Origin of the sequence: Pseudomonas sp. MNR3A, from assembly GCF_009650575.1 — a bacterium.
GTDB lineage: Bacteria > Pseudomonadota > Gammaproteobacteria > Pseudomonadales > Pseudomonadaceae > Aquipseudomonas > Aquipseudomonas machongensis.
The window spans coordinates 1-111,001 of the sequence record NZ_VZZS01000003.1; the positions used below are offsets into that span (position 1 = coordinate 1).

The 111,001-nt window shown below is 60.8% G+C and carries 114 protein-coding genes, 4 tRNA genes, 2 pseudogenes and 1 riboswitch (1 of these 121 cut by a window edge); of the genes and pseudogenes, 57 read left to right on the top strand and 63 right to left on the bottom strand.

The features are described from left to right. Positions 1-89: 89 nt before the first annotated feature. From F6X62_RS01760 to hmgA, 4 genes are all read right to left on the bottom strand, one after another. On the bottom strand, positions 90-1,448 hold the full coding sequence (locus F6X62_RS01760; RefSeq protein WP_153772515.1) for an aromatic acid/H+ symport family MFS transporter: 1,359 nt from the start codon (positions 1,446-1,448) through the stop codon (positions 90-92). 91 nt (positions 1,449-1,539) lie between these two features. Beyond that, a complete protein-coding gene (maiA, locus tag F6X62_RS01765) occupies positions 1,540-2,166 on the bottom strand; it encodes a maleylacetoacetate isomerase (protein ID WP_125930704.1) in 627 nt (208 codons plus the stop codon). Between the two features lie 12 nt (positions 2,167-2,178). Next, on the bottom strand, positions 2,179-3,471 hold the full coding sequence (fahA, locus tag F6X62_RS01770) for a fumarylacetoacetase (RefSeq protein ID WP_153772516.1): 1,293 nt from the start codon (positions 3,469-3,471) through the stop codon (positions 2,179-2,181). A 3-nt stretch (positions 3,472-3,474) separates the two neighbouring features. Next, entirely contained in the window at positions 3,475-4,776 is a 1,302-nt protein-coding gene (gene hmgA / locus F6X62_RS01775; RefSeq protein WP_153772517.1) for a homogentisate 1,2-dioxygenase, read from the bottom strand. Positions 4,777-4,975: 199 nt separating this feature from the next. On the opposite strand from hmgA, the gene F6X62_RS01780 reads away from it, so the two are divergent. Then, complete coding sequence (locus tag F6X62_RS01780) at positions 4,976-5,752, top strand: IclR family transcriptional regulator (protein WP_153772518.1); 777 nt, start codon at positions 4,976-4,978, stop codon at positions 5,750-5,752. Between the two features lie 269 nt (positions 5,753-6,021). Here the strand turns inward: F6X62_RS01780 and F6X62_RS01785 are convergent, their stop codons facing one another. From F6X62_RS01785 to F6X62_RS01800, 4 genes are all read right to left on the bottom strand, one after another. Further along, entirely contained in the window at positions 6,022-6,936 is a 915-nt protein-coding gene (locus F6X62_RS01785) for an SDR family oxidoreductase (RefSeq protein ID WP_153772519.1), read from the bottom strand. Positions 6,937-7,054: 118 nt separating this feature from the next. Continuing rightward, positions 7,055-7,960: an alpha/beta fold hydrolase gene (locus tag F6X62_RS01790; RefSeq protein WP_153772520.1), complete on the bottom strand. Its 906-nt coding sequence runs from the start codon at positions 7,958-7,960 to the stop codon at positions 7,055-7,057. A 176-nt stretch (positions 7,961-8,136) separates the two neighbouring features. Further along, the gene (locus F6X62_RS01795; protein WP_054893516.1) at positions 8,137-8,823 is read right to left on the bottom strand and encodes an LrgB family protein; all 687 of its coding nucleotides are present in this window, start codon (positions 8,821-8,823) and stop codon (positions 8,137-8,139) included. Next, on the bottom strand, positions 8,813-9,199 hold the full coding sequence (locus F6X62_RS01800) for a CidA/LrgA family protein (protein WP_153772521.1): 387 nt from the start codon (positions 9,197-9,199) through the stop codon (positions 8,813-8,815). Before F6X62_RS01800 ends, F6X62_RS01795 begins: the two co-directional genes overlap by 11 nt. A 97-nt stretch (positions 9,200-9,296) precedes the next feature. Between F6X62_RS01800 and F6X62_RS01805 the strand changes: the two genes are divergently transcribed. Beyond that, a complete protein-coding gene (locus tag F6X62_RS01805; RefSeq protein WP_063543077.1) occupies positions 9,297-10,181 on the top strand; it encodes a LysR family transcriptional regulator in 885 nt (294 codons plus the stop codon). 69 nt (positions 10,182-10,250) lie between these two features. On the opposite strand, the gene F6X62_RS01810 is transcribed toward F6X62_RS01805, so the two are convergent. Then, on the bottom strand, positions 10,251-10,706 hold the full coding sequence (locus tag F6X62_RS01810) for a flavodoxin (protein ID WP_153772522.1): 456 nt from the start codon (positions 10,704-10,706) through the stop codon (positions 10,251-10,253). 92 nt (positions 10,707-10,798) lie between these two features. On the opposite strand from F6X62_RS01810, the gene F6X62_RS01815 reads away from it, so the two are divergent. Beyond that, a complete protein-coding gene (locus F6X62_RS01815; protein ID WP_153772523.1) occupies positions 10,799-11,230 on the top strand; it encodes a PAS domain S-box protein in 432 nt (143 codons plus the stop codon). Between the two features lie 73 nt (positions 11,231-11,303). Continuing rightward, positions 11,304-11,921, top strand: coding sequence for a PilZ domain-containing protein (locus F6X62_RS01820; RefSeq protein WP_054893521.1), 618 nt, complete (start codon positions 11,304-11,306; stop codon positions 11,919-11,921). On the opposite strand, the gene F6X62_RS01825 is transcribed toward F6X62_RS01820, so the two are convergent. Continuing rightward, positions 11,906-12,847: a MerR family transcriptional regulator gene (locus F6X62_RS01825; RefSeq protein WP_153772524.1), complete on the bottom strand. Its 942-nt coding sequence runs from the start codon at positions 12,845-12,847 to the stop codon at positions 11,906-11,908. The genes F6X62_RS01820 and F6X62_RS01825 overlap by 16 nt on opposite strands. 214 nt (positions 12,848-13,061) lie before the next feature. Between F6X62_RS01825 and F6X62_RS01830 the strand changes: the two genes are divergently transcribed. The 4 genes from F6X62_RS01830 to F6X62_RS01845 all read left to right on the top strand — a co-directional run bounded on the left by F6X62_RS01830 (position 13,062) and on the right by F6X62_RS01845 (position 15,042). Beyond that, positions 13,062-13,634 carry an antibiotic biosynthesis monooxygenase gene (locus tag F6X62_RS01830; RefSeq protein WP_153772525.1) on the top strand — a complete coding sequence of 191 codons (573 nt, stop codon included), beginning with the start codon at positions 13,062-13,064 and terminating at the stop codon, positions 13,632-13,634. 74 nt (positions 13,635-13,708) lie between these two features. Next, a complete protein-coding gene (gene folM / locus F6X62_RS01835; protein ID WP_371926196.1) occupies positions 13,709-14,401 on the top strand; it encodes a dihydromonapterin reductase in 693 nt (230 codons plus the stop codon). Positions 14,402-14,411: 10 nt separating this feature from the next. Beyond that, positions 14,412-14,708 (top strand): DUF1244 domain-containing protein, encoded by a 297-nt coding sequence (locus tag F6X62_RS01840; RefSeq protein WP_063543065.1) that lies wholly within the window; start codon positions 14,412-14,414, stop codon positions 14,706-14,708. Next, a complete protein-coding gene (locus F6X62_RS01845) occupies positions 14,701-15,042 on the top strand; it encodes a HopJ type III effector protein (protein WP_153772527.1) in 342 nt (113 codons plus the stop codon). Before F6X62_RS01840 ends, F6X62_RS01845 begins: the two co-directional genes overlap by 8 nt. A 39-nt stretch (positions 15,043-15,081) precedes the next feature. Here the strand turns inward: F6X62_RS01845 and F6X62_RS01850 are convergent, their stop codons facing one another. The 4 genes from F6X62_RS01850 to F6X62_RS01865 form a co-directional block, all read right to left on the bottom strand. Beyond that, complete coding sequence (locus tag F6X62_RS01850) at positions 15,082-15,990, bottom strand: alpha/beta fold hydrolase (RefSeq protein ID WP_153772528.1); 909 nt, start codon at positions 15,988-15,990, stop codon at positions 15,082-15,084. A gap of 90 nt (positions 15,991-16,080) precedes the next feature. Beyond that, positions 16,081-16,767, bottom strand: coding sequence for an N-acetyltransferase (locus F6X62_RS01855; RefSeq protein WP_153772529.1), 687 nt, complete (start codon positions 16,765-16,767; stop codon positions 16,081-16,083). A gap of 166 nt (positions 16,768-16,933) precedes the next feature. Beyond that, entirely contained in the window at positions 16,934-18,145 is a 1,212-nt protein-coding gene (gene fabV / locus F6X62_RS01860; protein ID WP_063543055.1) for an enoyl-ACP reductase FabV, read from the bottom strand. A 277-nt stretch (positions 18,146-18,422) separates the two neighbouring features. Further along, positions 18,423-19,292: a LysR substrate-binding domain-containing protein gene (locus F6X62_RS01865; RefSeq protein WP_153772530.1), complete on the bottom strand. Its 870-nt coding sequence runs from the start codon at positions 19,290-19,292 to the stop codon at positions 18,423-18,425. A gap of 135 nt (positions 19,293-19,427) precedes the next feature. Here F6X62_RS01865 and F6X62_RS01870 point away from each other — a divergent pair, with 135 nt between their 5' ends. The 5 genes from F6X62_RS01870 to F6X62_RS01890 all read left to right on the top strand — a co-directional run bounded on the left by F6X62_RS01870 (position 19,428) and on the right by F6X62_RS01890 (position 24,990). Next, positions 19,428-20,483, top strand: a complete 1,056-nt coding sequence (locus F6X62_RS01870; RefSeq protein WP_153772531.1) for an agmatine/peptidylarginine deiminase — start codon at positions 19,428-19,430, stop codon at positions 20,481-20,483. Beyond that, positions 20,480-21,376 (top strand): N-carbamoylputrescine amidase, encoded by an 897-nt coding sequence (gene aguB / locus F6X62_RS01875; RefSeq protein ID WP_153772532.1) that lies wholly within the window; start codon positions 20,480-20,482, stop codon positions 21,374-21,376. The genes F6X62_RS01870 and aguB overlap by 4 nt, the downstream gene beginning before the upstream one ends. 3 nt (positions 21,377-21,379) lie before the next feature. Beyond that, on the top strand, positions 21,380-22,474 hold the full coding sequence (locus F6X62_RS01880; RefSeq protein WP_153772533.1) for an extracellular solute-binding protein: 1,095 nt from the start codon (positions 21,380-21,382) through the stop codon (positions 22,472-22,474). A 3-nt stretch (positions 22,475-22,477) separates the two neighbouring features. Beyond that, positions 22,478-23,596 (top strand): agmatine/peptidylarginine deiminase, encoded by a 1,119-nt coding sequence (locus F6X62_RS01885; RefSeq protein ID WP_153772534.1) that lies wholly within the window; start codon positions 22,478-22,480, stop codon positions 23,594-23,596. Between the two features lie 215 nt (positions 23,597-23,811). Beyond that, complete coding sequence (locus F6X62_RS01890) at positions 23,812-24,990, top strand: acetyl-CoA C-acetyltransferase (protein WP_054893536.1); 1,179 nt, start codon at positions 23,812-23,814, stop codon at positions 24,988-24,990. A gap of 51 nt (positions 24,991-25,041) precedes the next feature. Here the strand turns inward: F6X62_RS01890 and F6X62_RS01895 are convergent, their stop codons facing one another. Next, positions 25,042-25,761 (bottom strand): SDR family oxidoreductase, encoded by a 720-nt coding sequence (locus F6X62_RS01895; protein ID WP_153772535.1) that lies wholly within the window; start codon positions 25,759-25,761, stop codon positions 25,042-25,044. A 330-nt stretch (positions 25,762-26,091) separates the two neighbouring features. Here F6X62_RS01895 and F6X62_RS01900 point away from each other — a divergent pair, with 330 nt between their 5' ends. Together F6X62_RS01900 and F6X62_RS01905 are read left to right on the top strand one after the other, a co-directional pair. Then, a complete protein-coding gene (locus F6X62_RS01900; protein WP_153772536.1) occupies positions 26,092-27,585 on the top strand; it encodes a methylenetetrahydrofolate reductase C-terminal domain-containing protein in 1,494 nt (497 codons plus the stop codon). Between the two features lie 87 nt (positions 27,586-27,672). Then, entirely contained in the window at positions 27,673-28,629 is a 957-nt protein-coding gene (locus F6X62_RS01905; RefSeq protein WP_153772537.1) for an arsenic resistance protein, read from the top strand. A gap of 15 nt (positions 28,630-28,644) precedes the next feature. Here F6X62_RS01905 and F6X62_RS01910 read toward each other — a convergent pair whose 3' ends face one another. The 3 genes from F6X62_RS01910 to F6X62_RS01920 all read right to left on the bottom strand — a co-directional run bounded on the left by F6X62_RS01910 (position 28,645) and on the right by F6X62_RS01920 (position 31,564). After that, positions 28,645-29,064, bottom strand: a complete 420-nt coding sequence (locus F6X62_RS01910; RefSeq protein WP_054893555.1) for an organic hydroperoxide resistance protein — start codon at positions 29,062-29,064, stop codon at positions 28,645-28,647. An 82-nt stretch (positions 29,065-29,146) separates the two neighbouring features. Next, entirely contained in the window at positions 29,147-29,710 is a 564-nt protein-coding gene (locus tag F6X62_RS01915; RefSeq protein WP_153772538.1) for a hypothetical protein, read from the bottom strand. Between the two features lie 264 nt (positions 29,711-29,974). Beyond that, positions 29,975-31,564, bottom strand: coding sequence for a hypothetical protein (locus tag F6X62_RS01920; RefSeq protein ID WP_153772539.1), 1,590 nt, complete (start codon positions 31,562-31,564; stop codon positions 29,975-29,977). 353 nt (positions 31,565-31,917) lie between these two features. Here F6X62_RS01920 and F6X62_RS01925 point away from each other — a divergent pair, with 353 nt between their 5' ends. From F6X62_RS01925 to F6X62_RS01935, 3 genes are all read left to right on the top strand, one after another. After that, positions 31,918-32,826, top strand: a complete 909-nt coding sequence (locus F6X62_RS01925) for an NAD synthetase (protein ID WP_153772540.1) — start codon at positions 31,918-31,920, stop codon at positions 32,824-32,826. Next, complete coding sequence (locus F6X62_RS01930; RefSeq protein WP_153772541.1) at positions 32,823-33,272, top strand: hypothetical protein; 450 nt, start codon at positions 32,823-32,825, stop codon at positions 33,270-33,272. The genes F6X62_RS01925 and F6X62_RS01930 overlap by 4 nt, the downstream gene beginning before the upstream one ends. Before the next feature lie 523 nt (positions 33,273-33,795). Continuing rightward, complete coding sequence (locus F6X62_RS01935; RefSeq protein ID WP_125930728.1) at positions 33,796-34,245, top strand: hypothetical protein; 450 nt, start codon at positions 33,796-33,798, stop codon at positions 34,243-34,245. A 90-nt stretch (positions 34,246-34,335) separates the two neighbouring features. On the opposite strand, the gene F6X62_RS01940 is transcribed toward F6X62_RS01935, so the two are convergent. Further along, positions 34,336-34,557, bottom strand: coding sequence for a hypothetical protein (locus F6X62_RS01940; RefSeq protein WP_063543007.1), 222 nt, complete (start codon positions 34,555-34,557; stop codon positions 34,336-34,338). A gap of 574 nt (positions 34,558-35,131) precedes the next feature. On the opposite strand from F6X62_RS01940, the gene F6X62_RS01945 reads away from it, so the two are divergent. Then, entirely contained in the window at positions 35,132-35,389 is a 258-nt protein-coding gene (locus F6X62_RS01945; protein ID WP_153772542.1) for a DUF2790 domain-containing protein, read from the top strand. A 52-nt stretch (positions 35,390-35,441) separates the two neighbouring features. On the opposite strand, the gene F6X62_RS01950 is transcribed toward F6X62_RS01945, so the two are convergent. The 3 genes from F6X62_RS01950 to F6X62_RS01960 form a co-directional block, all read right to left on the bottom strand. Continuing rightward, a complete protein-coding gene (locus F6X62_RS01950; RefSeq protein WP_153772543.1) occupies positions 35,442-36,602 on the bottom strand; it encodes a PAS domain-containing sensor histidine kinase in 1,161 nt (386 codons plus the stop codon). Further along, the gene (locus F6X62_RS01955; protein ID WP_153772544.1) at positions 36,595-37,407 is read right to left on the bottom strand and encodes an alpha/beta fold hydrolase; all 813 of its coding nucleotides are present in this window, start codon (positions 37,405-37,407) and stop codon (positions 36,595-36,597) included. Before F6X62_RS01955 ends, F6X62_RS01950 begins: the two co-directional genes overlap by 8 nt. Before the next feature lie 415 nt (positions 37,408-37,822). Continuing rightward, positions 37,823-38,326, bottom strand: coding sequence for a helix-turn-helix domain-containing protein (locus tag F6X62_RS01960; protein ID WP_153772545.1), 504 nt, complete (start codon positions 38,324-38,326; stop codon positions 37,823-37,825). Positions 38,327-38,422: 96 nt separating this feature from the next. Between F6X62_RS01960 and F6X62_RS01965 the strand changes: the two genes are divergently transcribed. After that, positions 38,423-39,364, top strand: a complete 942-nt coding sequence (locus tag F6X62_RS01965; RefSeq protein ID WP_153772546.1) for an aromatic alcohol reductase — start codon at positions 38,423-38,425, stop codon at positions 39,362-39,364. A gap of 603 nt (positions 39,365-39,967) precedes the next feature. Here F6X62_RS01965 and F6X62_RS01970 read toward each other — a convergent pair. The 4 genes from F6X62_RS01970 to F6X62_RS01985 all read right to left on the bottom strand — a co-directional run bounded on the left by F6X62_RS01970 (position 39,968) and on the right by F6X62_RS01985 (position 43,896). After that, positions 39,968-41,188: an MFS transporter gene (locus tag F6X62_RS01970; protein WP_153772547.1), complete on the bottom strand. Its 1,221-nt coding sequence runs from the start codon at positions 41,186-41,188 to the stop codon at positions 39,968-39,970. A gap of 123 nt (positions 41,189-41,311) precedes the next feature. After that, complete coding sequence (locus F6X62_RS01975) at positions 41,312-42,172, bottom strand: N-acyl homoserine lactonase family protein (RefSeq protein ID WP_063542993.1); 861 nt, start codon at positions 42,170-42,172, stop codon at positions 41,312-41,314. A 164-nt stretch (positions 42,173-42,336) separates the two neighbouring features. After that, a complete protein-coding gene (locus F6X62_RS01980; protein ID WP_153772548.1) occupies positions 42,337-42,885 on the bottom strand; it encodes a TetR/AcrR family transcriptional regulator in 549 nt (182 codons plus the stop codon). A gap of 66 nt (positions 42,886-42,951) precedes the next feature. Further along, on the bottom strand, positions 42,952-43,896 hold the full coding sequence (locus tag F6X62_RS01985; RefSeq protein WP_112897404.1) for a GlxA family transcriptional regulator: 945 nt from the start codon (positions 43,894-43,896) through the stop codon (positions 42,952-42,954). A 105-nt stretch (positions 43,897-44,001) separates the two neighbouring features. Here F6X62_RS01985 and F6X62_RS01990 point away from each other — a divergent pair, with 105 nt between their 5' ends. The 6 genes and pseudogenes from F6X62_RS01990 (at position 44,002) to F6X62_RS02010 (ending at position 48,867) form a co-directional block, all read left to right on the top strand. Beyond that, a complete protein-coding gene (locus F6X62_RS01990; RefSeq protein WP_153772549.1) occupies positions 44,002-44,796 on the top strand; it encodes an SDR family oxidoreductase in 795 nt (264 codons plus the stop codon). 25 nt (positions 44,797-44,821) lie between these two features. Further along, positions 44,822-45,586, top strand: coding sequence for an SDR family oxidoreductase (locus F6X62_RS01995; RefSeq protein WP_153772550.1), 765 nt, complete (start codon positions 44,822-44,824; stop codon positions 45,584-45,586). A gap of 2 nt (positions 45,587-45,588) precedes the next feature. Next, a pseudogene (locus F6X62_RS25320) lies at positions 45,589-45,699 on the top strand (carboxymuconolactone decarboxylase family protein); the annotation flags it as partial. Positions 45,700-45,879: 180 nt separating this feature from the next. Then, entirely contained in the window at positions 45,880-46,887 is a 1,008-nt protein-coding gene (locus F6X62_RS02000; protein ID WP_153772551.1) for a zinc-binding alcohol dehydrogenase family protein, read from the top strand. 81 nt (positions 46,888-46,968) lie between these two features. After that, positions 46,969-48,066, top strand: coding sequence for a major royal jelly family protein (locus F6X62_RS02005; RefSeq protein ID WP_256673863.1), 1,098 nt, complete (start codon positions 46,969-46,971; stop codon positions 48,064-48,066). Between the two features lie 12 nt (positions 48,067-48,078). Continuing rightward, positions 48,079-48,867 (top strand): glycine betaine ABC transporter substrate-binding protein, encoded by a 789-nt coding sequence (locus F6X62_RS02010; protein WP_063542979.1) that lies wholly within the window; start codon positions 48,079-48,081, stop codon positions 48,865-48,867. Between the two features lie 39 nt (positions 48,868-48,906). Here F6X62_RS02010 and F6X62_RS02015 read toward each other — a convergent pair whose 3' ends face one another. Further along, a complete protein-coding gene (locus F6X62_RS02015; RefSeq protein WP_063546637.1) occupies positions 48,907-49,797 on the bottom strand; it encodes a LysR family transcriptional regulator in 891 nt (296 codons plus the stop codon). A gap of 51 nt (positions 49,798-49,848) precedes the next feature. Between F6X62_RS02015 and F6X62_RS02020 the strand changes: the two genes are divergently transcribed. Beyond that, entirely contained in the window at positions 49,849-50,979 is a 1,131-nt protein-coding gene (locus F6X62_RS02020; protein WP_218572543.1) for an L-dopachrome tautomerase-related protein, read from the top strand. An 88-nt stretch (positions 50,980-51,067) separates the two neighbouring features. Here the strand turns inward: F6X62_RS02020 and F6X62_RS02025 are convergent, their stop codons facing one another. Beyond that, the gene (locus tag F6X62_RS02025; RefSeq protein ID WP_153772553.1) at positions 51,068-52,003 is read right to left on the bottom strand and encodes a DMT family transporter; all 936 of its coding nucleotides are present in this window, start codon (positions 52,001-52,003) and stop codon (positions 51,068-51,070) included. Between the two features lie 138 nt (positions 52,004-52,141). Between F6X62_RS02025 and F6X62_RS02030 the strand changes: the two genes are divergently transcribed. Beyond that, positions 52,142-52,645: an Lrp/AsnC family transcriptional regulator gene (locus F6X62_RS02030; protein ID WP_063542975.1), complete on the top strand. Its 504-nt coding sequence runs from the start codon at positions 52,142-52,144 to the stop codon at positions 52,643-52,645. 8 nt (positions 52,646-52,653) lie between these two features. Here F6X62_RS02030 and F6X62_RS25540 read toward each other — a convergent pair whose 3' ends face one another. Further along, the gene (locus tag F6X62_RS25540; protein ID WP_112897392.1) at positions 52,654-52,788 is read right to left on the bottom strand and encodes a LysR family transcriptional regulator; all 135 of its coding nucleotides are present in this window, start codon (positions 52,786-52,788) and stop codon (positions 52,654-52,656) included. An 88-nt stretch (positions 52,789-52,876) separates the two neighbouring features. Beyond that, positions 52,877-53,227 (bottom strand): putative quinol monooxygenase, encoded by a 351-nt coding sequence (locus tag F6X62_RS02040; protein ID WP_153772554.1) that lies wholly within the window; start codon positions 53,225-53,227, stop codon positions 52,877-52,879. A gap of 396 nt (positions 53,228-53,623) precedes the next feature. On the opposite strand from F6X62_RS02040, the gene F6X62_RS25545 reads away from it, so the two are divergent. Continuing rightward, positions 53,624-53,854 carry a DUF2790 domain-containing protein gene (locus F6X62_RS25545; protein ID WP_153772555.1) on the top strand — a complete coding sequence of 77 codons (231 nt, stop codon included), beginning with the start codon at positions 53,624-53,626 and terminating at the stop codon, positions 53,852-53,854. A gap of 72 nt (positions 53,855-53,926) precedes the next feature. Here F6X62_RS25545 and F6X62_RS02050 read toward each other — a convergent pair whose 3' ends face one another. Continuing rightward, entirely contained in the window at positions 53,927-54,853 is a 927-nt protein-coding gene (locus tag F6X62_RS02050; RefSeq protein ID WP_151925803.1) for an AraC family transcriptional regulator, read from the bottom strand. A gap of 172 nt (positions 54,854-55,025) precedes the next feature. Here F6X62_RS02050 and rclC point away from each other — a divergent pair, with 172 nt between their 5' ends. The 4 genes from rclC to F6X62_RS02070 all read left to right on the top strand — a co-directional run bounded on the left by rclC (position 55,026) and on the right by F6X62_RS02070 (position 59,617). After that, the gene (gene rclC / locus F6X62_RS02055; RefSeq protein ID WP_112897383.1) at positions 55,026-55,625 is read left to right on the top strand and encodes a reactive chlorine resistance membrane protein RclC; all 600 of its coding nucleotides are present in this window, start codon (positions 55,026-55,028) and stop codon (positions 55,623-55,625) included. Positions 55,626-56,786: 1,161 nt separating this feature from the next. Next, on the top strand, positions 56,787-57,374 hold the full coding sequence (gene kwaA, locus F6X62_RS02060) for an anti-phage protein KwaA (protein WP_153772556.1): 588 nt from the start codon (positions 56,787-56,789) through the stop codon (positions 57,372-57,374). Beyond that, positions 57,371-58,354 carry an anti-phage protein KwaB gene (gene kwaB, locus F6X62_RS02065; RefSeq protein WP_153772557.1) on the top strand — a complete coding sequence of 328 codons (984 nt, stop codon included), beginning with the start codon at positions 57,371-57,373 and terminating at the stop codon, positions 58,352-58,354. Before kwaA ends, kwaB begins: the two co-directional genes overlap by 4 nt. A gap of 336 nt (positions 58,355-58,690) precedes the next feature. After that, a complete protein-coding gene (locus tag F6X62_RS02070; protein ID WP_153772558.1) occupies positions 58,691-59,617 on the top strand; it encodes a restriction endonuclease in 927 nt (308 codons plus the stop codon). Positions 59,618-59,693: 76 nt separating this feature from the next. Here the strand turns inward: F6X62_RS02070 and F6X62_RS02075 are convergent, their stop codons facing one another. The 5 genes from F6X62_RS02075 to F6X62_RS02095 all read right to left on the bottom strand — a co-directional run bounded on the left by F6X62_RS02075 (position 59,694) and on the right by F6X62_RS02095 (position 64,732). Beyond that, a complete protein-coding gene (locus F6X62_RS02075; RefSeq protein ID WP_153772559.1) occupies positions 59,694-60,467 on the bottom strand; it encodes a bifunctional 2-polyprenyl-6-hydroxyphenol methylase/3-demethylubiquinol 3-O-methyltransferase UbiG in 774 nt (257 codons plus the stop codon). Positions 60,468-60,469: 2 nt separating this feature from the next. Then, positions 60,470-61,213, bottom strand: coding sequence for a hypothetical protein (locus F6X62_RS02080; protein ID WP_153772560.1), 744 nt, complete (start codon positions 61,211-61,213; stop codon positions 60,470-60,472). Between the two features lie 1,457 nt (positions 61,214-62,670). Beyond that, positions 62,671-63,999, bottom strand: coding sequence for an integrase arm-type DNA-binding domain-containing protein (locus F6X62_RS02085; protein ID WP_153772561.1), 1,329 nt, complete (start codon positions 63,997-63,999; stop codon positions 62,671-62,673). Positions 64,000-64,163: 164 nt separating this feature from the next. Beyond that, positions 64,164-64,239 (bottom strand) — tRNA-Thr (locus F6X62_RS02090). 52 nt (positions 64,240-64,291) lie between these two features. After that, on the bottom strand, positions 64,292-64,732 hold the full coding sequence (locus F6X62_RS02095; protein WP_153772562.1) for a pilin: 441 nt from the start codon (positions 64,730-64,732) through the stop codon (positions 64,292-64,294). 213 nt (positions 64,733-64,945) lie between these two features. Here F6X62_RS02095 and F6X62_RS02100 point away from each other — a divergent pair, with 213 nt between their 5' ends. Genes F6X62_RS02100 through yacG form a run of 4 tightly spaced genes read left to right on the top strand, consistent with a single transcriptional unit; the run spans position 64,946 to position 67,842 of the window. Next, positions 64,946-66,154 carry a type II secretion system F family protein gene (locus F6X62_RS02100; protein WP_153772563.1) on the top strand — a complete coding sequence of 403 codons (1,209 nt, stop codon included), beginning with the start codon at positions 64,946-64,948 and terminating at the stop codon, positions 66,152-66,154. 1 nt (position 66,155) lies between these two features. Then, positions 66,156-67,022 (top strand): A24 family peptidase, encoded by an 867-nt coding sequence (locus F6X62_RS02105; RefSeq protein WP_153772564.1) that lies wholly within the window; start codon positions 66,156-66,158, stop codon positions 67,020-67,022. Beyond that, complete coding sequence (gene coaE / locus F6X62_RS02110) at positions 67,022-67,645, top strand: dephospho-CoA kinase (protein WP_054895241.1); 624 nt, start codon at positions 67,022-67,024, stop codon at positions 67,643-67,645. Before F6X62_RS02105 ends, coaE begins: the two co-directional genes overlap by 1 nt. Further along, entirely contained in the window at positions 67,642-67,842 is a 201-nt protein-coding gene (yacG, locus tag F6X62_RS02115) for a DNA gyrase inhibitor YacG (protein WP_054895240.1), read from the top strand. Before coaE ends, yacG begins: the two co-directional genes overlap by 4 nt. Before the next feature lie 82 nt (positions 67,843-67,924). Here the strand turns inward: yacG and F6X62_RS02120 are convergent, their stop codons facing one another. Further along, a complete protein-coding gene (locus F6X62_RS02120; RefSeq protein ID WP_153772565.1) occupies positions 67,925-68,620 on the bottom strand; it encodes an energy-coupling factor ABC transporter permease in 696 nt (231 codons plus the stop codon). Positions 68,621-68,732: 112 nt separating this feature from the next. Between F6X62_RS02120 and F6X62_RS02125 the strand changes: the two genes are divergently transcribed. The 3 genes from F6X62_RS02125 to F6X62_RS02135 all read left to right on the top strand — a co-directional run bounded on the left by F6X62_RS02125 (position 68,733) and on the right by F6X62_RS02135 (position 71,059). Beyond that, positions 68,733-69,362, top strand: coding sequence for a DUF1780 domain-containing protein (locus tag F6X62_RS02125; RefSeq protein WP_054895238.1), 630 nt, complete (start codon positions 68,733-68,735; stop codon positions 69,360-69,362). 143 nt (positions 69,363-69,505) lie between these two features. Further along, the gene (locus F6X62_RS02130; RefSeq protein ID WP_054895237.1) at positions 69,506-69,679 is read left to right on the top strand and encodes a DUF3094 family protein; all 174 of its coding nucleotides are present in this window, start codon (positions 69,506-69,508) and stop codon (positions 69,677-69,679) included. An 84-nt stretch (positions 69,680-69,763) separates the two neighbouring features. Next, positions 69,764-71,059 carry an NAD(P)/FAD-dependent oxidoreductase gene (locus tag F6X62_RS02135; RefSeq protein WP_054895236.1) on the top strand — a complete coding sequence of 432 codons (1,296 nt, stop codon included), beginning with the start codon at positions 69,764-69,766 and terminating at the stop codon, positions 71,057-71,059. Between the two features lie 105 nt (positions 71,060-71,164). Here F6X62_RS02135 and phnN read toward each other — a convergent pair whose 3' ends face one another. The 8 genes from phnN to F6X62_RS02175 all read right to left on the bottom strand — a co-directional run bounded on the left by phnN (position 71,165) and on the right by F6X62_RS02175 (position 80,700). Continuing rightward, positions 71,165-71,725, bottom strand: a complete 561-nt coding sequence (gene phnN / locus F6X62_RS02140; protein ID WP_153772566.1) for a phosphonate metabolism protein/1,5-bisphosphokinase (PRPP-forming) PhnN — start codon at positions 71,723-71,725, stop codon at positions 71,165-71,167. A gap of 345 nt (positions 71,726-72,070) precedes the next feature. After that, positions 72,071-72,146: transfer RNA gene (locus F6X62_RS02145), tRNA-Lys, on the bottom strand. A gap of 6 nt (positions 72,147-72,152) precedes the next feature. After that, a tRNA-Pro gene (locus F6X62_RS02150) sits at positions 72,153-72,229 on the bottom strand. Between the two features lie 4 nt (positions 72,230-72,233). Then, a tRNA-Asn gene (locus tag F6X62_RS02155) sits at positions 72,234-72,309 on the bottom strand. 335 nt (positions 72,310-72,644) lie between these two features. Then, entirely contained in the window at positions 72,645-75,209 is a 2,565-nt protein-coding gene (gene clpB / locus F6X62_RS02160; protein ID WP_054895234.1) for an ATP-dependent chaperone ClpB, read from the bottom strand. A gap of 208 nt (positions 75,210-75,417) precedes the next feature. Further along, on the bottom strand, positions 75,418-76,782 hold the full coding sequence (locus tag F6X62_RS02165) for a DUF1329 domain-containing protein (protein WP_063542951.1): 1,365 nt from the start codon (positions 76,780-76,782) through the stop codon (positions 75,418-75,420). A gap of 24 nt (positions 76,783-76,806) precedes the next feature. Beyond that, a complete protein-coding gene (locus tag F6X62_RS02170; RefSeq protein ID WP_153772567.1) occupies positions 76,807-78,693 on the bottom strand; it encodes a DUF1302 domain-containing protein in 1,887 nt (628 codons plus the stop codon). Between the two features lie 324 nt (positions 78,694-79,017). Continuing rightward, positions 79,018-80,700, bottom strand: a complete 1,683-nt coding sequence (locus F6X62_RS02175; protein ID WP_151925818.1) for a fatty acid--CoA ligase — start codon at positions 80,698-80,700, stop codon at positions 79,018-79,020. Positions 80,701-80,895: 195 nt separating this feature from the next. Between F6X62_RS02175 and F6X62_RS02180 the strand changes: the two genes are divergently transcribed. From F6X62_RS02180 to F6X62_RS02190, 3 genes are all read left to right on the top strand, one after another. Continuing rightward, the gene (locus F6X62_RS02180) at positions 80,896-81,855 is read left to right on the top strand and encodes a 2-hydroxyacid dehydrogenase (protein WP_153772568.1); all 960 of its coding nucleotides are present in this window, start codon (positions 80,896-80,898) and stop codon (positions 81,853-81,855) included. A gap of 374 nt (positions 81,856-82,229) precedes the next feature. Further along, positions 82,230-83,228 carry a class I SAM-dependent methyltransferase gene (locus tag F6X62_RS02185; RefSeq protein ID WP_153772569.1) on the top strand — a complete coding sequence of 333 codons (999 nt, stop codon included), beginning with the start codon at positions 82,230-82,232 and terminating at the stop codon, positions 83,226-83,228. A gap of 41 nt (positions 83,229-83,269) precedes the next feature. Continuing rightward, a riboswitch (yybP-ykoY riboswitch) is annotated at positions 83,270-83,392 on the top strand. Positions 83,393-83,479: 87 nt separating this feature from the next. Beyond that, positions 83,480-84,067 (top strand): TMEM165/GDT1 family protein, encoded by a 588-nt coding sequence (locus F6X62_RS02190; protein ID WP_054895644.1) that lies wholly within the window; start codon positions 83,480-83,482, stop codon positions 84,065-84,067. Positions 84,068-84,302: 235 nt separating this feature from the next. On the opposite strand, the gene F6X62_RS02195 is transcribed toward F6X62_RS02190, so the two are convergent. Further along, positions 84,303-85,118, bottom strand: a complete 816-nt coding sequence (locus F6X62_RS02195) for a M48 family metallopeptidase (protein ID WP_054894582.1) — start codon at positions 85,116-85,118, stop codon at positions 84,303-84,305. A 1,202-nt stretch (positions 85,119-86,320) separates the two neighbouring features. On the opposite strand from F6X62_RS02195, the pseudogene F6X62_RS25550 reads away from it, so the two are divergent. Further along, a pseudogene (locus tag F6X62_RS25550) lies at positions 86,321-86,524 on the top strand (HAMP domain-containing protein); the annotation flags it as partial. A gap of 111 nt (positions 86,525-86,635) precedes the next feature. Further along, a complete protein-coding gene (locus F6X62_RS25555) occupies positions 86,636-87,379 on the top strand; it encodes a methyl-accepting chemotaxis protein (protein ID WP_371264436.1) in 744 nt (247 codons plus the stop codon). 82 nt (positions 87,380-87,461) lie between these two features. Here the strand turns inward: F6X62_RS25555 and F6X62_RS02205 are convergent, their stop codons facing one another. Genes F6X62_RS02205 through F6X62_RS02215 form a run of 3 tightly spaced genes read right to left on the bottom strand, consistent with a single transcriptional unit; the run spans position 87,462 to position 88,540 of the window. Further along, complete coding sequence (locus tag F6X62_RS02205) at positions 87,462-88,082, bottom strand: SOS response-associated peptidase (protein ID WP_153772570.1); 621 nt, start codon at positions 88,080-88,082, stop codon at positions 87,462-87,464. Positions 88,083-88,094: 12 nt separating this feature from the next. Then, entirely contained in the window at positions 88,095-88,355 is a 261-nt protein-coding gene (locus F6X62_RS02210) for a putative signal transducing protein (RefSeq protein ID WP_054894585.1), read from the bottom strand. Continuing rightward, positions 88,355-88,540: a CPXCG motif-containing cysteine-rich protein gene (locus F6X62_RS02215; protein WP_054894586.1), complete on the bottom strand. Its 186-nt coding sequence runs from the start codon at positions 88,538-88,540 to the stop codon at positions 88,355-88,357. Before F6X62_RS02215 ends, F6X62_RS02210 begins: the two co-directional genes overlap by 1 nt. 127 nt (positions 88,541-88,667) lie before the next feature. On the opposite strand from F6X62_RS02215, the gene F6X62_RS02220 reads away from it, so the two are divergent. Further along, positions 88,668-89,834 carry a 1-acyl-sn-glycerol-3-phosphate acyltransferase gene (locus F6X62_RS02220; protein WP_054894587.1) on the top strand — a complete coding sequence of 389 codons (1,167 nt, stop codon included), beginning with the start codon at positions 88,668-88,670 and terminating at the stop codon, positions 89,832-89,834. A gap of 85 nt (positions 89,835-89,919) precedes the next feature. Here the strand turns inward: F6X62_RS02220 and F6X62_RS02225 are convergent, their stop codons facing one another. Beyond that, positions 89,920-90,180, bottom strand: coding sequence for a hypothetical protein (locus tag F6X62_RS02225; protein ID WP_054894588.1), 261 nt, complete (start codon positions 90,178-90,180; stop codon positions 89,920-89,922). A gap of 157 nt (positions 90,181-90,337) precedes the next feature. Here F6X62_RS02225 and F6X62_RS02230 point away from each other — a divergent pair, with 157 nt between their 5' ends. Beyond that, a complete protein-coding gene (locus tag F6X62_RS02230; RefSeq protein WP_153772571.1) occupies positions 90,338-90,544 on the top strand; it encodes a hypothetical protein in 207 nt (68 codons plus the stop codon). Between the two features lie 197 nt (positions 90,545-90,741). On the opposite strand, the gene F6X62_RS02235 is transcribed toward F6X62_RS02230, so the two are convergent. Then, positions 90,742-91,326 carry a YajG family lipoprotein gene (locus F6X62_RS02235; protein ID WP_054894590.1) on the bottom strand — a complete coding sequence of 195 codons (585 nt, stop codon included), beginning with the start codon at positions 91,324-91,326 and terminating at the stop codon, positions 90,742-90,744. A 144-nt stretch (positions 91,327-91,470) separates the two neighbouring features. Here F6X62_RS02235 and F6X62_RS02240 point away from each other — a divergent pair, with 144 nt between their 5' ends. Together F6X62_RS02240 and mqo are read left to right on the top strand one after the other, a co-directional pair. Continuing rightward, a complete protein-coding gene (locus F6X62_RS02240; protein ID WP_153772572.1) occupies positions 91,471-91,704 on the top strand; it encodes a hypothetical protein in 234 nt (77 codons plus the stop codon). A 605-nt stretch (positions 91,705-92,309) separates the two neighbouring features. Continuing rightward, the gene (gene mqo / locus F6X62_RS02245) at positions 92,310-93,815 is read left to right on the top strand and encodes a malate dehydrogenase (quinone) (RefSeq protein ID WP_153772573.1); all 1,506 of its coding nucleotides are present in this window, start codon (positions 92,310-92,312) and stop codon (positions 93,813-93,815) included. 85 nt (positions 93,816-93,900) lie between these two features. On the opposite strand, the gene F6X62_RS02250 is transcribed toward mqo, so the two are convergent. The 4 genes from F6X62_RS02250 to F6X62_RS02265 form a co-directional block, all read right to left on the bottom strand. Next, positions 93,901-94,191 (bottom strand): PA4642 family protein, encoded by a 291-nt coding sequence (locus F6X62_RS02250; protein ID WP_054894593.1) that lies wholly within the window; start codon positions 94,189-94,191, stop codon positions 93,901-93,903. Positions 94,192-94,260: 69 nt separating this feature from the next. After that, the gene (locus F6X62_RS02255; protein WP_054894594.1) at positions 94,261-94,731 is read right to left on the bottom strand and encodes a hypothetical protein; all 471 of its coding nucleotides are present in this window, start codon (positions 94,729-94,731) and stop codon (positions 94,261-94,263) included. A 65-nt stretch (positions 94,732-94,796) separates the two neighbouring features. Then, entirely contained in the window at positions 94,797-95,270 is a 474-nt protein-coding gene (locus F6X62_RS02260) for a WbuC family cupin fold metalloprotein (protein WP_153772574.1), read from the bottom strand. Positions 95,271-95,272: 2 nt separating this feature from the next. Beyond that, positions 95,273-95,830 (bottom strand): hypoxanthine-guanine phosphoribosyltransferase, encoded by a 558-nt coding sequence (locus tag F6X62_RS02265; protein ID WP_054894596.1) that lies wholly within the window; start codon positions 95,828-95,830, stop codon positions 95,273-95,275. A 165-nt stretch (positions 95,831-95,995) separates the two neighbouring features. On the opposite strand from F6X62_RS02265, the gene upp reads away from it, so the two are divergent. After that, positions 95,996-96,634, top strand: coding sequence for a uracil phosphoribosyltransferase (gene upp / locus F6X62_RS02270; protein ID WP_063542927.1), 639 nt, complete (start codon positions 95,996-95,998; stop codon positions 96,632-96,634). A 2-nt stretch (positions 96,635-96,636) separates the two neighbouring features. After that, on the top strand, positions 96,637-97,911 hold the full coding sequence (locus tag F6X62_RS02275; RefSeq protein WP_054894598.1) for a uracil-xanthine permease family protein: 1,275 nt from the start codon (positions 96,637-96,639) through the stop codon (positions 97,909-97,911). Between the two features lie 60 nt (positions 97,912-97,971). On the opposite strand, the gene hemH is transcribed toward F6X62_RS02275, so the two are convergent. Further along, positions 97,972-98,985 carry a ferrochelatase gene (gene hemH, locus F6X62_RS02280; RefSeq protein WP_153772575.1) on the bottom strand — a complete coding sequence of 338 codons (1,014 nt, stop codon included), beginning with the start codon at positions 98,983-98,985 and terminating at the stop codon, positions 97,972-97,974. A 13-nt stretch (positions 98,986-98,998) separates the two neighbouring features. Further along, on the bottom strand, positions 98,999-99,904 hold the full coding sequence (locus F6X62_RS02285) for a TIGR01777 family oxidoreductase (protein WP_153772576.1): 906 nt from the start codon (positions 99,902-99,904) through the stop codon (positions 98,999-99,001). A gap of 187 nt (positions 99,905-100,091) precedes the next feature. Between F6X62_RS02285 and F6X62_RS02290 the strand changes: the two genes are divergently transcribed. The 5 genes from F6X62_RS02290 (at position 100,092) to F6X62_RS02310 (ending at position 105,164) form a co-directional block, all read left to right on the top strand. Continuing rightward, the gene (locus F6X62_RS02290; RefSeq protein ID WP_153772577.1) at positions 100,092-101,078 is read left to right on the top strand and encodes an NAD(P)/FAD-dependent oxidoreductase; all 987 of its coding nucleotides are present in this window, start codon (positions 100,092-100,094) and stop codon (positions 101,076-101,078) included. Between the two features lie 94 nt (positions 101,079-101,172). Beyond that, on the top strand, positions 101,173-102,138 hold the full coding sequence (locus F6X62_RS02295) for a DUF523 and DUF1722 domain-containing protein (RefSeq protein ID WP_153772578.1): 966 nt from the start codon (positions 101,173-101,175) through the stop codon (positions 102,136-102,138). Further along, complete coding sequence (locus F6X62_RS02300; protein WP_153772579.1) at positions 102,128-102,997, top strand: MerR family transcriptional regulator; 870 nt, start codon at positions 102,128-102,130, stop codon at positions 102,995-102,997. The genes F6X62_RS02295 and F6X62_RS02300 overlap by 11 nt, the downstream gene beginning before the upstream one ends. 23 nt (positions 102,998-103,020) lie before the next feature. Further along, positions 103,021-104,448, top strand: a complete 1,428-nt coding sequence (gene phrB, locus F6X62_RS02305) for a deoxyribodipyrimidine photo-lyase (RefSeq protein ID WP_153772580.1) — start codon at positions 103,021-103,023, stop codon at positions 104,446-104,448. 11 nt (positions 104,449-104,459) lie between these two features. Next, positions 104,460-105,164 (top strand): SDR family NAD(P)-dependent oxidoreductase, encoded by a 705-nt coding sequence (locus tag F6X62_RS02310; RefSeq protein ID WP_153772581.1) that lies wholly within the window; start codon positions 104,460-104,462, stop codon positions 105,162-105,164. Between the two features lie 37 nt (positions 105,165-105,201). Here the strand turns inward: F6X62_RS02310 and F6X62_RS02315 are convergent, their stop codons facing one another. From F6X62_RS02315 to hemA, 6 genes are all read right to left on the bottom strand, one after another. Beyond that, entirely contained in the window at positions 105,202-105,720 is a 519-nt protein-coding gene (locus F6X62_RS02315; RefSeq protein WP_054894606.1) for an acyloxyacyl hydrolase, read from the bottom strand. A gap of 117 nt (positions 105,721-105,837) precedes the next feature. Further along, the gene (murI, locus tag F6X62_RS02320; protein ID WP_054894607.1) at positions 105,838-106,638 is read right to left on the bottom strand and encodes a glutamate racemase; all 801 of its coding nucleotides are present in this window, start codon (positions 106,636-106,638) and stop codon (positions 105,838-105,840) included. Continuing rightward, positions 106,631-107,386, bottom strand: a complete 756-nt coding sequence (locus F6X62_RS02325; RefSeq protein ID WP_054894608.1) for a molybdopterin-synthase adenylyltransferase MoeB — start codon at positions 107,384-107,386, stop codon at positions 106,631-106,633. Before F6X62_RS02325 ends, murI begins: the two co-directional genes overlap by 8 nt. Then, positions 107,380-108,210, bottom strand: coding sequence for a peptide chain release factor N(5)-glutamine methyltransferase (prmC, locus tag F6X62_RS02330; RefSeq protein ID WP_112897334.1), 831 nt, complete (start codon positions 108,208-108,210; stop codon positions 107,380-107,382). The genes F6X62_RS02325 and prmC overlap by 7 nt, the downstream gene beginning before the upstream one ends. Continuing rightward, positions 108,210-109,292 carry a peptide chain release factor 1 gene (gene prfA, locus F6X62_RS02335; RefSeq protein ID WP_054894610.1) on the bottom strand — a complete coding sequence of 361 codons (1,083 nt, stop codon included), beginning with the start codon at positions 109,290-109,292 and terminating at the stop codon, positions 108,210-108,212. The genes prmC and prfA overlap by 1 nt, the downstream gene beginning before the upstream one ends. Next, positions 109,289-110,566, bottom strand: a complete 1,278-nt coding sequence (gene hemA / locus F6X62_RS02340) for a glutamyl-tRNA reductase (protein WP_063542909.1) — start codon at positions 110,564-110,566, stop codon at positions 109,289-109,291. Before hemA ends, prfA begins: the two co-directional genes overlap by 4 nt. A gap of 271 nt (positions 110,567-110,837) precedes the next feature. On the opposite strand from hemA, the gene F6X62_RS02345 reads away from it, so the two are divergent. Further along, positions 110,838-111,001 carry the start of a tetratricopeptide repeat protein gene (locus F6X62_RS02345; protein WP_153772582.1) on the top strand. Its footprint extends 1,564 nt past the window's final position, so the window shows 164 of its 1,728 coding nt (coding positions 1-164); it begins with the start codon at positions 110,838-110,840; the stop codon falls past the right edge of the window.

Below are 111,001 nucleotides of genomic sequence, written 5' to 3' on the forward strand. Positions count from 1 at the left end.
GAATGCTCATTTACAACCCGTAAAGTCGAGCGCGACTCCGACCGTTCCTCGGCTGTTTTCGCCTTGCCTGACCTTCGTCTCAAGGCTTTTCATGCAGACCCTAGCGCATCGACCTTGGCCGCCTGCGCATCGGCCTGCTTGCCCGGCGCACGCACCTGGCTGATCAGCAGGGCCGCGATCACTGCCGGAATCGCACAGAAGAAGAAAATCCACTCCACCGGCATGTGCATGGCCAGCAGCAGGCTGCCGAACAACGGCCCGAGGATCGAACCGAAGCGCCCGACGCCCAGCGCCCAGCCGGTACCGGTCGCACGAACCTGGGCCGGGTAGAAGTTGCTGACGAAGGCATTGAGTGTCAGTTGTCCGCCGATGATACAGAAACCTGCAGCGAACACGCTTGGCACCAGCCAGCGCGGATCAGCGTGGTTCAACCCGACCAGCACGCTGAAGACCGCAGCGCCCACCAGGACCGCCGCCAGTAACCTGGCCTTGTTGGCCATGCGATCGGCGCACCAGGCCAGGCAGATCGCGCCGAAGGTCCCGGCAAACAGGAACAGCGAAGTCACCAGGTTGGCTTGCTTGAGCGCCAGCCCGCTCTCCAGCAACAGCGACGGCAGCCAGCTGATCATGAAATACAGCAGGATCAGGCTGACGAAGAAGGTACCCCAGATGAGCAGCGTCGGCCGGGCGAAGCCATCGCGGAACAAGCCCAATACGGTCAGTTTGTCTGCCGCCGGCTCATCCACCGCAAGCTGTGCCGCCGGCACTTGCCAGCCGGGTAGCACGCGCGCTGCCAGGCGTTGCAGACGGGCGTAGGGAGGTGCATCGCGCAACAGCCGGGGCAAGGACTCGGGCAGGAACATCACCAGGAAGGGGAACAACAGCAGCGGCGCCACGCCACCGGCCAGAAACACCGCCTCCCAACCGAACCTGTCGATGAAGCCTGCCGCGACGAAGCCACCCGCCGCGCCGCCGAGGGAGAATCCGCAGGCCGCGAGGGTCACCATCAAGGTGCGCAGGCGCGGCGGCGCATAGTCGGCCATCAGCGCCATCGCGCTGGGCATTGCCCCGCCCATGCCGATACCGCACAGAAAGCGCGCCAGCATCAGGCTGTTCAACGAGGTGGAAAACACCATCAGCAGGGTCAGGCTCGCGTACAGCAGCACGCACCACAGCAGCACCCTGCGCACGCCGAAGCGATCGGCCAGTGGGGTGACGGCGAGCGAGCCCAGTGTCAGCCCCAGCAGGTTGGCGCTGAACACCGGTCCGAACGCCGCCTTCTCCAGGCCCCAGTCCTGGGCCAGGGCCGGAATCACGTAGCCCAGCACCTGGGCGTCATAGCCGTCGGTCACCAACAACAGGATCAACAGCGCCAGCAAGCGCCATTGGTAGGAGGACACAGGACGCCCATCGAGGGCCGCGCGAAAGCTGGCTATCTGGTTGTGCATCGCAAGGTACCGGGTTGTTTTTGTTGTAGGGGTGCGAAGCAGCGTCGGCGCTGTGGGAACGGGATCGCCCGCACAAAGACCGACGCCGTGCTCAGGGCGTATCCGGCTGGTTCGCCGGGTGCGCCTTGACGAAGGCTGGATGCTGCCCAGCCAGGGCGGCGACCCGACGAATACGCGGGTAGCCCTCCAGATCCACATTGAACCGTTCGGCCGCGTACAACTGCGGCATCAGGTACACATCCGCCAGCCCCGGCGTATCGCCAAAGCAGAAACCCTGGTCGCCGATCAGTTGCTCGACTGCCGCCAGCCCCTGGCCAATCCAGTGGGCGATCCACTGGTTGACCTGGGTTTCATCGTGCCCGAGCTGACGCAACTGGTTGAGCACGCTGACGTTGTGCAGTGGATGCACGTCGCAACCGATGATCGCCGCGACCCCACGCACCTGTGCCCGAGCGTCCTCGCCCTGGGGCAAGAGCGGCGTATCGGGGAAGCGCTCTTCGAGGTACTCGATGATCGCCGGCGACTGCACCAGCAATTCGCCGCTGTCCGTGCGCAGCGCGGGCACCCGCCCCTGGGGGTTGAGCGCCAGGTAGTCCGCAGCACGGTGCTCGCCCTTGAGCAGGTTGACCGGCCGGGCCTGATAATCCAGGCCCTTGAGCGCCAAGGCGATGCGCACCCGGTAAGAGGAGGTGGAACGGAAGTAGGTGAACAGCTCCATCGCCCTGCCCTCTCAGTTGGCCCCGACCACCGTGCCACGGCATTCGCCGAAACCGATGCTGGCAACGCCATCGCGCACGCAACGCGCACGCAGGATGATTTCGTCGCCGTCCTCGAGGAACTTGCGCACCTCACCACTGGCCAGTTGTACCGGTTGCTTGCCACCTTCGGTGATCTCCAACAGGCTGCCGAACGAACCCGGCACAGCCCCGGACAGCGTGCCCGAGCCGAACAGGTCACCGGCTTGCAACTGGCATCCGTTGACACTGTGGTGCGCCACCATCTGTGCCACGGTCCAGTACATGCTGCGGGTGTTGCTCAGGGTGAGGCGGTGCGCCGGCAGGCCCTCGTCACGCATGCGCTCGGTCAGCAACAGCACTTCCAGTTCGATGTCGAAGGCGCCGGCGGCCTGGTCACGTTTGTCGAGCAGGTAAGACAAGGGCTGCGGATCGCCTTCCGGGCGTGCGGGTTGCGCACAGCGGAACGGCTCCAGCGCCTCGGCGGTCACCACCCACGGCGAGACGCTGGTGATGAAGCTCTTGGACAGGAACGGCCCCAGCGGCTGGTACTCCCAGGCCTGGATATCACGCGCGGACCAGTCGTTGAGCAGGCAGAAGCCGGCCACGTGCTCGGCTGCATCACCGATTGCGATCGGCTGCCCCATGTCATTGCCCTGACCGATCCAGATACCCAGCTCCAGCTCGTAGTCCAGCCGCGCACACGGGCCGAAACTCGGCTCGGTCTGCCCGGCCGGGAGCGTCTGGCCCTTGGGACGGCGCACGTCGGTGCCGGAGGGGCGCAAGGTCGAGGCGCGGCCGTGGTAGCCGATCGGCACGTGCTTGTAGTTGGGCAGCAGCGGATTGTCTGGGCGGAACAGCTTGCCGACATTCTTGGCGTGCTCGATACCGACGTAGAAGTCCGTGTAGTCACCGACCCGGGCCGGCAAGTGCAGGGTGCATTCGCCAGCCGGATGCAACGCCGCTTGCAACACGGCCCGATGCTCGCTGTGCTCGCCGAGCAGAACCTGCAAGCGCTCGCGCAGGGCCACACGGGCTGGGCGGCCGAGGGCGAAGAAGGCGTTCAGGGCGCCGCCGCGGGTAGCCTCGACAGCAGCCTTGGCCGCCCCCTCGAACACACCGGCGGCGAGTGCGGCCTCCAGGTCGAGGATGGCGTCGCCGACGGCCACGCCGCAGCATGGTGCCTGGCCCGGACGACTGAAGATGCCCAGCGGCAGGTTCTGCAGCGGGAAGTCGCGGTGTCCGTTGGCGTGTTCGACCCAGCTACGGGCAATGGCGGTCTGGTTCATCGGTCATCTCCGGTTCGGATTGAAGGTGCTCGGCAGCGTTGCCCAGCAACTGTCGTAGTCGGCCTGCAGTTGCGGGCTCTCGAGGGCCTGCTGGCTCGGACGCAGCACCTGGCTGGTCTCGAACATGAAGGCCATGGTGTGGTCGATCTTGTGCGGCGCCAGCTCGGCGGCGATCGCCTTGTCGCAGGTTTCGGCGTCTGGCCCGTGGGCGCTCATCACCCCATGCAGCGACGCGCCACCCGGCAGGAAGCCCTCGGCCTTGGCATCGTAGGCGCCGTCGATCAGGCCCATGAACTCGTTCATCAAGTTGCGGTGGAACCACGGGGGACGGAAGGTGTTCTCGGCCACCATCCAGCGCGGCGGGAAGATCACGAAGTCCATGTTGGCCAGGCCGTGCACGCTGGTAGGCGAGGTCAGCACGGTGAAGATCGAGGGGTCCGGATGGTCGAAGCTGACCGTGCCGAGGGTATTGAAGCGGCGCAGGTCGTACTTGTACGGCACGTTGCTGCCGTGCCAGGCCACCACGTCCAGCGGCGAATGCTGCAGTTGGCAGGCCCAGTGCTCGCCGAGGAACTTCTGCACCAGTTGCACCGGGCCATGGGCTTCTTCGTAGTGCGCGACCGGGGTGAGGAAGTCGCGTGGGTTGGCCAGGCCATTGCTGCCGATCGGGCCCAAGTCAGGGAGGCGTAGCGGCGCGCCGTGGTTCTCGGCGATGTAGCCGCGTGCCTGGCCATCAGGCAGCTCGACGCGGAACTTCATGCCGCGCGGAATCACCGCGACCTCCAGCGGCCCGACCTGCAGCACGCCCAGTTCGGTGGCAATGCGCAGTCGCCCCTGCTGTGGCACCAGCAGCAACTCGCCGTCGGCATTGAAGAACACCCGCTCCATGGAGCGATTGGCGCCGTAGATATAGATGCTCACCCCGGCCGGTTTGTCAGCGGCCGCATTGGCCACCATGGGCAACCAGCCCTCGATGAAGTCGGTCGGTTCGGATGGGATTGGTTGCGGGTTCCAGCGCAGGCGATTGGGGTTCGCCGCAGCGAGCGGGCCGGCCAGGGGCTGACGCGCCAGGCGCTCGAAGCGCGGGTGCAGCGCAGAGGGGCGGATACGGTACAGCCAGGTACGCCTCAGTTCGCTGCGCGCCATGGTGAAGGCGGTGCCCGACAGCAACTCGGCGTACAGCCCATAGGGTGCTTTCTGTGGAGAGTTCTGCCCGACCGGCAGTGCACCGGGCAAGGCTTCACTGGCGAATTCGTTGCCGAAGCCGCTCAGGTAGCTGAGTTCGGGGGAGGTGTCGCGGGTCATCGGGGCCTCCAGGCTCGGTGGAGCCATTGACGGCAGAGAGCTGCAGCCCCGAATCGGCGGATGGACCGACCACTGCCAGGGGACACACAGCACATCTGAATTTATATTTATCGTAATCCGATTACGAATAACGTAATTTGCTCGGCAAGAGGCGTCAAGCTATAAAGTCGGCCAGAATGAATCCCGGAAGCGTCTTACGATGTCCAGAGACAAAACTGCAGCTGACAACAGCAAACAGAAGGTCCGTTCCGCTGAAGTCGGCACCGACATCCTCAAGGCGCTGGCCGAACTGTCGCCCTCCACCTCGCTGTCGCGCCTGGCCGAACATGTGCAGATGCCCGCCAGCAAGGTTCATCGCTACCTGCAGGCCTTGATCGCCAGTGGTTTCGCCGAGCAGGATGCGGCGACCAATCACTACGGGCTCGGGCGCGAAGCCTTGCGCGTGGGGATGGCGGCGCTGGGCAGCATCGATGTGCTGAAGGTCGCGGCCCTGCCGCTGTCGCACCTGCGCGACGCGCTCAACGAGAGCTGCTTCATCGCCGTGTGGGGTAACCAGGGCGCAACCGTGGTGAACATCGAGCCTGCGGTGCGCGCCGTGACGGTGGTGACCCAGATCGGCTCGGTGCTGCCACTGCTGAGTTCATCCACCGGACTGGTATTCGCCGCTCACCTGCCAGAGCGGGAAACCATCGAGTTGCGCGACCGCGAACTGGCCGCACGGGGGCAACAGGTCGAGCACTACGTGGACCTCTTCACGCAGATCCGCACACGCGGCCTGCACCATGTTCACGGTTTGCTGATGCCGGGGGTGGATGCGTTGTCGGCGCCGGTGTTCAACGCCATGGGCCAGATTGCAGCGGTGATGACGGTCGTTGGCCCGACGTCGATCTTCCATGCCGATGAAGATGGCCCGGCCGCCCGGCAATTGCTGAGCGCGGCGCGCACCGTCAGTTGGCGGATGGGCTACGAAGCCTGAGATGGACCGGGGTTTCAGGGCCCTGCACTGTCGTGATGCGGCCTGACTGTTTTTGGCGCACTTTTACCCGAAACGTAAAGGTGAATGTCACCCAGGGCTATTTTTCCCGTGGGATCAGCGGCTTATTCTGTTTTCACTGGCTGGCGCGAAAGGCACTCCCCCGTCGTTCGGGCCGCCACGTGTGAACGACGTTGATTTTGAAGCTCCTTGATCTGACGTCTCGATTGGCCGCTGCCGGTGCAGCGGCTTTTTTTTGCGCTCGAAACCCACTATCCCAGCGGGTGCTTCTGCAGATTCGCCATCATCTGCTGCAAGGCCTGCAACGTATCCTGCGGATGAGTCGCCCCCTCGAAGTCGCCGATCTGCGCCCAATGCTCGGCCACCTGTTCCGGCGTGAACCCGCCATTGGGGTCGAATCCAACGCCAAGGCTTCGCTCCCATCGGACCTTGCCGACCCAGCCGCCGCCCACTTCATACAACTGCCCCGTGTCCTGGCACTGATCACTGCCCAGGTACACCACCACCGGGCTGATCAGCTCAGGCTTGAGACGTTCGAACACCTGCGGCGGTATCAGGCCTTCTGTCATGCGCGTGCCCCCTGTGGGCGCGATGGCGTTGACCAGAATGCCATGCTTGCGGCCTTCGATGGCCAGGGTGCGGGTCAGCCCATAGAGGCCAAGCTTGGCCATGCCATAGTTGGCCTGGCCGAAATTGCCGTAGATGCCGGACGTGGAGGCGGTGAAGATCACCCGTCCCCAGTTCTGCTCGCGCAGGTGCGACCAGGCGGCGCGGGTCACCTTGTAGGCCCCTTCGACATGGACCCGGTAGACCTGGTCCCAATCGGCGTCCTCCATCTTGTGGAAGGTCTTGTCGCGCAGGATGCCGGCGTTGTTCACCAGCACATCCACCCGCCCGAAACTGTCCAGCGCCTGCTCGACGATACGCGCACCCTCGGCCACCGAATCATGGTTGGCCACCGCGGTACCGCCTGCGGCGCGGATCTGCTCCACCACCCGGTCGGCCGCCGATGCGCTGGCGCCTTCGCCATGGGTCGAGCCGCCCAGGTCGTTGACCACTACACGTGCACCATGGGCCGCGAACAGCAGCGCGTGGGCCCGGCCCAGGCCACCGCCGGCCCCCGTGACGATCACTACGCGGTCTTGCAGATTTACCGGCTCGCTCATGCTCAAGACTCCAGGCAAGAATTGGGATACCTGGAGTGTCCGCCAGCCATCGGCAGCGGACAATCAAGCGCAGTGACGCTGAATGGCAGGCGATAACACAAGGCGATGATCGCTGCGCTCAGGACCAGGCAACCCGCTGCGGTATATAGCTCAGGGGCTGCTCGCGAAACGCCAGGTAATGACGCAGCACCTGCACCGGCGCTTCGGTGTGCGGATAGTGGCCGATCCCCTGCAACACCACGGTATCGGGGTCAGGCACCAGTTGCCGGTAGCGCTCGACCATGTGCGCACCCGACAGCGGATCCACCGCGCCATTGATCAGACGCAACGGCACGCCCTCCGCCTGCAGTGCACCAATCCAGCGTTGTCGCTGTGCCTGACGCTCCGGCACATAGGCCATCAACTTGTGCAGGATGCGCGTCCCGCGATTTGACACCATCAGGCTCCAGCAATCGTCCAGCGCGCTTTCGCTGGGGTGGGTGCAAGGGCCGTAGACCTGGCTGACATTGCGCACCAGATCATCCCGCCCGAACGAACGCGCCACCAGCCAGCCCAGCGGGCTGAGCAGCAGCTTCTGCACCAGCAGCAACGGACACAGCTCGGGGAACAGCGCGCTGTTGAGAAACGCACAACTGGCGACGTCGGCACGCCCTTCGTGATGGCGCGCGAGCAACTCCTGGGCGACGCTGCCACCGTAGTCGTGAGCCAGCAGGTGCACCGGCTGTTCGATTCTCAGGTGGTCTAGCAGCGCCTGCTGCAGATCGGCCTGCTCCATCAGGCTGTACTCGTGATCCGCGGGCTTGGCCGAGTCGCCGAAGCCGAGCATGTCGCAGGCCACCACGCGAAAGCGCTGCGCCAAGGGTGCCCACAGGTAGTGCCAGTCCCAGCTGGCGGTAGGGAAGCCATGTAATAGTAGCAAGGGCTCTCCTTGCCCTGCTGTCCAGTAACGGATGCTCTGGCCCCGGAAGGAAAAACTCTGTCCCCGGGTACGCCAGACGCACAATGGAATTTCGGCCAAAGGCATCGGAATCGTCCCGCTGATCAGGTGTTGACGGTATAGGGCAAGGCTGCGCTCATTGCATGTCACCTCGGCACTTGCATGTGCTCTCTATGTCGAGGCTGAGTCTAGTCAGCGCCTTGAATGGCGGAACTTACCTTGGCAGCCAGCTTGATGACCGTGCAGGACACTGGCACGAACGGTCATAGCAGGCAGGCGAGCAATGGCGCGGCGAACAGGTTGAGCAGGCCGGTCAGCACCATCACCAGCCCCGCCACCGAGCCCTCCTCCCCGCCCACTTCATGGGCGCGGCTGACCCCGGCGCCATGGGCACCGACTCCAAACAGTGCGCCACGCGCCAGTGACGTACGCAGCGGCAACACCCGCAGCAGCAGGCCGCCGAACACAGCCCCCAGCACACCGGTGAACATCACGAACACCGCGGTCAGCTCGGGCACACCGCCCAGGTCGTGGGCCAGCGGCATGGCGAACGGCGTGGTGATCGAGCGCGGCACCAGTGACAGGCTGACCGACTCATCCAGCGCCAGCAGGTGCGCCAGCCCCCAGGAACTGGAGATCGACGCCAGGCTGCCCGCCAGCATCCCCAGCAACAGCGCCGGCCAATGTCGCGCCAGCATCGCCCGCTGCTGCCAGATCGGCACGGCGAAGGCCACGGTGACCGGCCCCAGCACGCCGATCAGCCAATGGGTGTTGCGGGCATACTCGGCGTAGGCGGTGTGCAGCGGAACCGCCACCGCCAGCAGCAGCGCCGGGACCAGCACCAGCGGCGACAACAGGTAACGACCAGTGCGCCCATACAGCCAGCGGCTGAACAGATAGGCCGCCACCGTCAGCGCAAGCCAGAACAGCGACATCGGTTCAAGCTTCATGGCGCAGGCTCCACCGGCAGACGAGTTCGACCGTAAGCGCCGTGACCACCATCACCACCAGGGTGCTCAAGGCGATCACCAGCAGGATGCGCCACCCCTCGCTGCGCATCAGGCTGCCGTAGTCGAGCAGGCTCATCAGCGCCGGGATGAAGAACAGCAGCATCTGCGCCATCAACCAACCGGCGCCCCGTTGCAAAGCGCCCGGCTTCACGGCCCCCACGGCAAACAGCACCAGCAACAGCACCATGCCCATGACCCCGGCCGGGATCGGCCAGCCAAGCCAGACGACGAGTTGGCCGCCAATCAGATACAGAACAAACAACACACACAACTCGGCAAGCAGGCGGGGCAACGCATTCGATACGATGGCTTTCATGATCGGTTTCCTCGGGATGGGCTCATTTTAAAAAGCCACTGCCAAGGCCAAAAGCGAATTGTTAGACTGCCATCCATTCCAATCTGGAATTCATGCAATGGAATTCAAGCAGCTGCGCAGCTTCATCGAAGTGGTTCATCGAGGCGGTTTCACCCAAGCCGCACACACGCTGCACATCAGCCAGTCGGCGGTGAGCAAGCAAGTGGCCCAGCTCGAGGAAGACCTCGGCCAACCCCTGCTCGAGCGCCAGGGCTCGCAACTGCATCTCACCGCCGCCGGACGCATCGTGCTCGAACGCGGCGAGGCCCTGCTGCGCCAGCGCCATGAGTTGCTGACCGAACTCGACGACCTGAGCCAGATGGCCCGCGGCGAACTGCGCCTGGGTTTGCCGGTGGTCGGCGGCGAGGCCCTGTTCGCCAGCCTGTTCGCCGAATACCGGCGGCGCTATCCGAACATCACCGTGCACCTGGTCGAAGGCGGCAGCCGGATCGTCGAACAGGGGGTCAGGAGTGGCGAACTCGAACTCGGGGGCAGCGTCACCCCGAGCGACCCGGCCTTCGACTATCAACCCTTCTGCAACGAACCGCTCGATGCATTGCTCCCAGACAACCATCCCTTGGCCGAACGCGACGGAGTGACCCTACGCCAACTGGCCGATACGCCGTTCCTGCTGTATCACCGCAGCTTCATGCTCAACGACAAACTGCTCAGCGCCTGCGAGCAGGCAGGTTTCACCCCAAAGGAGGGCGGGCGCAGCGGCCAGGCGGATTTCCTCACCGCGCTGGTGGCCGCAGGACAGGGCGTGGTACTGCTGCCCAGCGTGGTGGCACGTGGGCTGGAGCGCGATGGGGTGGTGAGAGTGCCGCTGGTGGAGCCTGGCCACTTGCGCTGGGACATCGCGTTCATCTGGCGGCGCGGAGCGTACCTGTCGCGAGCGGCGCAGGCGTGGCTGGCGTTGGTGCAGGAGCGCAAAGGAGGGTGAGCGGCGAATCGCCACTCACCCTCCCTGGAAGAAACCTTGTTCGCAAGAAGATCGCGCAGACCCCGCGGCTTACGCCTTGAGCAGCTGCGCCAGCTCCGCCAGCCAAGGCTCTGCGTCCGTTTCCGGGGTCACGGTCTCGCTGGCATCCAGTCGCAGCATCGGCTGCACTTCCCGCACGCCGAGCTCGGCAAACAGCTCGCGCATCTGCTCGCCCCCGCCGCAGTAGGTGTCGCCATAGCTCGAATCGCCCAGGGCCAGCACCGCGCCCGGCAAACCGCGCCACTCGCCCGGCAGTACATCGCGAATCGTGCTGTACAGCGGCATCAGGTTGTCGGGCAGCTCACCCATCCCGGTGGTCGAGGTCACCGCCAGCAGCGCCTGAGGCGCAAAACCGCGCAGATCCTCGAGGGTGGCACGCGCCGCATGCCAGGCTTCGAACCCGGCAGCCTTGAGCAAGGATTCGGCATGACGGGCGACTTCTTCGGCGGTGCCATAGACCGAGCCTGAAATAATGGCGACTTTCATCAGGAGAGGATTCCGAAACTGAGTGAAAACGTAGGATACTACCATTCGACAGTGGCAAAAGGCCGCTCCACTTGACTCCCATGGCCAGGAACATGATCAACGCGCAACTGCTACACGCCATGATCGACGCGTCGAACGACGGCATCGTGGTCGCCGAACAGGAAGGTGACGACACCATCCTGATCTACGTGAACGCAGGCTTCGAACGCCTCACCGGATACGCGCGCGACGAGATCCTCTACCAGGACTGCCGCTTCCTCCAGGGCGACGATCGCGACCAATTGAGCCGCGCACGCATCCGCAAGGCCCTGGCCGAAGGTCGGCCGTGTCGCGAGGTACTGCGCAACTACCGCAAGGACGGCAGTGCGTTCTGGAACGAACTGTCGATCACCCCGGTGTACAACGAGGCTGATCAACGCACCTATTTCATCGGCATCCAGAAGGATGTCAGCCGTCAGGTCGAACTCGAACGCGAGCTGGCCGACGCACACACCCGACTGGCCGGGCAACCATCCGTCCAATGACCTGAACCAAACGCTCCGGGCACAGTCCATGGCAATGAAGAACCCACCGACGACGCCCGACCCGAGTCCGATCATGCAAGCAGACGCCCTCCTTACTCAGGATGAGCTGGATTTCATTCAGGACATGCAGCACACGCCCCAATTGAACCTGGCCGACCCCACCTCGAGCCTGCTGGTCAATGGCGACCGTCGTCTGCAGCAATTGCTCACCCGCCTGGTGGCCAACGAGCAGGTCACCCTGCAGGCGCAATTCAACAACCAGCAGATCAGCATTCCCCTGCAACTGGTAGAAGACGAGTTCCACGCCCTGCACCTGCAACTGGGCTCACCGGAAATCTATGAAGACGGCCCGATGCTGCGGCCCTGGCGCCTGTCCCTGGACCAGCCGGCCGCACTGGTCGACGCCCGCGGCACGCAGAGCGAGCTGTGGGTGCGCGATATCTCGTTCAAAGGGGTACTGCTGCAAGTGAACGGCCAGGCCCAGGCGCCCAGCCACTTCGAGCTGTTCTTCGCCCCACCGGGCATCGAGCCGATCGGGCTGCACGGCAGGCTGCGCCGCCGCATCGGTCCGGACCTGGCGGCCTACGACCTCAGCCACAGCCCAGACGACGAAATCGACCGCCTGCGTGAGTACATTCTCCAGGCCCACCGCAAGGCGCACCCAGAGTTGCACGCTCAGGTATCGATCTGACCGGCGAGGAACTGGCGCAACCGCTGTTTCATCAACACTGCGTGGGCGCCCAGGCAGCCCACCGGCCCGCCCTCTAGATTGTCCTGAGCCATTTCGGCGGTCTCGCCCGCCAGGAACAGCGGGCAGTTCACCCGCTGCGCCAGGCGTGCCAGGCGCTTGTCCAGGTCATTGGCCGGGCGATGGTTGTCGAACAGCACCAGTGCATCCGGCGCCAACCGCTCGCAGACCAACGCCAGCTCTTCGACAGGCTGCCCCGGCGCCAGCACCGTGACCGCCACCTCGTCACTGCCCAGCAGCAGCCCCGCCACCAGCAACTCGAGTTCCTGGCATTCTGCCGACAACGGCGACAGCAGTATCCGGCGGCTCTTGGGCTCACGTGCCAGTTGCAGGCGCAACAGCACCCGCGCGCGCAGGAACTGGTCGAGGAACAACCACTCGCTGGCCTGCCCATACCCCGCTTGGCTGGCGCGCAGGGCCTGCCATACCGGCATGAACACCTCACCGAAGACCTGCTCCAGCGCATGGCTGGCAAACACCTGCTCGAACAACCGCCCCAACTGCGCGGCATCGAACTGGCGCACGGCCTCGCGCACCTGGGCCTGCCAGCGTGAGCGGTCGCCAACCGTGCTTCCGGCCCAGGCCCCCTCCGCCGGCCCCTGGCTACGTGCCAGGATACTGCCGACCTTGCTCACCGCGACGCCACGGCGCAGCCAACCCAGGATACTGTCGATGGCGTCGATGTCGGCCTGCGAATACAGACGATGGCCACTCTCGGTGCGGGTCGGCTGGATCAGCCCATAGCGGCGCTCCCAGGCACGCAGAGTCACCGGGTTGACGCCAGTCAGGCGCGACACTTCGCGGATCGGAAACAGCTCCTGATGCACCAGCCCATGTGCGATCAGGGCACTCGCTTGTGGCTCTTTCATGAGCGTGACAACTCTGTCTCGTAGATATGTGACGGCCATTCTACGCCGGTATCGGCCAGGGGTCAGCGCAACCTTGCGGTCACAACACTGACCGGTCACGAAATATACGCGATAATCCGCGCCCGATTCTTGCATCCACGTCTGCGTCGCCCACCACCCCGGGCACAGGCCAAGGGGCCGGCTACCCGCCAGCCCCGTCGTAAGGAGATACACGATGTCTACCGCACCCGTCACCCTGATGGTGTCGCGCCGCGCCGCCAATGGACGCTACCAGGACCTGCTGGCCTGGCTCCATGAAGGCGAGCAACTGGCCACCGACTTCCCCGGCTACCTGGGCTCGGGCATCCTCGCGCCGCCCGCTGACAGCGACGCCTTCCAGATCATCTTTCGCTTCAACGACGAACCGACCCTGCACGCCTGGGAACATTCCGCCTCGCGACGCGCCTGGCTGCAGCGTGGCGATGGCCTGTTCGAGCGCCCCGAAGAGCGGCGCTTCAGCGGCATCGACGCCTGGTTCGGCACCGAAACGGTGCATAAACCGCCACGCTGGAAGCAGGCTACCGCCATCTGGCTGGCGTTCTTCCCGGTATCGCTGCTGTTCAACCTGTTGTTCGGCCACTGGCTGGCACCGCTGGACCTGCTGCCCCGGGTACTGCTGAGCACCCTGGTGCTGACGCCGCTGATGGTTTACCTGTTCATTCCGTTGTCCACCCGCCTGCTGGCCGGCTGGCTCAATCCCCCGGCACGCCCGGCGTCACGGCGCCGCGAAGGGTTGCGCAGCCGCTGAGGAGCGGGCTCGCAAGCCCGCGCAGTTCGGGTATGCTGGGGCACGAACGAACAGACGAACAGACTGCCCCGAACATGAACAGCCCTATCCTCATCACCGGAGCCAGCCAGCGCGTCGGGCTGGCCCTGGCCCTGGCGCTGGCCAAGGCCGGCCATCAGGTGGTCAGCGCCAGCCGCAGCCTTCATGCGCAGGCCGCACACCCGAACATCATCCAGTTCCAGGCCGACCTTACCCGCGAGGCCGACCGCCTGGCGCTGATCGAACACCTGCAGCACAACTATGATGGCCTGCGCGCAATCATCCACAACGCCTCGCTGTGGCTGGACGACGACCTGCAGAGCCTCGACACCATGTTCCGCCTGCACGTCGAGGCGCCCTACCACCTCAACCTGGCGCTGGGCGAAAACCTGGCCAAGGTCGAGAAGGCCGACATCATCCACATCTGCGACGAAACCTCCTCACGCGGCAGCAAGAGCCATATCGGCTATGCCGCAACCAAGGCCGCGCTACAGAACATGGTGCTGTCGTTCGCCGAAAAGTACGCGCCCAAGGTGCGCGTCAACGGTATCCTGCCGGGCCTGCTGATCCTGAAGGAAGGCGGCGACGAACAGTACCGCCGGCAGACCCTGAAAAAGGCCCTGCTGGAATTCGAACCGGGTGCGCAGCCGCTGATCGAGGCGGTGATGTTCCTGCTGCAAAGCCAGTACAGCACCGGCAGCCAGGTGGTCATCAACGGTGGCCGCCATCTGAAGAACCGCATGACCTGAGGTAAGCCCCATGACTGAGCAACAACAGCTCGAACTCGAAGCCGCCGCGTTCCGGCGCCTGGTCGATCACCTGCAAAAGCGTACCGACGTGCAGAACATCGACCTGATGAACCTCTCCGGCTTCTGCCGCAACTGCCTGTCCAAGTGGTACAAGGCCGCCGCTGACGAGCGCCAGGTCGAGCTGAGCCTGGACGACGCCCGCGAAGCGGTGTACGGCATGCCCTACGCCGAGTGGAAAGCCCAATACCAGAAAGAAGCCAGCGCCGAGCAGCAAGCGGCGTTCGAACAAGGAAAACCCCGTGACTGACCTGAACACCCTGCGCAACAGCCTCGCCAGCGGCGAACACGTTTTTGCCGACACCCTGGGCTTCATCGCCGCCAACTACAGCTACCAGCCCCAAGCCTTCAACAACGGCGGCGTGGAAAACGCAGCCGGGCAGAACGAGGGCTCCTGCAAGACCCTGGGCCTGGCCCTGCTGGAAGGGCTGAGCGATGAGGAAGCGCTGCTGGCCTTTGGCGAACACTACCGCAGCGTGCTCGCCACCCCCGAGGGCAGCGACCATGGCAACATTCGCGCGCTGATCAAGCACGGCCTGGCTGGCGTGCAGTTCGCAGCACAGCCGTTGAATCGCAACGCCTGAGCGAAGCGACCGGCGCAGCAGTAGCCGCGCCGGCCCCCATCAGCTCAAGCGCTGGCCCGGCATCCCCTCCGACAGCACACCATCACGCAACCACTCCAGCGCAATCGGCCACAGGCTCGCCCGAAAGCGATCATGGAAAAACGCGAAATGCCCGACCTCCTGCTCGCCGATATCAACAGGCGATATGCGCAGATGGCGAGGTTGGGCGTGCTCCAGATAGCCCAGCAACCGCTCCGTCGCCGCCACGGTGCCGAAGGGATCGTCGCTCAGGCTCACCGCCAGCGCCGCAGCCTGAACCTGGGCGAAGGGCCGCGCCTGCAGCAGCCGTCCACTGGGCCGATGTTCATAGCGCGGTGCCGGCGTGCTCCAGTCACGCACCACCCCGGCCGGGGTATCTTCCATCCAGCCCAGGCGCTTGCCGGGGAAATAGCCCAGTAGCCGGGTCAGCAATGGCATCACCACATGCCACTTGCTCACCATCCGCCAGCGCCCTTCGGCCGCATAGTCACGCCAGTAGGCAAATTGTGCCCCGACCATCACCAGCCGCCGCACCTGCCCGGCCGAGGGCGCCAGGCCGGTTGCCCAGCCACCGAAGCTGTGCCCCACCACATTCACCGGCTGCCCGGGGAATTCGCTGGTGGCGCGCTGCAGGATGGCCTCGAAGTCCAGGCAGCCCCAGTCGCTCCACGACGCCTGGAAACCGCGCAACGATGCCGGGCGAGACTCGCCGATACCCCGGTAGTCGTAGCTCAGCACATCGAAGCCGTGGGCGAACAGGTAGTCGGCAAAGCGAGCGTAGTAGCGGCAGCGCACCGAGGTGGCCGCGTTGATGATCACCAGCGGGCGCTGGGGGTCGGGTTCGGCGTGGCGCCACTGGAAACCGCCGAGGCTGTAGCCGTCGGCGGCTTCATGGCGAAAGGCAGTCGCAGGTTGGGTCAGGCTGCTCATGGTGGGCTCCCTGCGCCGTCGCGCCGGGAGGCGGGCGGCGTTTTTTGTCATCCGCCCACGCTAGCAAATTTTTCGCTGGCTGTACCGGCCTCAGGTGGTCGGCAACGCCCGCGCCACTCCAGGCTTGCGCAGCACCTCCAGCCGCGAACCTTCATAACGCGTTTCGCGGAACAGCTTCCAGCGCCCGAACAGGCCATACACATGCATCACCCGCCCCTGCTCGTGATAGCCCATGCGCAGGTGCAGCTTCATGGCCGGCACGTTGTGCGTCTCCACCACGTCCACCACCTTGCGGCAGCCCTTGGCATGCATGGCGTTCCACAGCTCGACCTGAGCGGTGACCGACAACTCGCTGCCGAAGTAGCGCCGGGTCATCTCGCCGCCGAACTCGAAGAACTCGCCAGGCTTCACCGGGAAGGTGCAGCCGTAATAGTGCTTGTCGTGGTAGTCGACCACGCTCGCCCAGATGAAGGCTACCGCGTCACCGTGCTCGTCCAGGTACATGTGCCCGGTATGGCCATCAGCAGCCAGTTCGCGCATGGTTTCCACGCGATCGCCGAAATAGCGCGCAAAGGCGTCGGCATTGGCGGTGGTGATTTCCACCAGGGTGACCGGCGGATGTTCCTTGAGTTTGTAGGGCGGCACGGGAGTGACCAGGTCGCGTTCCATCCACAGCAATTCCCAGTGGAAGAATACGTAGCGTTCGACCAGGGTCTTGAAAGTACGCTTGAGACCCTTCTGGCGGATCCGTTCTTGTAGTTTTTGCAATGCGCGCATGCTGCCTCCCCGGCCCAGGCGAGATTGCCGGACCAATAGCTGCTGTATAGATCAGGGAGAAAGCGGCCATAGAAAAGGGCCAGCTGAGGATTTGTTGCAGAATGTTAACAAGCCCACGGAGGGAACCGCGCAACCGGGACAAACGGCTGCGCGGTCAAGGGCTTGCTTACAGCTCGACGCAGTCGAACCGTACGTCGGTGGCCACGTCTTCGTCGTAGTTGACGTCAGCGCGCTCGAAACCGAACAGGTTGAGGAACTGCTTCTTGTAACCGGCGTAGTCGGTCAGTTCGAACAGGTTCTCGGTGGTGACCTTGGGCCACATGGCCTTGCAAGCGTCCTGCACGTCGTCGCGCAGTTCCCAGTCGTCCAGACGCAGGCGAGCCTTTTCGTCCACTTCGGCCGGAGCACCATCGGCGCGGTACATGCGGTCGCGGAACATCCGATCCAGCTGGTCCTGGGTGCCTTCGTGAACGCCTTTCTCCTGCATGATCTTGAAGACCATCGACAGGTACAGCGGCATCACCGGAATGGCCGAGCTGGCCTGGGTGACCACCGACTTGAGCACGGCGACGTTGGCACCGCCCTTCACTTCACCGGCCAGCTTCTTGTCCAGGCGCAGTGCGGTTTCGTCCAGGTCCTGCTTGGCCTGGCCCAGGGCGCCGTGCCAGTAGATCGGCCAGGTGATTTCGGTGCCGATGTAGCTGAAGGCCACGGTGCGCGCGCCTTCGGCGAGCACGTCGGCGCCGGCCAGGGCGTCGATCCACAGCTGCCAGTCCTGGCCACCCATGACGGTGACGGTGTCGGCGATTTCCTGCTCGGTGGCCGGCTCGATGCTGGCCTCGATGATGGTGTCCTTGTTGGTGTCGATGGCGGTCGACTTGTACGGCTGGCCGATCGGCTTGAGCGCCGAGCGGATCAGCTCGCCGGTCTGCGGCAGCTTGCGTACGGGCGAGGCCAGGGAGTAGATGACCAGGTCGACCTTGCCACCCATCTCGTTCTTGATCAGCTCGATCACCTTGGCGCGGGCTTCGTCGGAGAAGGCGTCACCGTTGATCGACTTGCTGTACAGACCCTCGGCCTTGGCGAACTTGTCGAAGGCAGCGGCGTTGTACCAGCCTGCAGTGCCGGCCTTGGTCTCGGTGCCCGGCTTTTCGAAGAACACGCCCAGGGTGTCGGCCTTGAAGCCGAAGGCGGCGGTGATGCGTGCTGCCAGGCCGTAGCCGCTGGAGGCGCCGATCACCAGGACTTTCTTCGGACCATCCTCGCGCACGCCCAGCTTGCGGGTGGCTTCGATCTGGTCACGGACGTTGAGCTCGCAGCCCTTCGGGTGAGTCGTGGTGCAGATGAAACCGCGTACCTTGGGATGAATGATGGCCAATGTCTGTACCTCGTCAGGTTTATGCTGGGGAAACGCCGCAGGGGCGATTCCGATTGATCAGAGGGTGAGACTACCCCCGCAAGTCATCCGACACATATTACGGGGTCAAGGGCCCGAGCAAAACCCGAATCCGAAAGCGACTCGCTCCCTGTAGGAGCGACCGTGTGTCGCGATCGGGCGCGAAGCGGCCGTAAACCAGGCGGCCGAGGTATTCCTCACAGATCGCGGAGCCTGGTTTTACGGCCGCTTCGCGCCCGATCGCGGCACAAGGCCGCTCCTACACAGGGACGGGTGGGGCCAGGGGCTCCAAGGCTGCGCGCAACCACGCCAGAAACTGCCGCGCCAGCGGATCGTCCTGGCTATCGCGGTGCACCAGGCAGCTCCACGCCGGGCCGCGCACGCGCTGCGCCGACAACGCTTGCAAGCGCCCTTCGTCGACCAGCCGCTGGGCCAGTAACTGGCTGACCAATGCAATCCCCAGCCCCTCTCCCGCCGCATCCAGCAGCAGCCCCGGATCGGAAAAATTCAGCCCCTTGCCCTGCTGCCCCACCGCTTCGCCGCCCTCCAGTTGCCAGTGGCTCCAGTCCATTTCCCGTTCGCCATGCAAGGTGGTGCGCCCGGTCTCGGGCAAGGCTGGATGACAGGCGGGATACAGACGGTCCTGATGCAATACGCTGAAACTGCACTCGGCCTGCGGGCCAAGGTCGTCGCGGATCGCCAGGTCGATGGTCTGGCTGCTCATGTCCGGCGCATCGAAGCTGGTGAACAGCCACAGGTCTACCTCCGGGCAGCGCGCATGGAAGTCGGCCAGGCGCGGCAACAGCCAGTGCCGGGCGAAGGCCGGAGTGGTGTTGACCACCAGTTGGTTGGGCTTGCGGTACTGGTCCAGCCGGCGGATGCCCACCGCCAGTTGTTGCAGCATGACCTGCGTGGTGCTGAGCAGGTCATGGCCCGCATCGGTGAGGCTGACACTGCGCCCGGTCCGGTGGAACAGCGGTTGCTCCAGGTAGCTTTCCAGGCTGCGGATCTGCTGGCTGATCGCCGACTGGGTGAGGTTCAGGGCCTCGGCGGCCTTGTGAAAACTGCCCAGGCGGGCAGCGGCTTCAAAGCCACGCAGGGCATTCAGGGGCGGCCAGTGCTTGAGCATGATCGATAAGCCTTTCTAATCAGAAATACGCTAAATCTATCGTTAGTCCACGCTGCTTCATAGCCATATCATGGACACCAACACCCGCGACGGCGGGCTTCGTTGATAAAAATCACTAATACATTGGAGCTAACCATGGACCTGTCCATCGCCAGCGGCTGGCGCATGCCCGCCGAATGGGCCCGCCACGCCGCCACCTGGATGATCTGGCCGCACAACCAAGGCTTGTGGGAGTCCGGTTGGCGCGTGACCCTAGCCGAGGTGCAGCGTGACTACGCCCGGGTCGCCAGCGCCATCGCCCGTTTCGAGCCGGTGAAGATGGTCGTCGCGCCGTCCGCCATGGCCAGCGCCCGCGCCCTGTGCGGCGCCGGTATCGAGCTGATCGAACTGGCCGTGGACGACAGCTGGTGCCGCGACAGCGGGCCGACCTTCATCGCTCACCCGCAACACGGCCTGGCCGGCCTGAGCTGGCGCTTCAACGCCTGGGGTGGCAAGTCCGAGCACGGACTGGACCGCAGCCTCGGTCGGCGCATCCTCGACCACCTGGGCCTGGAAGGCTTCAGCACGCCGCTGTGCAACGAAGGCGGCGCCATTCACGTGGACGGCGAAGGCACCCTGATCACCACCGAGTCGGTGCTGCTCAACCCCAACCGCAACCCCGGCCTGAGCAAGGCTGACTTCGAGGAGTGCTTCGCCCGCCTGCTGGGCATCCGCAAGACCATCTGGCTACCGGGCGACCCGCAGTACGTCACCGGTGACATGACCGATGGCCACGTCGACGGCGTCTGCGCCTTCGCCCGGCCCGGCGTGCTGCTGGTCGATGCCACCCACGAACAGGGCTCGGTCTACGCCGACGTCGCCCGGGAAAACCGTCGCGCCCTGGAACTGGCCAGCGATGCCCAAGGTCGGCACTTCGAGCTGCTCGACCTGTTCGAGGCCAGCGCCGCAGTGGATAAAGACGCCGAAGTGTTCTGCGCCTCCTACACCAACTTCTACCTGGCCAACGGCGCAGTGATCATGCCCGCCTATGGCATCGACGCCGACCAGGCCGCCGCTCGTCAGTTGGCCCAGGCCTTCCCCGACCGCGAGATCGTGCCGGTGCGTATCGACCACATCGCCCACGGTGGCGGTGGCATTCACTGCATCACCCAGCAACAGCCGGCCTGGCCTGTAGCGGAGGACCGTCCATGAGCCTGCTGCGCATCGCCACCACGCAGATGAGCTGCGACTGGAACCTTGCCGCCAACCTCGACCGCGCCGAGCAACTGGTGCGCCAGGCCGCCGCCCAGGGCGCGCAGGTGATCCTGCTGCAGGAGCTGTTCGCCACGCCGTACTTCTGCATCGAGCAGTGCCACAGCCACCAGGCGCTGGCCCAGGACTACCACGACAGCCCGCTGCTGCGCCGCTTCGCCGCGCTGGCCAAAGAGTTGGGCGTAGTGCTGCCGCTGAGCTGGTACGAGCGCGCCGGCAACGCCTTCTTCAATTCGCTGACCGTGGCCGACGCCGACGGCCGTTTGCTCGGGGTCTACCGCAAGACCCACATCCCCAACGCCATCGGTTACCAGGAAAAGGAATATTTCAGCCCCGGCGACACCGGCTTCAAGGTCTGGGACACCGCCTTCGGCCGCCTGGGCATCGGTATCTGCTGGGACCAATGGTTCCCGGAAACCGCGCGTTGCCTGGCGCTGCTGGGCGCCGAGGTGCTGTTGTTCCCGACCGCCATCGGCTCGGAGCCCGGCGCCGCCGAACTGGACTCACGTGACCACTGGCAGATGGCGATGCGCGGCCACGCCGCAGCCAACCTGCTGCCGGTGGTGGCCGCCAACCGCGTCGGCCAGGAAGTGGCGCGCAGCGACGAGCAGCTGTCGATGCGTTTCTACGGCTCCTCGTTCATCTGCGACCACAAGGGCGCGATGCTCGCCGCAGCCGATCGCGACAGCAGTGGCGTGTGGCTGCACGACCTGGATCTTGCGCGCATGCGTGAAGACCGCCTGACCTGGGGCATCTACCGCGACCGCCGTCCCGAAATGTACGCACCGTTGATGACCCTCGACGGCCGCACCCCACAATCGACGAGGGCCTGAGCCATGTCACGCCGTCCATCAGCGCTGTTCGCCGCCCTCGCCCTAGCCTGCTGCGCGTCCGGCTCCCAGGCGCAGCAAGAGGCCCTGCGCCTGTACAACTGGGCCGACTATTTTGCCGAGGACACCCTCAAGCGCTTCACCGCCGAAACAGGCATCCCGGTGATCTACGACGTCATGGACAGCAGCGAGGTGCTCGAGGCCAAGCTGATGTCCGGGCGCAGCGGCTACGACCTGGTGTTTCCCGGCGACACCGTGGCCGAACGCCTGATGCGCGCCGGCAGCCTGCAGCCGCTCGACCGCCGGCAACTGACCGCGCTGGACGACATCGACCCCGGCCTGCACGCCCTGCACGCGCGCTACCCCAAGGCCAGCCAGGCGACGGTGCCCTATACCTGGGGCACCATCGGCCTGACCTTCAACGCGGCGAAGATCCGCGAGCGCATGCCCGACGCACCGCTGGACAGCCTCGACCTGTTGTTCAAACCCGAGCTGGCCGCCAAGTTCGCTGATTGCGGCATCTCGATGATCGACTCGCCCGACGAAGTGCTCGCCGTGGTGCTCCACTACCTGGGCCGCGAGCCGCGCAGTGCCAGGCGCGAAGACCTGGCCGCCGCCAGCGAGCTGCTGAAAGGCATCCGCCCCTACGTGCGCAAGCTGCAGTCGCAGCCGGTGACCGAGCTGGTCAACGAGAACACCTGTCTGTCGCTGGGCTACAGCGGCGACGTGATCCAGGCCCAGCGCACCGCCGAGGCAGCAGGCAAGGCCATCGACTTCCAGTACCACGTGCCGCGCGAAGGCACCACGGTGTGGATGGACACCATGGCGATCCCCGCCGATGCGCGTCACCCGGAGTACGCCTATCGTTTCATCAACTTCGTCATGCGCCCGGAAAACATGGCCGCGATCAGCACCTTCACCGGCTACCCCACGGCCAGCGTCAAGGCCCGCCCGCTGGTGGACGCGCGCATGCGCGACAACCCCGACATCTACCTCGATGCCGCCACCTATGCCCGGCTGATTCCGGGCAAGGATATTCCCCAGGCCGACATGCGCGCGCGCATGCGTGTCTGGACCCGTTTCAAGACTGCCCAGGACTGACCCATGCCGACCCGCCGTACCTTCCTCCAGCACCTGTCGATCGCCGCCGGCCTCGGCGCCGCCGCAAGCATCGGCCTGCCCCTGGGCAGCACCCGCGCCAGCGAGACGGGCCGCTGGTTCATGCCCGACGAGGGCGAGCCGCAGCAGCGCGCCTACATAGCCTTCGGCGCCCAGGACGCGATCTGGGAAGACTTCACCGAGGACGTGCAGGCTGCGCTGGGTCGCATCGCCCGGGCCATTGCGGTCTACCAGCCGGTGACGGTGTTCTGCCGCGCCAGCGAGCGTGACATTGCCGAAGAAGAATGCGGCAGCCACAACGTCACCTATGTCGAAACCGAGCTGGACGACATCTGGATGCGCGACATCGGCGCCAACTTCGTGGTCGACGACGACGGCGAACTGGGCGCGGTGGATTTCAATTTCAACGGTTGGGGCGAAAAGCAACAGCACCGCTACGACGCGAAGCTGGCCAGGCAGGTGGCCACGCGGGCGAAAGCAGCCTACCAGCGCAGCGAGCTGGTCGGCGAAGGCGGCGGCATCGAGGTCGATGGCCATGGCACCGGGATCATGACCGAAAGCAGCTGGATCAACGCCAACCGCAACCCCGGCTGGAGCAAGGCCGAGGTCGAGCAGGAACTCAAGGCGCGCCTGGGCCTGCGCAAGATCATCTGGCTGCCGGGCATCAAGGGCAAGGACATCACCGACGCGCATGTGGACTTCTATGCGCGCTTCGTACGCCCCGGCGTGGTGCTGGCCAACCTCGATACCGACCCCGATTCGTATGACCACGCCGTGACGCTGCGGCATCTGGAGATACTCAAGCAAGCCACCGATGCCGAGGGTCGGGCGTTGCAGGTGCACACCGTGTCGCCGCCGCTGAATCCACGCAAGAACGCGCTCAACAGGGGCAACCCGGATTTCGCGGCGGGGTATATCAATTATTTCGTGATCAACGGCGCGGTCATCGCCCCGCAGTTCGGCGACCGCGAGGCCGATGAAAAGGCCCGGGCGTTGTTGGCCGAGTTGTATCCGGATCGGGACGTGGTGCAGTTGGATATCGATGCCATCGCGGCAGGGGGTGGCGGCATTCATTGTGTGACCAGCCATTGTCCAGCGGTGTGAATACCGGCCCTATCGCGGGGCAAGCCCGCTCCCACAGCCCCCGATATATTCGGGTTCAGCACCGTACTTGTGGGAGCGGGCTTGCCCCGCAATGAGGCTGGCACAGACACCCCATTCATTTGCAAACCCGATCAATCACAAAGAAAAACAAACTTCTCAAATGAGCCCCGGGCAGTGATGCTGTCACGATCCACTTCGCCTCCCGGAGAACAACAATGAACGAAGTCGCCATCGTCGCCGCCACCCGCACTGCCATCGGCAGTTTCCAGGGCTCCCTGGCCAATGTCTCGGCCATCGACCTCGGCGCAGCGGTGATCAAGCGCCTGCTGGAGCAGACCGGCCTTGATCCCGCGCAGGTCGACGAGGTGATCCTCGGCCAGGTGCTGACCGCAGGTGCCGGCCAGAACCCAGCCCGCCAGGCCGCGGTCAAGGCCGGCCTGCCCCACGCGGTGCCCGCGCTGACCCTGAACAAGGTCTGCGGCTCGGGCCTCAAGGCCCTGCATCTGGCGGCCCAGGCGATCCGCTGCGGCGACGCCGAGGTGGTGATCGCCGGCGGCCAGGAGAGCATGAGCCTGGCGCCGTACGTGCTGCCGTCGGCCCGCACCGGCCAGCGCATGGGCCACGGCCAACTGGTCGATACCATGATCACCGACGGCCTGTGGGACGCCTTCAACGACTACCACATGGGCATCACCGCCGAGAACCTGGTGGACAAGTACGCCATCACCCGCGAACAGCAGGATGCCTTTGCCGCCGAGTCCCAGCGCAAGGCGGTGGCCGCTATCGAAGGCGGTCGATTCAAGGATGAGATCACCCCGATTCACATCCCGCAGAAAAAAGGCGATGCGCTGGTGTTCGACACCGACGAGCAACCTCGCCCGGGCACCAGTGCCGAATCGCTGGGCAAGCTGCGCGCCGCCTTCAAGAAAGACGGCAGCGTCACCGCCGGCAACGCCTCGAGCCTCAACGACGGCGCCGCTGCCGTGCTGCTGATGAGCGTCGACAAGGCCAAGGCCCTGGGTCTGCCAGTGCTGGCCAAGATCACCGGCTACGCCAGTGCCGGTGTGGATCCGGCGATCATGGGCATCGGCCCGGTCTCGGCGACCCAGCGCTGCCTGCAGAAGGCTGGCTGGCAGCTGGCCGACCTGGACCTGATCGAGGCCAACGAGGCCTTCGCTGCACAGGCCCTGGCTGTGGGCAAGGAGCTGGCGTGGGATGCGGCGAAGGTCAACGTCAACGGCGGCGCCATCGCCCTTGGCCACCCGATCGGCGCCTCGGGTTGCCGGGTGCTGGTGACCCTGCTGCACGAGATGATCAAGCGCGATGCGAAGAAGGGCCTGGCGACGCTGTGCATCGGTGGCGGCCAAGGGGTCGCGTTGACGATCGAGCGATGAGTCTGGGGTGAGTTCTGCGCAGGCGAGCCCGCGAAGCACTCACCGCTAACCTCAGAATCTGTCATCCAGAATCGCCGGCAAGCTCAGCTCCCTGACAAAGCTGGCCGACGACAGTGACAGGACCATCCTGACCACCTGCACCACATCGTGCACCGGTATCAGTGCCCCTTCGCCACGCTGCGCAGCGTCTGCAACCGGCACCTCCAGGCCATCCTCGGTATTGAGATAGCCGAAGTTCAGGCAGGTCACCCCAAGACGCCGATCGCGGTAGCCCTCACGCAGGGCGTCGGCGATGCCTTGCAGGGCGAACTTGCTGGCACCGAACGTCACCTCCGGACGCCCGCTGCGCGGCAGGCCCGAAGTCGAGCCCGTCAGCAGGATGCGTGGGTGCTGGCTTTGCAGCAACAGGGGCAGCAGACGTTTGATCAGCAGGATGGTCGCGGTGATGTTGCAACCGACCATGGTTTCAATCTGGGCGTCCTGGTCGTCGAGAAAATCGTAGGCGGGGTCGAAGGCCAGGGGCTCCCAGATGCCAAGGTTGTAGATCAGCGTGTCGATGCCTTGATCAGCCACCGCCTCGGTGATGGTGGCGACGGCGGCTGCGGGGTGAGCGAGGTCGGCTTCGATCCAGCGGGTGTCGATACCCGCGATGACGGGGACATGCGGGGGGATGGCGCGGGCGACGCCGATCAGGGTGTCACCGGGGTTGCCCAGGCCTTGCATCAGGGCCTTGCCCAGCCCTTTGCTGGCGCCGATTACCAGGGTCTTCATCAATAACTCCATTTATCGAGGTTTGGGGAAAGAGGCCGGGACAGCGGTGACCTTTTCGCGGGCAAGCCCGCTCCCACAGGTACTCCACAGTCTTCAGAGCCGCGGGGCCTGTGGCAGCGGGCTTGCCCGCGAAAAGGTCCCCGCCAAAACCAGATTCGCTCCACAGAGCGCAGCATCCAAGCAGCCCACCAGCTCGATGACAAAGCCCGGTTTGTATCCAGATGTAAACCGCGCCGCGTGTCTGTTTCAGATCAATGCCGTACGCTTGCAGACAACCCACTGCGCCCCCATCCAGCCACACTGCCATCCTGCCCGCACCCGGTACCCGCCATGAGCCTGCTCAGACAAGCCCTGAACGACCAATCCTTCGTCTGCATCATGGAGTTCGTTCCCAAGCCTTCTGCCCAGCGCTTCGCGGCGCTGGAGAGCATCATGGCGCGTGCGCAGTTGTGTGGTTGGCCCCTGGCGGTGTCCATCGCCGACCGGGTCGGCAGCGCGCTCGACATGTCGCCGCTCGACGCCTGCCGCAGCTTCGATACACCGGTCCCGTCCCTGCTGCATTTCTCCGGCAAGGACCGCGAGCGCCAGGACCTGCTCGCCCAGTTGCCGCGCATGGACGCCGCTGGCCTGGACCAGCTTTTGCTGCTGACCGGCGACCGCCTGCCCGGCCACACGCCGGGCCAGCGTCCGGTACGTTACCTCGAATCCGTCGCAGCCCTGCAGATCGTGCGCCAGGCGCGCCCCGACTGGCTGCTCGGTGCAGCACTGAACCCGTTCAAATACCGCGAGGAAGAAGGCGGCGCGCAGTACTTCAAGGCCGAAAAGAAGCTCGCCGCCGGCGTCGACTTCTTCATCCTGCAACTGGGCTTCGACTTCCAGAAATACCGCGAGGCCATGCACTGGATGCAGCGCCAGCCCACGCCTCGGCCTATGCTCGCCTGCATCATGGGGCTGACCGATGGCCGCGCCGGCATGCTCGAGCATGTAGCGGGTGTCACCGTGAGCCCCGCGATGCGCGCGATGCTCGCCGCCGAGGCAGCGGTATCCAAGGCCCACGCCCGGCAGCGTGCCACCGAGCGCCTGGCCCTGCAGATCATCGGCCTGCGCCTGCTGGGTTACGCCGGGATCAACCTCTCTGGGGTGCACGAACTCGAACAGTTTCTCGAACTGGAACAAGCCCTGGAAGACTGGCTGCCACGCATCAACAGCCTCGAGCAATGGCGCAGCGCCTGGGACGCCGCCTGGCAGATGCCCGGCATGGCACCGGTCACTTTCCACCCGCCCGGGCATCACTGGCAGCAGGGCCAGCGCCAGGTCCAGGCGTCGTTTACGGAAAAGGCTCGCTACCATTTGCTGTCGGCCATGCACCATCAACTGTTCAGCCGCGAGACGCTGTTGAGCAAGGCATTCGGCTGGAGCGTGCGCCGCACGCTGTGGTCGACACCGGCAGCGGCGCGCGTGCTGCACGGCGTGGAGCGCAGCCTCAAGCGGCCGCTGGTCGGTTGCGACACCTGCGGGCAATGCCGGCTCGAAGACACCTTGTACATCTGCCCGGAAACCTGCCCCAAGGGCCTGGCCAACGGGCCCTGCGGCGGCACGCAACTGAACCGCTGCGAGTTCGGCGACCGCGAATGCATCCACAGCCGCAAATACCGCACGGCGGTGTCGGTCGGGCAGACACAGGTGCTCAGCGACAAGCTGATCCCCTGCGTCGAGGTCGGTGGGCGCCAGCAGAGTTCCTGGCCGCGCTGGTTCGCCGAGCCAACCCCAGTGCAACCCGCAGCGCGTGCCAAGCGCTCACAACCCGAGATCGCGGACCTGTAGGCGCGACCCGGCAAGCCCTGGCACAAGGGGCCCGGCAGCCTCTATCCTGAGCGGCCATCGCCCCACACTCGCCCACAGGACCGCCGCGTGACCCGAGAGCAACTTGAAACCCAGCAGATCCCCCTCTACTTCGCTGCCGTGGTCCTGGCCATCGCCGCAGGCCTGCTCGCCCCCGACACCGCCAGCCACCTGCAAGCGCTGGTGACCCCGGCGATTGCCGTGCTGATGTACGCGATGTTCCTGCAGATCCCCTTTCTCGACCTGCGTCAGGGGCTGGGCAACCGCCGCTTCATGGGCGCGCTGTTGCTTGCCAACTTCGTGTTGGTACCGATGCTGGTGTGGGCGGCCACGCGCGGACTGGTCGAGCATCCGGCGATCCTGATCGGTGCGCTGCTGGTACTGCTCACGCCCTGCATCGACTATGTGGTGGTGTTCACCCACATCGGCAAAGGCGATTCACGCCTGATCCTCGCCGCCACGCCAGTGCTGTTGCTGGTGCAACTGGCCCTGCTGCCGCTGTACCTGGCCCTGATACTCGGCACGCACAACCCTGTGGCACTCTCCATCGCGCCGTTCGTGGAGGCCTTCGTGCTGCTGATCGCGCTGCCGATGCTGCTGGCCGTGCTCACCAGCGCTGGCGCGCGCCGCTCGCAGGCCATCGCTCGCTGGAACGACGCCTGGGCGTGGATGCCGGTGCCAGCCATGGCCCTGGTGCTGATTGCCGTGATCGGCTCGCAGATCGCCGTAGTACTGGGCGACTGCCAGCGCCTGTTGCCGGTGATTCCGGTGTATGTCGGGTTCGCGCTGCTGGCACCGCTGCTGGGGCTGCTCTCGGCGCGGCTGTTGCGGCTGCAGGCGAGCGAAGCACGAGCGGTGACGTTCAGCGCCGCGACCCGCAATTCGCTGGTGGTACTGCCGCTGGCGCTGGCCTTGCCGGAAGACTTGCGGGTGCTGGCGGCAGCGGCGGTGATTACCCAGACACTGGTAGAGCTGGTAAGCGAACTGATCTACGTGCGGGTGGTGCCGGCAGTGGTACGAACCTGACGGGCTCCAACCACCTCACACAATCACGAAACCCACTTCGATATTGCCCCGCGTCGCCTTGGAGTATGGGCAGATCTGGTGCGCCTCGGCCACCATCTTCTGCTTGTCCTCCTGGGCAAGCCCGGGCAAGTGCACCGTCAACTGAGCGGCCAATGCAAAGCCGCCATCGGCGGTATTGCCCAGCGACACATCAGCCTCCACCGCCACGCCCTCGGGCAGGCGGATGTCGAACTTCTGCCCCGCACGACGCAATGCGCCGATGAAGCAGGCCGACCAGCCGATGGCAAACAATTGCTCAGGGTTGGTGCCTGGACGTCCGGAGCCGGGCGGGCTCAGCGGCAAGTCCAGTGCACCATCACTGGAGCGACCGCGACCGTCGCGGCCGCCGCTGGTGTGAGTACGGGCGGTGTAGAGTGTGGTTGTCAGAGGGGTAATCACGGTGCATCTCCTTCTTGGCGATCAGGACGTTGCGCACGGCCCTCCCCGACCAAGGGTGCGGGAAGGGCGCGAATGGCCGTTACTGCTTGGCCTGGCTCAGGCGGCTGTAAAGGTCGGATGGGAACGGCTTGCCGTTGGCGTCGAACTGATGCTTGCGGAACTGATACACCTCCGCCTCGGACAGGTAGCCATCGTGGTTGGCATCGATCGCATCGAATTCGGCGTTGGCCTTCGGCGCCACGGCCAGCAGCTCGGCACGCGAAACGCGGCCATCGTGGTCGGTGTCGGTGCGGGCGAAGGAGGCATCGCCGCATTTGCCTTCACCACACTTGCCCTCGGCTCCAGTGGCTTTCGCCTGGCCACCGCACTTGCCCTCACCACACTTGCCTTCGGCCTTCGTGGCCTTGCCCTGGGCACCGCACTTGCCTTCGCCACACTTGCCTTCGGCCTGGGTGGCCTTGCCCTGGCCACCACATTTGCCTTCCCCGCACTTGCCTTCCGGGGCCTTCTCGTTGGCCGCAAGCTGGTAGCCCTGCGGCAGTGCTTCAACGGCGAAAGCGGAGCTGGTGACGTTGATACCGCCAGCCAGGGCGATGGCGAACAGGCCGATGCGAGCCTTGGTGGAAATCGGGGTATGGGACATGGCATTTCTCCGGATGTCAGTGCGGTCGTACCGCTGGGTTCATTGCCCCTAGGGCGAGAGAGCCGATGAACCGGGCACCTGGCCCCGTTCGTTCGGGTGGAGCCATTTGAACGTCAGCGTGTATCGGGGGCGTATCCGGAGAGGGAGGGATTTGTATGCAAGTACGCAGGATCAGGGATGAGATACAGGGCGATACAATCGCGACAGGAGCGTCAACGGTGGGTGCAAAAACGGCGCCGTGAAGGCGCCGTCGATCATCAGCTATCAGGCCTGGACAGGCCCCTGCGAACCAGGCTGGCGTCCGAAACAGTAGACGAGTATGCAGTAGCCAATCATCACCGAGAACGTCCAGAACAAACCGTGCTCGTAGAAGATGACACCCTCTCCTGGCACCTGGGAGAAGTGATAGCCCGCCAGGGCGCCCATGATGCCGAATGCCGAGATGGTAGAGCTGGCGTTCAGCGGCATGCTGGCCATGATGCCCATGATGATGCTGGCGCATAGCAGGGAAATGACTGCCACAGGCCAGCCGCCAACGGCGTAGCCTGAGATATGTACCGCCGCCGGTGCAGTGCCTTTGCCGAGGAACTGATCGGCCCGGCCTGCGAACATCTTGTCGTAGATGTAGGTGGAAGGCCGGCACTTCGGACCAGGCCGCGCCTGGGCGAGAATCCCGCCACATGCAGATGGATGATCAGTGAACTCTTGATAGTAATAGGGATACGGGATCGACATGCGGTTGACCAGATGCATCATCAGGCTTGGCGCTGCGCCCATCGCCACTTCGGACAACTGCGCAGCACGCTCGGCGATGGAGGCACTCTTGCGACTCTCGGGAACCATCGGTGGCTGCGGCGAAGGTGCAGTTTCTACCACCGCCACTGCAGGTTCTTGAGCAACTACCGGCGAAACGGCAGCCACTTCAGCGGCAGCGACAATCGCCGACTCGTTACCTTGCGCGGAAAGCTCGGCGTCCTCGATCACTTGCACCGAACCGATGAACGCTTGCGCCACCGGTGGCTCGCTCGACTGCCCGAAACGAAACACCACGGTGGAGATCAACAAGTAAGTCGCGACAACCAGCACGCCACCCACAATCGCTTTAGCGTAAGCGTGCCGTTCGGTATGCATGAAAATGGCGAGCACTGCACCTGCATAGTAAAGAACGACCGGCCATTTCATGTTGATCATGATAAAGAACAGCGAGGCCATGACGATTGAAATGATTGCGGCCACTTTCCAGAACCAGCCCGGCCGCTTCGATGCATTGATGATCGCCGCGTATGACAAATAAGGCACAACGGCTTGCAGAACGATAAAGACCACGAAGCTCAGGCGCTCACGAATTTCGAATCGGGCAACTACTGACGAAATCGAGTCACGGCCCGACATGAACAGCTCCGCCACGCCGTGCCGATAGAAGCTGAATAGCACGTAGGTACACGCCAGGGTAAACAAGATGACGAACCACCGCTCTGTCAGTTCGGGAAATCTTCGACTGACAGCGTCCACCTTGTCTCCGGCCAGCCTCTTGACCGCATAGACTACGGCCGGCGTGACCACGAACGGCATGAGCAGCAGCACCCAGAAGCCGGTACTGAAGATATGATTGAGCTGCAAGACGGTGGTAGGATATTCAGTGATCGCAATCGCCTCATAACCCCAAGGTGATGCATAGATCAAGTTACCGAGAACAACCAGAATAAAGTAGGCTACGAGAAAACATATGGGCTGAACATTTCTTGAAAAAAAACCTCTGAATCCTTCAATACGCGCCGCTTCCATCTCACCACTCTCAATTATGAAGTCTATGTTCTCCGCATCTCTTTGTGTTGCGGAAAGGTCGGCCATCATAAGGCCGATCGCGTATCTAAGCCAGCATCACCCAGCACCGCCCACGTCCTCGATCGAGCCGAAATCCGCCCCGGCGACCTCCACCGTCGAACCTCACAGCGGCATGCGCGCTCGGAGTGGCGGGCATACGCCTCGGGCGCGGTAATGGTGGCTGAAACTGCCGATAATCTTTGTTATGCCTGGCGGTAAAAGGACAATTTCATCTATCCATGACCTGCCAAGCCTCCTCTGACCACCATCCCGGAACAGTCTGACATACTCCCCAATGCCACCTTCTTAAGCTCGCGAGTCCCTCAATCGCGGGCTAGCGGCTGACCCAACGGTCTCTCCTGACGCCCTGCTCAGGACCCGTCATGCCTCGCCCGCCCATCACGGAACTAGGTGGCAACCCGTTCAAGCCTTTCGCCCGAGAGCGGATCGAAAGCTCGATCGATCTTCCCAAACTGTATGCCGCAATCGACCGCGATCCCGCCATCGTTGGGGCGGGGGTGGTTTATGTCGATGTTCATTACAACGCGATTACCTTGCGGGCGTTTCAGCCTGTTTGCAGTGTGCTGCCGAAGAGGGTGGTGTTGCAGGAGCTGCCTAGGGCGGTTACGGCTGAGCAGTATCTTGAGCAACAGGTGAAGGATCCGCGGCAATCCAGGTTGATTTCGGATATTTGGGATGCGGGGTTGGCGTGTGCAGGGTTGATAGGTGGAGTGGTACTGATGTGGTCGGGCGGCACTGTAGCCGCTTTCACAGGGGGTATCGGACTTGTGATAAGCGCTGCTGGTCATGCTGCACTTGGAGCTTCCGCCGTTCAGTGTTATCTGGGTGGAACGCGTGTTTATCTGGAACTCACGCGACCGGAAGCAAACGATGAACTGGACCACGAAACTTGGTTTAAAATTCTCTCACCGCTTCTGGAAACAATCTCTCTCCTTGGCATCGCCAGCGCATCCCTTAATACAATCAAATATCTCCAGATACTTAAGCGAACCACAGGCTTGGGATGGTTCGGATCGAGCAGAAAGCTGACTCGTCAGCAACGCAGCAAGCTGATGACAGAAATACTTTCCATCCGGCACCCATCGCTAACAGCCAAGCAACTTAAGCTCAAGCAGCGCCTTGGCATTTTCCCCAAACGGTTTACACCTACACAAGTCAGGAACACGACAAAAGCACTTATTATTGAGTCCATTCTCAGCGGCATCGGTATTGCCAGCAGTGAAATAATCCAAAATCTTGCAGTAATTTTGCTTGAGGAGTTAGCAGAATGATGTTCCTCACATTTCCTTGGAGCAAATTTTTCAAACGCTTTTTTCCAATCAAAGCTCTAGGCATGCTCCTGACTATGGTAACTGTCCCGATAGCATGCGGACTGATTACCGATATCTATTTTCACAAGCACCCCCACTACCTTGAGTACATGGTCGCCATGCTTGGACTGTGTGGCGTTGTGCAGGGCAGTGCTCAGTACTCCGTTATTCGCGGTAGAACAGGAGCGACATGGTGGATCGTGGGGATGCTAGCCATATGTCTTATTGCCAGCGGTAGAGGATATTTCGAACCTGGCATGAAGTTGATATCGCTGACTGGCATGCTCTTCGCCGCCTTGGCTCTCGCCTGCTACAACAGCCGCCGCTACCGCCAAATGTGTAAAAGACTTCAAGTGATCCGGCGAATGCGCGAGGAATGGATCGCCTATGAAAAGCTCCGTCGGTAGCTCAAACCCAATCCGTATAGGAGTGGCCTCGTGCCGCGAAAGGGTCGCAAAGCGGCCCCGGCAATTCCAAAGCAGCTAAAAAGGCTCTCGGAGGTAGTCACGATGCAGGCCAGTGGCATCCGGAATTGGCTACGCCAAGTTCGCAGAAGCAATGTCTGGACATTCTTACTTGTGGCAATCCTACTAGTAGTAAAAGCTTGGGCCGGCTACCAGAGCTTTCTCCATCGGGCCGAATTACAAGCCCGCGCAGCAGCCAAAGCCAAGGCGGCCCAAGTGACACCGGTAGCACCACCGCGAAGTCCACCGAGAATCGAAGTCACCGCCCCCCAGGGCATCAGACCCGAAACGATCAAAGCCATAGAGCAGGCAATCCGTCGCTGATCGTGAGAGATAGCCAATTCTTCAACCCAGCCACGTAGTGCGACTCAGCAATGATTGGTGAGTCCTTCAACAGCGGAGTCGGCATCATAGGAAACGGGATGATCGAAAATCTTGCAGTAACGTTGATCGAGGATGTCGGTGAATGATGTTCCTTACCTTTTGTGTGAGGACTTTCCTCAAACGATTTTTCCCGATCCTTGCGCTGGCAATGTTGCTGGCAATTATCGCCATCTCTACGGGAGCAGGCGCCATAGCAGATGTCTACTTTCGCAAGCATCCAAACTACCTTGAGTACTCCTTTACTCTGCTGATGTTGGGCACGACCGTGCTGGGGTGCGCTCAGTACTCGGTAATCCGTGGCAGAGGAAAATTCACATGGTGGATTGTAGGGGTATTGGTGATATGCCTTGCAGCCAACTGCATAAGCTACTTCAAGCCTGGATTAGAGTTGTTTTCGTTGGTGGGCATGCTCTCAGCCGCCTCGGCCCTCGCCTGCTACAACAGCCGCCGCTACCGCCAAATGTGTAAAAGACTTCAAGTGATCCGGCGAATGCGTGAGGAATGGATCGCCTATGAAAAGCTCCGTCGGTAGTTCAAACCCAATCCGTGTGGGAGCGGCCTCGTGCCGCGAAAGGGCCGCAAAGCGGCCCCGGCAATCGAGGGCCAGCAACCAATCCAACAGCTACCCCGCCTCCCCCGCCAAATCGATCAACCTCCCACACTCCTCCGCCGTCATCCGACCGATGATGCGGATGGCCTGATGAATCCCCGCCGCACCTCGACCGCTCAACTGCGGGTTGTGCTCACACTCAAGCAGTTCATCGTATTGAGCCAGTGCCTCGCCCAGGAGTTCGAGGGTCCAGGCATAGGATTGGATTGTGGAAAGGCGCTCGTGGTCAGTCATGGGACACCTGCCTCGGTTCGCGGGTGGACTGACTGTGGATAGGGAAAAAGCGATGGGTTCGAGATACCGGAGCCGAAGAGCAGCGGCGGAGAGCGGATGCGAGGATCCTGTAAGGGATAGCGATAAACATGCATGAGATCCTTTTCAGTTGAAGCACCACATCAATCGTCGCCAAACGATTGGGTGGCAGCTGTACGCAGGTTGGCGAACCGAGGAAAAGGAACCCGGCAGACCCGAAGGTCTCCCACGCACAGCCGCCATTGCACGAAACTGCGGACATAAAAAAAGCGCCTGCAATCGTGATCGGGGCGCCGATGCGCCTTTTCGTACGGGTCGCCAAACCCGGTCGCGGAGGTTGCCGCGACTGGAGGGAATTTATGCCTAACGGGGCATCAGTGCAAGGCGCGGCGAAGCCAGAAGAAGCCGTGAACCGCATTTTGGGAACAGTCCGACATACGCGTTGAGAGGTCGCCCCTGGTCTGTTAACCCTCAACTAATCCGCCTGCAGAACACTGGGTGCAACTCGGCGCTCACGGCGCCGCAAGCCCCCTCACGACAGACAGGTAACTTGAAAATGAAAGCGTTAGTGGCATTGGTGTTTGGCGGCCTTTGCAGCACGGCAATGGCCGATGAAGTGGCGCAGGATTTCAAGCATCCGCCGGTTGAACGCTACAACTATTCGCAGCACCTGGACATCGCTAGAGTGATCTCCGTGAGCGAAGTGCCCGACGTGCGCGAATTGGTACCCGCGCGCATGATCTACGAAGACTCCAAGGGCCAGCGACATACGCTTGAATACACGGCGATGGGGAAAGGTTTGACTGACGACTGAGGCTTTGGGGTGATGCTGAATCCGTCAAGAAATGTTCAGCAGTGCCGGCAGATCAATAGGGCAAGTGGATGATGAAAGTGGTGCCATAGATTGGGTTGGACGTCACGGTGACCCGGCCCCCATGGGCTTCGGCGATCTGCTTGACGATAAACAAACCAAGCCCGAGCGAACGCAGCGCATCTTGCCGGTCGCTACCACGCGTCATCGGCTCGAATAACTTCGGCACCAGTTCCTCGGCGATGGCAGGGCCGTGGTTGTGAACGCCCAAAACCACACCTTTGGCGCAGAACTCGGTAGTGAGCGTGATGGGATAGCGAAGGTCGCCATATACCGCACTGTTGGCGACCAGGTTACCGATCATCTGCTGCAACCTGTCCTGGTCCACCTCGAATGTCCCTTGCCCACGAGATAGATGACGAATGCTTGCATTGCCAAAAACAATCCTGAGCTCACTCACGGATTGATCCATGGCCTTCAGAAGATCAACTTGTTGGCGCCGGATGCCGATGCCTTGACCGAGTTTGATCGACGCAAAATCCAGAAGATCGACGATCATCCGCTGAGCTCGCTCAGCAGAAGTGCTAATGCTGTCCAGCAGTCGACGCCCCCGGTCGGATTGGACATCGCGTGCAAGCAACTCTGTAGCCATCTTGATGGCCGTCATCGGATTCTTCAGGTCGTGGCTAGCCACAGCGACCATTCGTTCAGCGAGCAGTGCCCGATGCTGTACATCTTCATAGGCTGCGGCCAACTCGACTTGGGCGCGTTGCAAAGCTAATTCTGCGGCGGCCTTCTGCGCCAGCAGCTCCTCGGCACGCTGCATTGCAACGAATACCCCCCGCTCATTGCGGTCTCGCTGGCTGATTCCGAACAACGCCAACTGGTAGACGACACCGTTTTCACTTGCCTGCCGTACACCATTCAGCAACATGGCAACGGCTGTTCCATTGCGGTGTTGCAGGTCGACCTTAACCTCCGCAACAGAGCCCTGCATGTCCATCAATGGCTTCCAGTGTGTGCTTTGGAACACACGCCCAGCCACCGTCAGCAACTGGTCGAAACTGCACGCGTGCATCCGCGTCGAGTCGTATCCCAGCCAATCGCAGAACGTCTGGTTGGCGCGGATGATGGCGCCATCCGCGGCCATGACAACCAGTCCGCACGGGGCATTCTCGAAATACGATGCTGTGAACAACTGCACGGCGTCATCCATCACTCAACCCACGTTCTACGAAGAAAACATCCATTGCAGCCGTGCATGCACTGGGTGCGCTCAACTGCGGGTAATGGCCGATGTTGTTGATGATGCTCAACTGACTGTTGGGCAGCACGCGGTGCAGATAATCGCCAACCCCCATTGGCACGACCACGTCGCCGGGACATTGCAGGATCAACGTGGGTGTCGACAGCCCGCAAATGTCCTGCCGGTGATCGGACAGGAAAATCACACGGGCAAAATGCCTGGCGATAAAGGCGTTGGTGCGGGCAAAGTTTTCCAGCAGCTCTTCGTGAAGCCCCGGCTGCCCCGGTGCCCCCATCAAGACAGGCGCCATGGTCCCGGCCCATCCGAGATAATTGTCGTCGATGGTGGCCAGCATTTGCCGCACTTCATCCGGCGAGAATCCGCCGGTGTAGTCACCCTTGTCGACGTAGCAAGGCGAACCGCCGATCATCACCAGTGCAGCAATCCGCTCTGGCGACTGCACAGTGGCCAAGGCACAGATCATCGCGCTGACCGAGTGCCCGACCAGGATCACGGGGCCTTTCGCAAATTCGTTGATGATCTCGTTAAGATCCGCTGCGTGCCCCCACAGCGACGCGTGCCTGCCATGATCGTAAGCCCCCAGGTCAGACTGCCCGGCGCCGGTCAGATCGTAGGTGACAACGCGAAAGCTCTTGGAGAAATGCGGCACCAGCAACCGCCACATGCTCTGGTCACAGCCAAACCCATGCGCCAGGATCAAGGTTGCCCCTCCGTCCCCAGCAATATGCACGTTGTTACGCTTCTGCAGGGTCATAAAAATCCTGGGGTAGTTGGCTATTAGCAGCGACTGACCGCCAATCTCCGAAAGATTAGGTGAGTCATGGGACAAGCGGGGTGCGACTGTGGCTTGTGCAGCGGTTGAACGTGACTGTTGTGCCAGCACAGGCACACGTGGGCACCATACGCGATAAGCCTGGACATAGCCCGCGGATTATTGAGCGAGGCGCCGTTCGAGCTGATTTCGGGACGGGCGGGTTCCGATGAAGACCAAATTCAGGTGCTCGATCTGCTTGTTGGTCGAGCACAGGTCCGATCTACAGGTTACAGCGCTAAGCCCCGCCATGTGGACAGGACGTGGCTGTGGACGTTGTAAGCGGACGCGTTAGCCGCCATGAGGGTATCGCGGGCCAGACACTTTCGAGGTGAACTCTCGATGTGTTCCGCAACAATCATTTGTCTCTCTTCGCTGTTATAGCCGGCTCTATCAGCGGGCTGTCATAGCCAGTAACCGAACTTGTAGGCATCGGGACGGGCCCTTGCCAGAACGGTGTCTTTCCGTTCTGACTGTCGAACCTGTGGCGGGCCTCGCGGATCTGCTCCACGTTTTCAACCACCCACGTCCAAATAGGCGACATGCGGACCAGCAGCTGCATACCCAGTGCAGTCAGGCCATATTCAACACGGGGCGGAATCTCTTGGAACTCGTGTCGGCTGACCAAGCCATCTCGCTCAAGTGATCGCAGCGTCTTGGTCAGCATGCGCTGTGTAATGCCACGCAACTGCCGTTTGATATCGGCGTGGCGCATTGTGCCGTAGACACCTAGCGCATGCAGAATGCCCAGAGACCAGCGACTGCCCGCATGTGCAAGTACCTCACGCCTGACCCCATCGTCATCCTCTCTGAGCGTCTGGCAGATGGCTTGAGCCTGCCTCAAAGCTTCATGATCGGCCATGCTTCCCCCTGGTATCACGCGTGTGCCTTCTTACGAGCGCTGCATAGTCGTGCAAGCATTTGTCCATCTTACAGGCAACTTTAACCAGGACAAATCATGACCCATCCCACCCAGCCAACCCCTCAATCGATCCTCGTATTAGGCGCAGGAGAGCTTGGGCTGCCCGTGCTTCGCAACCTTGCTCGGGTTGCAGAACGAGCCCCAGGCTCAACGGTCAGCGTGCTGCTGCGCGAATCCACCATCAACACCCAAGTCCCGACGAAAAAGGCCGAAATCGATGAACTTCGTAGCCTCGGCATTCAGATGGTCGCTGCCGATCTGGTGAGCGACTCCATCGACCAGCTTGCGGCGGTATTCGCTCAATTCGATACCGTCATTGGCTGCGCAGGGATGGTTGCAGGCCGAGAAACTCCGATGAAGCTTGCCACTGCGGCCCTGAAGTCCGGCGTCAAGCGCTACTTCCCGTGGCAGTTCGGCGTGGATTTTGAAGTGATTGGACGCGGAAGCCCGCAGGACCTTTTCGATGCCCAGCTTGACGTTCGCGAGTTGCTGAGGGCTCAAGACAAGACTGAGTGGGTCATCATCTCGACGGGCATGTTCACCAGCTTCATGTTTGAGCCCATTTTCGAAGTGGTGGACTTCGAGAATGACACGGTGAACGCGCTGGGCGGGCTGGATAACAGCGTCACCCTGACCACACCCGACGACATCGGGGCGCTGACAGCAGAAATCGTTTTCTTCGAGCCCCGCTTGCGCAACGAAATCGTGTACCTCTCGGGCGATACGGTTACTTACGATGAAGTTGCTGGGCTGCTCGAACGTGTCCTTGGACGACCTTTCAAACGTAACGAATGGACGGTTCCGTATCTGATGGACGAACTGGAAAAAGACCCGACTCATCACATCAAGAAGTACCGGGCCGTGTTTGCCCAGGGCCGAGGCGTGGCCTGGCCGAAAGCGGGCACATTTAATGAACAGCAGGCGATTCACGTCACGACCGCCGAGCAGTGGGCTCGCGCAAACCTTCAAGGGAGATAAGCGCTAACAGAAGTTGAGGAAGTTCGGAGATGCGCCTGGGAGGGTGAAAGGGTGGGCCTGGTGCGGGAGCCAGGAGTCGTACCAACACGAAAGGGACTGAATTCGTCCGCAGGTGCCAACTGCCTGGGCCGCAGAGCAACTCGGCGACGCTCCGGAGAACCCGGTATTTCCCGTAGAAGCGGTAATGCAGGTCCTCAAGACCACCGACATCCCAGTACTTCACATAGGCGGTGATCAAGATATCGTATTCCCTGCAGAGAACTAGGGTCTGTATGAAAAGTTATGAGACGAAGGTCAGGCAAGGCGAAAACAGCCGAGGAACGGTCGGAGTCGCGCTCGACTTTACGGGTTGTAAATGAGCATTTCGACCGGGCTGGCGCACCAGGCTGTTTTCAACGCAGCATCACCGAGTATCAAGGCTTTTCGTGCAGAGCCTAGCAGGCGCTGACCCAACTCAGCTTGCCGGATGCCGGGCACGGCCCCCACATGCAATACCCCATCGCCACTGCCAGGCACATCGGGGCATTCGTCGCGGAGTCGCTGACCAGAAGCTGCACATAGAAAAGGCCACTTAATGTGGCCTTTTCTACTTTTCTACTAGCGTCATACCTTACCGCCACCATTCATCATCCTGTAAACCGCTACGAATGAAAGACTCATTACCAGAATGGCGAAGACTATTGCGGTATCGAAGATGCCGTATCCGCTAGCTACCGCGTACCCAGCGATCATCGCCGGAACACCCATACCGAGGTAGCAACAGAGGAAGACAACGGACAATACACCCGCGACCTCCTCGGCACGTGACTTGGATAAAACCAGTCTGATGCCACCTTGAAAACCAGCACCAAAGCCAGCTCCGGAAATCACAACGCCAAAGATAAAGGGTGTGAGCGAACCGGTGATCAATGAGGCCAAGACCATAGCCATACCGGTCAGCAGCCCCAGTGCACCAATCCAGGAGAGAGTATGCATTGACCGATTAACGAATGTCCCGATAGCAGCTACCCCACTTCCAGCGAAAGCCGCCAACACCAATCCTCCTGCCCATGACGCGGGTAGCGCAAAGAGCTGCTCAATTAGCCGTGGCCCCATCGAAGCAAAAAAACCGGCGACAGCCCAGCCAGCAACGAACAGCGACGATGCAATGATCATTGGTCCGCGCACATGCACGGGTATGCTGAATTGAGGCATCAGTGACCGGGCAGCCCCAGGTATTCTTGCGCGGACATCCCTCATGATGAGTAGACCAACGCCCTGAATGGCCAAAATAAAAGCTAGCGCCGCGAACACGGCATGAGTGGGGTACGGTAATGCCTGTGCGAATACGCTACCCATCAGAGCGCCAACAGCGCTGCCGATGGCAGGAGTGAGGGCATTCACGATCGCGCCGCGCTTGTGGTTGAGGTCAATCAAGGCTGCGCCTACCGCTGGAACAGCAGCTCCTGTCGACACGCCTTGAATCAGCCTGCCAAGCACTAGATCCGTGAAGCCATCAGCTACACCCAGCATGTACATGGCCACCAATTGCAAAACGGTCGTCCACAACAGTACTGATCGACGACCGACATAGTCGGACAGCCGTCCAAACACTAGCAGTCCGGCGAGTACTGATATGGCATAAATACTGAAGATAAAGCTGATGCCCATCGCAGTGAAATGCCACTGGTCCTGATAGATCGGATACAACGGCGTAGGTACGCTGGATCCAGCCAGGAAAGTCACTGTGATGGAAGCAAGCAGCCCAAAACGAGTCCGCGGGCCAAGACGCTGCTTGTCGTCATTGGCAATGCTTATTCCAGGGGTTATCAGAATCTGGTCCATGACTTGTGCTCACAGTAAGCGGTTGATCAACAGGCATACGCCCATCGCAAATACCAGTGTTCCCGTCCCGAAGCGCACGGCTCGCCAAGGGCGAGCGCGTGCAAAGGTGATGAAAGCCATGCGTCACACTGAAGCCAAAAGCGAATAGTTGATCGCTTTTGTAGCGTCAGCTTGTGGATTAGAAATCGCATCGAGCATACGCCCTACGACTTTTCCGCCCTTGATCAAGGCAGGGGCGTCGTGACTTGGAAGCAGGAATTTGCTGTCTGCAAGCGCCCTCTTGAGAGCTCTCTTTTCATCCAGTGTGGACATGGCACGATTCGCTGTAATCGTCGGCTCATGGGACGCTTGATCGAGAATGGGCTCAATCAATTGGTCGTGGATGTCATAGGCGATGTCGCCGCAGATATTCGCCATTCCTTCGTCAGTTTCGACCAGGACCGATATCGAGCCTGGCGTGTGTCCCCCTGACAGTCGAACTGCTACGCCAGGGATAACCTCTTCTTCGAACGTGCCGTCGACATCGAACAGGCGAATTGCGCCTCGAGTGTGGAGACGATCAATCAAATGCTTGGTATCAGCCGCGGTGTACATGAGCGGTCCCATGATGCCGGATGCAGCGAACTCCAGCTCACGACGGGAGATGCCGACAGTAGTCGCCATCGGGAAGAGATCAGTCATGCCGACATGATCGATATGAGCATGCGTGTGGACGATGTGCCGGATGTCTTTCATCCGCAATCCATGCTGGGCCAGATGGTATTCAAGCGTCATTTGCGGCGTCACTTCGTACGTCAGTCCATATTCTTCATACTGCTGGGCATTGCGTGACCCCGTATCGACCAGGATCGGTTCCTCCCCTCCAGTAATAAGAAAACCCAGAACCGGGATGGTGACGTGCTCGCCGGGGTTCCGGAACATGACCAGACCGCTCGAATCCATCTGCATGTTTCCGAGGTTAATAGGATGGATCTTCAGTGCCATGGTGATTCTCCTTGCAGGCGACGCTTGGGTTAAGACAGACCGTCAGGACGGGTAAGTACCGTCTTGCACTGCCCCATTAAGAACCGATCGGTTCAATATAGGGCGGCCCAAACTCAGGCGCAAGAGAAAAAAACCATTCGGTTCAAAAAGGTGATAGGTGTTGCTCAGAGAGCCCGCAACGCTTCCATGAAGTGGCTGACCCGATCGCCAGTCCCATCAGCAGGCAAGCAGCTTTCAACGCACACCCCAGAGAAAAACACCATGATGATGTCCGCAATAATCTCTGGAGCCAGTCGGGTCTTCTCAGCCCTTACGTTGTCAGCGATTTGCGGGAGCAGGCGACGATGACAATCCACGAGCAGTTGACGGACCTGATCGGAAAGCACGGGAAACTCACGTAGCGCATTGACCGAAAAGCAGCCCATACACCCGTTATCTTGAGGGTCGCCAAGCCGAAGAAAACGCTCGATATTTGCCCATCCTTGCGGCTGAGCAGTCAGGATTTCTGGTGCTCCGCGGTTTGCGTAGTAATACGCCAAAGCGCTCAGAAACAGATCATCCTTATCCTTGAATTCTGAATACAGGCCTGACTTATTCACGCCCGTAGCCTGCTCAAGATGATGAAGAGAGGTGCCGGAGTAGCCGTACTGCCAGAACACGGGCAGTGCCTTCTCCAGAACCGTCTCACGATTGAATTTTCGAGGGCGTCCCATTTTCGGTACCTAAACGGTCGACATGATCCCAGTATCGAACCGTTCGGTTGGATAGGAAAGCGATTTCTATCCGACTCGCCTAGCATCGCGGCGAACTGCTTGCGGGGGAACCCCAAAACCTCGGATGAAGACCTCGCGCATGTGTCGACGATCCCTGAACCCGGTTTCCCTTGCTACCGTGTCCAGGCTATGGCGACTCTGCTCGATCATTAGCCGAGCTGCCTCTAGTCGTAGACTCTCCACCGCTTTCGCAGGTGATTGACCGGTTTCGGCAGTGAAGACGCGCGTGAATTGCCTTGGGCTCAGATGAACAACTTCCGCGAGCTCTTCAACACTCAGTGCCCTGTTCAAATGCTTACGTGCATAATCCAAAGCGCTCTGAATGCGATCAGACTTGGGCGCCAGAGCAAGCAATTCAGAGTGCTGAGACTGCCCTCCTGATCGGCGTTGGTGCATTACGAGCTTATGGGCCACCGATTTCGCAAGCTCCGTTCCCAAATCCTTCTCCACCATCCCCAATGCCATGTCGAGGCCCGCGGTCATTCCTGCAGAGGTCCAAACAGGGCCGTCCACAATGAAGATTCGATCCTCTTCCACCTCAATGCTCGGGTGCATGCTTTGAAGAGTCTTGGCATATGCCCAATGAGTAGTCGCACGTCGGTTATCGAGGACACCCGCTTGAGCTAAGACGAACGCTCCTGTGCAGATGCCCGCGATGCGCCTAGAGCCCTGGGCAAATCCCTGCACGCTGGACAGAACCTCTGCAGCGGGAGGCGTAAGCGGAGTGAGTGTACCTGTGATCATCCAGCTATCTGCAAGCCCTGGATCATCCAAAGCCAGCGTATCGATGTGCATACCCAAGGATGATCGAATGGTCCCTCCTGACACCGAGTAGTTCTGAATCCGGTACACAGGCTCGCCCGCGACCATGTTCGCGAATTCAAAAACCGCCTGGGTGGCCAGAGACATCACCTGAAATCCATCCGTGACCAAGTAGCCGATTCGATGCATAACCGTGCTCCGATTGCGACGTCCTAAAACATGACCATATGCGTCGTTTAAGACAAATCTATTTTTTTGCATCATGGCTCCACACCCAAACAACGGAGCTGGACCATGACTCAGGAATACAAAGGCACCGCCCTGATCACAGGCGCATCCACCGGCATCGGCGCAATTTTCGCAGACCGCCTGGCTCAACGTGGTTATGACCTGATTCTGGTCGCCCGCAATCGTGATCGCCTGAACGCTCTTGCGAGCCGCCTCACCAACGAGACTCAGCAGAGCGTTGAAGTCTTCCCCGCAGACCTGGCCAACGCAGCGGACCTGGCGCGAGTGGAACGCAAATTGCGCGAAGACGCCAGCATCAATCTGTTGGTTAACAACGCAGGCATCGGGACTCACACCCGTTTGCTGGACAGCGATGTGGAGCGAATGGCCGAGATGATCAGCCTCAACGTCACGGCACTCACTCGACTGACCTACGCCGCAGTTCCGGGCTTCATCGCTCGCCAACAGGGCGCAATCATCAATATCTCATCAATCGTCAGCCTGGCACCGGAAATTCTGAATGGCGTGTATGGCGCAAGCAAAGCCTACGTCACGGCCTTCACTCAGTCGCTGCACAAGGAGCTGACAGAACAGGGCATCAAGATTCAGGCGGTACTGCCAGGAGCTACGGCTACCGATTTCTGGGAAATCGGGGGACTGCCCGTCGAGAACCTTGATCCCAACATCGTGATGTCAGCAACCGATCTGGTGGATGGCGCCCTTCAAGACTTCGACAACGGTGTCCTGATCTCCATCCCCTCCATGCAGGACATACAGCATTTCGAGCTGTACGAAAGCAGCCGCAAGGCGCTGTTCGGACATCTCTCCAGCAACAAACTCGCTCCGCGTTACGACGTTTAATCAATCAATTGAAAGGATACAAATCATGAAAACTAGCGCGAACACCATCTTCATTACTGGCGGCACCTCGGGCATCGGCCGCGCTCTGGCCGAAGCGTTCCACCAGCGTGGAAACAAAGTCATCATCGCGGGCCGACGCCAATCGCTGCTGGATGAAATCGCCAGCTCCAATCCCGGCATCGACACCGTTCAGCTTGATATCAATGATCCCCAGCAGATCAAGGATGTCGCACAAGAGGTTATCCGTCGCCATCCCTCGCTGAACGTCATCATCAACAATGCCGGCATCATGCCTTTCGACAACCCAGGCTCTGGCGATTATGACGATGAGCAGGCTGTAGGGCTGCTGCAAACCAACCTGCTGGGCCCGGTGCGTGTTAGCGCAGCGTTTGTAGAACATCTCAAGCGCCAACCCAATGCCTACATCATCAACAACAGCTCGGTACTGGCCTATCTGCCACTGGCCGCGACAGCCCTCTATTCAGCGACCAAAGCGGCGATTCACTCCTACTCGCTATCGCAACGTTTTGCCCTGCGCGATACCAGCGTCAAGGTTCTGGAAATCGCACCGCCATGGGTCGACACCGATCTGATTCACAAAAGTGGTGATGAACGCGCCATGCCGCTGGACGAATTCATCCAAGAGACCCTGGAAAAACTGGAGACAGCGACAACCGAAGTCCTGGTTGACCGCGTCGTACCAATACGAGCCAACCAAGGGCCAAACGAGCATGAACTGATCAACCAGTTCAACGAGGCACTGGCCGCAAACCCTATCCCTGTCGCCTGAACAGCGATGCAAAAATCGTTGATGTCATCGCGCAGGTCTCGCTGCTGACATTGACGAACTACCTGAACAACGTGGCGAAAACAGATATCGATTTCCCACCGAAAGCGATCTGATCGGACGCCTAACTTAAGCGACGTGTGCGCGCCTCCTAAAACGATCAGCCATTCCGTGAATGGCTGATCGCCTCAACCTTCAGCGAAACGGCGAAAGTCTTCCTCGGGTTAGCTAGTTTTTGAGGCTTACGAAGGGAGTTAGCCTGACATCACTCTCTGACCTGTAAAGGACAACCTCATATGAAAGCCGTAGTTTTCCAAGAAGCTGGTTTGCCGATCCAAAACGCTCGTTCCCTGTTCGAAACGGACCTGCCGAAGCCCACCCCAGGTGCTCGAGATCTGCTTGTCGAAGTGAAGGCGATTGCGGTGAACCCAGTAGATACGAAGGTGCGAGCCCGCAGTACCAGCCAAGAGGTCCAAGTGCTGGGTTGGGATACCGTTGGTGTCGTCCGTGAAGTAGGCAGCGACGTTTCACTGTTCAAAGTTGGCGACGAAGTTTTTTACGCCGGCGCGATCGATCGTCCTGGTAGCTACAGCGAATTTCACTTGGTGGATGAGCGCATCGTCGGCCAAAAACCACGTAGCCTGGACAATGCCAGTGCCGCAGCCTTGCCGCTGACCTCCATTACTGCCTGGGAGCTGTTGTTCGATCGACTGGGCGTTCAGGAGAACGGTGGTAAAGGACAAAGCCTGCTGGTCATCGGCGCCGGTGGCGGGGTTGGCTCGATCCTGGTCCAGCTGGCCCGCAAACTTACCCAACTCACCGTCATCGGTACAGCGTCGCGGCCAGAGACCCAGTCTTGGGTACAAGAACTGGGCGCCCACCATGTGATTGATCACTCCGCCTCGATCCCGCTGCAGCTTGAAAACCTGAAACTCAACCCGGTCGACTACGTTATCAGCCTGACCCACACCGAAACCTACCTGCACCAGATCGTTGAGGTGCTTCGCCCGCAAGGCAAACTGGCGCTGATTGATGACCCAGCACAACTGGACGTCATGCCACTCAAGCGCAAATCGCTTTCGCTGCATTGGGAACTCATGTTCACGCGCTCTCTGTATCAAACCGCAGACATGATCAAACAGCATGAGTTGCTGAACAGAATTTCCGAGCTGGTCGATAACGGCGTCATCCAGACCACCATTGGGGAACACTTCGGCAAAATCGGCTCAGATAACCTGAAGCGCGCCCATGCTCTGATCGAGAGCGGTAAAGCCAAAGGCAAGATCGTTCTCGAAGGCTTCTAACCCGCTGATACGCTCAAGGACAAGCATATGAAAGCTTTCTTCCAAGCCACTGGCCTGGCTGTCGCGGTCTCGCTCAGTGCAATGGCCATGGCCGATACCGCCTCGGGCACAGGCACCAACCCCGAACGTGTTTTCGCTTTCAATGGCGCCATGCCTACAGGCGTGACCGTCACCGAAACGGGTCGGATCTTCATCAACTTCCCTCGTTGGGGAGATGAAGTACCCTACACCGTGGCGGAGATTAAACAGGGCCATCTGGTTCCTTACCCGGACCTGAAAACGAATGTGGAAAACGCCAAGGATCCGGCCGCCGGGTTCATCAGCGTGCAGAGCGTTGTAGCTGACGGTCAAGGGCGTGTCTGGGTATTGGATACAGCCGCTCCCGCCTTCTCCGAGCCCAAGGCAGGTGGAGCCAAGCTGATCGCAATCGACTTGAACACCAACAAGATCGTGAAAACAGTTGTGTTCCCGCGTGAAGTGATTCTGCCAACTACCTATGTGAATGACGTACGTTTTGATTTTCGCGTAGGTAAGGAAGGTATCGCTTACGTCACCGATTCGTCGGTAAAAGGGCCAGGTGGAATCATCGTGCTGGACCTGGCCAGCGGTACGGCAACCCGCCGCCTCAGCGGGGCCAAATCGACTTCCGTAGACCCTGAGTTCCGACCTGTCATCGAAGGGAAACCAGCACTCATCACACGCGACGCGCAGGGTAAATCAGGATTGCTGACCGTAGCCTCGGACGGCATCGCCCTGTCGAGCGATGGTAAGACGCTGTATTTCTGTCCGCTTTCGAGTCGACACCTGTATTCGGTTCCAACGGCTTTGTTGCGAGACCCCAATGTAAGCGAAGCCGAACTTGAACAAGCAGTTGTTGACCTTGGTGAAAAAGGCGCCTCCGACGGTCTTGAGGCTGATGCTAACGGTGCAGTCTATGCGGGGGATTATGAGCACAACTCCATCCGCAAACGCCTTGCCGATGGCACTTGGCAAACCGTGGTTGAGGATTCGCGAGTCCTTTGGCCGGATACCTTGTCGATCGGCCCAGACGGATATCTGTACTTCACTGCCAACCAGCTGCACCGCTCGCCTGGCTTCAACGATGGCCAAGACAAACGGGTGAAACCTTACAGCCTGATGCGCGTCAAGATCGACGCCAAGCCTGCGCAAACGCATTGATAAGGAAATGACATGCAAAAGCACATTCGCTTGGGCTACATCGACCTCAGCTTCCATGCCGCTAGCGCAGCGCTTGTGCAGCGCACGCTAGAGCGACATGGTTATCTGGTGGACGTCAGCACAGCGCCTCATGAGGAAATGTTCCGGTTGTACAGCGAAGGACAGGTAGAGATGCTCGTATCAGCCTGGCTGCCAGCCAGCCACGGTGCCTACCTGGCAGCTTGCAAGAAACCGAGCACTTCCCTTGGAGTTCTATACAACCCATTCTGCATTTGGGGTGTGCCTGATTATGTACCGGAGGACCAGGTCGCTACGATTGCAGACCTGCTGAGGCCGGATGTTGCCCAGCGGATGAGCCGCCGCATCCAAGGCATAAACCCTGGTGCCGGTATCAGTCGCTTTTCCAAAGCCATGGTGACGCAATACGCGTTGGATGCTGAAGGCTACTTTTTTGCGCAAGGCACCGAGGCTGATTGCTTCAATCGTTATGAGCAATCCTATGCCGAGCGGGAATGGTTTGTCGTGCCGCTGTGGCATCCTCAATATTTGCACCATGCCTATCAAATCCGAGCCCTAGATGAACCGCTCGGGCTGTTGGGTGGTGAAGATCAAGCAACGCTCATTGCCGCCAGTGACGTTGTGCAAGAGATGCCGAAAGAACTGATTGAGGACCTAATCTCGCTACAACCTGGCAATGCCGCGGTCAGTGAGCTTGATTTTCTTATCCGTCACAAAAAGCTTTCAGCCTTGGAAGCTGCAGACATCTGGCTCGCACGTCAGTCGGCACCGGCGGGAGCTTGAATCAGTAGCAGGGCCCCGTGCCCCGCCACTGAGCCCCGACTAGCTTTCGAAACGTTTTGCTAGAAAGGCTCTAAGCGATTGGATGGCCGGCGTGAGCGATGTGCGATGGGCACATACCAGCTGAAGCGGCGCCGGCTGCCCATAGCTTTCCGGGAATAGCTCAACCAGGCGGCCGCTACGAAGATCCTCAGCAACATCGAGCCTGGACTTGTAAACGATCCCCAATCCGGCGACAGCCCAGCGTCGAACAATGTCGGCATCATCGCTGATTCGATCACCCGTCACCTGAACCGTCCGCACTCCCTGTGGAAAATTGAAGCTCCAACGCTCGTAAGTTTGCTCGCCCATTACATATCTCAGGCAATTATGCTCGCTCAACGCCTCAGGAGATTCCGGCATACCATGACGCGCGAGATACGCCGGCGAGGCGCAGACTGTTCTGCGGTTCATCGGTGCGAGCGCTAAGGACACCAGGCCCGAGTCACTCAACTGTCCATACCTGATACTAGCGTCCAGATGTTCCCCCACCAGATCAGCCACCTGATCACTAACCCGCAATTGCAGACGTACCATGGGGTGCGTTTGCTGAAACTCATCTAGCCATGGGAGCAACACGTTCCTGCCGATATCAGATGGCATCGACAAACGAATAGTGCCAGCGATCTCGTCACGGCCCTGGGTCAACGCTACCTCACCATTATCAAGTGCTTCCAAGGCTTGCCGCGCGTGCGGCAAGTAGCGTTCGCCATCATCGGATAATCTCAACCGACGCGTCGAGCGAACAAACAATCTCGCGCCCAAGTTGCTTTCCAGACGCTGAATGGCACCGCTCGCCAAGGCGGGCGAGATGTCAAGCAACCGCGCCGCGGCGGAGAAACTACCCGCAGCAGCCGTCGATACGAAGACCTGCAGATCATCGATTCGTATGATTTTCTTCACTTTGACGAAATTCTTTACGTGATGGCGAGGTTTTTCAGCGTAATGGGAAAAATGATCATTGCCCAGCCCTTCAAACAGGAACTTGCAATGACCTTCTCTAAACGATTTGTACTAACAGCTGTGATGGCAGGCTTGATCGGTGTAGCCCACGCCGAAGTGCAGCCAACCCTTCACGTGGTAGCCCAATCGGCAAATGCCGTATGGAATGCGGTGGCTGTGGACAGCGCCGGAGGCCTATACGTATCGGGCCCAAAATGGACTGGTTCAGCGGGGCCATCCGTATCGAAGCTAGACCCAGCAGGCCAGCCCCATCCCTTTCCAAATGAGCGCTGGAATAGCAATGACGCAACCATTCCGGCCGAACAGCGCTTCGTCAATGTCAATGCAATGCGTGTTGATGACAATAGCCGGCTGTGGATTGTCGATGCAGGCGTAACTGACTTCGGCGGTAAAGTCATTCCAGGTGGTGCAAAGGTCGTGGTCGTTGACCTAAAAAGCGGCGAAGTGATCAAGGTCATCCCATTCGACAGCAGCATCGCTCAAGAACATAGCTACATCGACGATATCCGCCTCAATGGCAAGCATGCCTACCTGACGGACGCTGGCGTTCCTGGCATCGTTGTCTTGGACTTCGAAACCAACAAAGCCCGGCGCGTCTTAACGACCAGTCCTGCTGTACGCGCACCCAAGAACCGCGACATTATCCTGAGCGGCAAAGTAGTCAGAGCGCCAGATGGGACAGCATTGAGGGTGCACTCCGATCCCCTTGAAGTATCCCCGGACGGGAAATGGCTCTACTTTGCACCGTTGGAAGGCCCTTGGCACAAGATTGAAACGCGCTGGCTGGATGACGCCAACCTGCCTGAAGCTGAGCTCATCAAACATGTCGAGTTCTGGCGAGACCTGCCGCCGGTCGGTGGAACAGTCATGGACAGCAAGGGCAATTTCTACTTCAGTGACCTGGCTGAAGATAGCGTCAAGCGAATCGCCACTGACGGCACCATTCAAACCATTGCACAGGACAGTCGCCTGCACTGGGTCGATGCACCGGCGTTCGACAACCAGGGCAGATTGTACTTGCCGGCAGCACAAGTTGATCGAGTAGGCTTGTTCAACAATGGCGCATCGAAGGTCGAGCGACCACTGAGCGTCTATCGTATAGACCCTAAGTAACCTCACTGCACCCGTTTCAGAGCCGATGCCTTGTGCATTGCGAGCTCTGAAACGGGTTTATCGAAAAGCCTCCGCCAACCTTTATGGTTTAGGTCCGGCGGGAGCGCGAAGCTAATGCAGAAACCACGACCCCCAAAACCACCAGGCCGAGCCCGGCAAGGAACATGGTGGAAACGGTCGCACCAAAAGCCAAGCAAGAGAACACTGTTCCAATCAGGGGTACCCCAAGGGTGAAATTTGACATGCCAAACGTCGAAATTCGCCGTCCGTACTCCGCAGAGATCACAAAGCACGCCGATGTCGCAATCGGACCAATGAAAAACAATTCCTCAGCCAGTTTCCTATCCAAGACAAGGGATGTCGGTGGGCCTTCGCTGACATATGCTGCAATCGCCAACGGTATGGTAGCCAAGAGCATCTGCCACGGGGCAAGCGCCAGAGGCGGGGTCACCCACCGATGACGTTTCACGTGAAGGATGACAATTGCCCAACTGACCGCTGCAAGAAGCAGGAATATTGCCCCCAACACTGTTTCCCGGTTTGTCCATTCGAGCTCTCCTGGGGAGCACACAGCCGCGATCCCTGACATCCCTATGACAAGCCCTGCAATCTGCAACCGAGAGGGCATTTCACGGAACATGACCCAGGCGACAACCACACACCACAGTGGCGTTGTGTATGCCAAGAGCACAGCGCGGCTAGTGTCGACATGAACCATCGCCACCATACCCAGACCTGTGAAAGCCATCATCTGCAACAAACCCACGCTTGCGATGATTGGCATATCCCCTCTAACGGGAAGCTTGAGCTGTCCTCTCGCGACCAGATAAGCAAAAAGACAAACCGCGGCACTGGCGAAACGAATGGTAGCCAGCCAGAGCGGAGGTACGTCATGCAATGCAAGCTTAGTAACCGGCCAGCTACTTCCCCACAGAAGCACCATGACACCAAGCCAAACGTAAGTTGAAGATATCCCGAAATTCTTGGAGCGAGTCTTAAACACTTGCTGAGTTGAAGCGCGCATGGTGCCACCTCGTTGCAATCTAGTTACGTAGCACCATGATATTTTTGAGCACGCGAAAAAACGTACCTATCTCTTCCTCAGAAGTAGAAATACCGGTACATTTCATTGGAAAGCTCTCATGCAGAGGAAAAATTTACCATGAGCCGCTCAAAGCTCGATGACGCTAGCCTGCGTATCCTTGATGCACTCCAAGAAAACGCGGAGTTAAGCAATGCCGAACTCGCTGAAATGGTAGGGCTTTCAACTTCGCCGTGCTGGCGACGTGTCTCAGAGATGAAGGAAAGTGGGGTCTTGCGAGGCGCCGTTACGCTAGTTGATCCTGCAGCGCTCGGCCTTGCAATAAATGTATTCGTACACGTGTCGCTCAAACTCCAGGACAAGCAGTCTCTAGAAGTATTTACGAACGCGATCAGGGAGCGCCCAGAGGTGATGGAGTGCTATTTGATGAGCGGCGAGGCGGACTTTATGCTGAGGGTGGTGAGCGAAGACCTGACAAAGTATCAGACGCTACTGCTTGACTGTTTGACGACCATACCCGTTGTGGCAAGCATCAAATCGAGTTTCGCACTTAGCCAAGTTAAATATACGACTGCACTGCCCACGAATCACTTGAGGGGGCGCACTTCAGCGAGCAATAACTAACGTTCGTTCTATCTTTCGCTCCTCAACCGAGGAGTGAACTCTTCCTCCATTTCCTTGATCCATCGACTCAGCGTTGGGACGGCAATATTTAGGGAAAATGTGGCGCTAGTAAAATGACTGGCTTCAGCCACCGCCAAGAACACTTAAAAGGTCTGGCCTCCACTAACTTATGTCTCACCTGAGAACCTGACAAGTCCGAAACCAAACTGAGACGCTACGTTAGCTTAGAGCTCATGGCAAACCGTTTCCAAGCCAGAAGTTTGGGTTTACAACAGTCTCCACCTGTACAGCAGAAGCAGCTGGAGCCAAGCGAAAAACCTGGACACTCGCTTTGCCGTCGATAGCCGCGCTTAAATTTTTAAACGCCTCACCGAGTGTATGTTGAGTCAGCGCATCATCATTTTGCCAAAGCTCAAGCATGGTCCAGTGGCCTTGAGTGTCCATGTTTTCAAAAAGACGATAATGAAGACACCCGTGCTCTGACTGCGTCGCTTCGACAGCTATTAGCAGAGCGCTGTGAACCTCAGCTACTGATGATGGATCTGCGGTGATATGCGCTACAACGGTAATCGTACTAGTCATGCCGAGCACCCAGTTTGTTGATACCTTAGCTTGATCACTTCCACTAGCACGTGAAACCCAAAGGGTAGCGAAACAGTTTCAACAAATTGACGAAAGTCCCTTTGTTGCTCCTGGATGTAGCCCGCGCGTTCAAGGGTAGGAGCAGCCTTACTCCTAACGTCTGCCCTGGCAAGCATCGCACTCCGGAAGGTCGGATTTATCGGCAAAACGGTGCGCTGAGCTACCTGAGATGATTGGACAAGAACCTGAGCCGAAAGCGAAAGAGCTCGTGCAGCTTCGCCAATAGCATGGTCATCAAGGGAGTCGAATAGATCCCGCCAACAAACGAGCGACACGCCGCTCATGCAAACAAATTGGAGATGATCATGAAAAAATTCATTGTTGCACTCGCCTATAATGACCCCGGCCGCTTTCGCGGTAGCACAAGGCAACAATCCGGACACAGACGCTCACCAGTACCGCTACGGTGACGTGATTGACGTGGATAAAGTAGTCTCGCAAGACGTTGTGGATCAGTCCGAAACTTCACAGGCGCTGGAAACGGTGAAGCTGGTGTACCGTGATCACGCGGGGGTAGAGCACGACCTTTACTACAAACGCGTCGCTGAAACTCACCAAGACAGCTGATATACGATTTGGTGATTGGCCCGTCGCAATGCGCCGGGCCCACCGCGAAGTCAATCCGCATCCTTAGCGAGCCTAGCCTCCAATTCCCCCCAGCTTTCGCTCTCGCCGATATTGTCCAGGGGTCTGCCCCAGCACATCCTTGAAGACTTTGCTGAATGACGCCTGCGTTTGGTAACCCACCTCCAAAGCGATATCACTCAAACCAGAGTCCGTCTTTGCCAACAGCAAGCATGCGATTTCCATCCTGATTCGAACCAGCAAGGTTCCCGGAGGACAACCTGCTATGCGCGTAAAGGCCCTCATAAAGCTGGCGCGCGACATGTTGGCCATTTCTGCCATGCGCTCAACGGTCCAGGCATCTGAGGGATCCTCTAACAACGCATGCCATACCTTGGAAAGACGACGGTCAGCCAGAAGACCGATGCTACTTTCAACAGGTGGGCTGGTATCCAGCCATGACCGCAGAACCATTGTGAACAGCGCGGTAGTCAGGGCATCAACTATGGACCGAGCTCCATGGTGGTTGGCTTCGGCTTCGCTACGAATCAGTCCAGTCATTGCAGAGAGCGCAGAAGCGGACTGTGTCGAACTCAAGCTGACATGGATGTACTCAGGCAGCGCCTCGAAAAGTGATGAGCCTGGCTGGTAAATAAACCTCCCACATAGCAGATCCAAGGGCTCACCTTCGCCTTTTAACCGATGCAAAGGTAAAAGCCCCTCGCGAACGACCACCGGACGATTTGGCTGATCAACATCCGAATCACTTTGAAGCAAGTGGCCGGTGCCGTGTGGGAGCAACAGGATGTCGCCCGCGTTGAGTTCTATAAGGCTGTGGTCAGGCAAGCGTAATTGGCAGCGGCCTGAGAGGACGATGTGGTAACGCGCAGTACCGAGCTCATCCGGCTGATGGTCAATCGACCAACGCCCCGCAAAATGGCAACGCAGATCCATGCTGCCGCGCACATCAGCAAGCGTGATGAGTTTGTCTAACGTCGTCATGGTCATCTCTTCAGAAGGCTATCCGGGCGCAATTTAAACCAACCCAGGGGAAAGCGCAGTCGCCAAAGGCGATGATTGAGACGATTGGCAAAAAGGCGGAGCGCATCCGGCAAAAGCGCGAAGCGGAATCTTCTTAGGATGGACTCATCTTGAAACCACAAGGAATCACACCATGAGTCCCTTTCAACTGCTGGTCATTGCAAGCCGCCTGGATAAGCTTGGAATTCATCTCGTTCGCTTTGGCGTGGCCATTGTTTTCCTGTGGATTGGTGCGTTGAAATTCGTGCCCTACGAGGCTGACAGCATCACTCCATTTGTGGCAAACAGCCCATTCTTCTCGTTCCTCTATGCACATCCAGAGGCCTATCGGGAGCACTTCACGCATGAAGGCCAGCTCGACCTAGCGCAGCGTGCTTGGCAAGTTGCCAACCATACCTATGCCTTCTCAAATGGACTGGGCGTGGTCGAGATCAGCATAGGGTTTTTGGTATTGGCTTACCTTGTCTCACCGAAGCTGGGGCTCGCGGGAGCTGTGCTCGCTTTCCTCACACCCATCGTGACGCTGTCGTTCCTGATCACAACGCCTGAAGCGTGGGTAGCGAATCTAGGAGATGCTCAATTCGGCTTCCCGTACCTTTCTGGAGCTGGACGCTTGGTCTTGAAGGATGTGTTGATGCTGGCAGGTAGTGTGTTGATGATTGCTGACTCTGCTAAGCAGCTAATTAATGGCACCAGCCTGATCAATCTGGATAAGAAGAGAGTGAGTGGTTAGGTAGCCCTCCCGCCCCGAGCCAGCGCTACGCGCGGTCGAGAAAAAGGGTATCCATGGGTCGATCGCGGTCAGTAGTGACCTGCTGCTTTCGACCCATAGCGGACGTAGTCGTACCTGACTATTTGCCGTTCGGCGAGCCACATTCACTCATGAAAGAGCAGACTCATTTGCCCTAGTGCTGCGGCGAATGCTACTGGCGTCGGGCTCTCCTGCCATTGCGCGATAGTCCCTGGCAGCACCAGCCATGACTGCTTGCGCCGTGTCCAGATATGCGTAACTGGCTCGAAAACGCATTGCTCCTCAAGCTCCTTGAGATACCCTCCCAGCGCCCGGTCGTTTCGATACCTTACGACGTCGAAGTCAACAGGGGTGCCTGACACGAGTAGCTCGGTAGCCACGCGCTGAAAGCTAACGTCGCCCCTGTGAAGCGCAGCCATCACAGTCCAAACCACGTTCATCCCTTTTCGTACTTAACTTGGCGCTTCCAGGTGTTGAAGCCCAGCACAGCAAAAATGACTAGCGCTAGAGAGGTGATGGCTTGTGCCGCGGTGGACCAGGCGCCCACCAGCCGCAATTATGTCCTTCATCTCGGCAGCGCTAATCGCGGCTGACGCCAATTGCTGCAGTGAGCAGCAAAAGCGTAGCGGCTAGGCACCAAAAGCCAAAGGCATAAGGATTTCTCATCCCGGATTCACTTTGGTATCGTTGAATCTAATAATGAAAAAAGCCCCACCAGTAAAAACTGCGCGGGGCTTTTTGCTGTAAGGCTGGTGTGACGGTCAGTTAGATCACTGAAAAAAGGACTTCGTAGGGCCCGAATTTACTGGTGCCGGAGACAGACGGACGGTTGTTGGCCGTGAGGGCCCGGTTTTCGCGGGGCTGGAATTTAGTGGATTTTTTGATGTACCTCATAGGGTATCTATAAAAAAATCAGCTATTTATGGCCATCCGTGGAATCGAATCGGAAACTCTTCAGCTTGTGGGGAAGTGCAGCAAATGGACCCAAATGGCGCATGGTGACCTTTGGCTACTATCAGCCCTCAATACACTACAAAAAAGGGCGATTCGCCATGCAGGACCTGTGGACACCATTCATAAAATCGAATAGGGTGGATGATGGCCCTATAGTGGCCAATGGGGAGCGAAAGGAATCGTACTATCATGAGAACGCACGAAAGCGGTGAAAAATTCGAGTTATATATACTCTCACTGTGGTTTCTTTTCCTTCTGATTATAGTTGTTACCATTGACGTGCCATTTTGTTATGGCGACAACTGTAAATTCATCGGTATTTTGCCACTGATTCAGAAAAATATCGTATCCATTATTGCGTTATTATTTCTGGCATTTGGAACTTTATTTTATTTACGTTTCGACTATCGTATTGCAGGCAGCAAAAGCATTGCTGCGAAGATAGTAAAAATTGAAGATGTTAACTATGAACATCTGACATTCCTCACAACCTACATCATCCCCCTAATCTGCTTCAACCTAACAAGCACCAGATACTTACTTGCACTTGGATTACTACTAGTAATCATTGGCATAATTTACATAAAAACTGATAAATTTTATGCAAACCCAACCCTAGCGGTACTAGGCTTCAGAGTATACAAAGTAACTCTAGAGACACGCCTTGGATTAAAAGAAAACTTGGTAGTAATTTCAAAAGAACGATTGACTGAAGGCGACAACATTAATCGACTAAGTCTGGACGAAAAAGTTTATTTCGCAAGGAAAGTATCGTGACAATTGATGAACTGAAGGCAAAAATATCCGACGTCATCGGAGAAGGTTGTGGCTCTGAAATTTTTTTCCTTTTAGACTCCAACAATGGAATGCAAGTCAAAAAAGCTGACATTGATGAAGAACCGCAGGCCGAATTAACCAGAATGTTTGTTGATAATTTAGCCAAAAATATACTTCTCAATGACGACCTATCCCTGATCGAGTTATCTAGCGCCGATGATCGCCGCGAAACCATATATCATTATGATCTACCAGACATCCCTAATGAGCTACAGCAATTAAGAAGCATTATCACAGCAGATGACTTTGAAGAGTTTTCATTTGCAAATGATCGCCTTAGCAACCTTGAAGGTATTCTGATTCTCTTGGGCAATGCGGAACATCAGATGGCATTGTACAAATATCAATACCCAGTTTCCTTATTGCGAAAAGATACAGGCTTCAGCTTAACGCGCTCCCGTGGGACCAATCGCTTTAAAAAGCTCGACGAAGATGTTTTGAAGATCAACGCAAAGTTTGAATTTTTCAAAATTGATGGCCAATATTACATCCTTGACTTAAAAACACTAGAACGTTTCTTTGGCTTTCATGATGCGATCAAAAACATCGCCACTCAAGGCATCGAGAACATCAGGCAAGCAAATATAGTAGAAAATTTGCAAGTGTTCTCTGAACGACTGGATGACATTTCATTCTCAAGAAAGCTTGTACGAGCCGCTAGTTCCTCACCCGTTCTGAATTTGATACCCAATGCAGATGTAATTAATTTCGCAAACACGCACCCCGCACTGCGAGGAAGATTTAGATTTACAGCCGATGGGGAACGCTTCAACTTACGAACAAAAAAATCACAGAGTTTATTCTTGAAATTATTGAATGATGACTTCCTTCAATCTGAGCTTACTAAACGATACTATGATAGCCTTGCAAAAGATGCCATTGAATCAACCACACTAGAAAATGAGGCAGAGGCAGTATGATTACACCACCAGCGACCCTGTTTAACTCAGGCTCGGTTAGCTTAGGGGTCTGATCCTATCCCAGTTGCCATGTGACTGGCACGGGTCTGAAGTACAGAAATGATTGGCCGAATCAGACACCTAGGGCGGAACGCTGTCAAACATCCGTCCAGTAGACTGAATAAAGCGGCAATGTCTTGAGACTTGCCAATGCGAGCCTAAGAGTAGCACTCTCTCGAGAGTAGTGTCATTGGTCTCACGGTGCTATCCAATGGTAGCTTTGAGGCGAAAGCTGACAGCTGAGAGCGACCGCCACACATTCTTGACCAAACTTTAATCTAATCAGCTGAGTCACTTATGAAAGCTAAAAACGATGGAAAGTTTTATGAATCGATGGTTTTTTGGGCTTATACTTCTCTATGCAAAGATGAAAGGCTGACATCCGTTGAGAGAGACGTTAAAGTACCAAGTCCTGATGGACCCAGACAGATTGATGTTTTAGTAAAGCATGAACATGCGGGGGTTATTTATACAACCATAGTAGAGTGTCGCGATTACTCTGGAAAGCTGAACGTGACTCATGTGGATGCATTCGCTTCAAAGTTAGCAGATGTAAAAGCTAGTAAAGGAATATTGGTTTCAAGGAAAGGATTTAGCAAAACGGCGGTCCAAAAAGCAAATCGACTTGGTATAGGACTATGCATTGTCGACAGTGCCGACACAATGCTAAAAGAGCTTGTCATAGAAGTACCTGCCATCATAAAGGTCGTTCACCCATCGCTTCAAGTTAAAACCCTGATGAAGAACAACAGTGTTGAGAGAAAAGTAGCAGCCAGTGCTTTCACCACCATCAATGACATACCACTTCGCAACTTAGTGATTCAAGAGCTACGGGAAGGGGTGATCAATATACCTGAAGAGCCTATTACCTTGGATTGGAAACCAAGCAGCTTAAACCCACCTTTTTTTGTTCGAGACGCAGATGGCTTTCAGGTAGAAGTACCTTGGTTTACGGTAACGCTGCATATAAATATTTGGTATTTATTTGGACACACGAACAACCTCCCCGACTTCGTATCACAAACACACCTCGGAAACTCCACACATAACGTTTTTATACCCAGTCGCTTTAAAATCGGGCTCAATCAAAGCTTCGTGCGATATGAAAAATACTCAAAAATACCATGCAACCACAACGAAACAATTGTCGGTGCTTTTATACCAGACACCGACACCCCGATCAGTTCGACTTATGGCGCTCAGCATTTGAACATTGAAACATAGACATTTAACAGTGAAAAATCACTGCCCTGCCAAACCTAACGTTCACGAGCAGCCTCACCGAACCAAATAAACACTTTTAACCCTTAACCCATTTAAAAGCCAGGAATCTAGGAAACTCCCATTTTTTGGGGTAAAGCGATTGAATCTTTTTACTTGGGACAGGCTCTGACATTTCAAGCAACCGAAAACCAAACTTCGAAAAAGTAGATATATATTTATCCACAGGGCGATGTACATGTGTAGTTTTGAATTCGGAATCCGATAAAGATATCTTAAATGGAGCCTTAATCATAAGCTCCTTTTTGTAGGAGAACCAAGACTCTTTCTCATACCCCCAGTATCTCGGCCAGAAGCACGGATGCGGAATAGTTGCGATGAACTCATCACCCTGACGTGCTAATCGAGATAAAGTTTGTGCGAACCTATCGAGTTGAGGATCTGCAGACAACATCATCGCAGCTAAAAACACACACTTCTGATCAACGCCCGCATATTGTGACAGCACCCCCTCACAATCCTCAAAATCCGAATTGATAAAGTTGATATTGGAGAAAATTGACAAAATAGACTTGGCAATTATCAAACTTTTAATTGATGGCTCAACACACACCACCTTCTTGAAATGCGCAGCAAGGCGCCCTGTCAGTTCCCCAGTGCCGGAACCAATATCTATCAATATTGCATCCAGATCACTCCCCACGAGAGATTCAACGAGTGGCGCCATTACATGTGTAAATGTAAGATCTCGCCCTTCGTAGATCTGGTTATGTCTCTCTGAAGCTAGACAGTCCCACTCATCAGCTAGTTCCTGGGAGGAGACACTTTCAACCTTAAAAAAATTCGACGCCATCGCTAATTACCATCATTTTTAGTGGAGGCATTTTTTGCAATTTGCACAAGCTCATAAGCCAAATGAAATGCTGGATGCGCCCCTGAATTGAACTCTTCGACAATGTGTTGGTCAGCTTTAGCTCTGCCAATGGCCACCTTACTGCCATCTCGACCATAATATGCAATGGTAAAGCGTGCACTAGGGTCAGTTAACAGTTCTGCACCATACTCGTAGACGTTCGCGCCTGATTTTTCTAGCTCTCTAGAGAACTCTGTATGCTTCGGCAAACATATAATTAGCTCATTACTCTTTGCTTTATCCATCAGTAACTCTTGGGAATCAGAATCCTTAGCCCAACTCATATCACGGGTCCAGATTGCCACTCGACCACCATAAGCTATCCAATGAAGCATATAATTTTTAATTGAGTCGGCGTCTGACTGCTTGAAAACACGTTTTCCATCGGCTGAATAAATTTCAAAAAAGACCAAAAAACCGTAAAGAAATAAAATAATCACTCCAACTATTGATATCGACGAAGCAGTAACGGGAGTGATCTTATTAAAGTCTACGAGAGGATAAAGCGTAGCAAGCAGCGCAAACATACTAAGGACGATAACAACCAACTTCACAGTGAGTGCCATTGTATCGCGGGAACGTTTGGGGCGAGGCCATTTTTTTTGTTTACTCATCACAAACCTATTATCAAGATTTATCCATTTTATAACTTTCCAAACCAACCCCTGACTGGAAGGCTCTCTCATTTTCCATTACCTCTCGAGTATCTGAACGCTTGCCAAGCACCCAGAAGAGGTATTCTACCGGATTTTCAGATTTTTTGTGACGCATTGAGCTACGCCGGCACTAAAATAATTAATGACAAAAGGTCGCGCGAAGTCAAACCGTCATAGACGGTGACCGCACTCGTACAGCTTCACTTTCGGCCTTCACCTTCGGCGATATTCAGATCTAAACTCCTTCAACAACATGGCAAATATTATCAAACCAAGGAGGTTGGAATACTCCTAAACACTAATCCTAGTGTAGCGTTTAAAAGCACCTCTGAAATCTGAGTCTGGCTCTGTAGATCATCACTCAACAAGAGTTGTGTAACGACTTGGGCCTACCAGCAACTGTTATTACCCATTCTGAGCCCGAAAAAAACGGAGCAGTTACGTCAGGTCAAGCTCCACAAAGGCCCTCAAAATGCACGCCAGCGCCTGACCACCGGACACGCCTTTCAGAGCCTACAACCCTGCATAGCTTAACTGCCTGCCTTAGCCAAAAATTGCGGCCATCCCGCCTACTTACCAATATCATGTCGATCACCTCATAGCCTCTTCTCCGATCCTCGCCCCACGTCATCCCGCCAAGAATGCTGAGTGTTATCAGGGATCAAGGCCCCTGCGACCTGTGGGGAATGTCCACTACGCGGGACTGGCGGCTCCTTACGACCGGGAGCAAGGGCATCTCATGATCTGGCCTCCTGAGCACCGTTACCGGTGGGCGGGTGGAGGCTGCATTGGCTGACGAGACCAGTGCCGCGAGATCCTGAGCCGGGTGAACGCAGCAATGCGATGACCGGGGCATGCCTGACCGTCAGTCAGGTGCAGTCCATTCCGTGGTCTGCGGCACCATCATCTACATCGCTGTTGCTGGTGACATCGGCGTTTGTCACGCCGATTGTCATGAGTGGAGTAGCCGCAAAGCCAAATGCGATAAGGGCTGCAGCAGTGCTAGAAGCGCCCGTCTCTTTCCTGAGAAAGAGACGGGCGCAGGTTGGCGCAAGATCGGGCCAAGCGGATAGGTTGCTGCAGGGCAGCGAAGTAGGAGGTGTTGTCTGGCGAACAAGGGCCATGATCTGAAGTAGGCATCCATCACCGGGGAGGTGACCGGGCGAGCTGCCGGACGCGAATCGCCATTTGGGGGGAGAACCACCGCGGGAGCGGCGTGGCCTTAAAGGTTCGGGCCACCTGGGATGCTGTCATCGACAGCGCTTGCACGTCCAGTTCTACGCCTGTGGATAAACCCGGTCAAGGCTCGAAATTCAGCGCTACTTGAGCCGTGACAAGCGGTAATCCACCGGTGGAATTCCGTGGTAAACCCCGGACAACGTCGTGGCTTTTAGCTTTTCAAAGTGAGGTCCATCCAAACAGGGCGGCTTTGCAGCCCTGTTTGGATGGACCCGCGTGAAAGAGCAGCCAGCGCCAATCATGCAGGCTCAACCGCGATTGAATGCGCCATGGCCATTTGGCAAGGCGGTGACGTTACCGCCTACCGGGTGGGCAAACTCATGCGGAGTGATATGGCCCGATCTGTTGGCGTCGATGTAGTTACTCCACCACGCCATGATCAACCGACGCTGCTCCAGAAACTGGGCCTTGTGGATGTACGCAGCGCGCACGCGGTTACGCTCCTGATGACTCATCTGCCGCTCAATCGCCGCGTCCGTCCATAGCCCCGACTCCAGCAAGGCACTACAAGCCATGGTCCTGAAACCATGCCCGCAAACGTCCTTGGTGGTGTCGTACCCCATATTGCGCAGCACCTGGTTAACCGTGTTCTCCGACAAGGGTTTCCAGTACCTGTGATCACCGGGCAACACCAGTTCAGAGAAGCGATTCAAGCCGCGCAGCCGTTCAAGGATCTCGATGACTTGAGGCGACAACGGCACTATCTGAATGTCCCCACTCATCTTGGTCGCGCGAGTGGAATAGCGGACGCCTTCAATCGGCTTACGGGTATCGGGGATCTCCCACATCGCCCGTTGCAGGTCGAATTCATCCCACCGGGCGAAGCGCAGTTCGCTGGAGCGCACGAACACATGCAGCGTCAGTAGCACTGCGAGCCGGGTCAGCTCGCGACCGGTGTAGTTGTCGATTCGATCCAACAGTTCAGGAAGTCGGTTCAGCGAGAGTGCTGGACGGTGCACGGTGCGCGGCGCTTGAATCGAGCCGGCCAGATCGAGCGCCGGATTTTGAGTGATCTGCCGCGCCCGCTTCGCACCCCGCATGATCGCGGATAGATAGTTCTGCACACGCAGCGCCACATCCATGGTGCCGCGATCTTTGACTCGCTGGGTGACCTCAAGCAGATCATGGGTGTCGAGTTCAGCGATAGGCCGCTGGCCAATCAGTGGAAACACATGGGTGCGCAACCTGCTCAGCACCGTCTTGGCATGGCCCTCGGTCCAGCGTCGGGACATTTCAACGTGCCACTCCAAGGCGACGGTTTCAAACAGAAGACTCGCCCGCTGGGCAGCAATCTTGGCCTTCTGCTTTTCTTCCATCGGATCAAGGTTGTCGAGCAACAGAGCCTTGGCCTCATCGCGCTTGGTCCTCGCGACGGCCAACGAAACGATGGGGTACTTGCCGATGATCAGCGTGCCTTCCTTGCCGTTGGGTTTGAAATACCGCAGCCGCCAAGTCTTCGAGCCACTGGGCGCGACGTACAGGTACATACCCCCGCCGTCGAACAGTTTGTAAGCACGATCACGCGGTTTGGCCGTACGGCATTTGAGGTCGCTGAGCGGAATGGCTAGGCGTGGCATAGGGGTACGTTCTCCATTCAGGAAAGACGCTGTACCCCAAAAATACCCCCGGTTATTGGGGATTTTGTTGGTTCCCGACGGAGGGTCGTGGAAACGAAAAACCGGCCAGAAGGCCGGTTTAGAGGGCTTCCAAAGCATTCAGCGGAATGCAGTGGAGCTGGATGTGGTGCCGGAGACAGGAATCGAACCTGCGACCTTCGCGTTACGAGTGCGCTGCTCTACCGACTGAGCTACACCGGCGTGTCCGCAAAGCTACCACCGCCGCCATCCATACGCAAACCCCTGTTTCCCTTCACTTATTACCCTGCGCCCCACCCTGCCCCGGCGAACCTGCACAGCCACTGGGCGCAAGATCCTCTTCGATGTCGGTACTGCACGCCCACCCGGTACCCGCGCGGGTCAGTGTCAGGCGCTTGCCCACGACGTTCGCAGGCGCATCCGCGAGGGTGCAGACGATGCTGCCGGTGCCTGCAGCCGCATTGCCGCTGGCGACGATGGCGCAGTGGTTGGTCGTGGGTTGTCCGCCTAGCGCGGCAACGTCGGCGACGTCCTTGCCTTCGTTCAGGCGCAGGTCCATCGGGGTCTTGAGCGCGGAGATTTCCAGCAGGCCGGCCGCTGCTTTGGTGCGGGCCTGGTGGTTGGTGTACATGGGGATCGCGATGGTCGCGAGGATGCCGATGATCGCGACGACGATCATCAGTTCGATGAGGGTGATACCGCGTTGCCCTTTCATAACAGGTTCCTTGTCGATTCGGTCAGGCCTCGAGCCGCTGGGCGGGCCGGGGTCTGCTGGGGCGCAGTAGAGCCCAATGGACACCTTTTGTCACCCCTGCGTGGCTGGACGTCGTGTCCGCTCAACTACTCTAGTGAGCGTCTGGAATTTCTGCCCTGGGATGGGCGCGGCAAGCTGTTACGGGGCTTGTCGGGTGTGGCAAGGAGCTGGCGAATGAAGGATTCGACTCGGTTGTATGCGTGGCGAGGCGTAGATGCGCAGGGGGCGCGGGTCAGTGGGCAGATGCAGGGGCGCAGCCCGGCATTCGTGCAGGCGGGGTTGTTGCGCCAGGGAATCAAGGGCGCGCGGGTGTGGCCAGCGGGTGGGCGAGGTTGGAAGCTGCCGCTGCGGCGGGAGAAGGTGGATGCGCCGGGGTTTTCGCGTCAGTTGGCGACGCTGTTGAAAGCGGGGGTACCGCTGTTGCAGGCGTTCGAGGTGATGGGGCGCAGTGGTGCAGACGCTGGGATGGTGCGGTTGCTGGGGCGCTTGCAGCAGGATGTTTCTGCAGGGTTGGGGCTGGCGGATGCGCTGCAGCGGCACCCGCGTTGGTTCGATGCGTTGTTCTGCAACCTGGTGCGAGTCGGGGAGCAGTCGGGGACGCTGGATCGGCAACTGGAGCAGTTGGCAGACCTGCTGGAACGGCGTCAGGCGCTGCGGCGCAGGGTGCGCAAGGCGATGCTGTATCCGCTGATTCTGCTGCTGACGGGGCTTGGGGTGTCGGCGTTGCTGTTGCTGGAGGTGGTGCCACGTTTCGAGGGGATGTTTGCGGGAGTGGGCAAGGAGTTGCCGGTCTTTACGCGGTGGGTTATCGAATTGTCTGACGCTCTGGGGCGGCATCTACTGGGTGTGCTGGGGATATTCGGTGTGGCGGGTCTGGCGGTGCGCAAGCTGTATCGGGAGCACTTGCCGGGGCGGTTGTGGATGATTCGCCAGGCGCTGCGGGTGCCGGTGTTCGGGCGCTTGTTGAGCCATGCGGCATTGGCGCGCTTCGCACGTAGCCTTGGGACGGCCTATGGTTCGGGGGTGGTGTTGCTCGATGCGTTGGAAACCGTGGCGGCGGCGAGCGGCGATGCCTTGCACGAGCGGGCGATCCGCCAGTTGCGCCAAGGCATGGCCAATGGCTTGGGGCTGCATCAGGCGATGGCGCTGGAGCCGTTGTTCGCGGCGCTGTTGGTGCAGTTGACGGCGATCGGTGAGTCGAGCGGCACGCTGGAAGCGATGCTGAACAAGGCGGCCTGTCATTACGAGGAACAGGTCGGGCAGGCGCTGGAGCAGTTGACCAGCATGCTGGAGCCAGCCATCGTGCTGATCCTCGGTGTTCTGGTGGGTGGCCTGGTGGTGGCCATGTACTTGCCGATCTTCCAGTTGGGTAGCCTGATCTGACATGAATCTGTGGACTTTTCTTGCCGACCAGCCAGGGTTCTTCCTGGCGAGTGCAGCCGTGCTCGGGCTGCTGGTGGGCAGCTTTCTGAATGTGCTGGTGCATCGGTTGCCGGTGATGCTCGAACGCCAGTGGCAGAACGAGGCGCGTGAGGTGCTGGGGATGCCGGTGGAGGCGCATGAGCGTTTCGACCTGTGCCTGCCGGCCTCGCACTGCCCGGGCTGCGGGCATCGGATTCGGGCGTGGGAAAACATTCCGGTCGTGAGTTACCTGGCCCTGCGTGGGCGCTGCTCGGCGTGCAAGGGGCGGATCAGCCTGCGTTATCCGCTGGTGGAGCTGGCCTGCGCGGGGCTGTCGCTGGTGGTGGCGTGGCATTTCGGAGTGAGCGTGCAGGCGCTGTTCGCGATGGTGCTGACGTGGTGCCTGCTGGCCCTGAGCCTGATCGATGCGGAGCATCAATTGCTGCCGGATGTGCTGGTGCTGCCGACGTTGTGGCTGGGGCTGGTGGTCAATGCCTTCGGGGTATTCGTGCCGTTGGCCGATGCGCTGTGGGGTGCGGTGGTCGGTTACCTGAGCCTGTGGTCGGTGTATTGGCTGTTTCGGTTGGTCACCGGCAAGGAGGGCCTGGGCTATGGCGACTTCAAGCTGCTGGCGCTGCTGGGCGCATGGGGCGGCTGGCAGGTGCTGCCGCTGACGCTGTTGCTGTCGTCGGTGGTGGGGGCGGTGATCGGGCTGTGCCTGCTGCGGCTGCGCAAGGCTTCGCTGGGGACGACGATGCCTTTTGGGCCCTATCTGGCAATTGCGGGCTGGATCGCATGGCTCTGGGGTGATGAAATATACGCTTCCTACATGCAACTGCTCGGATACTGATGACCACTGCTGCATTTACCCCCTGGATTCTCGGACTGACCGGCGGCATCGGCAGCGGCAAGAGCGCTGCCGCCGAGCGTTTCGTCGAGCTTGGCGTGCACCTGGTGGATGCCGACCAGGCGGCGCGCTGGGTGGTCGAGCCGGGTCGGCCGGCGCTGGCGAGCATCGTCGAGCGCTTTGGTGCGGGCGTGCTGCTGGATGACGGCACCCTTGATCGCTCGGCCCTGCGCCAGCAGATCTTTGCCGACCCTGCGCAGCGGCGCTGGCTCGAGCAACTGCTGCACCCGCTGATCGGGCAGGAGATCTTCAGCTACCTGGCCAAGGCCGAGTCGCCCTATGCGGTGTATGTGTCGCCGCTGCTGATCGAGTCGGGGCAGTACCAGAAGACCCAACGCATCCTGGTGATCGATGTGCCGCAAGCGCTGCAGATCGCGCGCACGCTGCAGCGTGACAACACCAGCGAGGAGCAGGTGCAGGCGATTCTCAAGGCGCAGTTGGCGCGGGAAGAGCGCCTGCGCCATGCCGACGATGTGGTGGTCAATGACCGCGACCTGCCGTGGCTGCATGAGCAGATCGACCAGTTGCATGCCTTTTACCTGACTTTGCGAGGAGGCCAGCCTTGAGCCAGCCAATGACCGTCGATTGCCCGACCTGTGGCGCACCTGTGGAATGGAGCGAGAAGAGCCCGAACCGGCCGTTCTGCTCCGATCGCTGCAAGCTGATCGACCTGGGGGCCTGGGCGGCCGAGGAGCACAAGATTCCAGCGGCGCCGGAGTCGGAGGATGAGCTGTATTCGGGGGATCTTGAGCCTCGGCATTGATTTGATGAGGGGGTGGGGATGGCCCAGGCTTTTGCTGGTGCCATTCCCGCAGAGGGTTTCTACAGGCGTTTTTAGAGGCGATTCAGTCCTTCCCCTCGCCCTCTTCATCCTTCCACGGGGCCTGCAGGTAGCGGGTGCGGTTGAAGGTTTCCAGCCACTCGGGGCAGAACACCACCAGGGCGCTGATCACGGTACCGTTGATGAAGGCCTCGGGGAATATCATCAGCCACAGGTAGCCGACGAAATCGCTGAGCCACTCGGGCATGGCGAACAGCCCGTCCAGCCATAGCACACCCAGCGCGGCCATCAGGCACAGCAAGGTCGCCAGGGCGGCCGCGAAGAATCCCGAACAGAAGATATAGACGAACAGGTTACGCGGCTGGGCGCGTTCGACCAGGATCGCGCACACCTCGGTGACCAGCACCGGCAAGCCGATGATCAACAGGCCGTTGACGCCCAGCGCTCCCAGGTCCTGGCGGCCGAGGGCGAGCAGGCCGAGCTGGGCAAGAAAACCGCCGAGTATGGCCAGCGGCCAATCCAGCAGGAGGGTCACGGCGGTCATGCCGATGAAGTGGTAGGACACGCCGGTGTCGAAATCGCGCCGCACCAGCCACAGCGCGAACAGGCCGAACACGGTGCCGAACAGCAGGTGCTGGCGGCGGGTGTCGGTGAACAGCTCGACCCAGCGGGTGCGGCTGGCCGCCCAGATCAACAGGGGAACGTAGGCCAGCCAGCCAAGCGTGAGACTGGTGGAGGACAGGACCTGTGCGCTGATCACCGCGACCTCGCGTGCATGTCGGATGCTTTCGAGTCTACACCCATTCCCTGATGACGATTCCCACGAACAAACAAGCCCTTATCCTTCACAATTGCAGGCTAAGCTTGTTCCCATGGATGACTCAGACTACCTGCGCCTGCTTACCATCCAGGCCGAACAAGCCAACGCGTTCCTGTCCAATGCCCGCAAATGGGAGCGTGAGCGTTGGGTCTGCCAGCGCCTGCTGCAAGGGTTGAACATTCCCTACCGCAGCGAGGACTTCACCCCGGCCGGGCAGGAGCCGCCTGACGTGCTGTTTCGCGATGCGGCGTTCGAGGTGTTCTTCGTACTCGACGAAGGGCGTCGGCTCAACGACGAATGGCGCGAGGAGCTGCAGCGTCGGCGCAGTGCCTTCTCCCTGGCCCAACTGGTGCGCCGCGAAGCGCGCCCCCGGCGAATCAGCGCACAGGAGCTACTCGCGCGCCTGGCCCCGACCCTGCGCAAGAAGGCGCACAACTACCGTGAGCGCGGGCTGGACTTGGGCGAGCTGGACATCATCGCCTTCGCCAGCCTCAAGCGCGAGGTGCTCGACCTCAACAGCCATTTCCCACCGCCCACCGAATACCTGCGCCAGGGCTGGCGCTCGTTGTCGCTGGTGGGGCCGACCTTCGCCCGGGTGTTGTTCGCCCACCCGGACGCGCCGGATTTCCTGCGCGGCAACCTGGGGCGCAGCATTCTGTTCGATGTCGGTATCAGTCTTTGATCGCGTGCCGGGTGTCTTTGCGATGGCGTACACTCGGCGGCGGAGATGAAAGGTATTATCATTTGTTTCACGTGCTTGCGATAACGCTGCAGGAAAGGTTGTAGCGTTCTCGTCATCCCAAGCGTCTACCCACGAGGCCCACCATGACCAGCCGCCTGAATCCGGAAGATCAGCGTCGCGTCGATGAGTATCTGCGAGCCCCCCAGCATCAAGTCGAGCGCAAGCCTTTCAGGCCCTGGCTGCTCCTTGCCCTGGTGGTGATCGTGACCATTGGTCTGGGCCTGTTGAGCCGCTTGCTGAGTGGACTGGTGCTATGAGCTGCCTTGCGCTCGCCCTCCTCTCTTGCACGCAGCGGCCGGACCTTGTGTCCAGGAATTCCGTAAAACTTGTGAGATATCCCCATGACTCATCGCATCGTGATTGTCGGCGGCGGCGCCGGCGGCGTGGAACTGGCGACCCGCCTGGGTAAGAGCCTCGGCAAGCGCAAGCGCGCCGAGATCACTCTGGTCGACGCCAACCTGACGCACATCTGGAAACCGCTGCTGCACGAAGTGGCTGCCGGTTCGCTGAACTCCTCGGAAGACGAGCTGAACTACGTGGCCCAGGCCAAGTGGAACCACTTCAACTTCCAGCTGGGGCGCATGAGCGGCCTGGACCGTGAAGGCAAGCAGATCCAGCTGGCCGCGACCCTCGACGAAGAAGGCCGCGAGCTGCTGCCGGCGCGCACCCTGGGCTACGACACGCTGGTGATCGCCGTAGGCAGCAACACCAACGACTTCGGCACCCTGGGCGCGGCGCAGCACTGCCTGTTCCTCGACAGCCGCAAGCAGGCCGAGCGCTTCCACCAGCAACTGCTCAACCACTACCTGCGCGCCCACGCGGGCGATCAGGCCAGCGAGCAGATCAGCGTGGCCATCGTCGGCGCCGGTGCGACCGGTGTGGAACTGGCGGCGGAGCTGCACAACGCAGCCCACGAGCTGGCGGCCTACGGCCTGGACCGCATCCAGCCCAAGGACATGCACATCACCCTGATCGAGGCTGGCCCGCGCGTGCTGCCAGCGCTGCCGGAGCGCATCAGCGTGCCGGTGCACAAGACCCTGGAGAAACTCGGGGTGACGGTGATGACCAACGCTGCGGTCAGCGAAGTGACCGAGGAAGGCCTGAAAACCGCGACCGGCGAAGTGATCCAGGCGAGCCTGAAGGTGTGGGCGGCAGGTATTCGTGCGCCAGGCTTCCTCAAGGATATCGACGGCCTGGAGACCAACCGGATCAACCAGCTGGTGGTGCGTCCTACGCTGCAGACCACGCGGGATGACGACATCTTCGCCTTCGGCGACTGCGCCGCCTGCCCGCAACCAGGCAGCGACCGCAATGTGCCGCCACGGGCGCAGGCGGCGCACCAGCAGGCTTCGATGCTGGCCAAGAGCCTGAAGGCGCGGCTGGAGAACAAGCCATTGCCGACCTACGCGTACAAGGACTACGGCTCGCTGGTGTCGCTGTCGCGGTTCTCGGCGGTAGGCAACCTGATGGGCAACCTGACCGGCAGCGTGATGCTGGAGGGTTGGCTGGCGCGGATGTTCTATGTGTCGCTGTACCGCATGCACCAGATGGCGCTGTATGGGGTGTTCCGCACGGCGATGTTGATGATCGGCAGCAAGATCGGCCGCGGCACCGAGCCGCGGCTGAAGCTGCACTGATCAGCTGAGATCACGAGGGCCGCTTTGCGGCCCTTTTTGCGAGCACGTCGCCGCGCAGGTGCGGCAAGCTCTGGTGTGACCGGCAGGGCAGAGTGCCAAGCTGGGTCAGTTGCATGGCCGCTCCAGGTGCGCGAGCAGACGCGAGACGGTGTCGGCCAGTGGCCCGGAGTTGTCGAGCACCAGCAAGCCGAGGTCGGCCTCGCGCGCTTCGCTGGCAAAGCGGGCATTACGCGCCAGGCGCGCCTCCACTTCCTCCTGCGACTCACGCCCCCGCGCCAGCAGGCGCTGGCGCAGGATGTCCTGTTCGACACTGAGCAGCACCACCTGCAAATTCGGATAACGCTGCCGCGCCGTGTTCAGGTAGCCACGCGAGCCGTTCACCAGCACGTCGTGCCCCTCCCCAAGCCACTGGTCGATGACCCGTGGAATGCCGTAATGCAGGCCATTGGCCTGCCAGTGCAGGGCAAATGCGCCGTCCCCGCGCATCTGCTCGAACTGAGCGGCGCTGACCGCCAGGGCGGCTTCGCCCATCGCTTCGGCAGACCGGGTGATGACCCGCCGGGCAATGCGACAGCCACGCGCTGTCAGTTGTTCGCGGGCGGCGTCCAGCAGGCTGTCCTTGCCGGATCCGGACGGCCCGATCAGGTAAATCAACCTGCCTGCCATCAGTACACCCTCTTCGCTTCTCGCCATACATGCCGCACCGACGCGGATATCGCCACGGTCATGCAGCCCTCGCAGCACTGACCCTTTGCACGATACGGGGCAAACCGATGCCGCTGTGCTCGGCGGTGCCGAGATTGACCGCAGCAGCAGGCTGGTCGAATGATAATCGCTGGGAGGATATCCAGCAGCCCCTCGCGCGCCAAGTCGGCCGCTGCCACAGAGATTGTGGCTGGCCTTCCGATTTTGCACAGGACAGTTGCTACCCAGGAAAACAGCCGCGAGTTACGAAATGATTTTCTTGAGACAAAAGAAAAAGGGCATCTCATTCGAGATGCCCTTTTTACATGGTGGGTCGTGTAGGATTCGAACCTACGACCAATTGGTTAAAAGCCAACTGCTCTACCAACTGAGCTAACGACCCGGAAAATGGTCGGGGTGAGGGGATTCGAACTCCTGACATCCTGCTCCCAAAGCAGGCGCGCTACCGGACTGCGCTACACCCCGAAATTGGCTCCGCGACCTGGACTCGAACCAGGGACCCAATGATTAACAGTCATTTGCTCTACCGACTGAGCTATCGCGGAACTGAACTTCGTACAACTCTTACAGCTTCGAAGCTTGTGTTAGCTTCAATCTCTTTAGCGTTGTCGCTGCTGAGGTCGGCTATTCTACATTCTTCGTTTTGCTTGTCAACCACTTTTTTTTACCCAACTTACTGATTTGTAAGTTGTTTTCAGATCATCTTTACCGCCGGTGATCTGCGTAGTGCCTGACAGCGGGGCGAATATTAGGGGCACTCGTTTTTTTGTGCAAGCATTTTTTTCAAAATTTTCAGCGAGTTAGATCCAGCGCCGAAAAATCAGGGGTTTGCGGGGTTGCGCAGGTGCCATCGCGGGGCAAGCCCGCGATGGCAACTTCGTCAGGCGAAGACGATTTCGTCGCCTTCCACCTTCGCCGTGATCGCCGCACCCGGCACGAACTGGCCACCGAGGATCAGTTGCGCCAGCGGGTTCTCGATCCAGCGCTGGATCGCACGCTTGAGCGGCCGTGCGCCATACACCGGGTCGTAGCCAACGGCAATCAGCTTGTCGAGGGCTTCCGGGCTCAGGCTCAGCGACAGCTCGCGCTCGGCCAGACGACCACGCAAGCGGCCCAGCTGGATCTCGGTGATACCGGCGATCTGCTCGCGGCCCAGCGGCTCGAACACCACCACTTCGTCGATCCGGTTGATGAACTCCGGACGGAAGTGCGAACCCACCGCATCCATCACCGCCGCACGTTGCGCCTCACGGTCGCCGACCAGTTCCTGAATCTGCGCCGAACCCAGGTTGGAGGTCATGACGATGACCGTGTTGCGGAAATCAACGGTACGCCCGTGGCTGTCGGTCAGGCGGCCATCCTCCAGTACCTGCAGGAGCACGTTGAACACATCCGGGTGCGCCTTTTCCACCTCGTCGAGCAACACCACCGAGTAGGGCTTGCGACGCACCGCTTCGGTCAGGTAGCCGCCCTCCTCGTAACCCACATAGCCTGGCGGTGCACCGATCAGGCGAGCGACAGAGTGCTTCTCCATGAACTCGGACATATCGATGCGCACCATGGCCTCCTCGGTGTCGAAGAGGAATTCGGCGAGCGCCTTGCACAGCTCGGTCTTGCCCACGCCGGTCGGGCCGAGGAACAGGAACGAGCCGCTCGGGCGATTCGGGTCGGACAACCCGGCACGCGACCGGCGCACGGCGTTGGCCACGGCAGTGACCGCCTCGTCCTGGCCAATCACCCGCTCGTGCAGCAGGCCTTCCATCTTCAGCAGCTTCTCGCGCTCGCCTTCGAGCATCTTCGACACCGGGATGCCGGTCCACTTGGAGACGACCTCGGCGATCTCTTCCTCGGTGACCTTGTTGCGCAGCAACTGGTTCTCGGTCTTGCCGTGCTGATCGACCATCTGCAGGCTGCGCTCCAGGTCGGGGATCACCCCGTACTGCAACTCGGCCATGCGACTCAGGTCGCCTTTGCGGCGGGCGGCCTCGAGTTCCTGGCGAGCCTGTTCGATCTTTTGCTGGATCTGCGCCGAGCCCTGTACCTCGGCCTTTTCCGACGCCCAGATTTCCTCGAGATCGGAATATTCGCGCTCAAGGCGCTCGATTTCCTCGGTGAGTTTTTCCAGGCGCTTCTTCGCCGCTTCGTCCTCTTCCTTCTTCAGGGCCTGGGACTCCACCTTCAGTTGGATCAGGCGACGATCAAGACGGTCGAGCACCTCTGGCTTGGAGTCGATTTCCATGCGGATGCGGCTGGCGGCTTCGTCGATCAGGTCGATGGCCTTGTCCGGCAACTGGCGGTCGGTGATGTAGCGGTGGCTGAGCTTGGCCGCAGCGATGATCGCACCGTCGGTGATGGCCACCTTGTGGTGCACTTCATAACGCTCTTTCAGGCCGCGAAGGATGGCAATGGTGTCTTCCTCGCTCGGCTCCTCGACCAGCACCTTCTGGAAACGCCGCTCGAGCGCTGCGTCCTTCTCGATGAACTGGCGGTACTCGTTGAGCGTGGTGGCGCCAACGCAGTGCAGCTCGCCACGGGCCAGGGCCGGCTTGAGCATGTTGCCGGCGTCCATCGCGCCCTCGCCCTTGCCGGCGCCCACCATGGTGTGCAGCTCGTCGATGAACAGGATGATCTGGCCTTCCTGCTTGGACAGCTCGTTGAGCAGGCCTTTGAGGCGCTCTTCGAACTCGCCGCGATACTTGGCGCCAGCGATCAGCGCCCCCATGTCCAGGGCGAGCAGGCGCTTGCCCTTGAGGCCATCGGGCACTTCACCATTGATGATGCGCTGGGCCAGGCCTTCGGCGATGGCGGTCTTGCCGACGCCGGGCTCGCCGATCAGCACGGGGTTGTTCTTGGTGCGGCGCTGCAGTACCTGCACGGTGCGGCGAATTTCGTCGTCACGGCCGATCACCGGATCGAGCTTGCCCTCTTCGGCACGCTTGGTCAGGTCGACGGTGTACTTGTCCAGCGCCTGGCGCGATTCCTCGGCGTTGGCATCATTGACCGCCTCGCCACCGCGCAGGTTGTTGATGGCGTTTTCCAGGGCCTTCTTGCTCACGCCCTGGCCAAGCAGCAGCTTGCCAACCTTGCTGTTCTCGTCCATGGCGGCGAGCAGCACCAGCTCGCTGGAAATGAACTGGTCGCCCTTCTGCTGGGCCAGGCGGTCAGCCTGGTTGAGCAGGCGCGCCAGGTCCTGGGACATGTTCACGTCGCCCGTGGGGTTCTGGATTTTCGGCAGCTGGTCGAGCTCTTTGGTCAGCGCCTTGCGCAGGCTGCTGATGTCGAAGCCTACCTGCATCAGCAGGGGCTTGATCGAACCGCCCTGCTGCTCGATCAGTGCCTGCAGCAGATGCACAGGTTCGATGGCCGGGTGGTCCATGCCAACGGCCAGGGATTGGGAATCGGATAATGCCAGTTGCAGCTTGCTTGTCAGTCGGTCTATTCGCATGGGGATACCTTCCTTTAAAGGGCAGGCGGAGCGATGGACAGCACCTGTAATGAAGAACCTGCCTGAGATGACCAATAGATAAGGCTGATTCTGGAAGATTCAAGCTTAGCGGGGTTGACCGAGGTCAGCCTGATGAACCGATCGAAACAGAAACGCCCCGGCAAGCCGGGGCGTTCTGGGAGATGACACGGAGTTGGTTTTTAAACGCTTAACGCACACCACTCTGACGCAGGGCCGCAGGCTGGAAGTCAGCCTTGTTGGCGCTGAAGCTGAAGTCGTAGGATTTTTTCTCCTCGTTCTTCATGCCCAGTGCCAGGTAGCGGCCCGACTGCAGGTCATAGATCGCTTCGAGGGTGTACCAAGGCACCTGATTGTTGTAGTACGGCTGGGCATGCGCCTCGGACACGCGCCACAGCTGGTTGCGCCCGTCGTACTGGTCGATCACCGCAGCCTGCCAGGTATCTTCGTCGATGTAGAAGTCACGCTTGGCGTAGATGTGGCGCTGGCCTGGCTTCAGGGTCGCGACCACATGCCACACACGACGCAGCTCGTAGCGAGTCAGGTCCTGGTTGATGTGGCCGGCCTTGATGATGTCGGCGTACTTGAGCTTAGGATCGTCGAGCTTGTAGGCGTTGGAGGCGATGTACATCTCCTTCTTGCCTTCAAGCTTCCAGTCGTAGCGGTCCGGCGCGCCGTTGTACATGTCCAGGTTGTCGGAGGTGCGCAGGCCGTCGGCGGCGGTACCCGGGCCGTCGTAGGAAACCTGCGGCGCCTGGCGCACACGGCGCTGGCCGGCATTGTAGATCCAGGCCTTGCGCGGTTCCTTGACCTGATCGAGGGTCTCGTGCACCAGCAGCACGGTCCCGGCCAGACGCGCCGGCGCAGTCACTTCCTGCTTGAAGTAGAACAGCACGTTGCCCGGGTTGTTCGGGTCGTAGTCCTTCATCTTGTCGCGGAACACGAACTGGTCGTTGAAATACACCAGGCTATAGGAACCGTTCTGCTGCGGCGTGGCCTGGGTGACCAGACGCGACACACTGCCACCGCGATAACGGGTGATGTGGTTCCAGATCACCTCGACACCGCTCTTGGGAATCGGGAACGGGATCGCGCCGCGGAAGTTGTTCAGGCCGTTGCCGCCTTCGACCAGGGTGGTCTGGGTGGCGTTGGACTTGATGTCGGCGTACACGGCATCCGGCACGGTGGCGCCGCGGTGGGTCTTGTACACCGGCAGCTTGTAGGTGTCCGGATAGCGCTTGAGCATCGCCAGTTGGCCAGGGGCCAGCTTGTCCTTGTACTGGTCGGCGTTCGCGGCGGTGATGGTGAACAGTGGCTTTTCGCTGCCGTACGGGTCGGACAGGAAGCCCCTGGCATCGACACTGCCGGCGGTCTTGGCCAGCGGCTCCCACGGGCCGATCGAGCCATCGGCGTTACCGGCCTTCTCCGCGCCCATCGGCGTGAGCGTGGTACCGAGCTTGGCCGCCTCATCGGCGGAAACCGCAGCCATGACGCTGGTCGCCAGCAGGGACATGCCCAGCACACCGGCTTTCAGCAGACTTGTGGTCATCTTCATCGTTGTCGTCCTGGATCAGAGTTCTTAGAAGTTCACGCCGAAGCTGAGGGCGACGAAGTCGCGGTCATCCACGGTGCTGTACTTGCCATCGAAGAAGTTGGTGTACGACAGGCTCGCCGTGTAGGTGTTCTGGTACTCCGCGTCCAGGCCCAGGCTGATCGCCTTGCGGCCTTCCTCGAAGTTGCCACCAGGGCCCGGCGAGTAGCCGGACACGTCGTGGGACCAGGCCACGTTGGGCTTGAGGTTGACCCCGGCGAAGACGTCGTTGTAGTCCCAGATCACCCGGGCGCGATACCCCCAGGAGGTGCTGGTGGTGTAGCCGTCGTTCTCGCACTTGCGGTTGAGGTTGGTGGTCGACGCCCCAGCCCCGGCACCGGCGATGGTGCTGGCGTTGAGTGCCTGGCAGGTGTCGGCGCCGCCGGTCGCCGGCAGCGGGCCTGGGCCGAACACCGGGTCGCGGCCATAACGGGTGTCGTGTGCGCTCTCCAGGCCACCCACGTGGGTGACGCCCAACTCGCCCACCACGGTCATGCGGCTGGCGCCCATCACCTGGTCGAAGAAGTGCGTCAGGGTGGTCTGGAACTGGGTGATTTCCTTGCGGCGATAGCCGTGCAGGTCCTGACCCGGGGTACCGTTGAGCAGCGAAGCGTTGGCCAGGGCGCCGCCCAGTGGACGCACACCGGCGAACAGGATGTCGGTGGTGTTCAACTGCACAGGAGCGTTGGGACGGTAGCTGATTTCACCGCTCCACGCCGTGCCGGTGGGCAGGGTGGTGGAGAAGCTCAGGCCGTACAGGCGGATGTCTTCAGGGTACTCGACGAAGTATTGCGAGTTGCCCGCGACGATCAGCGGCGCCAGCGGGCGCAGGCTGGCCGGCAGCGACGGAATGCCGGCGAATACCGCAGGCGAGGCGCCGGTGGCGCTGAAGATCGGCGCACGGCTGTGGTAGTTCATGAAGTAGGCACCGAACTCGGTGTCCAGCGGTTCGAACATGTAGCGCAGCGCCACGCCGAACTGGCCGCTGTCACGCGCGTCGCGGTCCGGACCACGGCGCACCATCACGCCCTCTTCGTTGATGTTCACGCCACGGGTGGCGAGGAACTGCTGCGCTGCGCCTGGCACCGTGCGGCTGCTGTTGAGCACGCGCAGGTTGTCGGTGCAGCCGTCGGAGATGATGTCGGGCTGGGAGAAGAAGGTGCCGCAGTTGTCGGTGACGGTCTGGTCCCATTCGAGCTGGTAGAAGGCTTCGGCCGACAGGTTGTCGGTCAGGCTCTGGGAGATGTAGAACATGTTGACCGGGATCAGGCCTTCCTTGATCTCGGCGCCTGGGCGGCGGAAGGCAGCGACGTCGATCGGGTTGATCGAGTTGATGCCGCCCCCGATGAAGGTACTTTCACCCCAGCTCACCACCTGCTTGCCGAAGCGCACCGAACCCGGCATGTCGGCGATGGCGTAGTTGTGGTAGATGAACGCGTCGAGCAGTTGCGCGCCCGAGGACTTGGCCCCCGACTTGCGCCCCGAGTCGCTGATATCCTTGAACTCGCGGCCTTCGTCCTTGAGCTCGAAGTCGTACCAGTACTTGCCACGGACGAAGACGCCGGTGTCGCCGTACTTGAGTTCGAGATCGTGGATACCCTTGAAGATCTTGGAGAAGGTCTCGCCTTTCTTGAAGTTCAGGTGGCCATCGTCGGAGGTCTGGGACAGGCCCTTGCCACCGTTGTTGACGCCGATCAGGTTCTTGTTGGGGTTGGCAGTCGACCAGCTGGCCCCGATGGAGAGCGATGAGTCGAACTGACCTTCGATTTCCCCGATGTTGAAACTCACACCGAATGCGGGACTTGCGAGCGTGGAAGCGAGGCTGACGGCCAAGGGCAGCTTGGCCCGGCGCCAGAACGGGTTTGCAGATGTCATCGACGCTACTCCATGTACTTTTTTGTTATGGCAGTGAGTCCTTTCAGAAAAGGCCCCGAGCGCTGCGAGCAGGCTCCTGCCAGAGGCAGCACGGCATGCGCGTGCGCCCTCCCCCATTTCTGAAAATCCCCTGACCCGACTATAGCCAGCGGCCACACGCGCTTGATCCCTCTAAAGTGTGATTTGCGTCTCGCAAGCAGAGGCATCGCAAATGGCCACTTCGATCGCTGGCAGTGCAGAAGCATGGCTCAATTTCGTCGTTTGACAAGGCGCGATACCTCTAACACGCGGGTCACGCCAGAACAGGCGTGACCCGGGCAAGTGTTACAGGGTCGAGAGGAAAGTACTGTTACTGGCCTGCCACTGGGTGACGTCCACGCGGATACGCTTCTTGTCGAGCTTGCCCACGCTGGTCTTGGGAATTTCAGTAACAACGGCGATCTGGCTCGGAATCGCCCACTTGTTGATGTGCCCCAACTCGACGAACGGCTTGAGATGCTCCTTGAGCACCTTGGCGTCCAGCTGCTGGCCTTCGTGCACCACCAGCAGCGCGAATGGCCGCTCGCCCCACTGCGGATCGGGCACGCCGACCACCGCCACCTCGCGCACGGCAACGTGACGGCTGATCAGGTCTTCAAGATCGAGGGAGGAGATCCATTCGCCACCGGTCTTGATCACATCCTTGATGCGGTCGCGGATATCGATGTAGCCCATGCCATCGAGCGTGGCGACATCGCCGGTGTGCAACCAGCCGCCAGCCCACAACTCGTTGCTCTTTTCCGGTTCGTTGAAATAGCCCATGGTCAGCCAGGGGGCGCGCAGCACCAGCTCGCCCTGGGCCTCGCCGTCGGCGGGCAGGAAGTTGCCGTGGTCGTCGACGATGGCCGCCTCCACCAAGGGTACGGGTACGCCGGCCTTGATGCGGTAGCTGACGCGCTCGTCTTCACCACCGGCCAGCAGTTCTTCGTTCAGGTGCGCGCAGGAGATCAGCGGGCAGGTTTCCGACATGCCATAGGCCGCAGTGAGCTGGATGCCCCGCGCCAGGGCAGCCTCGTACAGCGCCCGGTTGAGCGCGCTGCCGCCGATGATCACCTTCCAGCCACCGAAGTCCTGGCCCTTGGCTGAAGGGCAGTTGAGCAGCATCTGCAGGATGGTCGGCACGCAGTGGGAGAAGGTGACCTTTTCCTCGCGCCACAGCTTGATCAGCATGTCTGGCTCATAGCGCCCCGGATACACCTGCTTGATGCCCATCATGGTCGCCGCGTAGGGGATACCCCAGGCATGAACGTGGAACATCGGCGTGATCGGCATGTAGACGTCGTTGGTGCTCAGCAGGCGCACGCTGTCGAGGCTGCCGAGCACCGACGTTTCGGCCAGGGTGTGCAGCACCAGTTGACGGTGGGTGAAGTACACGCCCTTGGGGTTGCCGGTGGTACCGGTGGTGTAGAAGGTGGTGGCCACCGAGTTCTCGTCGAAGTCGGGGAAGTCGTAATGCGGGCTGGCGGCGGCGAGCAGTTGCTCGTACTCACCGACCAGGTTCGGCAGCTCGGCGGTCTTGTCCGGGCCGTCAGTGATCAGCAGGGTCTTGTCGACCGTGGTCAGTTGCCCGGCGATGGCCTGATAGAGGCCGACGAAATCGCTGTTGACCAGCACGAAGCGATCTTCGGCGTGGTTCATGGTGTAGAGGATCTGCTCGGGAGACAGGCGCACGTTGATGGTGTGCACCACCGCGCCAATCATCGGGATGGCGAACATGCATTCCAGATAGCGGTGACTGTCCCAGTCCATCACCGCCACCGTGTCACCAGCCTTGACCCCGGCTTCGGTGAGCACGTTGGCCAGCCTGGCGATGCGCTCGCCGAGTTCGGGATAGGTCAGCCGCACCTTGTCGCGGTAGACGATTTCACGGGTCTTTTCGTAGCGGCTGCCAGACATCAGCAGGCGTTTGATCAGCAGCGGGTAGGTGTAGGCGCCGTCGGCGGGCTTGAGGAGGCGGGTCTGCAGCATGGGTATCCCTTTTCTGAAAAGCGTGCCGGATATTCAAGGATTTACTGTAGATCGGTGACGCGACGGTCAAATCAGCCGAAGGAATGATTTGGCGTCGCAAAGTATGAGTGGCAATGTGCGAACAGGGCGTTACAGCGCCGCAGAATCCGGAGCCGATGCGCTCCCCACCTCTGGCCATTGCCGACGGAGCCGCCAATGTCGCGTCATGCAGTTTTTCTCGACCATCACTCCCTTGACCTGGGAGATCTCGACCTTTCTGCGCTCGAACAGCAGTTCGACAGCCTGCAACTGCATGCCGCCAGCGCAGCGGAACAGGTCAGCGAACGCCTGCAGGGCGCCAGCGTGGTGATCAGCAACAAAGTGATGCTCGATGCTGCGGCGCTTGCGGCCAATCCACAAGTGAAACTGATCCTGGTGGCCGCCACCGGCACCAACAACGTCGACCTCGCCGCCGCCCGCGCTCAGGGCGTTACCGTGTGCAACTGCCAGGGCTACGGCACACCTTCGGTGGCGCAGCACACACTGGCGCTGCTGCTGGCCCTGGCCACCCGGCTATGCGACTACCAGCAAGCAGTAAAGGACGGCGCATGGGCCAAGGCTAGCCAGTTCTGCCTGCTGGACTTCCCCATCGTCGAGCTGGAAGGCAAGACCTTGGGCCTGTTGGGGCACGGCGAGCTGGGCGGCGCGGTGGCGCGCCTGGCCGAGGCGTTCGGCATGCGTGTGCTGAGCGGGCAGATCCCTGGACGACCGGCGCGCGCCGACCGCCTGGCGCTGGATGAACTGCTGCCGCAAGTCGATGCCCTGACCCTGCACTGCCCGCTGAACGAGCAGACCCGCCACATGATCGGCGCCCGTGAACTGGCCTTGCTCAAGCCGGGTGCCCTGGTGGTGAACACCGCCCGCGGCGGCCTGATCGATGAACAGGCGCTGGCCGATGCCTTGCGCAGCGGTCACCTGGGCGGTGCGGCGACCGATGTGCTGAGCGTCGAGCCGCCGGTAAACGGCAACCCGCTGCTGGCGGCAGACATCCCGCGCCTGATCATCACCCCGCACAGCGCCTGGGGTGCGGTGGAGTCGCGCCAGCGTATCGTCGGGCAACTGGCCGAAAACGCCCAGGCGTTCTTCGCCGGTCAGCCACGGCGGGTGGTGGCCTGAAGCGCAAACCCACTCGGTCGCTACTGCCAACCCGTGCACGGTCCTCAGCACGGGTGCGGTCCCTGTAGGAGCGGGTTTACCCGCGAAAAAGACACCGCGCTGCCTGGCACGGGCTACGCCCGTGTTCGCGGGCAAGCCCGCTCCCACAGGGTGGACTGCCCCCAAGAAGTTGGACACAAATCCAACCCTTGGGGGATCGATGGGCAAATACACAGAGCAGTTCAAGCCCACGGCTATCACCGTCTACCTGGAAGGCAGTAACGGCTTTGGGCTGGCTTCTAGATTTTGAGCAAGACAGTTGCTCCTGCAGCGACCACGCCGCGTCCCGGTACGCCAAGTGATACACTTCGCGCTTTTTCAGGAGGCGTCCGCCGATGGACCCGCGCAGTGAAGTGTTGCTCCGCCAGGCGGACCTGTTCCAGGGCCCGCTGCTGATCGCCGGCGCCGCCGCCGATGGCCTGCTCGGGCAACTGCCGCACGCGCACGCCTGGACCTGGCACGCCGGTGATCAGGCGCTGCTGGAGCAGCGTTTCACTGTCCGCAGCCACTACGGCGTGGAGGTGCCACAGGTTCCGTTCGACGCGGCGGTACTGTTCCTGCCCAAATCCCGCGACCTTGCCGCCTACCTGCTCAATGCCCTGGCTTCGCGCCTGGGCGGGCGCGAGCTGTATCTGGTCGGCGAGAAACGTGGCGGAATCGAAGGCGCGGCCAAGCAACTGCAGGCCTTCGGCAAACCGCGCAAGCTCGACAGCGCCCGCCACTGCCAGCTGTGGCAGGTGACCGTGGACAATGCGCCCGAGGCCAAGCCCATAGAGAGCCTGGCGGAGCGCTTCGAGCTGGCGCTCGAAGATGGCCCGCTGCAGGTGGTCAGCCTCCCGGGCGTGTTCAGCCACGGCCGCCTGGATCGCGGCACCGCACTGCTGCTGCAGCATCTGGAGCAACTGCCGATCGGCCATGTGCTGGACTTTGGCTGTGGCGCGGGCGTACTCGGCGCGACCATCAAGCGACGTTATCCACAAAGCAACGTCACCCTGCTCGATGTCGATGCCTTCGCCGTGGCCGCCAGTCGACTGACCCTGGCTGCAAATGGTCTGCAAGGCGAGGTGATCAGCGGTGATGGCATTGATGCGGCACCCGATAATCTCACCGTGATCCTGAGCAATCCCCCGTTCCATACCGGGGTGCACACCGACTATCAGGCGGCGGAAAACCTGCTGAGAAAAAGCAGCAAAATTCTGCAAAAAGGCGGCGAAATACGCTTGGTTGCCAATAGCTTCCTGCGCTATCAACCCCTGCTCCACGAGGCCTTGGGCAACTGCGAAATCCGCGCCGAAGCAGACGGCTTCCGGATCTACAGGGCAACACGCGGTTAAAAAATTAACGCTTGCCCAAACCGTTTCGGCTAGGCAGAATCCGCTCCGTCCTAGGGGAGTAGTCTCCCGCAAGCACCCACTGCTTGCCCGGTACGCGTCAACACACTTGGCCCACAGGCCATGGCGCGTGCGACCTCACGGCTCACACAGATGAGCCCGGGGTTTGACAAGACCTATGACACGCACACCTTACCCGGGGCGGGGAGGCTGTACGTGTCATAGCCGTGTCGACCCGCCCCGTAGGAAGCCTGATGCTCGAATCCCTGCTCGTTCCCACCGCCATCGTTGCGCTCGCCGAAATCGGCGACAAGACGCAATTGCTCGCGCTCATTCTCGCGGCGCGCTTTCGCAAGCCGTGGCCGATCATCGCCGGCATCGTCGCCGCCACCCTCGCCAACCATGCAGCCGCCGGCGCCGTGGGGGCCTGGGTCAGCGGGTTCTTCACCGAAAGCGTGCTGCACTGGATCCTGGCTGCGAGCTTCACCGCCACCGCCCTGTGGACCCTGGTCCCGGACAAGATGGACGATGACGAAACCAGCAATGCACGCCGCTTCGGCCCGTTCCTGACCACGTTGATCGCGTTCTTCCTGGCGGAGATCGGTGACAAGACCCAGGTCGCCACAGTGATGCTGGCCGCGCAGTACCCGCACCTGATCATGGTCATCATCGGCACTACGCTGGGCATGTTGATTGCCAACGTACCAGTGGTCCTGGCGGGCAACTTCGCGGCCGACAAACTGCCGCTGGCGTTGATCCGTCGACTGGCGGCGGCAGCGTTCTTCGTGCTGGCAGCGGTCGCGGTGTATTCGGCGATGAAGACCAGTGGGTGGATTGGCTAGGGCCTTCAGGACAGGAACCGTGGAAGCCGACCGGCCTTTGGAAGCAAACCGGTTCCTGGGAACAAACCGGCCTGTGGGAGCGGGCTCGTCCCGCGATCACCGGCAAAGCCGGTGCCAGACACCGCAGCACCTGGCACCGGCTTTGCCGGTGATCGCGGGACCAGCCCGCTCCCACAGGAATTGCTCCAGCCGCGGGATAGTTGAACCAGACAACTACCCCACCGCGCAGAGCGGGTTACTTCTTCGCCGCCTGGTACAGCGGCATCACCTTCGGAATCGCGGCCTGCAGCGACGCGATGCGGCTGGCCGAAGCCGGGTGAGTGCTCATGAACTCAGGCGGTGCGCCTTCGGACGCCTTGCTCATCTTGTTCCACAGGGTGATCGCCGCATTCGGGTCGTAACCGGCCCGTGCCGACAGTTCCAGGCCGATCAGGTCGGCCTCGTTCTCGTTGGCCCGGCTGTTGGGCAGGGTCATGGAGTAGTTCACCACAGTGTCGGCCAGCGCCATGCTGTCCTGGCCAAGGCCGAAGATCGCACCGGCGCCCTGGCGCGCCATCTCGATACCGTAGGCCTTGGACATCGCCTCGCGACCATGCTCACGCAGGGCGTGGGCGATTTCATGGCCCATGACCGCAGCCAGCTCAGCGTCGGTGAGCTTGAGCTGATCAATCAGCCCGGTGTAGACGATGATCTTGCCGCCCGGGCCGCAGTTGGCGTTGAGCTCATCGCTCTTGATCACGTTGACCTCCCACTTCCATTGCGCGGCATCCGGCCGGAATTGCGGGGCCTGGGCAATCAGGCGGTCGGCAATGACCTGCACACGCTTGGCATCGGCACTGCTCTTGTCCAGCACGCCCTTGCTCGACGCTTCACCGAGGGTCTGCTGGTACGACTGCGCATACATCTGGTTGACCTCATCGGTCGACAGCATGCTGAACATGTACTGCTTGCGCTCGACGCCAACCGCTCCGCCGCTGGTGGTATTGACCGCCTGGCAACCACCCAGCAGAACGCTGGCGCTCAACAGGCTGATCACGAAAGACTTACGCATGAAAACACTCCCTTTTTACATGCCGCGTATCCTAGGCCCACTCGCCTGACCCTGCCAGAGCCACAGGGAAGATTTCTCTCATCCTCCCCTCATGCTTTCCCTCGACCACGCCGATAACAAAAGAAAACGACCTCCTTGCGTGGAGCTTTCCGGTAATGAAGTTCAAGTCGATCCAGTTTTCCGTGGCGGCCCTGGCCGGTGCCATTGTATTGAGCATTGTCGCGGCGCTGGTGCTGTACGCCGTGTACTCCGGGGCCCGCACCCAGGACTTGGTACAGCAGCGCACCCAGCAGCAGTTCGAAAGCGTGATCGAACAGCGCCTGTCGGCCCTGGCCCGCACCCAGGTGAGCGAGATCCAGCGCGGCCTGGAAGCGCCGCTGCTGATCAGTCGCAGCCTGGCCACGGTCAACGCCATGCTTGGCATGCAGGACGCCGACGGCAAACCGCTGATGCAGATCGACCGCGCCTACCTGAACAACCTGCTCAAGCGCACCGTGGAGGTCAACCCGACGGTGCTCGGTGCGTATCTGGGCTGGGAACCGAACGCACTGGATCACGCCGACATCAATGGCGAACGCTACCTGCCCTGGTGGTTCCGCAACGCGGACGGCAGTCTCGGCCAGGACCGCCTGGTGGACGTGAACGACCACACAGTGCTGTCGACCGGGGTACGCGCCAGTGAGTATTACCTTTGCCCGAAGGAAACCAAGAAGGCCTGCGTGATCGACCCGGCGCCCTACAAGGTTGGCGACAAGATGGTGATGCTCGCTTCGTTCGTCGAGCCGATCATGGTCAACGGTCAGTTCCAGGGCATCGCCGGGGCCGACCTGTCAGTGAACTTCATCCAGGACCTGCTCAACGCTGCCGACCGCCAGCTGTACAACGGCGCCGGCGAACTGGCACTGGTGTCGAGCAACGGTCGTCTGGTCGCCTATACCAAGGACGCCTCCAAGTTCGGCGAAAAAGCCAGCGACGTGCTGGACCCGGCCGAAGCCGCAACCCTGGCCAGTATCAGCGGCGAAGACCTGCAATATAAAGTCGACACCGCCAAGGACCGTATCGAGCTGTTCCTGCCGTTCAAGGTCGCCAGCACCGACGCGCGCTGGGTCCTGCTGCTGGAAATGCCGCTGAGCACGGTCATGGCCGACGTCAACCAGCTACAGAAAGACCTCGGCGAGCAGCGCCGTACCGACATCGCCGGCATGACCCTGGTCGGCCTGGGCATCGCCGCCCTCGGCCTGCTGGTTATCTGGCTGCTGGCCCATGGCATTGCCCGTCCGCTGAAACAGATGGTGGCGATGCTCGACGACATCGCCCAGGGCGAAGGCGACCTCACCCGCCGCCTGCAGAGTGACCGCGCCGACGAGCTGGGCGCCATCGCCAAAGGCTTCAACACCTTCCTAGCCAAGCTGCAGGCGATGATCAGCCAGGTGGTGACCTCGGTACAGAAAGTCAGCGATTCCTCGGAGCACACCGCCGACATCGCCATCCGCACCAACCAGGGCGTGCACAAGCAGATGGCCGAGATCGACCAGGTAGCCACCGCCGTGCAGGAGATGACCGCCACCGCCCAGGACGTGGCACGCAATGCCACCCACGCCGCGCACGCGGCCAGCAATGCCGACCAGGCTGCCAACCAGGGCATGCAGATCGTGCGCGACACCTCGCAGTCGATCAGCATCCTGGCCAGCGAGATCGGCCGTGCAGTGACCGTGGTGCAGACCTTGGCCCGCGACAGCGAGAACATCAATGCCATCCTGGTGACCATCCGCGCCATCGCCGAACAGACCAACCTGCTGGCGCTCAACGCTGCCATCGAGGCGGCCCGCGCCGGAGAGCAAGGCCGCGGCTTCGCCGTGGTCGCCGACGAGGTGCGCAACCTGGCGCAGAAGACCCAGCAGGCCACCCAGGAAATCCAGCAGATGATCCAGCAGTTGCAGCAGGGCACCCGCGATGTGGTCAAGGTGATGGAAGACAGCCAGGGCAAGACCGACGACAGCGTGCAGCAGGCCAGCCGTGCTGCCGAAGCGCTGGAGAGCATCACCGAGGCCGTGTCGGTGATCAACGACATGAACACCCAGATCGCCAGCGCCGCCGAACAGCAGAGCGCAGTGGCCGAGGACATCAACCGCAACGTCATCAACATCGGCCAGGTGGCCGGCGAAGTGGCCGGCGGGGCTGACGAATCGAGCCAGGCCAGTGCCGAGCTGACCAAGCTGGCCGAGCAGCAGCGGCGGTTGATCAATCAGTTCAGGGTTTGATTCAAATACCGAGTCGCTCTTTTCGCGGGCAAGCCCATCTCTGTGAGGAGTGGGCTTGCCCGCGAAATGCTCGCCATAAATCTCAAGCCGGAGTCAGGCACTCCGGTCCATCGAGCTTCGGATCATTGACCAGATGCGCCAGCGCCCGCTCGCGCAACGCCGCTGGAGGGCTGGCCAGCAGCTCGTGCAGGCGCGCCAGCGGTGTGTCGGGATCCAGCCAGGCGGCCTGCCCGGCCTCATCGAGAATCAATGGCCGACGCTGGTTCATCGCCGCCTGAGTGACCACCGCACAACTGAGCCAGACCTGCTCCTGCACCGGATACGCCTCCCACACCGCGGCATAGAACAACGACGCGCCCTCCCCCGGCGTAACCCAGTACGGGCGCTTGCGCGCCGTGCCGCGCCACTCGTAGAAGCCGTTGGCCGGCATCAGGCAACGGCGCTGGCGAAATGCTTCGCGAAACATCGGCTGCTCGGCGAGGGTCTCGGCGCGGGCATGGGCGGGGGTGCGGGACAGGTCGGTGAGCCAGGCCGGGGTCAGGCCCCAGCGTGCCCTGGTCAGCTGCAACTGGCCGTCGAGCCGGCGTTGAATCAGCACCGACGCCCCAGGCGAGATGTTCCATTGGGCCTGCTGGTCGGCGGGAAATCCGGGCAGGGCGGCAAAAGCCTGGGACCAGCGAAAGAGGGCGTAACGTCCACACATAAGACAGCAAACCTAGCAGATCAGGGTACCGGGGATACTCTCCGGCTCGTCCCCGGCAAGGGGCTGGGCGGCATTGTACTCATCGATCAGCTGCCGTGCGTACCCGGCCTGTTCATCGGCAACCGCCAGGGCCAGCAAGCCCTGCATCGGCAGATCGCCCATGGCGCCGACCAGATCGCCGCCGATCAGGTGCACCTGGACGCCTTCGCTGGCCAGCATGCCTACCAGCATCTGCGCCTCCATCAGGCTCTCGGGTTCGTAGATGCGGCGCATCAGGCATCGTCCTCGCGGCGTACTTCGAGCATCCATTCGTCACCATGCACCTGCAGGATGAACACGATGGGCTGGCAGCACACCTGGCAGTCCTCGGTGTAGTGCTGGTCGCCACCGGAAATATCGACCGTGGTTTCCACACGCTCACCGCAATAAGGGCAGTCATAAAAGTCGATTTCGAGCATCGGGGGCCTGCGCAGTGACTTATGCGTATAATTGCCGGTCTGTTTACGGGGTCCGTGTGTGTCCGAGCCGTTTTTTTCGGCCCCGCCCCTACTTTATTACTCTAGCCGTTTCCAACAAGAGAGCATGATGGGCGAATTCGATGCCATCCGACCTTACGACGACGCTGAAGTGCCTGCCGTGCTGGCACGCCTGCTCAGCGACCCGGCATTCCTCGATATCCTCACCCACTTCCGTTTCCCGCGTATCGCGGGCGCCTTCGGCTGGCTGCTCAAGCCGCTGATCGCCCGGCGCCTGCGCAAGGAGTTCGCTGGCGTGACCAGCGTCTCGACCCTGCAGGACAAGGTCGAATACTACGTCGACCGCACCATCGACCGAGCCACCGACGGGGTCACCTACACCGGCGTCGAGCAGCTCAAGTCGGGCAGTGCCTACCTGTTCCTGGCCAATCACCGCGACATCGTCATGGACCCGGCATTCGTCAACTATGCGGTCTATCACGCCGGCCTGCCGACGCCACGCATCGCCATCGGCGACAACCTGCTGCAAAAGCCGTTCGTCAGCGACATGATGCGTCTGAACAAGAGCTTCATCGTGCACCGCTCGATCAGTGGCCGACGCGAGAAGCTCGCGGCTTACCAACTGCTGTCGGCCTACATCAACCATTCGATCCGCAACGACAGCGCCTCGATCTGGATTGCCCAGGCCGAAGGCCGTGCCAAGGATGGTGACGATCGCACCGATTCGGCGATCCTCAAGATGTTCCACATGAGCCGCAAGGACGAGCCGTTCGGCGCAGTGATCCAGAGCCTGAACCTGATCCCGGTGTCGATCAGCTACGAATACGACCCCTGCGACCAGGCCAAGGCGCGCGAACTGTATATCCGCGCCACCACCGGCACCTACAAGAAAGTGCCCGGCGAAGACGACAACAGCATCGCCCAGGGCATCACCGGCTACAAAGGCCGGGTGCACATCAACTTCGCACCGCCGGTGACCGAGTACCACGAGGACACCAAGCAACTGGCCCTGGCCATCGACCGGCAGATTCTCGGCGGCTACCGGCTGTTCCCGGTCCACTACCTGGCCTATGCGATGTGGGACGGGCAGGACGCGGCGCTGGAAGTACCCGCCGCAGAGAAAGTGTTTGCGGCCGAGGAGCTGGCACGCGCCAAGGAGGAGTGGCAGCGTCGCCTGGAGGCCTGCCCTGCGGAGCACCGGCCATACCTGGTGCAGCAGTATGCGACGCCGGTGCGCAATCAGTACCAGGTCAAGCGCCAGGCCGAGGTGGTTTGAGACGAAGCCGCTCCCGCAGGAACACCGCCGCGTTCATGAACGGCGCCATACCTGCAGGAGCGGCCTTGTGCCGCAGAAAAGCTGTTCAGATCCAGGTGCTGAACCACGACAACAGCAGCGCCATCGCCAGGCACGAGAAGCCCAGGATGTAGTAGTAGCGCGGTACACGCAGGTCAAACGCATCGACCAGCCCTTCCTCGGCAGCCAGGCTTTCACGCACATCGCTCTGGCGACGCCGCGCGCTGTGCAGCAGCAGGCCGCCGGGGCAGGTGATGAACAGCGCCAGGACATTGATCAGCTTGGCGGGATGGGCGGCCAGGAACCCCCAGAGGACTTGCAGGGACATCGCGCAACCTCGAAACGACGATAAGCAAAGCCCGGCATTCTACCCAAGCTCCACCCAACCTCCCGTTTTTTGCGACCAAGTGTCATTAAATTTCATCTGTCACACGCTCGTCATCCAGACAGGCCACCCTGTCGGCCTTTCCAGACCGGAGCTTGTCATGCTGCACGCCGAAAACCAGGACCGTCTCTACCTCGTCTCGCAGAGCGACGAGCAGCAGGCACTGATCGACGGATTCGCGATCAATGTCCACGACCAGCGCTGGCTGGTGTATTGCGCCCTGGGCGGACACGCGCACCAGGACCTGCCGGAGGTCGATATGGACACCGGGCTGAGTATGCTGGATTTCGGCATCGAGGCGGCCTGACCGCCCACTCGCGACCCAGTGGGAGCGGGCTTGCCCGCGAAAAGTACACCGCGGTGCATGGCACCGGCGAAGCCGGTGTTCGCGGGCAAGCCCGCTCCCACAGGGACCACGTCTACCAGGGGTTGGGCATCGTCCGACCAAAGAAAAACCCGCTGCCTGTCGCCAGGCAGCGGGTTTTGTTCATTCAGGCGGCGTGCTTATTCAGCCAGGACCTGACCGATGGTCGGGTCCTTGAACAGCCGGGTCAGCGCATCGCTGAGTACGTCACTGACCAGCTTGGTGTTGGTTTCCTGGTTCGGCGCCATGCCGAAGCGCTGGTCAAGCGAGGCGCCGTAACGGCCGCTGTAGCGACGGTTGGCGTTGGACACGTCGGCACGGAAGGTGGCACCGATGGTGGCCTCGGTCACGTACATCTTGTCCTTGGGCGACTGGTACTTCAGCTCGGCCAGGGTCACGGTCAGCTGTGGCGCGCTGCCGGCCCCCGAGGTGGGGGTGAAGCCGAGCAGGCGTACTGCCGCTTCGGCCTGGGCCTGCAGCTTGGGCACGACGTCATTGCCGTTGACGGTAATGGTGCTGGTCTCGGGGTACATGCCACCCCGCGTGCCCAGCGACTGCGAAGCACGGCCGTCGACCACCCGCACGACCACCGGCTGGCCACGACCTACCGGATTGAGCTGAGCGGTGAGCTTGGGTTGCGGGCTGAGTTGCTGCGGGCTGTGTGCACAGCCGACCAGGCTCAGGGTGGCCACCGCCATCAAACCGAACAACAGACGTTGCAGCATGCGCATTTCTCCAGAAAAAGCGGCAAAGGCCCACAGTATACCCAGCCTGGAGCAAGCCAGTCATCGGCCCGCAGCTGCTGTCACAATGGTTTCATGGCCCCGGCGTTATCCTTGCCCCAGCCCGATCAAACAGGACTCGCCGCCATGGCCTCGCTCTGGACCTTGCTCTTCCAACGCCCGCGCCACAACACCTACGCCCGCCTGGATGCCGATGGCAAATGCCTGGCCTTCAAGCAGTGCCACCAGGCACCGAGCGGCGTTGGCTGGGTCCAGGTCAGCGAAGCGCACCTGGGCTGGCTGGGCCATCCGTTGCCCAACAGTGCCCGGATTTGCGTACCTGCAAGCCGCCGTTGGCAGCAACGCATCCTCCCCGCCTGACAAACGCTGCAATAAAAACCCAAGAAGAACGACCTTTCTGCCCGCGACCTCGTTATAATCTCCCCCCGATTATAAGGACGTCTCCTGATCGGGCCCCGCACTCGCCGCTTGACCTCGGCACCTTCACCGCTTCGCCCACAGAGAGCCTTCCACTCAGGTCTTGCATTGGCTGTCGTGCCTGCTGTCTCTGGCCGTCTGCTGCGCATGAACCTGCGGGTTGCCACCGCGCAGTCCACTTTTGAGGTTCACGACTCCAAAAGAGCGTGAAAAAACGGTTTTTCACAACTTCACGAGAGTGTGGCGAGCAAATGAACAGTCTGGCATGTGCAAAAGCGGCAGATACGTCTCGAACAGCCCTGAACAGACGGCAAAAGCGCTCATCCTGGATGGGAGCCTGAGGCCGGTCCATAACGCACGACGGAACACTTGACCATAAGTCGAATTGCCGCACCCGTGGCAAATGGCGTTCAATTATCGAACACCCAAGACTGATTGGCGGTGTCCGCGGAAGTTGCAAGAACTGCGAAGAGTCGGACATGGCGATCCTGGCCAACCCAGGGGTCCTATGCTGTCAATTAGGTGCTGTAGATTGTGGAGACGCGTTAATGGCGCAGAACGAATCGGTTGATGTGGTACTGGTAGGCGCGGGCATCATGAGTGCCACCCTGGCCGTACTGCTCAAGGAGCTGGACCCTGCGATCAAGCTGGAAGTCGTCGAGGCGATGGACTCCGGGGCCGCGGAAAGCTCCAACCCCTGGAACAACGCCGGGACCGGCCACGCCGGCCTGTGCGAGCTGAACTATACGCCCCAGGCCGCCGATGGCAGCATCGACATCAAGAAGGCCGTGCACATCAATACCCAGTTCGAGGTGTCCCGCCAGTTCTGGGCCTACCTGAGCAAGAAGGGCGGCTTCGGCTCGCCGCGCGACTTCATCAATCCCGTGCCGCACCTGAGCTATGTCGAAGGTGACAAGGGCGTGCAATTCCTCAAGAAGCGCTTCGAGCTGCTCAAGCAGCACCACGCGTTCTCCGAGATGGAATACACCGAAGACAAGGCGCTGATGAACGAGTGGATGCCGCTGATGATGCCTGGCCGCCCGGCCGACCAGCACATCGCGGCCACCCGCGTGCTCAAGGGTACCGACGTCAACTTCGGCGCCCTGACCAACAAGCTGCTCAAGCTGCTGGGCGACAGCCCCAATGCCCAGGTCAAGTACAGCAAGAAGGTCACCGGCCTGCGCCGTAAAGGCGACGGCTGGACCGTGAGCATCAAGGACGTCAACAGCGGCAACAGCCGTGAAGTCGACGCCCGCTTCGTCTTCCTCGGCGCTGGTGGCGCGGCGCTGCCGCTGCTGCAAGCGTCGGGCATCCCGGAGAGCAAGGGGTTCGGCGGTTTCCCGGTCAGCGGCCAGTGGCTGCGCTGCGACAATCCGGAGATCGTCAAGCAGCACCAGGCCAAGGTCTACAGCCAGGCCGCGGTCGGTGCCCCGCCAATGTCGGTGCCACACCTCGACACGCGCGTGGTCGACGGCAAGAAATCCCTGCTGTTCGGGCCTTACGCCGGCTTCACCACCAAGTTCCTCAAGCATGGCTCGTTCATGGACCTGCCGCTGTCGGTGCGCATGGGCAACATCGGTCCGATGCTGGCGGTGGCCCGCGACAACATGGACCTGACCAAGTACCTGGTCAGCGAAGTGATGCAGTCGATGGAGCAGCGCCTGGAATCGCTTCGCCGCTTCTACCCCGAAGCGAAAGCCGAGGACTGGCGCCTGGAAGTGGCCGGTCAGCGCGTGCAGATCATCAAGAAGGATCCGAAGAAAGGCGGCATCCTGCAGTTCGGCACCGAGCTGGTCTCGGCCGCCGATGGCAGCCTGGCTGCGCTGCTTGGCGCCTCGCCGGGCGCGTCGGTGACGGTCTCGATCATGCTCGAGCTGATCGAGCGCTGCTTCCCCGAACAGGCCAAGGGCGCCTGGGCTGCCAAGCTCAAGGAGATCTTCCCGGCTCGCGAGAAGACTCTGGCCGCCGATGCCGCGCTGTACCACAAGATCAGCGCCGACAACGACGTGGCCCTGGACCTGGCACAAAACAGCCCGGCCAAGCACTACGCCTGAAACGGCTGAAACGAAAAAACGCCCCGAGGGGCGTTTTTTTGTGCCTGGAATCCCTGCCGCGAACAGGGCAGGACCGGCTCGAGGATCAGCCGCGGGCGTTAGCGATGATCTCGATGTACTCGGGCGCGTTGCGCTGGTCGGCGATCACTTCGGCGAAGGTCTTGCCGTGCTCGTCCTTGCCATCGACATCGTATCCAGCTTCAACGAAGAAGCCGACGAAACGCTCGAAGTCATCGATGCGCAGGCCACGGTAGGCCTTGATCAGCTTGTGGTGCGACGGCGAGGTCAGGCCATCGGCCGGCTCGAACTGAAGGAACGTCTTGATGTAGTCGTCGCTGATCTCGTCACCGATAACCTGCTTCTTGTCTTTACGCATTGCCGACTCCAACTGGGCCATCACGGGCATTTCAAAGGCGGGCAGTGTACCGCTGGCTGCCCATGCGCCTCAACGCGTACGTACGGTTCCAGTGTGCAGGTCGGCCCAGACATGGCCGTTGGCGTAACTGAGGAACTGCACGTACAGCGTCTCGTTGCGCAGCAGGTCCATGATCACCCGGTAATCGGCCTGTGGATAATTCAGCGTCAGGGTACGGGTCTTGTCATCGTAGGTCGGCCGCTTGAGGCTCTTGCCGCCCTCGCCGTCGAAGGTGACCAGCACCTGCGCGATGGTTGCCCCCTTGCTCATGGGCTTGCCCTTCAGGCGCAAGGTCAGGGACGAGGTGATGGGAATCGGCTGCTGGCTGGACTGACGCTGGGCACCGACCACCACCGAGTAATCGGTGACCTGCAGCAGTTGTTGCGACTCGGGTTCTTCCTGGCGCAGCGAGAGGTCATCAGGCGGGAGGAACTGGCTGTGCAAAGGCGCTGCCGACAGCGGCAGGCTCAGCGCCAGCAGAAGGGGAAAGATCGCGCGCATGAAGGGCTCCTTGGCATAGGGGAGCACTCTAGCACGCCTGATCGATCGCTACTGGCAGCGTACGCTCAATCGAACTGCGCGCGCATCCAGGCCTGGTACTGTGCCACCCCGTCCTCACCCTCGCGCGGTGCCCAGTAGGCATGCTCGCCGTCGCCTACCGGGCGGTAGGGGCCGGACTTGCATTCGAACAGGATGCTGTCATCTTCGAGCACCACCAACCCGTGATAGGTGCCAGGCGCCAGGTCGACCCCCAGGCAATCGCCGCCGGCTTCGAGCACGCGCTTGTCGCACACCGCGCCCTGCTCGTCGAAGATCAGCAGCCCCAGACGCCCCTTGAGCACCACCAGCGCCTCGGCCTTGTCATCCTTCAGATGACGGTGCGGCGGAATGTAGGTACTGGTCTGCAAACCGATTGCCATGCGGTGGCAAGGTTCTTCCATCTCGTGAAAGTTGTGGTGCTGGCGGCCGCGCGGATTGGCAGCGGCCTTTTCAGCCAACGCCCCGAACAAGGCCTGATCCATGAAAGACGGCTTGCGCATGATCACATTCCTTTTACGGCGAAGATGCCATTGGCGTTGCGCCAGTAACCCTTGTAGTCCATGCCATAACCGAAGATATAGCGATCGACGCACGGCAGGCCGACGTAGTCAGCCTTCAAGTCCGGGCTGGCCTTGCGGTCGTGGTCCTTGTCGATCAGCACTGCGGTATAAACCGAGCGCGCACCAGCATGCTTGCAGAAGTCGATGATGGCGCTGAGGGTGTGGCCTTCGTCGAGGATGTCGTCGACGATCAGCACGTCACGGTCGATGAAGGAGATTTCCGGCTTGGCCTTCCAGAACAGCTCACCGCCGCTGGTCTGGTTGCGGTAGCGAGTCGCGTGCAGGTACGAGGCCTCCAGCGGGAACTGCAGGTGGGTCAGCAGTTTGCCGGCGAAGATCAGGCCGCCGTTCATCACGCAGAAGACCACGGGGTTCTTGTCGTGCAGGTCTTTGCAGATCTGCTCACCGACCTGGGCGATGGCCGCTTCGACCTGGGCTTCGTTGTACAGGCAATCGGCCTCGTTCATCACTTGGCGGATATGCTCGAGATCGGCGGACATGGCGCTCTCCAGGAGGTGCATTTTGGAAAAGCGGGCAAAGGTACGCATCCGCTCGTCCCAGATCAAGCATTTATGGACTAACGTGCTCAATGACTGCACGACAGCAAGGACTGAATAGATTAACCTAGCGCGGTTTTTTTGCCCGCCTCCCGGAGCCCTCCCCCTATGCCCATTCGTGAGATCCGCCATCCGCTGATCCGCCACAAGCTCGGCCTGATGCGCCGCGCCGATATCAGCACCAAGAACTTTCGCGAACTCGCCCAGGAAGTCGGTGCGCTCCTGACCTACGAAGCCACCCAGGACCTGCCGCTGGAAACCTACGAGATCGACGGCTGGTGCGGCAAGGTCCAGGTCGAGAAAATCGCCGGCAAGAAGATCACCGTAGTGCCGATCCTGCGGGCCGGCATCGGTATGCTCGATGGCGTGCTCAGCCTGGTCCCGGGCGCCAAGGTCAGCGCCGTGGGCGTGGCGCGCAACGAGGAAACCCTCGAGGCGCACACGTACCTGGAAAAACTCGCGCCGGACATCAACCAGCGCCTGGCACTGATCATCGACCCGATGCTCGCCACTGGCGCCTCGATGGTCGCCACCATCGACCTGCTGAAGAAGGCCGGTTGCCGGGAAATCCGCGCCATGGTCCTGGTCGCGGCGCCCGAAGGTATCGAGGTGGTCGAGAAAGCCCATCCGGACGTACAGATCTACACCGCGTCCATCGATCAGCGCCTGAACGAGCACGGTTACATCGTTCCGGGCCTCGGCGATGCCGGCGACAAGATCTTCGGCACCAAGCAGAAGGACGCCTGACCATGCAGGACGGCTTCAACGACCCGCTGTGGCGCCAGGTCGTCTCGGGCGCGCAGATGCTCTTCGTGGCATTCGGCGCGCTGGTGCTCATGCCGCTTATCACGGGCCTGGACCCTAACGTGGCACTGTTCACCGCCGGTATCGGCACCTTGCTGTTCCAGCTGGTCACGGGCCGTCAGGTGCCGGTGTTCCTGGCATCGAGCTTTGCCTTCATCACCCCGATCATCCTCGCCAAGGGCCAGTTCGGCCTGGCCGCGACCATGGGCGGCGTGATGGCAGCAGGCTTCGTCTACACCTTCATGGGCTTGATGGTGAAGATCAAGGGCACGGGGTTCATCGACCGCATGCTGCCTCCGGTGGTCATTGGCCCGGTGATCATCTCCATCGGCCTGGCCATGGCGCCGATCGCCGCCAACATGGCCATGGGCAAGGGTGGCGACGGCGCCGCGCTGATGCCCTACAAGACCGCCATGCTGATCTCCATGCCAGCGTTGCTGACCACCTTGATCGTCGCCGTGTTCGGCAAGGGCATCTTCCGCCTGGTACCGATCATTGCAGGCGTGCTGGTGGGCTTTGCCCTGTCGTTCGCCTTCGGCGTGGTCGACACCGCGAAAATCGCCGCTGCCCCCTGGCTGGAACTGCCCAACTTCACGGCGCCAGAGTTCAACTGGCAGGCGATCCTGTTCATCGTTCCGGTGGCCCTGGCGCCGGCGATCGAGCATATCGGTGGGGTAATCGCGGTCGGCAGCGTGACCGGTCGCGACTACCTGAAAAAGCCCGGCCTGCACCGCACCCTGTTCGGTGACGGCCTGGCCACCACGGCTGCCGGCCTGTTCGGCGGTCCGCCCAACACCACCTACGCCGAAGTGACGGGCGCGGTGATGCTGACCAAGAACTACAACCCGAAGATCATGACCTGGGCTGCGGTGTTCGCGATCACCCTGGCGTTCATCGGCAAGTTCGGCGCGCTGCTGCAGAGCATTCCGGTGCCGGTGATGGGCGGCATCCTCTGTCTGCTGTTCGGCTCGATCGCGGCAGTGGGCATGAACACCATGATCCGCCACAAGATCGACCTCTCCGAGGCGCGCAATCTGGTGATCGTTTCGGTGACCCTGGTGTTCGGTATCGGTGGTGTGCTGATCGGCAGCGGCGACGGCCCGGACGATTGGGGCCTGAAGGGCATCGCCCTGTGCGCCGTGGTCGCCATTGCCCTGAACCTGATCCTGCCGGGCAACGACGGTTGGAAGAACAAGAAGCTGGATGACCAGTTGCCTTGACCAGGCGTTGAACCGAATCGGCCTCTTCGCGGGTTTACCCGCGAAGAGGCCATCACCCACTCAAGCCCTCTCGCACATCTTTGCCAATACCTGCGCCCACTGCGGGTGATCGTTCAGGCACGGCACCAGCACCAGTTCCTCGCCCCCCGCTTCGATGAACTGCTCCTTGCCACGATCGCCGATCTCCTCCAGCGTCTCGATGCAATCGGCAACGAAGGCCGGGCACATCACCAGCAGTTTCTTCACCCCTGCCTTGGCCAGCTCATCAAGCCGCGTTTCGGTATAGGGCTCGATCCACTTGGCCCGTCCCAGCCGCGACTGGAACGAGGCTGACCACTTGCCATCGGGAATTCCTGCCGCCCTGGCGAACGCAGCAGCGCTGGCCAGACACTGCGAGCGATAGCAGACCTTGCGCACCTGGGCACAGGCCTTTTCGCAGCAGTTCGCGCTCTGGAAACAATGGGAGCCGGTCGGGTCAAGCTTCTTCAGATGGCGCTCGGGCAGGCCGTGGAAGCTCAACAGGATGTGATCGTATTCCTGCTCCAGGTATGGGCGCGCGCTGGTGACCAGGGCATCGATGTAATCGGGCTCGTCGTAGAAAGGCTGCAGCACCCGCATGTCGAACGGCAGTTGGCGGTCGGCGACGGTCTGGCGAGCCAACTCCACCACCGTGGTCACGGTGCTGTCGGCGAACTGCGGGTACAACGGCGCCAGGGTCACCTTGCGCACACCCTGCGCAGCAAGACGCTCCAGCACCTCTGGCAGCGCCGGTTGACCATAGCGCATGGCGATTTCCACCGGACCATGCGGCCAATGCGGGGTGATGGCCGCCTGCAGGCGGCGGGTCAGCACCACCAGTGGCGAACCCTCGTCCCACCAGATCGACGCATAGGCGTGGGCGGACTGCTCCGGGCGCTTGATCAGGATCAGCGACACCAGCAAGCGCCGCACCGGCCAAGGCAGGTCGATCACATACGGGTCCATGAGGAACTGGTTGAGGTAGCGGCGCACATCGGCGACCGAGGTGGATGCCGGTGAACCCAGGTTGACCAGCAGCAGGGCATGATCGGTCATGCAGCGTCCTATGTCAGAGGCGGTCGGACAGGTCGTCCAACGCCGATTGCAGATCGTTGAAGCGGAACGTGAAACCTTCGGCCAGCAGGCGCACCGGGCGCGCACGCTGGCCACCCAGCAGCAGGGTCGACAACTCGCCCAGGCCGGCCTTGAGCACCAGCGCCGGCAGCGGCAGCAACGCCGGGCGACGCAGTGCCCGCCCCAGACGCCTGGCGAACTCGCGGTTGCGTACCGGCTCCGGCGCGCAGGCATTATAGGGACCGCTGGCTTGGTTGTGCTGCAAGAGAAAATCAATCAGGCCGATCTGGTCCTCTATATGGACCCACGGCATCCATTGCCGACCGTTGCCGATCGGCCCACCAAGACCCAGCTTGAATGGCAGGCGCAGGCGCGAAAGAAAGCCTCCATCGCTGGCCAGTACCAACCCGGTACGCACCAGCACTACGCGCATGCCGAGGGTTTGCGCACGTTGTGCGGTCTCTTCCCAGGCGATGCACAGCTGACTGGCGAAATCTTCTTTCACCGGCTGCGAGGCCTCGGTCAACTCACGCTCGCCACCATCGCCGTACCAGCCCACAGCCGAGCCCGAAATCAGCAACCCGGGACGCTGCTCGCGGCGCTCCAGCCAGCTCAGCAACTGCTCGGTGAGGGTGACACGACTGGCCCACAACAGTTGCCGGCGTGCCGCCGTCCAGGGTCGATCGGCGATGGGGGCGCCGGCCAGGTTGACCACCGCGTCCAGCGGATCGTCAGCCTCCAGCTCCTCCAGCCGAGCGATGCCGCGCACGCCGCTGCCGCAACGCCTGGGCACCTGGCCAGGCTCACGGCTCCACACCGTCAGGCGATGACCCTGGCTGAGCCAAAACTGGCACAAGCGTCGGCCGATCAACCCAGTACCGCCTGTCAGCAATATATGCATGGCTGTGTCCTCACAAGCTGCGGCCATGGTCTATTTTTAAGATCAAGGCACTTTTTAAACCGATAGCTCTCGGATAAACATAGGCCAACCTGTCCTATCGAGCGGAATAACCTTATACAAAACTTCTGTATTGTACAGGTTTGTCTGACAGCGTAGTCTGCTTAAAGCAAGGTTCGAAGAGGCCATCATGACAGTACCTATTGCCATTATCGGTGCCGGTATCGCCGGTCTGTCCGCCGCCCAGGCCCTGCAGAAGGCCGGACAGAGCGTCCACTTGTTCGACAAGGGCCACGGCAGCGGCGGGCGCATGGCCAGCAAGCGCAGCGTCGCCGGCGCGCTCGACCTCGGCGCCCAGTACTTCACCGCTCGCGACCGACGTTTCGTCGAGCAGGTCCAGCAATGGGTTGCGGCCGGCTGGGTCGCGCAGTGGAAGCCGCGGCTCTACAACTACCGCGACGGTGAACTGACCCCCTCTCCCGACGAACAGACCCGCTGGGTCGGCGTGCCACGCATGAGCGCCATCACCCGCGGCCTGCTCAAGGATGTCACGGTCAACTTCGGGTGCCGTATCGCCGAAGTCTTCCGCGGCAAGCAGTACTGGCATCTGCAGGACACCGAGGGCTGCAGCCATGGCCCGTTCAGCCGGGTGGTGATCGCTGTGCCAGCACCGCAGGCCACGCCCCTGTTGGCGGCCACGCCCAAGCTCGCCGCGGTCGCCGCCGGGGTGCAGATGGAACCCACCTGGGCCATCGCTCTGGGCTTCCAGACACCACTCGACACCCCGATGCAAGGCTGCTTCGTGCAGGACAATCCACTCGACTGGCTGGCACGCAACCGCAGCAAACCCGGCCGCGATGAGCAGCTGGACACTTGGGTGCTGCATGCGACCTCCAGCTGGAGTAGCGAACACCTGGACCTCCCCAGGGAGAAAGTCATCGAGCAGTTGTGGGGCGAGTTCGCCGAACTGGTCGGCTGCGTGGTGCCAGCCCCCACCTTCGCCCTCGCCCACCGCTGGCTCTATGCCCGCCCCGCCGGTAACCATGAATGGGGCACCCTGGCCGACGCCGACCAGGGCCTTTATGCCTGCGGTGACTGGTGCCTGTCGGGACGCGTGGAAGGTGCCTGGCTCAGCGGCCAGGAGGCAGCGCGGCGCTTGCTCGAACACCTTGAGTGAAGTTGTACAAGAAATTTGTCTTGCATAAGTTTTTCGATGTGCTGGAATAGACCTGTACAACATTTTTGCCTTGTACAGGTCTACGGAGGCCACGATGAACTTTCCCCACTCGACAGGCAAACCCCGCATCGCCATCAGCGCCTGCCTGGCCGGGCAGGACGTGCGCTATAACGGCGGACACAAAGCCTCGGACCTGTGCCAGTCCCTTGATGAGCATTTCGACTGGCTGCCGCTGTGTCCGGAAGTTGCCATCGGCCTGGGCATTCCCCGCGACGCCATTCGCCTGGTCGGCGATCCGCAGGCACCGGAAGTGATCAACCCGCGCGATCCCGGTACCGATCTCGCACCACCCCTGCGTGCCTATGGCCAGCAGATGGCCGATGCGCTCGACGACATTTGCGGCTATGTGTTCATGCAGAAGTCGCCGTCCTGCGGGCTCGAGCGGGTCAAGGTCTATCAGGACAATGGCCGTCCCTCCGTGCTGGGCGGGCGCGGCGCCTATGCCCAGGCGTTCTGCGAGCGTCGCCCGGACCTGCCGGTGGAAGAGGAAGGCCGCCTGCACGACCCGGTGCTGCGCGAAAACTTCATCAGCCGCGTCTACGCCTATGCCGACTGGCAGCACCTGCTGGCACAAGGCTTGAGCCGCGGAGCCCTGATTCGTTTCCACTCACGCTATAAATACCTGCTGATGGCCCACAACCCGCAGGCCTACCGCGAACTCGGGCGCCTGCTGGGCAGCATGAGCCGCGACGACGACCCGCTGCAGATCGGCCCGCGCTACTTCAGCCAGCTGATGCAGGCTCTGCGTCGCTGCGCCAGCCGCGGCACCCACAGCAACGTTCTGCAGCACCTGTGCGGCTATCTGCGCGATGCCCTGGACAGCAGCGACAAAGCCGAACTGCAGCGCCTGATCAACCAGTACCAGCAGGGTTGCGTGCCGCTGGTGGTCCCGCTGACCCTGCTCAAGCACCACCTGCGCATTCATCCCGACCCTTATTTGATGCAGCAGGCCTACCTGCAACCGCACCCGGAAAACCTGGGCCTGCGCAATGCACTCTGAAGACAGCTTGCCGATCGGCGAACTGGCCCGACGCACCGGCGTCAACCCTGTCACCTTGCGAGCCTGGGAACGGCGCTACGGCCTGCTGGTGCCGGAGCGCACGCCCAAAGGCCATCGCCTTTACAGCACACTGCATATCGAGAGAGTTCAGGCCATCCTGCAGTGGTTGGAGCGCGGCGCCTCGGTGAGCCAGGTGCGTGATCTGCTCGAAAACCGCGACGAAGCCTCGCCAAGGCTGGAGGGTGACTGGCAAGCTCGCTGCCAGCAACTGATCGAGGCCATTGCCGACCTTGCTCAACGCTCGCTGGACCAGCAGCTCAACCAGGCCATGGCGCTTTATCCCGCCTCGACCCTGTGCGAGCAATTGCTGCTGCCGCTGCTCGAGCGCCTGGAGCAACGCTGGCGCAAGCACTTCGACGCCAGCCTCGAGCAGGCCTTCTTCCACACCTGGCTGCGCAGCAAGCTGGGCGCGCGGGTCTACCACGACAACCATTCGCTCGAGGGGCCGCCCGTGCTGTTGGCCACGACCCTCGACGCCCCCTTCGATGCTCAACTGTGGCTCTGCGCCTGGCTGCTCAGCAGCAGCGGCTTTGCCGTGGAAGTGCTCGAACAACCGGTCGGCTGCAAACAACTGCTGCACGCAATCGCCCGACTTGCCCCCCGCGCCCTGGTGCTGCACCTGGGGCCGCGTATCGACCTCCAAGCACTGGCCCCGCTGCGGGATGTAACGCTGATGAAACTCCTGGGAGGCGCCAGCGTCTTCATTAACGAGGAGCGACTGCGCAGCCTGGAACTTCCGGCGCTGCAGCTCTTCGAGACTCCGCAGGGGGCATTGCGCCTGCTTCAGCAATCACGCTGAACCCGACTGTCAGAGACCCCGAGATGCAATTGATCTGGCTGCGCAGCGACCTGCGCATAAGCGACAACACCGCCCTCTCCACCGCCACCGCACAGGGGCCGACCATTGCCCTGTGGATCGCCAGCCCCGAGCAATGGCAGGCGCACGACGATGCGCCGAGCAAGGTCGACTTCTGGATACGCAACCTGCGCGACCTGCGTCAGGCTCTCGAACGCCTGAATATCCCGCTGCTGATCCGCCATACCGACACCTGGCAACAGGTGCCCGAAACCGTGCTGGAGGTTTGCCGCATGCACAAGGTGCAGACGGTGCACTGGAACGATGAGTACGGCGTCAACGAAAGCCAGCGTGACCAGCGTACCCAGTCTTTGCTGGAGCGCTCCGGCGTGGCCACCCGCACGCACCTGGACCAGCTGTTCTTCCATCCCGGCACCCTGCTGACCAAGGCGGGCAACTACTTCCAGGTCTTCGGCCAGTTTCGCAAGGCTTGCCTGGAACATCTGCATCGCAGCCTGCCAACCCTTGCCCATTCCGTGAAACCACAGGCCCCGCTGGGCATCGCCAGCGACTCGATCCCCAGGCACATCGAAGGCTTCGACACGCCCGCGCAAACTCTGCGCGACCACTGGCCTGCCGGTGAAGACGAGGCTCAGGGCAGGCTGTCGCGCTTCGTCGACGAAACCATCGACGACTACCAGACCCTGCGTGACCTGCCGGCCACGCCCGGCACCAGCCAACTCTCGCCCTACCTTGCCGCCGGCGTAATCTCGCCGCGCCAATGCCTGCACGCCGCACTGTCGAGCAACCGTGGCGAATTCGACAGCGGCAGCCAAGGTGTACGGACCTGGATCGACGAGCTGCTCTGGCGCGAGTTCTACAAGCACATCCTGGTGGGCTATCCTCAGGTCTCGCGCCACCGCCCCTTCCGCGCCCCTACCGAGGCTCTGCCCTGGCGTGATGCGCCCGAGGATCTGGAGGCGTGGGAACAAGGCCGCACCGGTTTCCCGTTGATCGACGCGGCCATGCGCCAGCTGCTGCATACAGGTTGGATGCACAACAGGCTGCGCATGGTGGTAGCCATGTTCCTGAGCAAGAATCTGCTCATCGACTGGCGCAAGGGTGAGCGGCATTTCATGCGACACCTGATCGACGGCGACCTGGCGGCGAACAACGGCGGCTGGCAGTGGAGCGCCTCCACCGGCACCGATTCGGTGCCCTATTTCCGGATCTTCAACCCAGTGACCCAGTCGCAGCGTTTCGATCCAAAAGGACGCTTTATCCGCCATTGGTTACCAGAACTCACCCATCTGGATGACAAACACATTCATTTGCCTGTGAAATCTTCCGGACTATTTGATACAAATGAATACATCAGCCCGATCGTCGATCTGGACAGCAGTCGCCATAGGGCACTGGCGGCATTCAAGGCGCTACCCGCCTCCACCAACTGAAGGACACGGTATTGAGTAGTACGCGCAGGTTCTGGGTGACAGGGGCCAGCAATGGCGTAGGCCTCGCGCTGGTCGAACGGCTGCTCGAAGAGGGTCATCGAGTCGCCGCCAGCGGAAAGAATTGCCAGGAACTCGACACGTTGGCCGAGCTGCACGAGGCACGCTTGCTGCGCCTGCCCGTGCACGTGCACGAGCTGGCCGAGGCGCAGGCGGCGGCCGAGCAATTGCAGTCGCACTGGGGCGCACTGGATGTCTTGATCGTCAATGCCGGCACGTGCGACTACCTGCCAGACAGCCTACCTGCCAACGCGATAATGGAAGCCATCGTCAGCAGCAACCGGCACGCCAGCGAGCATGTCTTGGCCAACGCACTGTCCTTGTTGGCCAGAGGCGACAGGCCACAGGTGATGGCGCTGTTCAGTCGCTATTCGACGCTGCAGCTGTTTGCGCCAGCGCAGAACCCAGCAGGGCACAACAACCTGCCCCAGTGGTTCCGCGAGCAACGCAAGGTCCTCGACGATCTGACGGTGCAGCTTACGGTGGTCGCGCCGCAGTCGCTCAAGGCGCCGGTTAGCAGCAGCATGGCGATACCTGAATCCTGGACGGCGCAGAGCGCAGCAGAGGAGTTGGTGCGCAGGCTCGATCAACCCGAGGCCGAATTGGTGCTCGAAGTGTTGGATCCGACCTTGCTGTGGCCACTGCCCAGGGAAGCCTGAGGTAAATCCGGGGCGCTACACGCCCCGGTGATCCGGGTCAGAGCGCCATTCGATAATGCAGCGAATAGCTCTCGACGCCATCATTTGGCTGCTTGATCCCGGCGTTGGAGTAGTGGATCGCGCGAACCCCGATCTCGTGCCCACCTGCAAAGCGCAGGCCGAAACCGATGCGGTCCTCGAACTGGAACGACGAGCCCAGGTCATTGCTTTCCAGCTTGGTCCGCGAGAATGCCGCCACACCGATCCCCGCCTCGATGTAGGGCTTGACCGAGTCCCCGGCGAACTCGTAAACGAACACCGGCGCGAACGACAGGCTGTGATTGCTTGCTCTCTCGTCGCCATCCCAGAAGGTGTAGGCACCGTCCCAGTACCCAGTAATACGGCCTACGCTGGTCTGCCACCAACTGGCATCCCAGTTCGACTGCAGCCCCAGTCGGTAAACCATGGTGCTGTCGCCGGTCTGCCCCACCGACAACGAGACATCGGCCGCCTGCGCCGATACCGTCTGCCCCAACGCCAACGCGGCAACCACTGCCACTCCAAGCAAATGCCTCATGAGCCCGTCCTTCTTCCTGGTGTTGTTATCAAGTGTCTGCCTGTAAGTCAGGCTCAATGATAGAAATCAGCACTGGGACGATAGTTCAGCTTTGCCGGGGGAAATTTCACATTTTTTTTACAAGTCGAACGCACTGACCTGTTCGACCGAGGCGCCCCACAGAAGCGGGAGGATCTTGTGCAAGTGCTGCGTGTCGCCACTGCTGCAGAATTCGGCCTCACGCGCAGGCCCGTCGGCCAGCAGGTCGCGGGCCAGCAACAGGCGTTGCAACTGACGCGCCACGGCAGCACCGGTATCGATGATCGCCACCTCGGCCGGCACCATGTCGGCCAGCAGCGGGCGCAGGAAGGGATAGTGCGTGCAGCCGAGGATCAGCGTGTCGCAGCCGGCAGCCAGCAGCGGCTGCACGTAGCCGAGCAACATCTGGCGTAGCAGTGGACTGTTCAGGTCACCGGCCTCGATCAGCTCGACCAGCCCAGGGCATGGCTGGGTGACCACCTGCACATCGTTGGCAAAGCGGTCGAGCAAGGCGGCAAATTTTGCACTCTGCAAAGTGCCGGTGGTAGCCAGGACGCCGACCACACCGGAGCGTGTCGCCGCAGCGGCCGGCTTGACCGCAGGCTCCATGCCCACCAACGGCCAATCGGGGTAGCGCTCCCGCAAGTCGGCCACAGCCGCCACGGTCGCGGTATTGCACGCCAGGACCATGGCCTTGGCACCGCGTGCGTGGAAGAACTCGGCGATGCGCCGGCAGCGCTCACGGATGTAGTCGGGGGATTTCTCGCCATAGGGTACGTGGCCGCAATCGGCGACGTAGAGCAGCGACTCGTGGGGCAGCAAGCGCCGAATCTCGGCAAGCACCGACAAGCCACCGACCCCCGAATCCATCACGCCCACCGGCGCCGAGCGATCAGCCATGGCGATCGCCGCACACCGTGCAGGCCGGGTCTCGCTTGACCCGCAGCTCGCGCATGCGCGTGCCGAGGGCATCGATCAGCAACAAGCGGCCCACCAGGGGCTCGCCGAACCCGGCCAGCAGCTTCAGTGCTTCCAAGGCTTGCAAGCTGCCCACCAACCCGACCAGCGGACCGATCACGCCGGCTTCGCTGCAGGTCAGCTCGGCCTCGCTGCCATGGCCATAGAGGCAGTGATAGCAAGGGCTGTAGTCGCGCCGGGGGTCGAACACCGACAACTGCCCCTCCAGGCGAATGGCCGCGCCGCTCACCAACGGTTTGCCAGCAGCCACGCATGCGGCGTTGACCGACTCGCGAGTGGCGAAGTTGTCGGAGCAGTCCAGCACCAGGTCCACCGCCGCCACCGCCGCCGCAAGCGAGTCGTCGTCCAGGGCATGGCGATGGGCGACCAGGGTGACCTCCGGATTGATCGCCTGCAGACGCTGCAACGCCGAGTCGACCTTGGTCATGCCGACGCTGTCGCTGTCATGGAGGACCTGGCGTTGCAGGTTGGTCAGGTCGACCGTGTCGAAGTCGGCCAGGTGCAACTCGCCCACGCCAGCAGCCGCCAGGTAGAGCGCGACGGGCGACCCCAGGCCACCGAGCCCGACCACCAGGGCCTTGCTCTGCTTGAGCCGCAACTGGCCGTCGATATCCACCTGCGACAGCAGGATCTGCCGGCTGTAGCGCAACAGTTCCTGGTCACTCAGCATGGCAGGCGCCCCAGGGAAATACGCTCATGCCCACCCAGGTCGCGGCGGCTGTCCACCTCGATGAAACCGCTACCAACCAACAGGTCACGCACTGCGCCAGCCTGGTCGTAGCCATGCTCGAGCAACAACCAGCCGCCGGGCAACAGGTGCTGCGGCGCCTGGGCGATGATCAGGCGCAGATCGTCAAGGCCATCGGGGCCGGCCACCAGCGCACTGCTGGGCTCGAAACGCACATCGCCCTCGCTCAAGTGCGGATCTTCGGCGGCAATGTAGGGCGGGTTGCTGAGGATCAGGTCGAAACGCTCGTCGGCCAGGGCGTCGAACCAGTGACTACTGCGCACCTGAACATTCATCAGGTGCAGGCGCGCGCGGTTGCGCTCGGCCAGGGCCACGGCCTCGTCGATGCGATCGACTGCCGTCACCTGCCAGGCCGGGCACTCGCTCGCCAGGGCCAGGGCGATGGCGCCGCTGCCGGTGCCAAGGTCAAGCACCCGGGCAGGTTTGGCAGGCACCCGTTCGAGCGCGGTTTCCACCAGCAACTCGGTGTCTGGTCGAGGAATCAGGGTGTGCGGCGCGACTTCAAGGTCAAGCTTCCAGAAGCCCTGCTGACCGAGAATGTACGCCACCGGCTCACCTGCGCGACGGCGTTCGAGAAAGGCCGCGAAGGCCTGCGCCGCCTCGCTGCTGACGATACGCTCGGGCCAGGTGTGCAGGTAGCTGCGCGACTTGCCCAAGGCAGCGGACAGCAACAACTCGGCGTCCAGGCGCTCGGTGGGCGAATCGGGCAATTGCGCATTGCGCAGCAGGCTGGCGATGATGGTCATCAGTCCCCCAGGGCGGCCAGTTGATCGGCCTGGTATTCGGCCAGCAAGGGTTCGATCACCGCATCCACGCCACCAGCGAGTACATCGTCGAGGGAGTAGAGCGTCAGGTTGATGCGATGGTCGGTGACCCGACCCTGCGGGTAGTTGTAGGTGCGGATGCGCTCGGAGCGGTCGCCCGAGCCCACCAACAGCTTGCGCTCGCTGGCAATCGCATTCTGCGCGGCGCTGGTCTGCATGTCGTTGAGCTTGGCCGACAGCCACGACATGGCGCGGGCGCGGTTCTTGTGCTGGGAACGTTCTTCCTGGCACTCGACGACGATGCCGGTCGGCAAGTGGGTGATGCGGATCGCCGAATCGGTCTTGTTCACATGCTGACCACCCGCACCCGAGGCGCGATAAGTGTCGACGCGCAGGTCGGCCGGATTGATCTCGATCGCGGCCTGCTCGTCAGGCTCGGCCAGCACCGCCACCGTGCAGGCGGACGTGTGGATGCGGCCTTGCGATTCGGTTTCCGGCACGCGCTGCACCCGGTGCGCCCCGGACTCGAACTTGAGCTTGCCGTATACGCTGTCGCCCTCGACGCGGGCGATGATTTCCTTGTAGCCGCCGTGTTCACCCTCGTTCTCGGAGAGAATCTCCAGGCGCCAGCCACGTTTCTCGGCGTAGCGCGAGTACATGCGGAACAGATCGCCGGAAAAGATCGCAGCCTCGTCGCCGCCGGTGCCGGCACGGATCTCGAGAAACACGTTGCGCCCGTCGTTGGGGTCCTTGGGCAGCAGCATGCGCTGAAGCTGCGACTCCAGGACGACGAGTTGCTCCTTGGCTTCGCGCACTTCCTCCACGGCCATCTCACGCAGGTCCGGGTCGCTGTCCTTGAGCAGCGCCTGGGCGCCCTCCAGATCCTCCTGGACCTTGCACCACTCCTTATAGGCGACGAACACCGGCTCGACTTCGGCATATTCACGGGAATAGGCGCGGAAACGGGTCTGGTCGGAAATGACTTCGGCATCACCCAGCAGGGCGGTGAGTTCTTCGAAGCGGTCCTGGAGGATGTCCAGTTTTTTCAGCAGCGACGCTTTCATTGCGTGGGTTTGTCCGTCGAGCCCTCGTGGAGGGCAAAGAGTTCCTGGGCCATGGCCAGCGCATCGACGCGGCCTTCGGCAGAGAGCTTTTTAAGTTGCACGCTGGGCGCGTGCAACAGCTTGTTGGTCAGGCCGCGCGCCAGCTGGGCGAGTACTTCTTCGGGGTTACCGCCGTTGGCCAGCAGGCGCTGGGCTTTTTGCAGTTCCTCATCGCGCAACCGCTCGCTCTGCTGGCGGTAGGCCTTGAGCACGTCCACCGCAGCCAGCTCGCGCAGGCGCGCCATGAAATCATCGGCACCGAGATTGACCAGCTCTTCGGCGGCCTGTGCTGCACCCTGGCGGCTCTTGAGGTTTTCGGCGACGACTTCGTGCAGGTCGTCGACCGTATAAAGATAGACGTCGTCCAGCTCGCCCACCTGCGGCTCGATGTCCCGCGGCACAGCGATGTCGACCATGAAGATCGGCTTGTGCCGGCGCTGCTTCAGCGCGCTCTCGACCGCGCCCTTGCCGAGAATCGGCAACTGGCTGGCGGTGGAACTGATGACGATGTCACTGTTGGCCAGTTCCTGCGGGATGTCCGCCAACAGCACGGCATGGGCACCGAACTGCTCGGCGAGGATACTGGCGCGTTCGAGCGTGCGGTTGGCGACGACGATCCGCTTGACCCCCTGCTCATGCAAGTGGCGGGCGACCAGGGTGATGGTTTCGCCGGCACCGATCAGCAGGGCCTGGCTGCGGCCCAGGTCGGCGAAGATCTGCTTGGCCAGGCTGACGGCGGCGAAGGCGACCGAGACCGGGTTCTCACCGATGGCGGTGTCAGTGCGCACCTGCTTGGCGGCACTGAAGGTGGCCTGGAACAGACGCCCGAGCAACGGGCCGATGGTGCCGGCCTCACGGGCCACTGCGTAGGCCGATTTCATCTGGCCGAGGATCTGGGGCTCGCCCAGCACCAGCGAGTCGAGCCCGGAGGCGACACGCATCATGTGTTTGACCGCATCGTGCTCTTCGTGAACGTAGGCACTGGCACGCAGCTCGTCGAGGCTCAGGCGGTGGTAGGCGGCCAGCCATTGCAGCACGGCGTCGGCGCTGAGCTGGTCCTGCTCTATATAGAGCTCACTGCGGTTGCAGGTCGACAGGATCGCCGCCTCGCGGCTGGCGGTCAGTCGGCAGAGCTGCTGCAGGGCATCGACCAGCTGCTCGGGCGTAAACGCCACGCGCTCGCGTACGTCTACCGAGGCAGTCTTGTGGTTGATACCGAGGGCGAGAAAGGCCATGCAAGGTCGCTGGTTGGGACGGGAAGCCGATAATTGTCCTACTTCGCAGGATTCAGGACAACCACCGTTCGCTATTGTCGTGATGAGCCTGGGCTATCGTGAGGCCTGCAGGCATGGCCCGAACCCGGCCAGGCATCTGCCGCAAACACTTGTGACAGTCGGCCTGGCCCCGAACATCACGCGCTCAGCGCGGTCACACACTTCGCGGGTGGGTTTGCCCCCGCGCTTGTGTCATCATGCTCCGACCGCCGGTTAGTCCACCAAAGCCTCTATGAACAGACCCTACGCATTGCTGCTTGCCTTCGCCCTGCTCCAGGGCTGCCAGAGCCTGATCCCGCACAAGAGCGAGGATCAGCAAGCTGTTGCCGAAGCCGACAAGCCCGAGGCGAAAACCCCTGTGGTGTATGGATCGTTCAAACAGGACACGCTCTACAG

Coding starts and splice junctions, on each gene's coding strand:
- F6X62_RS01760 (WP_153772515.1), bottom strand. CDS start 1,448: ATGCACAACCAGATAGCCAGCTTTCGCGCGGCCCTCGATGGGCGTCCT.
- maiA (WP_125930704.1), bottom strand. CDS start 2,166: ATGGAGCTGTTCACCTACTTCCGTTCCACCTCCTCTTACCGGGTGCGC.
- fahA (WP_153772516.1), bottom strand. CDS start 3,471: ATGAACCAGACCGCCATTGCCCGTAGCTGGGTCGAACACGCCAACGGA.
- hmgA (WP_153772517.1), bottom strand. CDS start 4,776: ATGACCCGCGACACCTCCCCCGAACTCAGCTACCTGAGCGGCTTCGGC.
- F6X62_RS01780 (WP_153772518.1), top strand. CDS start 4,976: ATGTCCAGAGACAAAACTGCAGCTGACAACAGCAAACAGAAGGTCCGT.
- F6X62_RS01785 (WP_153772519.1), bottom strand. CDS start 6,936: ATGAGCGAGCCGGTAAATCTGCAAGACCGCGTAGTGATCGTCACGGGG.
- F6X62_RS01790 (WP_153772520.1), bottom strand. CDS start 7,960: ATGCCTTTGGCCGAAATTCCATTGTGCGTCTGGCGTACCCGGGGACAG.
- F6X62_RS01795 (WP_054893516.1), bottom strand. CDS start 8,823: ATGAAGCTTGAACCGATGTCGCTGTTCTGGCTTGCGCTGACGGTGGCG.
- F6X62_RS01800 (WP_153772521.1), bottom strand. CDS start 9,199: ATGAAAGCCATCGTATCGAATGCGTTGCCCCGCCTGCTTGCCGAGTTG.
- F6X62_RS01805 (WP_063543077.1), top strand. CDS start 9,297: ATGGAATTCAAGCAGCTGCGCAGCTTCATCGAAGTGGTTCATCGAGGC.
- F6X62_RS01810 (WP_153772522.1), bottom strand. CDS start 10,706: ATGAAAGTCGCCATTATTTCAGGCTCGGTCTATGGCACCGCCGAAGAA.
- F6X62_RS01815 (WP_153772523.1), top strand. CDS start 10,799: ATGATCAACGCGCAACTGCTACACGCCATGATCGACGCGTCGAACGAC.
- F6X62_RS01820 (WP_054893521.1), top strand. CDS start 11,304: ATGCAAGCAGACGCCCTCCTTACTCAGGATGAGCTGGATTTCATTCAG.
- F6X62_RS01825 (WP_153772524.1), bottom strand. CDS start 12,847: ATGAAAGAGCCACAAGCGAGTGCCCTGATCGCACATGGGCTGGTGCAT.
- F6X62_RS01830 (WP_153772525.1), top strand. CDS start 13,062: ATGTCTACCGCACCCGTCACCCTGATGGTGTCGCGCCGCGCCGCCAAT.
- folM (WP_371926196.1), top strand. CDS start 13,709: ATGAACAGCCCTATCCTCATCACCGGAGCCAGCCAGCGCGTCGGGCTG.
- F6X62_RS01840 (WP_063543065.1), top strand. CDS start 14,412: ATGACTGAGCAACAACAGCTCGAACTCGAAGCCGCCGCGTTCCGGCGC.
- F6X62_RS01850 (WP_153772528.1), bottom strand. CDS start 15,990: ATGAGCAGCCTGACCCAACCTGCGACTGCCTTTCGCCATGAAGCCGCC.
- F6X62_RS01855 (WP_153772529.1), bottom strand. CDS start 16,767: ATGCGCGCATTGCAAAAACTACAAGAACGGATCCGCCAGAAGGGTCTC.
- F6X62_RS01865 (WP_153772530.1), bottom strand. CDS start 19,292: ATGCTCAAGCACTGGCCGCCCCTGAATGCCCTGCGTGGCTTTGAAGCC.
- F6X62_RS01870 (WP_153772531.1), top strand. CDS start 19,428: ATGGACCTGTCCATCGCCAGCGGCTGGCGCATGCCCGCCGAATGGGCC.
- aguB (WP_153772532.1), top strand. CDS start 20,480: ATGAGCCTGCTGCGCATCGCCACCACGCAGATGAGCTGCGACTGGAAC.
- F6X62_RS01880 (WP_153772533.1), top strand. CDS start 21,380: ATGTCACGCCGTCCATCAGCGCTGTTCGCCGCCCTCGCCCTAGCCTGC.
- F6X62_RS01885 (WP_153772534.1), top strand. CDS start 22,478: ATGCCGACCCGCCGTACCTTCCTCCAGCACCTGTCGATCGCCGCCGGC.
- F6X62_RS01890 (WP_054893536.1), top strand. CDS start 23,812: ATGAACGAAGTCGCCATCGTCGCCGCCACCCGCACTGCCATCGGCAGT.
- F6X62_RS01895 (WP_153772535.1), bottom strand. CDS start 25,761: ATGAAGACCCTGGTAATCGGCGCCAGCAAAGGGCTGGGCAAGGCCCTG.
- F6X62_RS01900 (WP_153772536.1), top strand. CDS start 26,092: ATGAGCCTGCTCAGACAAGCCCTGAACGACCAATCCTTCGTCTGCATC.
- F6X62_RS01915 (WP_153772538.1), bottom strand. CDS start 29,710: ATGTCCCATACCCCGATTTCCACCAAGGCTCGCATCGGCCTGTTCGCC.
- F6X62_RS01920 (WP_153772539.1), bottom strand. CDS start 31,564: ATGATGGCCGACCTTTCCGCAACACAAAGAGATGCGGAGAACATAGAC.
- F6X62_RS01925 (WP_153772540.1), top strand. CDS start 31,918: ATGCCTCGCCCGCCCATCACGGAACTAGGTGGCAACCCGTTCAAGCCT.
- F6X62_RS01930 (WP_153772541.1), top strand. CDS start 32,823: ATGATGTTCCTCACATTTCCTTGGAGCAAATTTTTCAAACGCTTTTTT.
- F6X62_RS01935 (WP_125930728.1), top strand. CDS start 33,796: ATGATGTTCCTTACCTTTTGTGTGAGGACTTTCCTCAAACGATTTTTC.
- F6X62_RS01940 (WP_063543007.1), bottom strand. CDS start 34,557: ATGACTGACCACGAGCGCCTTTCCACAATCCAATCCTATGCCTGGACC.
- F6X62_RS01945 (WP_153772542.1), top strand. CDS start 35,132: ATGAAAGCGTTAGTGGCATTGGTGTTTGGCGGCCTTTGCAGCACGGCA.
- F6X62_RS01950 (WP_153772543.1), bottom strand. CDS start 36,602: ATGGATGACGCCGTGCAGTTGTTCACAGCATCGTATTTCGAGAATGCC.
- F6X62_RS01955 (WP_153772544.1), bottom strand. CDS start 37,407: ATGACCCTGCAGAAGCGTAACAACGTGCATATTGCTGGGGACGGAGGG.
- F6X62_RS01960 (WP_153772545.1), bottom strand. CDS start 38,326: ATGGCCGATCATGAAGCTTTGAGGCAGGCTCAAGCCATCTGCCAGACG.
- F6X62_RS01965 (WP_153772546.1), top strand. CDS start 38,423: ATGACCCATCCCACCCAGCCAACCCCTCAATCGATCCTCGTATTAGGC.
- F6X62_RS01970 (WP_153772547.1), bottom strand. CDS start 41,188: ATGGACCAGATTCTGATAACCCCTGGAATAAGCATTGCCAATGACGAC.
- F6X62_RS01975 (WP_063542993.1), bottom strand. CDS start 42,172: ATGGCACTGAAGATCCATCCTATTAACCTCGGAAACATGCAGATGGAT.
- F6X62_RS01980 (WP_153772548.1), bottom strand. CDS start 42,885: ATGGGACGCCCTCGAAAATTCAATCGTGAGACGGTTCTGGAGAAGGCA.
- F6X62_RS01985 (WP_112897404.1), bottom strand. CDS start 43,896: ATGCATCGAATCGGCTACTTGGTCACGGATGGATTTCAGGTGATGTCT.
- F6X62_RS01990 (WP_153772549.1), top strand. CDS start 44,002: ATGACTCAGGAATACAAAGGCACCGCCCTGATCACAGGCGCATCCACC.
- F6X62_RS01995 (WP_153772550.1), top strand. CDS start 44,822: ATGAAAACTAGCGCGAACACCATCTTCATTACTGGCGGCACCTCGGGC.
- F6X62_RS02000 (WP_153772551.1), top strand. CDS start 45,880: ATGAAAGCCGTAGTTTTCCAAGAAGCTGGTTTGCCGATCCAAAACGCT.
- F6X62_RS02005 (WP_256673863.1), top strand. CDS start 46,969: ATGGCCATGGCCGATACCGCCTCGGGCACAGGCACCAACCCCGAACGT.
- F6X62_RS02010 (WP_063542979.1), top strand. CDS start 48,079: ATGCAAAAGCACATTCGCTTGGGCTACATCGACCTCAGCTTCCATGCC.
- F6X62_RS02020 (WP_218572543.1), top strand. CDS start 49,849: ATGGGAAAAATGATCATTGCCCAGCCCTTCAAACAGGAACTTGCAATG.
- F6X62_RS02025 (WP_153772553.1), bottom strand. CDS start 52,003: ATGCGCGCTTCAACTCAGCAAGTGTTTAAGACTCGCTCCAAGAATTTC.
- F6X62_RS02030 (WP_063542975.1), top strand. CDS start 52,142: ATGAGCCGCTCAAAGCTCGATGACGCTAGCCTGCGTATCCTTGATGCA.
- F6X62_RS02040 (WP_153772554.1), bottom strand. CDS start 53,227: ATGACTAGTACGATTACCGTTGTAGCGCATATCACCGCAGATCCATCA.
- F6X62_RS25545 (WP_153772555.1), top strand. CDS start 53,624: ATGACCCCGGCCGCTTTCGCGGTAGCACAAGGCAACAATCCGGACACA.
- F6X62_RS02050 (WP_151925803.1), bottom strand. CDS start 54,853: ATGACGACGTTAGACAAACTCATCACGCTTGCTGATGTGCGCGGCAGC.
- rclC (WP_112897383.1), top strand. CDS start 55,026: ATGAGTCCCTTTCAACTGCTGGTCATTGCAAGCCGCCTGGATAAGCTT.
- kwaA (WP_153772556.1), top strand. CDS start 56,787: ATGAGAACGCACGAAAGCGGTGAAAAATTCGAGTTATATATACTCTCA.
- F6X62_RS02070 (WP_153772558.1), top strand. CDS start 58,691: ATGAAAGCTAAAAACGATGGAAAGTTTTATGAATCGATGGTTTTTTGG.
- F6X62_RS02075 (WP_153772559.1), bottom strand. CDS start 60,467: ATGGCGTCGAATTTTTTTAAGGTTGAAAGTGTCTCCTCCCAGGAACTA.
- F6X62_RS02080 (WP_153772560.1), bottom strand. CDS start 61,213: ATGAGAGAGCCTTCCAGTCAGGGGTTGGTTTGGAAAGTTATAAAATGG.
- F6X62_RS02085 (WP_153772561.1), bottom strand. CDS start 63,999: ATGCCACGCCTAGCCATTCCGCTCAGCGACCTCAAATGCCGTACGGCC.
- F6X62_RS02095 (WP_153772562.1), bottom strand. CDS start 64,732: ATGAAAGGGCAACGCGGTATCACCCTCATCGAACTGATGATCGTCGTC.
- F6X62_RS02100 (WP_153772563.1), top strand. CDS start 64,946: ATGAAGGATTCGACTCGGTTGTATGCGTGGCGAGGCGTAGATGCGCAG.
- F6X62_RS02105 (WP_153772564.1), top strand. CDS start 66,156: ATGAATCTGTGGACTTTTCTTGCCGACCAGCCAGGGTTCTTCCTGGCG.
- coaE (WP_054895241.1), top strand. CDS start 67,022: ATGACCACTGCTGCATTTACCCCCTGGATTCTCGGACTGACCGGCGGC.
- F6X62_RS02125 (WP_054895238.1), top strand. CDS start 68,733: ATGGATGACTCAGACTACCTGCGCCTGCTTACCATCCAGGCCGAACAA.
- F6X62_RS02130 (WP_054895237.1), top strand. CDS start 69,506: ATGACCAGCCGCCTGAATCCGGAAGATCAGCGTCGCGTCGATGAGTAT.
- F6X62_RS02135 (WP_054895236.1), top strand. CDS start 69,764: ATGACTCATCGCATCGTGATTGTCGGCGGCGGCGCCGGCGGCGTGGAA.
- phnN (WP_153772566.1), bottom strand. CDS start 71,725: ATGGCAGGCAGGTTGATTTACCTGATCGGGCCGTCCGGATCCGGCAAG.
- clpB (WP_054895234.1), bottom strand. CDS start 75,209: ATGCGAATAGACCGACTGACAAGCAAGCTGCAACTGGCATTATCCGAT.
- F6X62_RS02165 (WP_063542951.1), bottom strand. CDS start 76,782: ATGAAGATGACCACAAGTCTGCTGAAAGCCGGTGTGCTGGGCATGTCC.
- F6X62_RS02170 (WP_153772567.1), bottom strand. CDS start 78,693: ATGACATCTGCAAACCCGTTCTGGCGCCGGGCCAAGCTGCCCTTGGCC.
- F6X62_RS02175 (WP_151925818.1), bottom strand. CDS start 80,700: ATGCTGCAGACCCGCCTCCTCAAGCCCGCCGACGGCGCCTACACCTAC.
- F6X62_RS02180 (WP_153772568.1), top strand. CDS start 80,896: ATGTCGCGTCATGCAGTTTTTCTCGACCATCACTCCCTTGACCTGGGA.
- F6X62_RS02185 (WP_153772569.1), top strand. CDS start 82,230: ATGGACCCGCGCAGTGAAGTGTTGCTCCGCCAGGCGGACCTGTTCCAG.
- F6X62_RS02190 (WP_054895644.1), top strand. CDS start 83,480: ATGCTCGAATCCCTGCTCGTTCCCACCGCCATCGTTGCGCTCGCCGAA.
- F6X62_RS02195 (WP_054894582.1), bottom strand. CDS start 85,118: ATGCGTAAGTCTTTCGTGATCAGCCTGTTGAGCGCCAGCGTTCTGCTG.
- F6X62_RS25555 (WP_371264436.1), top strand. CDS start 86,636: ATGGCCGAGATCGACCAGGTAGCCACCGCCGTGCAGGAGATGACCGCC.
- F6X62_RS02205 (WP_153772570.1), bottom strand. CDS start 88,082: ATGTGTGGACGTTACGCCCTCTTTCGCTGGTCCCAGGCTTTTGCCGCC.
- F6X62_RS02210 (WP_054894585.1), bottom strand. CDS start 88,355: ATGCGCCGCATCTACGAACCCGAGAGCCTGATGGAGGCGCAGATGCTG.
- F6X62_RS02215 (WP_054894586.1), bottom strand. CDS start 88,540: ATGCTCGAAATCGACTTTTATGACTGCCCTTATTGCGGTGAGCGTGTG.
- F6X62_RS02220 (WP_054894587.1), top strand. CDS start 88,668: ATGGGCGAATTCGATGCCATCCGACCTTACGACGACGCTGAAGTGCCT.
- F6X62_RS02225 (WP_054894588.1), bottom strand. CDS start 90,180: ATGTCCCTGCAAGTCCTCTGGGGGTTCCTGGCCGCCCATCCCGCCAAG.
- F6X62_RS02230 (WP_153772571.1), top strand. CDS start 90,338: ATGCTGCACGCCGAAAACCAGGACCGTCTCTACCTCGTCTCGCAGAGC.
- F6X62_RS02235 (WP_054894590.1), bottom strand. CDS start 91,326: ATGCTGCAACGTCTGTTGTTCGGTTTGATGGCGGTGGCCACCCTGAGC.
- F6X62_RS02240 (WP_153772572.1), top strand. CDS start 91,471: ATGGCCTCGCTCTGGACCTTGCTCTTCCAACGCCCGCGCCACAACACC.
- mqo (WP_153772573.1), top strand. CDS start 92,310: ATGGCGCAGAACGAATCGGTTGATGTGGTACTGGTAGGCGCGGGCATC.
- F6X62_RS02250 (WP_054894593.1), bottom strand. CDS start 94,191: ATGCGTAAAGACAAGAAGCAGGTTATCGGTGACGAGATCAGCGACGAC.
- F6X62_RS02255 (WP_054894594.1), bottom strand. CDS start 94,731: ATGCGCGCGATCTTTCCCCTTCTGCTGGCGCTGAGCCTGCCGCTGTCG.
- F6X62_RS02260 (WP_153772574.1), bottom strand. CDS start 95,270: ATGCGCAAGCCGTCTTTCATGGATCAGGCCTTGTTCGGGGCGTTGGCT.
- F6X62_RS02265 (WP_054894596.1), bottom strand. CDS start 95,830: ATGTCCGCCGATCTCGAGCATATCCGCCAAGTGATGAACGAGGCCGAT.
- upp (WP_063542927.1), top strand. CDS start 95,996: ATGCCCATTCGTGAGATCCGCCATCCGCTGATCCGCCACAAGCTCGGC.
- F6X62_RS02275 (WP_054894598.1), top strand. CDS start 96,637: ATGCAGGACGGCTTCAACGACCCGCTGTGGCGCCAGGTCGTCTCGGGC.
- hemH (WP_153772575.1), bottom strand. CDS start 98,985: ATGACCGATCATGCCCTGCTGCTGGTCAACCTGGGTTCACCGGCATCC.
- F6X62_RS02285 (WP_153772576.1), bottom strand. CDS start 99,904: ATGCATATATTGCTGACAGGCGGTACTGGGTTGATCGGCCGACGCTTG.
- F6X62_RS02290 (WP_153772577.1), top strand. CDS start 100,092: ATGACAGTACCTATTGCCATTATCGGTGCCGGTATCGCCGGTCTGTCC.
- F6X62_RS02295 (WP_153772578.1), top strand. CDS start 101,173: ATGAACTTTCCCCACTCGACAGGCAAACCCCGCATCGCCATCAGCGCC.
- F6X62_RS02300 (WP_153772579.1), top strand. CDS start 102,128: ATGCACTCTGAAGACAGCTTGCCGATCGGCGAACTGGCCCGACGCACC.
- phrB (WP_153772580.1), top strand. CDS start 103,021: ATGCAATTGATCTGGCTGCGCAGCGACCTGCGCATAAGCGACAACACC.
- F6X62_RS02315 (WP_054894606.1), bottom strand. CDS start 105,720: ATGAGGCATTTGCTTGGAGTGGCAGTGGTTGCCGCGTTGGCGTTGGGG.
- murI (WP_054894607.1), bottom strand. CDS start 106,638: ATGGCTGATCGCTCGGCGCCGGTGGGCGTGATGGATTCGGGGGTCGGT.
- F6X62_RS02325 (WP_054894608.1), bottom strand. CDS start 107,386: ATGCTGAGTGACCAGGAACTGTTGCGCTACAGCCGGCAGATCCTGCTG.
- prmC (WP_112897334.1), bottom strand. CDS start 108,210: ATGACCATCATCGCCAGCCTGCTGCGCAATGCGCAATTGCCCGATTCG.
- prfA (WP_054894610.1), bottom strand. CDS start 109,292: ATGAAAGCGTCGCTGCTGAAAAAACTGGACATCCTCCAGGACCGCTTC.
- hemA (WP_063542909.1), bottom strand. CDS start 110,566: ATGGCCTTTCTCGCCCTCGGTATCAACCACAAGACTGCCTCGGTAGAC.